The following is a 112,538-nucleotide window of genomic DNA, read 5'->3' as shown; positions in this document are numbered from 1 at the left end:
CAAGTCAGCCAGGACAACCCAATCGTGGGACTGAGCGGACGAGTCAAACTATTGCAGCGGTTGGGCGCAGCCATGCTCGATCGCCCCCAGATTTTCGGCAGCGACAATCCCCGACTCGGCGCAATGGTCGATTACCTGCTGCCACAAGCCCAAGCCAACATCCTACCCGCCCGCCTTGTTTTCGCCGCCGTCCTCGAAAGCCTGAGCGACATTTGGCCGAGCCGCATTCGTCTCGATGGTGTCAACTTGGGCGATGTCTGGCCGCACTCCGCCCTGCCCGACACCGCACCCGGATCGCAGCTTGTCCCCTTCCACAAGCTTTCGCAGTGGCTCACCTACTCGCTCCTCGAACCGCTCCAGTCGATCGGCCTGCAAATTACCCACTTGGACGAACTCACCGGACTACCCGAATATCGCAACGGCGGCTTGTGCCTCGACCTTGGCTTGCTCAAAGCCAAACACCCCGACGTGTTAGACCATGTTCACACGAGCGGATCGGAAATCATCGTCGAATGGCGATCGCTCACCGTGATTTTGCTCGATCGCATTGCCGATCGCATCCGCCAAACCCTCAACCAAACCGAAACCACCCTACCCCTCGTCAAAGTTTTGCAAGGCGGCACCTGGACAGCCGGACGCCAAATCGCCGCCAAACTGCGATCGAACGGAGCACCGTCAATTGCGATCGAAAGTGACGGCACGGTTTTTTAGAGAATCGGGAGTCAGGAGTTGGCAAGAGGTGGATGAGCAGAAGGCAACGGCTCGGAAACGAAGGACGCGGCGGGAAAGCAGATGCGTAGCGCCACATTGACGCTCACCGATCGCCCCTTGCGTGGGGGTCAGGGGGAAGGCACTCCCCCCTGTGGGGTTGGAGGTGTGTGTGGGGGCAACTCCAACACTCCACTGGCTCGGAAACCAAAAGCCATCAAAAAGACAAATAATCTATTCGCTTCGATCGCCCTCAAACCGTCGTAAAAACTTGCGAATCAGCCCGATCGTCAGCCCCGGCAACTCAAGCTGCGGCGTCAACCCCACCGATTCAACAATTTCCAGCGCCTCGATCGCCCCCGGATTCAACGCCGCCAACCGCTCACCCAGTTCCGGACTCGTAAACTGCGACTTGCGCCCCCAAATCATCGCCGTCCGCGTTTCCAACTTCGGCACATACAAAGCCAGATCAAAACACAAATCTCCCCGCACAAACGACAACGCACTATATTCCGCATTCGGCTGCTGAGCCGAGGCCAGATAAGCCGCCACAATTTCCGCATCAATCCGGCGCGGATCGGCAAACTGCCGCTGCTCCAAAAAACTGCGAATGCCGTTGGGCGTCGCAATTCCCGCACTGTAGAGAACGCGATCGACAATTGGCGTACTCACTAGTTGAGCAAAAAAGCTGCGGCTGTAATCATTGCCAAAATCCGACAGACCCGCAGGCGTCGTCAAGATGAGCGATCGAAACAACTGCGGCGATTCGGTTGCCAGTCGCAGCGTCATTGCCGCCGTCAGCGACGACGCAATCACCGTCACAGGCTCGGTGCAGGTCGCCTCCAAAAATTCACGAATTATCGTGAGATAGTCTTCTACCCGATAGTTCCGTTCCGGATGATCCGATCGCCCCCAGCCCAGCAAATCCGGTGCCAACACTCGATATTCACTGGCGAACGCCGGATACACCCGCGACCACTCAAACGCCGAAGAACCTCCACCAAAGCCATGTAGAAACACCAAAGTGTCTGATCGATCGCTCTGCTCCCAAGGTGCATCATCCGCGCAATAGTACGCGATCGTACCAAGACTCGTCACAAGCGCGTGCTGGCAAAATCCAGGTGGTTGAAACATAATTTAAGCAAAGCTTGATGAAATTGAGCTTTATGTTCGTAAAGATCTGAACTCTTCGGGCAAAACCTGGTATTCTCGGCTTAATTCTGAAGTAACGTGGAAGCTTGTCCAAATTTCTCTCTGCCTGCCCGCAGGCAAATTTAGAAAGCCAGGTGCATCTTCAAACATTTGATTCGCGTTCTGCTTCAGCTAAATAGCTTCTTGAGGTTGTGTCATCTCTTGTCTCGCGCCTGCACCCATTTTTCGGCTTCTTTGAGTGTAGAGCAGCTTGTTTACCACCGTGTTGAGCTTGGACTTTCCCAAAGTCAAACTTGTTTTGATGATAGGCAGATTTGTGAATCGGATTGAAAGAGGAGTGTGAAAGCGATCCGTCTGAGCAAAGCACTTTAATGTCTTGCAGACGATCGCTGCGTGAATCACCGTCGTTTGCCGCTCGATTGCTCAGCAGCCAGCGGCCTTATAGAAAGACCTATGACAAATCCTCATGACCTTCGAGCTGTTCCGCTGGCGCCAGCAGAGTTTGCGTCCCAGCCGCCGATCGAGCCAACCGCCCTGCCGCTGCGGTCTCAAACGGAGTTGGCCGCTCCGCCCGATTGGGTGCACCTTGACTGGACAGAACTCGCCATTTATGAAACGGTAGAGCAGCAGTTTCTCGATCGCGGCGTGCAGTTTGAAAATGCGATCGCGCTAGTGCCTTCCAATCCAGCTTATCCGCCCGCAACCGGAAAAACCGTTTTGCTGGCCGCTCCCAAAAGCGGCTGGCTCGCAGCCAACTTTCCGCAGCCCGTGCGCTATGTCAGCAGTTGCGTCACCAGTTCGCGCCGCGCCGTGCTGTCTGCTTTTGATGCAGACGATCGCCCGCTGGCACAAACCGAAACGCCCAGCGCAAATTTAGCCGGAGCGGATGCCGAAATTCCGCCAAACCTTGAACTGAGCCTGCACGCCGAAAACATTCACCGCATCACCATTCAAGCGATCGATGGGCAGTTGACGCTGGGCGCATTTCGGTTCAGCTACTAAAGGCAGCAGGCGGATTGCCCTGCTGCCTCGCCTACCATTACGCCACACTAAACAACGTGAAATCTGCTGCCGTAAGCTGATTGGGACGGATGCCTCGGACGATCGCCAGCTCGTCATCACCCAAGCTGATCACGGTGCTGTTGCCACGCCCCTCAAAGTCAAGACGGTTGAAGCGCAAGCCTGCATCGCGGCCAAAGCGATCGCGTCCATTCTGAAAGTCGCGGATAATATCGACCCCATTTCCCGTTTCCAGAACGAACAGATCGCGTCCTTCCCCGCCGATCAGTGTGTCGCTGCCCGCCCCGCTGACCAGCGTATCGTCGCCGCGTCCACCGATTAGCCTGTCGCTGCCGATGCCGCCGTTGAGAATGTCGTCACCGCCCAAACCATTGAGGCGATCGACATTGCCCAAGCCAATCAGTTCATCGCTGCTGCTAGTTCCGCGCAGGCGATCGCGACTTTTTGCTCCCACCCGCAGACGGCCAGCCGAGAAAACCATGTCCGATCGAGCGCTGAGATTTTGAATGCGAATGTCGCGATCGGGCGCTGTGTCTCTTGCGGTGTAGGTGTCCGATTGCAGCAGAAATTCGGCCAGAGCGTCTTGCTCGCTGCCTATGGATTGGAACGTTGCTTGACCCGGAGAAAGAGGTGCGGCGGGATCAAGTCTGCCGTTGCGATTTAGGTCAACCGTTTCGGCCAGCAGATCAACGCGATTTGCCAAGGTCGGATTGTCGCGCACAAAGCGGCCAAAGGCGTAACCATCGCCGCCCACCGAATCCACCGTTGTTCCGGCCAAAAAGTTCAGCGTCACCATGCGAAACGTCCGGTTGGCATCACCAACGATCGCGCCATCTCGCGCCACCACATCGATGATTCTGCCGTTTGCATCGGTAACGGCCAGCGATCGCACCCGCTGCCCCGCATCCAGAATGCCATTGCCGTTGAGGTCTTCGCCCGTGTCGATCACGCCGTTGCTGTTGAGGTCTTCGGCGCGGGGACGAGTCGGATCAAAGCTAAACGATAAGCCGCTCACTTGCGGAAATCGTCCGGGTGTGTTGCCAGCGCGAGTGTCGGCCACGCCCTGCTCGATCGTTTGGAGTAGCTGCTGAGCCGTGACACTAATAAGCGTCAAACCGTTGTTGAAGCGCAGCGAGTTTTCGATGTCGAGGCGGGAAATATCGCCTGTTTGCTTGTTGGCGATCGGATTGGCCTGCGGCGGCAGTTCCTCAACTGCATTCGGGTCGGTCGCGCCCGGAGAAGCCGTAATCGTGCCGATGTTGTCGCGGATGCCACCGCCATTTTTCAAGGAAATCACCACTGTCGGATCAACCTGGCGGGCATAGAACAAATTGGCATCGGCGCTGAGGTTGCCCAAGTTGGTTTCCTGCGTTCGCACGTCGGCGCGTCTGCCGTTGAGAAACACATCGGTGCTGCCAAAAATCAAGCCGTCCTTGGCAGCGATGACGTTGCGAATTGCATCGGAGATGGCGACAACGTTGGGATTGGCCTGAGCGCGGGAATCAACATCTGCCCCATAGACGCGATCGACTCCCGCTTCCGTCGTGGCATACGCGCCTGTAAGGTTGGGATCGATGCTTCCCGGCAAAATCACGCCACTATCGTCGAAATCGACCACCAAGCGCCCGACATACTTGTAATTTGCTTCGGTGTTGACGACGAGGACAGGCTGATTGCTGGCCGAAGTGCGAACGATCGGATAGGTGCCGCCGCTCGTATCTCCCGGTCGAATCGGGTCGGTGCTATCGGCTAGCAGCGTGTGGGAACCGCCCGCCACGATGATGTCCACGTTCCGCAGTCGCCGCGCCAGTTCATCGCGCTCGATGAACAACTGCTGCATGTGCGAAAGCAAAATGATTTTGTCGATTCCCTCATTGGTCAGCGCATCAACCGTTGTTTGAATTTCTGCCGCTAGCGCATCGTAGTCGCCGGAATTCGCAGGCAAGACGCGAATGTCGCCCGGAGAAGAAATCGATCGCAGCGTTGGCGTCGTCGCACCCACGATCCCGATCCGCTCGTCGTCTGCTGTGCCAAGCTGTCCGTCTTCGCCCGCAACGGTGATTACCGTACTTTTGGCGATTTTGCCGCGAATTGTGTTAGCTTCTGCGGTTGTCTGATTCTCGGCGAGATCGCTAGCAGCAAGATCGCCTCTGGCCGTGTTGCTGGTTTCCGGCGAAAAGTCGAGATTGGTGCTGAGGTAGGGAAAGTTGACGCCCGGATTGCCGCTGCCAGCCCGCAAAATGTCGCGCACCTGCCGCACACCCAGGTCAAATTCGTGGTTACCCAAGGCGGATGCCTGAATGCCGATCGCGTTCAAAATGCCAACATCACCGCGTCCTAAAACTGGAGCCGAGGAAGTCCCCAAGCCACCGACGCCGTTCAAAGAAGTGTCAGATGAAGCATTGAGAAAAGGGCCAGGAATGTAGTTGTCGCCCGAAGAAAGCGTCAGGGTATTTGCTAGCGTTGTGCTGTTTACGCCAAAAGTTGCCGGATCAGTATTAGTACGCAGGCGATTGATGACTGCGGAGAAGCGTACCGCGTCATCGATCGCCGGAATGCCACCTTCAAAATCCGAGGCATGTAGCAGTTGCAGTCTTAAAGTCATGCGGGGGAATACCGAGAAATTCGTGAATTGATCACTTGGCCTTCCTCAAAATCTCACAGGCACATTAAGGCGGCGGGAATGAGACATTAAGGCGGTTTTAACCTCTAGAAGAGCGTATCGACGAACAGGCTGGAGACCGGAAATCCCTCTTGTGGGGAAAGCTCGATCGCCTGTGAATATTCGATAATGGAAGCAGTAGGAACCCGTAGAAGCGCGTTGATTCAAACCGAAACTTTAGAACTACTTGAATGGTCGCGGCTCGGTCAGCATCTCGCGACATTTGCCGCCACCAAGCGAGGCGCGATCGCTGCTCGACAACTTGAAATTCCCACTTCGCCCGTCGAAAGCTTGAACCGACTGGCACAAACCAAAGAAATTTATCAGCTTGAAAGCGGTGCAGCCAGCTTGAGCTTTGACGGCATCGAAGACATTAGCGATGCGCTAGAAAGAGCCGATCGCCAAGGCATTTTGGCCGGAGACGAACTGCTGGCGATCGCCACAACATTAGCCGGAGTGCGGCAGATCCGGCGCGTGATCGACGATCGCCCCGACCTCGAAACGCTCAACGAACTGGTCGAAGATCTGCGGACTTACCCGGAACTGGAGCAGGAAATTCACCGCTGCATTGACGATCGCGGACGAGTGGCCGATCGCGCCAGTCCAAAGCTGGGCGGCATTCGCGAACAACTCAGGCAGCAGCGCGATCGCATCTACGAAATTCTCAATCGCATCTTGCAGCGACAGGCAAACGCCATTCAGGAATCGCTGATTACGCAGCGGGGCGATCGCTTTGTGATTCCCGTCAAAGCACCGCAGAAAGATCAAATTCCCGGCATCGTCCACGACACCTCGACCAGCGGCGCAACGCTGTATGTCGAGCCGAATGCGATCGTCGGGCTGGGCAACCAGATTCGGCAACTGGTGCGCCAAGAGCAAATCGAAGAAGAAGCCGTGCGCCGAGTGTTGAGCGGACAGGTGGCAGAAGTCAAGCCGGATCTCGATCGCGTCCTGGAAGTTGCCACGACGATCGATCTAGCGACGGCTCGCTCCCGCTATGCCTTCTGGCTGGGTGCAAATCCGCCGCGCTTCATCAATTTGGACGAGCAAGGCGAGGTGAAGGAAACGAACGAATCGATCGTCTTGCGGCAATTGCGGCATCCGCTCCTCGTGTGGCAGCAGCAGCACGAGCAGGGCGCGTCCGTTGTGCCGATCGATGCGATCGTGAAACCGCAGTTGCGCGTCGTCGCCATTACTGGTCCCAACACGGGCGGCAAAACGGTGACGCTAAAGTCGATCGGATTGGCGATGCTGATGGCAAAAATGGGAATGTTCGTGCCCGCTCGTGAACCTGTCGAACTGCCCTGGCTGAATCAGGTTTTGGCCGATATTGGCGATGAGCAGTCGCTAGAGCAAAGTCTGTCCACCTTTTCCGGCCATATTCGCCGAATTAGCCGAATTTTAAACGCATTAGACGGCGATCGGCCTGCAAATGCGCTCGTTTTGCTTGATGAAGTCGGAGCCGGAACTGATCCTTCTGAAGGGAGCGCTTTGGCGATCGCCCTGCTCAAACACTTGGCTGACCACGCTCGCCTCACCGTTGCGACAACGCACTTTGGCGAACTGAAAGCCCTGAAGTATCAAGACGATCGCTTTGAAAATGCCTCGGTCGAATTCAACGATGTCACCCTGTCGCCCACTTACCGTTTGCTGTGGGGAATTCCGGGGCGATCGAATGCCTTGGCGATCGCGCAACGGCTCGGACTCGATGCCGAAATTGTGGCTCAGGCGCAATCGCTGGTTGGCGGCGCATCGGAAGACGTGAATCAGGTAATTAGCGGGCTAGAAAATCAGCGCAGACAGCAAGAGCAAAAGCATCAAGAAGCCGAGCAACTGTTGAAGGAAGCCGAGCGACTGTATCGCGAAGTGTCGCAAAGAGCCGATCGCCTCCAGCAGCGCGAACAAAGCTTGCAGCAGCAGCAAGAACAAGCCGTTCAGCAAGCGATTCAGCAGGCCAAAGGCGAAATCGCGCAGGTGATTCGCCGTCTGCAAAAGGGAACTGCGACCGGACAAGATGCTCAGCAAGCCACCGATGCACTGAATCAAATTGCGGCTGAGCGGTTGCCTTCTCGTCAACAGCCGCCCAAACCAAAACCGGGCTTTCGTCCCAAAGTGGGCGATCGCGTCCGCATCCCTCGCTTAGGCCAAACTGCCGAAGTTTTGAGCAGTCCCGACGATGCAGGCGAACTCACCGTCCGCTTTGGTTTGATGAAGATGAGCGTTGCGCTCGCCGATCTTGAATCGCTCAGCGGTGAAAAGGCCGAACCAGTCAAGCCGAAGCCCGAACCTGCACCCGTGCCCAGTCCGCCCCCGTCGGCTCCGGCTGTGCGGACTTCGCGCAACACGATCGATCTGCGCGGCAGTCGGGTTGGAGATGCGGAAGTTGAACTGGAGCGGGCGATCGCGACTGCCCAACCGGGGCCACTATGGATTATTCACGGGCACGGAACAGGCAAGCTCAAGCGCGGCGTTCAGGAATTTTTGCAGCGGCATCCGCAGGTCGATCGATTTGAAGCAGCCGAACAAGCTGACGGCGGCACAGGCGTCACAGTTGCTCATATTGTGTAAGGTCGTTGGTATTGTTAAAGACTGAGGACTTTGCCAACATCTGCTCATGCTGCCTTTTCTTCGATCCGATCTCGCTCAACTGATCGCCTACACGCCGCATCCCGGTGGCAAGTCGGGAAGTCCCGAATCGATCGCGATCGATACCGTTCCAGGAGCGCTCCGCGATCGTCTCGACACGAATGAATGCCCCTACGATCTGCCGAACGACCTGAAGCAAAAGCTGGCGTGGCAGTTTCAGCATGAACTGGAAGCGAATCGCTATCCAGATGGCGCTCATGCTGCGCTGAAAGCAGCGATCGCGCAGTACGTCACCGAGTCCACCCAACTTGAGGCGAACGCCATCACAGCCGCCAATATTTCTGTCAGCAACGGCTCAGATGAACTGATTCGATCGATTTTGATCGCCTCGTGCATTGGTGGAAACGGCGCGATTCTCGTCGCTCAGCCGACCTTTTCGATGTATGCAATTACCGCGAAAACCTTGAGCGTTCCGGTTGTGACGATCGATCGATCGATCCAATTTGAGATGGATCTGACAGCGGCACAGCGAGCGATTGACGCAACGCAAAATCCACCCATTCGTGCCGTCTTCGTGGTTCATCCCAATTCCCCGACCGCAAACGCGCTGACGGAGCGCGAAATCGATTGGCTCCTGAGCTTGCCGCCAGAAGTTCTCGTCGTTGTAGATGAAGCGTATTTTGAATTTAGTCAGACCAGCCTAGTCGGTTCACTGCGATCGAACTGGGTGATTTTGCGGACTTTCTCGAAAGCGTTTCGGCTAGCGGCTCAGCGAGTTGGCTATGCGATCGCCCATCCCGAACTGATTGCCGCCCTCGAAAAAGTCCGACTGCCCTACAATTTGCCGAGCTTTTCACAGATTGCCGCCCTCGTCACCCTTGCCCAGCGTCATGAATTGCTGACGGTGATTCCCACGATTCTAGAGGAGCGATCGCGCCTGCTTTCTGCCCTTCGCACGCTGCCCGAACTGCAAGTATGGCCGAGCGACGCCAATTTTCTATTTGTCCGCCGAAAAGATGAAAGTTCGCTCGAAGACGTTTTTCACGCTCTCAAAGCGCAGGGGACGCTGGTGCGATCAATCGCCAATGGCCTCCGCATCACAGTGGGAACGCCTGAAGAAAATCAGCGCACGATCGATCGTCTCACTGCCTTGCTCTAAACTTATTTCGTGCCAAACATTCGATCGCCCGCATCGCCCAAACCCGGAATAATGTAGCCGTGTGCGTCGAGCGTTTCATCGATCGCTGCCGTGTAGATCGGCACGTCGGGATGGTGCGCCTGAAAGTTTTCAATCCCTTCGGGCGCGGCCAGTAAGCAGACGAACTTGAGCGATCGCGGTGTCGCATCCTTGAGCCGATGCACCGCTGCCACTGCCGAATTTCCGGTTGCCAACATCGGATCGACCACGAGCATATCGCGATCTTCAACATCGTGCGGCAGCTTAAAGTAATACTCAATCACGGCCAAAGTGCGCGGATCGCGATACAGGCCAATGTGCCCCACTCGCGCCGAAGGCATCAGCTCCAACATGCCATCGAGAATGCCTTGCCCCGCCCGCATAATCGAGACAATCACCATCTTTTTTTCAGGAGCCAAAATCGGCGCATCCATCGCTGCCATCGGCGTTTGAATTTGCTCCTTCTTCAGCGGCAAATCTCGCGTTACTTCATACGCCAGCAGCATACTAATTTCGCGCAGCAGCGATCGAAACTTCGCCGTACTCGTTTCCGCCCGCCGCATCAACGTCAGCTTATGCTGAATCAGCGGATGCCCAATCACCGTTACGTTTTCCATGACCCTGCTCGATCGCGTTTCACTGTCTGGAAGCAGTTTAACGCTAAGTGGAGAATGGGAGTGTTGGGTGTCAGGTATTCAGGGAGCAGACAACTGCCGTGAACTGAAGTTCCGGCTCAAAGCTGAAACCCATTTAAATGGGTTGGGTTGATGACTCTCAGTCCGTTGAAACGAACTTGAGCTTTGAGGTTTGGAAATTGTTTTCGGATAAGATTTTCGGGTGCAATGCGTCAGTTCTGTAGTTCAACTTCGATCGCTCCGTTCGCCCCAAAAATCGAGAAATCCTAAATTCCTCGCAATAATCGCTTCACTGTCTGCACCAACTCCGGCGGCTGAAACGGCTTCGCGATGTACGCATCTGCCCCTTGTTTGAGTCCCCAGTAGCGATCGAACTCTTGATTTTTCGTCGAACAAATCAAAACCGGAATACTTCTCGTATTGGGATCATGCTTTAGCCAGCGACACAAATCATAGCCATTCATCTGCGGCATGATCAAATCCGTAATCACCAAATCCGGTGCATCCGCTTCGATCTTTGCCTTCGCCTCAACGCCATTCTTCGCTTCAACGACGGCAAAGCCAATGCCCTGCAACACATCTGCAAGCACGCCTCTCAAAGTCGGGCTGTCATCCACAATTAAAACTGTTGTCATCGCTTACCGCCTTCACCGATTCCGCACCGATCGAGCAGTCGTCGAATTAACGCCGCCTATTTCTTTTACTCAGTCTGATCGCGCCAAGATCCGGAAAGGGAAGATGGTTAAAGCCAAGCAGTGCCGTTTGCCGCTAGCAAAATTTCAGAAAACTACAGATGAATTTGGCTGAGGATGACCTGGAGGCGATCGAAATCATCCTTGAGCAGCAAGCTCAACATCCGCCCCGCCTGCACCAGCCAAGCGCGATCGCCCTTGCGAAGCTGGTAAATCTCGCGAATTGCCGCTGCCGTCAAGCCATCGACGGGAGCCTGGCTGACCTGCAAAAGCGTCCGCAGAAAATCCAGCTTTTCGCTAAAGTGAATCACTTCTTCCACCTCGCAGTAATAAACCGCCTGGTGAATTTGGGGCGGGCGCGGCGGCAAATATTGATAGGTTGTGCCTGCGATCGAACTGCCGTTATTGCGCGACTGCGTTTGAAAACCAACGATCGCCGCTCGAAACTCAGTTCGCAGCATTGCGAAAATTTGTGGCTGCTGTTCGCGCAGTTCTGCCATTGACATGCCCAAAGCGCGAGCGCGATGAACCGAATCGATCGGGCTGGTTGTGGCGTGATAAACAACGGCATAAACCAAATTGCCGGATTCTTCATCGATCGCCTTTACCCAGCTTCCAAACGGCGGCATCACGGCAAAACTTAAATCTTCCGGCTCAAGACACTGCGCTAAGAATTCAGTGGTTGAAGTTTCGATTACTTCGCCAATGTGGTTGGCGGGGCGATCGGATGTCGAGAATTGCGGAAGGGGGAGGCGCATAGTTTTGAGAGGAGAGCGATCGAAATCAACAATTGAATTTGCAGTAATTCTTTAATGAATCAGCACAATCTTACTGCGATTGTTTGGCTACTGTAATCGTTAAAAAGGTTACTCATTCGCTGTCTCATCTGAACTCGCGGCTTCGGCTTCCATTGCTTCTTGAACAAACAATCGAGCTAGTCGATCGTACATGCCTGCGCCGATGTATTGCGGATATTTGTGCGATCGACTGTAGATCCAAATCAGTTCATCAAACAGAAAAATCCGAATATCTTCGGTCAACCGCTTGCATTTGGGCTTGAGCGAATTGGCGGTTTCTAGCGCATCTGTCCACCGCTCAAACTCTTGAGAATATCCGGGCATCACAACACGAAACATATTTTATAGCTATCGATACAACGAATTTATTTCGATCGCACGGCGATTTATTCAAATTGTCAGCAGGGCGATCGAATTACAGGACGTGAAACAATAATAGCCACAGCGGAATGGTCAGCAGCAGCAAAATCGTGGAGAGAAGAATGCTGCTAGCAATCAGTTCGCGATCGAGTTCATATTCTTCCGCCAAAATCAATCCGGCAAACGCCGTTGGCATTCCGGACATCAGCACCATTGCAAGACGGGCAGACGGCTCAAAATCAATCAGCGTCGTGGCGATTCCAACCAGCAGCGGCATCAGCACGACTTTGAGGCAGGCAGGCACGATCGCCAATCGCAAGCTTTTCCAACCCTGCAACTGTGCCAGTCGAATGCCCATCAGCGTTAAAGCACAGGGGATCACAATCCAGATCGATCGATGCAGTCCCACCTCAAACAGATCGGGAAAGGCCACAGGTCTAGTCAGCGTTCCAACGATGAACGCCCACAGCGAAGGAACCGTCAGCACGTCGCGCACCTGCATCCACCAGCGGTTTTGCTTTGCGTCGCGACCAAAATAGCTAGAGATTGCCACGCCAATTCCGTAAGTGCCGATCAAATTCTGCGTGACGCTGTAGAAAACCAGCCAGCCGTGATAGGCCGGATCGATGAACGTCGGCGCGATCGCCAGTCCGACAAAGCCCGTATTGCCAATCATCGTGGACAGGATGAAGCTGCCTTGGCGCGATCGTGCTTCCCAGATGTCAGACGAGTCGGGGATCGAGCGCCAGCGCAGCCACTGCAAACCGCTCCAGCCCAATCCCAATCCGGTAATTAGGGCGGCGATCGTGACGAAGGGTGTGAGTCCTACCGCCACTGTGATTTGCGTTTGTCGAGCGAGGGTGAAAATTTGCAGCGGTACGCCGATCCAGTAGAGGGCGCGTCCCAGCAGACGAGGAAAGGCAGCGGGCAAAAAGCGACAAATTAACAATCCTAGCCCTGTCCAGACGAGCAGCGGCAGGTAAGCCTGAATTAGCGTGTCGCTCATTTTGCTTGAGGAGGTCGTTCCTCAAAAATTATTGCACCGTCCAGGCTTTGATGCGCCATTGTCCATCTTGACGAACTAGCTCATAGCGAATCTGGAGGCGATCGTTGCGTGAACCATCTGAACTCGGCTGGCCGTCTTCAAACAGATTGGCCGCCTCAGTGACTTCTGCTTCGATCGTCGCCTCATCGGGATTGTTGGTATCCGCTTCAACGCCCGTCACGTTCACCTCATGCTCATATTCAAAATATTGGCCGTCACGCTCGGCATCGTCCACGTTCTTTTGCCACTGCGACAAAGCGGGATCAGTCAAAATTGTGGCAAGCTGAGCGCGATCGTGATTTTCGCCCATCGCAGCGGATTTCGCTTCCAGCCAGGTCTCGAGAATTTGTTGAGCGCTTTCGGTGGTTAGGGGTGCTGTGGGATCGATCGCGGCGGGCGAACTTGGCAGGGCGATCGGCGGCTGACTCACGCCAATATCAAGCTGTTCTCCTTCGAGTTGCGGGCCAGGATTCAGCGCATTCCCAAGCCAGGCAAAGGTGCGACTGGCGAGGAATCCAAAAATGCCAATTCCCAAAATGCCCAGCAGCACCATCAGCGCCAGGCGATCGAACCGAGGCGAAGACCGACGACGCACAGCGGCTTGACGCGGGCGCGACTGCGGACGCTCACCCACTTCAACAGGTAGCGGCGCGATCGGTGTTTGGCTAATTCGTTCGGCACTGGGCATCGGAACTGTGCCGTTGCGATCGTTCACAGGCGGATCGATTGCGGCAGAAGTCGATCGCTTGGCCGGAGTAGCCTGCACGACCGTCCACTGATTTGCGGCTTCCGGCTCGTTCGGCAGTTCTTCGAGATAGGCTTGCACCTGCTGATCAGCGAAATAATCTTTCAGGGACGCTTCGCGGCGGGCAAGGTCGCGAAAATGCGGAAAAACTTCGTTTTGCAGCCAGCGTTCGCTGTAGAGGCATAGCCCCGGCAGCAAATCTGGCGAACCTTGCGAATGTTCGCGAATGAAGGCGAGCGATTCGTATTCGTGGCTCAGTTCCAGGGCACGACTCGCTTCTTCGGTTTGCCCCAGCAACAGCGCACAAACGGCTTGTTCGAGGTGAACATCTTGGCGCGTGCCGAGTCGAACTAAAAGCACTTTGGCGCGACGAATCAAAGCAGGTTCGCGATCGCCAAATCCTCGTGCCAGCAGCGCATAAACTGCCAGATACGTTGCAACTGCCGAAGGTCGCCTCGCTTCTGCTTCAAACAAAGTTTGCTGTTCAGCGGCAGTCAGGTAGCTGCGAAGCTGCTGAATGAAGCGCAAAAAATCGTCGGTGCTGAGGCCAGAGTGGTCATCGCCGCTGCCATCAATGCCGCCTCGGTCTTGCAGCATGTCTTGCAGCAGGTTCAAGCCTTGCTTGCGATCGCTCACGCTCGTTTCCGGCAAAGCCAGCAGTTCCAGGACGCGATAAGGCCGCAGCTTAAACAAATCCGCTTGAATTTCGCCGCGCACACTGGCAAATCCGCCTTCGCGCAGCAGCAATTCCTGTCCGGTTTCCAGCGATTCGGCAGCGTTTTCGTACTGGCCTTGCTGCCACTGTTCACGGCCTAATTCCAAACAGGCAAACGCCAAGGTGAGAACAATATCCGCCTGTACCAAATCTGACGCTTGGTTTGCAGGCTGGGCGGCATAGGCATAGCGTTTTGAGCCGCTGCTGAGGTAAGGGCGACCGAGCTTGAGAACCAGTTCATATTCGCCCAGTTCCAGCAAAATCAGCAGTGCGCCGACAAGCTGATCGTCTTCGATTTCAATGCTGGGCGTGTAGGATTCGGCGATCGGGTCAGTTGCCACTGCCACGCCGCCTGTGCCGTTTTCGCCGCCTGCCTCGGAACGACGATCGCCGTCTACCTCATACGCTTTGGCGAGAAAATTCGCGTCATAGGCTTGGCGCTGCGTCGAGTCCGACAAAACGGCAAAGGCTTCGTCGATCAGTTGCCGCCTTGCGGCGATCGCGGCTTCCGAGTATTCGCGGCGAGGAAGTTGCAGCGTGCGATCGCGGTGAGCCTGCTGAAGCTGCTCGCTCGTCGCCTGAATCGGCAATCCCAAAATCCGGTAGTAATCCAGCGGAATTCGCACAGTCCACTTCCCCAAGTAAAAATAGCTCGATCGACCCGTATCGCTTGCAACCCGTCAAAATAGTATCTTTATCATAACGAGTCGGAGTTGGGTGAAATTTACCTCCAAACCGCTCGAAAGATCCGCTGGCTTTAACATAAGTTTTTACAAGCTCGACTCCGTATAGAGTCACGAACTTGGCAGCGGCGATCGATAGCATTGCCGAAAGAAGCCTGATACGATCTAGAATCGCGCTTAATACTAGCGCTTCACTTGCTCAGAGGACAACTGCAAGCTCATGGTTCAAGAAAGAACATTGCCTCCCGTAGCCGCCGCTACAATCACCAAAGCAGAAGGGCTGCGGCTGTATGAAGACATGGTGTTAGGCCGCTTCTTTGAAGATAAATGCGCCGAAATGTACTATCGGGGCAAGATGTTTGGGTTTGTCCACTTGTACAACGGGCAAGAAGCGGTTTCTTCCGGCGTGATCAAAGCGATGCGCCCTGACGATTACGTTTGCAGCACCTATCGCGATCACGTCCATGCCCTCAGCGCTGGAGTTCCCGCCCGCGAAGTGATGGCCGAACTGTTCGGTAAAGTGACCGGATGCAGCAAAGGGCGCGGCGGATCGATGCACCTGTTTTCTGCCGAACACAATTTGCTGGGCGGCTATGCGTTCATCGGGGAAGGCATTCCGGTCGCAACCGGAGCCGCCTTTCAAACCAAATATCGCCGTGAAGCCTTGGGCGACGAATCTGCCGATCAGGTGACGGCCAGCTTTTTTGGTGACGGCACAGCGAACAACGGACAGTTTTTCGAGTGTCTGAACATGGCTGCGCTGTGGAAGCTGCCGATTTTGTTTGTGGTCGAAAATAACAAATGGGCGATCGGTATGGCGCACGATCGCGCCACCTCGCAGCCGGAAATCTACAAAAAAGCCAGCGTCTTTGGAATGCCCGGAGTTGAAGTGGACGGCATGGATGTCTTAGCGGTTCACAAAGTCGCCCAAGAAGCTGTTGCTCGCGCTCGTGCAGGTGAAGGTCCCACGCTAATTGAGTGCTTGACCTACCGCTTCCGGGGTCACTCGTTGGCCGATCCTGATGAGTTGCGATCGAAAGCCGAAAAAGAATTTTGGTTCGCCCGCGACCCAATCAAAAAGTTCAGTGCGTACCTGACTGAGAACAATCTCGCCAGTGCAGAAGAACTCAAAGCAATCGATCGCAAGATCACGGCTTTGGTTGAAGAAGCGGTTCAGTTTGCGATCGAAAGTCCCGAACCTGATCCCGCCGATTTGTACAAATACGTCTTTGCCGAAGACGAGTAAGCCACTATGCCCGACTCGATCATGTTCAGCGGCGATGGCTTCGTCGTGCTTGAACCCGACCAGCCCGAACAGTTCCTCTCGCCCACCGAACTGTTCGACAAGCTCAAGGCCATCCTCGCCGATCGCCAAGCCGATCTGCCCAGAGATTTGCAGCGGTTCGACTCGATCGATGACCAAGCGCAATACCTGATGGAATCATCTTGCGAACTTGATGTCGGGCCAGGGCAGTTCTTGCAGTGGTATGTCATTCGCACCGAGAAGTAGCTAGCTCCATCGCAATTTCAGCACTCGCGCCTCAAATCGAAGCGCGACTTTTGGGTGGCAATTCGCGATCGAGTTTCGATCGACACCCACAGCTTCAGTCAAAAAACCGTTCACCTTTAACAGTTCTCGATTGGGGATCGATCGATAGTGGTGATGGGGAATACCAGTAGTATCGTTTGGTGCGGCAGCTTCGGCGGACAGCATCAGTTTGTCACGAGTTTGGCACGGAGCTGTTCCGCGAGTCGAGCGTTGAAGTGAGCGATCGCAGGGTGCAGCTAGCGAATCTTTGTCCGACACGACTGCACAATTTATGAGCGATCAGCAGGAACATCTTTCTGCAACCAATTCAATCGGTCACGTCCAGCCTCCGGTGGGAATGCGCCTGCTGCCGAGCTTGACTTCGCCGGAATCATGGGGATTTGGCTTCAGCGGCTTGCTGCTGTGGCTGGGACCTGCGCCTGCAATGCACGCGGTTTTGGGCGATCGCGCAATTTGGGTGTGGATTCCGGGCGTGATCGTCGGCATGTTGCTGAACTTGCAGGTGAAGCGGCTGGGAACTTTTTGGCCGTCGATCGCAGGCGGAACACCCAACTACACGACGCGCCTGCTGGAGAATCATCCAAAATTAGCGGCTTATGCGGCGATCGGCTATTTCTTTGGCTGGGCAGCCGTTCCCCTGGTGAACGCAATTATTCTCACCGATTTGATTCAGGCTAATCTTGCCTCGCTGGGAATGCACTGTCCAGGTGTCATTCTCAAGGTTGGCTTTACGGTTTTGGCGTTTGTGGTCGCCTTCAGCGGCACTCGTGCTTTGGGCATTTTGCATTTATTCTTCATCGTGCCTGCCCTCGGATTTTTGCTGGCCTTTTGCCTGCAAGGATTGGGCTGGCTGATGTTTTCGCCGCTCAGTCCCGGATTTTTTCCGACGCAGTGGCCGAGCTTCAATTTTGTCGAGTGGGCAAAGTGGTTTTTCATCACTGTTTACGCGCTTTATGCCTGCGAAACCGCTTCTTCGTTTGTCTCCGACAGCCGCGAGCCAAGCTGGACGCTGCGCTGTCTGTCGGTGACGGCCAGCTTGATCCCAATCGTCTACCTAGGCGGCTCTTGGGTGCTGATGCGCCTGTCAAACGGACTAGAAACCGACAGCAACGCTTTTCTCAACTTGCTCAGTGCTGCCACACCGTTCTGGGGCGGTGCAACTCCGCTGCTGGTCACGTTTCTGGTCGTTTCAAGCTGTCTGCTCAGTTGCGCCACCGGGTTCTCGAATTCGCCGCGCATTCTCTACCAGCTTGCCCAAGATGGCTATCTTGCTCCGGTCTTTGCGATCGCTTCACGGCGCGGCGTGCTAGGACCTGCCTTAATTTTCACCTTGCTGGTGAGCTTGACGGGCGTGGTGTGGGGCGATGTGTCTCGTGTCGTCATGGTGACGGGAACTGGTTATTTTTGCTCGATCGTTGCCCTGCATCTGGGTCTGTGGCTGCGACGCGATCGCCCAGAAGTCATTTGGCCGCGCGGGTCGATCGCTTTTTTCACGGTTGAGTGCGTTGTCCTTGTGGTTGGCGGTTTGGCGTGGAGCTGGCAAGATTTTTTGCTGGGCTTGCTGCTGCCCGCCGCAATTTTAGGCATGGACGTGCTGATTCGCCGTCTCGACTGGCCTGTGTTTCAGCCGCAATGGTGGATGCAGCGCGATCGCCCGCGTCTTCAGCAGCAGCAAAATGTCGTCGCGCTTCAGGTCTTCATTTTGCTGCTGCTGGTTTGCGGCACGGCGATTTTAGTTTGGATGCTGCGATCGGATTTAGTGACAGCTTCCAGCGATGTCAGCACGAATCTGTTTATCGTTGTGCTGCTGACCGTCGCGTTTGTCAGCATTGCCGTCGCTTGCTGGACGAGTTTGCCGCAGGTGACGGCGATCGCTGAAGCAAAAGAACGCGCCGAGCATTTGTTTGGCGTTGCCCTCAATGCAATTTTGGTGTTGGATGAAACGGGACGAATTCAGCAGGCCAACCCTGCCGCGCACGAACTGTTTCAGCCGGAAACGTCGCTTTTGGGAGCCGCACTGTCAGAACTGCTGATCGATCTTGAAGGCAGTCCGAATCGCTGGTTGGATCGCAGCGAACAGCGGCTCTGTTTGCCCAATCAAACCAAGCGCATGGTCGAAATGTCGATTTCGCGCACAACCTTGCCCGATCGATCGAGCGAATACATGGTGATTTTGCGCGACATCACCGAGCGCAAAACAGCAGAAACGGCACTGCTGCGATCGGAAATGCAACTGCGTCAACAAGCCCACCAGCTTCAGCAAACGATTCAAGAACTGCAAAAAACTCAGGCGCAAATGCTTCAGCAAGAGAAAATGTCGAGTTTGGGTCAACTGGTTGCAGGCGTGGCGCACGAAATCAACAATCCGATCAATTTTATTCACGCAAACGTCAATTACGCCAGTCAATACACGCAAGATCTCCTGAATTTATTGGCGCTCTATCAGACAACCTACCCAGACGCCACGCCAACTCTGCGATCGCAAATTGCTCAGATCGATTTGCCATTTTTGATTGAAGATTTGCCGCGACTGCTGGCCTCGATGAAGGTGGGAACCGATCGAATCTGCGACATTGTGCGATCGCTCCGCAGCTTTTCCCGACTAGACGAAGCCGAAGTCAAAGCAGTCGATATCCATGACGGCATTGAAAGTACGCTGATGATTTTGCAAAGTCGGCTCAAAGCAACTCCCAAGCGGCCTGCGATCGAAGTCGTTCGCAAGTACGGCAGTTTACCGCTGGTTGAGTGCTACGCCGGACAGTTGAATCAAGTGTTTATGAATTTGCTCACCAATGCGATCGATGCGATCGAAGACGCTTATCTTCAGTCGGTCGCGATCGTGGGCGAAGGGCGATTGGGGATCATCACGATTCAAACCGCCGCGATCGATCAGCAAGTCTTCATTCAAATTCGCGACAATGGTTCGGGCATGAGCGAAGAAATTCAGCGTCGCCTGCTCGATCCGTTTTTCACAACCAAACCTGTCGGCAAAGGAACAGGACTCGGCATGGCGATCACCCACCAAATCATTACCGAGCGGCACGGCGGACGCTTAGAGTGCATTTCGGATGTTGGGCAGGGAACCGAGTTTTCGATCGAAATTCCCCTGCGGCAAATTCCCGCTGTCAGTGCTGAAGTTGAATCGCACGAAAGTGCTCTGGCTGGAATTGATGCTTAAGAATTCGACTGAGCGACGGCAGCCGGAGCAGAAGCTGCAATCAGCGCCATTTCCACTTCATCTTCAGGAAGCTGCTTGAGGGTGAGGCGCAGTCCGGGACCAAAAAAGCGCTCCATTTTTTCGCGCTTTTGCTCCCAAGTTTCAAATTTAATCAGCGGCGACTCGAATTCCAAAATCAGCGCGTAGTGACCGTCGATCGCTTCTTCGCGCAACGCCTTCAAACGCGGGCGTTCTTCGTCAGACGGACTCATGCCCAAATGCTCCAGCGAGCTATCAAGGTGCGCTTCTTGACCATAGCGAAAGCGCGTTACGTCTTTGCGAATTTGGTTTTGTGTTGCCGTTGCCTGCTGCGATCGAAGCTGCAAAACTTCCGGGGTTGGCTCTGATTGCGGCACGGGTCGAAGCTCCGCTGCTTTCAAGGCAAAACCGCCGAGCAAAATCGGAATGCCATAAAAAAATCCGATCAGATTCAAGGTCGAATTGCCGACAAAGTACGCATAAAATCCGGTGACGGTCAATATGCCGCCAACGACCAACCCGATCGATCCCAGTGAGATTCGGCCAAACATCGCGATACCATAGAAGCAAGATACTTCACAATTATTCACTATTGTGGCTGGGTCGATCGACCTAGTTTCAAAAATTTAGGAGCAAATCATGGAAATTGAAGTGTTGAAAACGCGCGTCCAAGCAGTTGCCACCAAGCGCGAATCGCTGCTGCGCCTGCTGGAACAACCGAATTTAGGAACGCTTCGCATTGATGTGAATCAAGCGCTGGAAGAACTTGACGATCTCATCGATGAGTTCAAGCGCACGTTTCCGGAAGAAGTTCTGTAGGGTTCGATCGAATTTGAATGGCGATCGCGCCGAAAAAATTCCCTCACTCCACCAAAGAGAGCGAGGGAATTTTTGAATGATGTTCTGACTACTGCTGACGGCTAGATGCCGCCCGACCAAGCTGTGTGACGACGTTAATCAATTCTTGAATCGGCACTTCCTTTTCGCAAAATGCATCGACCTGGGCGGTTTGAACCATCACTTCAACCTGCGGATCTTTGACCGAGGAATAGGCGACAATTTGCGTTTGCGGATACATGCCTTTGATTTGCAGAGAAGCGCTTAGCCCATCTACGATCGGCATCTGTAAATCGAGAATCACCACGTCAGGACGATGCTGCTTAACCATTTCGACCGCCTCTTTACCGTTACTGGCTAAGCCCACTAGCTCAATGTTGGGCTGTCGCTGCAACGCCATCTTGAGGCTGTAGCGAATAAGTTCGTGATCGTCCACAACAAGGACGCGGAGGTTAGGTGACCGATGAGACAACATGCGGCTTTGAAGATTAGCGTCCACTACACATTAATCAAACTGATTTAACTTAGTTTGTAGTTTAGCGGGTAGAGCAGAATCAGTCCCTCTACCCTCCGAACGAACTGGCAAAGACTGCAACTCTTGCTCTGGTTGAGGCTTTGCGGTTCTTTCGATACCGATCGACTGCTCCACAAACCGGAGCTTTACTGAGTTTGGCGGCTGCCAATTCAAGCGTAAAGCTGCATTTCACACCTGAATTTTCAGCCCGATTTGCTTAGCCCAAAGCAGAATCGATCGCGCCCCGAACTCAGCAATTCGTGAAACAATGGAAAACGCCGATCGATTCCGTTTTTGTGCGATGTCCAACTTCTACACTGTCGAAATTCACCACCAAGGCCAAACTCACACGCTGAATGTTCCTGAAGATCAAACGGTTCTCGCGGCGGCAGAAGCGGCTGGCCTCGATTTGCCCTACTCCTGCAATGCGGGCGTTTGCACGACCTGCGCGGCTCAACTGATTGAAGGCACGGTCGATCAATCGGACGGGATGGGAATCAGTCCGGAAATTCGCGACCAAGGCTATGCGCTGCTGTGTGTTTCCTACCCGCGATCGAACCTGAAGATCGAAACCGAAAAGGAAGAAACCGTTTATCACTTGCAGTTCGGCCAGTTTCAATCGCGCAAGTAAACGATGCAGACTGCTTTTGTGACGGCTGAAGTTGAACTGCAAAATCCGCCCAGCCTGCTGCATGAAGCGATCGAAACGACGCTGCGGCAGCATGGCGAACCGTTGCGCTGGGCGATCGTTTCGGTTGATGCGGATCGACGCAGGGTGGCGATCGAAGCCGTTGTGATTCTGGAGTCGTGAGCATGGCGCGTCCTTATACTGCCGTTTTGGTTGTACCGACCGGAATCGGAGCGGCGATCGGCGGCTATGCGGGCGATGCAATTCCGGTTGTGCGGGCGATGTCGGGAGCAGTCGATCGCCTAATCACGCATCCCAACGTGATGAACGGCGCACAGCTTTACTGGCCGCTGCCCAACGTGCTGTATGTCGAAGGCTACGGACTCGATCAGTTTGCCTCTGGTCGCTGGGGCTTGCGTCCGGTTCATCAAAATCGGATTGGACTGGTGATCGATCGCGCCATTGAACCCGACTTACGCTGGCGACATCTGCAAGCCGCCGATGCCGCCAGAGCGACGCTCGGCCTCGATCTCACAGATTATGTTGTCACGGATGCGCCGCTGGGCGTGGAACTGCGATCGGCACAATCGGGCGCGACTTGGGGCACGATCGATCGACCGGATAGTTTACTTCGAGCAGTGGAGCAGTCCATCACGCAAGCGGGGGCGACTGCGATCGCGATCGTCGCTCGCTTTCCCGACGACGAAGGCAGCGAAGCGCTTCAGCACTATCGGCAAGGTCAGGGCGTTGATCCGCTCGCCGGTGCGGAAGCCGTCATCAGTCATTTAGTGGTGCGATCGTTTCAGATTCCTTGCGCTCATGCACCCGCCCTTGCGCCCCTACCGCTTGATCCAAGTTTGTCGCCGCGATCGGCTGCGGAAGAACTCGGCCACACGTTTTTGCCTTGCGTTTTGGCAGGCTTGAGTCGCGCTCCGCAGTTCGTCACCCGCGCTCCGTCTCAACCAACAGACATCTGGTCAGATCAAGTCGATGCGCTGATTGCGCCTGCGAGTGCCTGCGGTGGCAGCAGCATCCTCAGCCTGAGTGAATCGGTGCAACTGATTACCGTGCGCGAAAATACGACGCGAATGCAGGTGGAGGCGGCGGCAATTGGACTGCGATCGCACACCGTCAATTCCTATCTAGAAGCGATCGGGGCGATCGTCGCGCATCGTCAAGGCGTGGCGTTGAGTGCGTTGCGACCGCACATTCCTCAAATTCAACCGCTAGAAAAGCATCGTCAAGCTTCGATCGCCTAAGCTTCTTCAATTTCCTCAGTGGGCTTCGGCCAAAGCAGGCGAATCCCCATGATCGTAAATCCGATCGCCGCGATCGTTTTGACCCAGCGAATCGGCAAAAATTGCGCTGCACTGCCGCCGAGCAAAACGCCAATCAGACTGGCAAGTAGAAGCGCAGCAACGGTTCCCAGAAAGACAGCACGGAGCGATCGCGTCTGGCCGCTGAGGGCGATCGTCGCAAGCTGGCTTTTGTCGCCCAGTTCTGAGATGAAAATGGTGATGAAGCTGATGCCGAGTAAGTGCCAATCCATGCCGGTGATTCCTTAAAGCTGCACCACGTCCCACACCAGCATTGCCGCAATCAGCAGCAAGATTGCGCCCGTTGCGGTTTCCAGCGTTGTGACCGAGACATGCCGCGACAGCCAGCGACCCACCAGAACGCCGACCAAACTCGTACCGATCAAAGCGGCACCTGCGCCTAAAAATACAATCCAGGGCGTTTGCGATTGGGCACTCATCAGCAGCGTTGTCATTTGGGTTTTGTCGCCCAGTTCAGCTAGAAAAACGGCGAAAAAAGTTGAAGTGAAGATCTGCAACTCCTGCTTGAAGGTGAGCTTGGCAGGAACGCTGGCCGATTCGACGGGGATGATTTCGGTGGGGTCAGTCAAATTTTGCGGCTCAGGCGTCAGAATTGCAGTCATGGAATCGGCGTAGGTTATTTCATATTCCTTTCATTATTTGCGATCGAGCGGCGCCAGGTCAAGCCTTTCGCTCAGGGATTCCTTGCTGGTCTAGACTGGGGAATTGAAACCTCGATCGAGAAACGCCCATGCGACTGTCTCAAATGTTGTTTGTCACCCTCCGCGAAGATCCGGCAGAAGCGGAAATTCCCAGCCACAAGCTTTTGCTTAGAGCAGGGTACATTCGGCGCGTGGGCAGCGGCGTCTTTGCCTATTTGCCGTTCATGTGGCGCGTTCTACGCAAGGTTTCGCAGATTGTGCGTGAAGAAATGGACGCAACCGGAGCGCAAGAAACCCTGTTGCCGACGCTTCAGCCGTCCGAACTGTGGCGCGAATCGGGTCGCTGGGACACCTACACGCAGGCCGAGGGCATTATGTTTGCCTTGCGCGATCGCCAAGAGCGCGAATTGGGTTTGGGGCCGACGCACGAAGAAGTGATTACCTCGATCGCTCGCGACATGATTCGTTCCTATCGGCAACTCCCGCTGAATTTGTATCAGATTCAAACGAAGTTTCGCGATGAAATTCGTCCGCGCTTCGGCCTGCTGCGGGGACGCGAATTCATTATGAAAGATGCTTATTCATTTGACGTAGACGAAGCTGGAATGAAAGAAAGCTACGCCAAAATGAACGTCGCCTACCACAATATTTTGCGTCGCTGCGGCCTAGAATTCCGTGCGGTTGATGCCGATTCGGGAGCGATCGGCGGGTCGGGATCGCAAGAGTTCATGGTGCTCACGGCGGCAGGTGAAGATGAAGTTCTCTACACCGAAGACGGCAAATATGCAGCCAACGTCGAAAAGGCAATTTCGCTTGCGCCCGATGCCGAACCTTCCTCATTTACGAGTTACGAAAAGCACCACACACCCGGAACCAATACGATCGCGACGCTTTGCGACTACTTCAAATGTTCGCCCACACAAACTCTTAAAAATGTCCTCTATCAGGTTGTTTACGATAGCGGTATGACCGTTTTGGTGCTGGTGAGCATTCGCGGCGATCAAGATGTGAATGAAGTGAAGCTGCAAAATGAATTAGTGAAAGTGGCGGGCGAATATGGCGGCAAAACGATTTTGGCGATCGAAGTTCCCGACGCAGAAGCACAAGCAAAATGGGCAGCCAAACTATTACCGTTGGGCTACATTGCGCCCGATTTAAGTGATGACTACATTCAGCAGATCAAGAACATTGCACCCAAGTTTTTGCGACTGGTTGATCAAACCGCAGTAGATTTGAAAAACTTCGTTACCGGATCAAACGAATCGGACTATCACGTTGTTGGTGCAAACTGGGGCGATCAGTTTAAGCTGCCCGATCGCGTTGTGGATGTGCGGAAGTCGATCGCAGGCGATCGTGCCGTTCACGATTCCACACAAACGCTGCAATCCGCGCGAGGCATCGAGATCGGCCACATTTTCCAACTCGGCACGAAATACTCAAAAGCATTGGGCGCAACGTTTACGAACGAACAAGGTGAAGAAGTTCCACTGGTGATGGGCTGCTATGGCGTCGGTGTCTCGCGCTTGGCGCAGGCTGCGGTCGAGCAATCGTATGACAAAGACGGCATTATTTGGCCTGTGGCGATCGCACCCTATCACGCGATCGTTGTGATTCCGAATATCGCAGATGCGGCTCAAGCGGAAGCGGCAGAAAAGCTGGCGATCGAACTGAATCAAGCTGGAGTTGAAACGCTGTTGGATGACCGCAATGAGCGAGCAGGCGTGAAATTCAAAGATGCTGATCTTGTCGGAATTCCCTATCGAATTGTTACAGGTCGATCGCTTGCCCAAGGCAAAGTGGAAGTTGTCAAACGCGCCGATCGATCGTCTCAAGAAATTGCGATCGAAGCAGTGATTCCTACGTTGAAGCAGTGGATTTCAGAAGCGATACCGTTCCGCAAGCTGACGCGATCGGATAACGCGAATTCCAGAGAATCCTAGCGTTTTTCGACATCTGCAAAGCACTTGAAAATCACAAGATGCTTTGAAAGTCCACAGTTTAGAATAACCGCCGAAACAGCAAGCCGATTCGACCGCGAATGCGCTGGACGATCGATCGTTTTCGCCAGCGATCGATCGTTACCAAAACGCTGTTTTCAAAAGAGGTAATTAGAAACTTTTCCATTTGCATTGCTAAGTCGGGATCGCTGACAGAAACATTCAGTTCATCGTTGATGAAAAAGCTGCGTTCATCGACGTTTGTGCTGCCGTGACTGACCCAGCGATCGTCCACTAAAAGCAGTTTGGCGTGCATCATGCTCGGCTGATATTCAAAAATTTTCACGCCTGCTTTGAGCAATCGGCCATACAGTTCGCGAGCGCTGTAATAAACATAGGATTTGTCATTGCGCTTGCCCATCGTCAGGATTCGCACATCCACACCGCGCTGACAAGCCTGAATTAAAACTTCTTGGGTACTCGGATCTGGCACAAGATAAGGACTCGCAAGCCACAATCGCTGTCGCGCTGCCGCCATACTGGTGTGAAACAGCAGGCGCAGCGGAGAATTTTCGAGCGAAAAAGTGCCCTTGGTGACAAATGCTGCTCGACCTTCTGGCGGATGAGTACGAAAGACATCGCTGCCCAGATCAAGCGCTCCGCCGACACTTGCCCAGTTCTCCATGAATACGCCTTCCAACAGAGTGACGATCGGCCCCCGATAGCCCACTTCAAAATCGCACCAGGGTACATTCCGTTCACCGTCCCATGAGTCTGAGACGCCCGCGCCGCCCAACAGCGCTTCCTCGCCGTCAATTAGCAGTAGCTTTCGATGGGTGCGGGCGTTGTAGTCGAAGGGGGCACGCCAGTCAAAATCGCGAAAAAAGCCGAGTTCCACGCCAGCCGATCGCAGCGATCGCCAATATTCTTTCGGCATTGTGTGCGCTCCGTGATTGTCAATGATCAGCCGCACCTTGACTCCGGCCTGAGCGCGATCGCAAATCGCTGAGGCAAATTCATCGGCTCGCTTTCCGGGCGTCATGAAAAACGTTTCAAAATGCAGCGTCCGCTGAGCACGGCGGATGGCGGCAATTCTGGCCGGATAAATTTCGGGCGCTTCGACAAAAAAACCAGTCACCTCTGCCTGCGTGGTCAGCGACGTGGTGAGGCCAGCAACTGCCAGAAAAAACGTGATGTCGTTGGTGTTGGGAACGATCGCAATGTCAAATTCCGGCTTCGGACGAAATGAACCGCGCACATACAGTCCGGTAAAAATTCCCAGCAGCAAGACCAACACCACCATGCCGATCGCGTTTATCACATCGCTGCCCTCTAAAGCTACGCTGATTATGCCTCAATTCAGGACGGCTTGAAGGCATCAGGATGAGGATGAAAGCGCGGATGCAGCAGTCGGGCAACAGGTCGATCGCCCTGCAAATGCTCGGTGGCGATCGTTTCGACATCATCTGGCTTGACGCGACAGTACCAGCTATCGTCGGGCATCACGCGCACCGTTGGCCCCGATCCGCACTGGCCGAGGCAGTCAGATGGATTAATCAGGACGTTGGGTGTGGCGATCGATCGGAATTTTTGCAGCACAACATCCGCACCGCTCCGCAAACAAGAGCGATGCTGACAGATCAACACGCAGCGACGTTTAGAAAATTTCGCCATCAAGCTTTGAGCAGGCGATCGACAAAGCTGCTGAACTTACGCCGAATTCGCCGCTTTTGATACCAGCGGGAAAACGCCGTTTCGTATGCTTCTCCTGCTGTTTGGTAGGTTTGCCAGGTTTGCAGTGAAAGCAGCATTCCCCAAACTGCCGCAATGTAGAGCGACCAGGAAAGTTCGCCGCCCATGCCGTTGAGCAGCATGAAAAAGCCGTTGACGATCGCAAATCGTCCAAAGCTCTGACCTAGTTTGGTGCGACGGTAGCGATCGAACGCTTGCCGCTCTTGCCTTTCCCCGTGTTGCAACTGCCACTGCGCTTCGGCCAGTTCCAAATCGGTTGCCGAAATTCCCAATTCATCCGCGATCTCGAAAAGCTGTGTTCTAGTTAGCTCGCCGGATTCAACCTGACGAGCGATCGCGATTTGCAAAATTTGCTGAGCGTCTTCTTGGCGATAGGTGTCGGGCATGGCCGAAAAGCAAGGACGACATTTTTATTCTATCGCGATCGATCGGGTGCTGTTGAAAGCGTTGCAGCACGGGTATTGACCGATCGGGGGTTCGTGAAAACTAACTTTTGTTGATGTTTGTGAATTTGATATTAAGAAAAGATTCTGTAAAATACGGTGGATCGCGGGGCGATCGTCCGAGCCAGCCCGTATATTTGCGGAAGCGTGAAATCTCGGCGGAAGGGCAGAGTAAAAAGCGCACAACAGTTCTATTGAGGAGTTTCGAGGATGACCACACAGCGCGGCGTCACAATTTGGTTTACAGGGTTGAGCGGTGCAGGCAAAACGACGCTGAGAATGGCGGTTGAGCAAAAGCTGCGCGGTGCGGGCTATCCGGTGGAAGTGCTAGATGGCGATATTGTGCGCGAAAACTTGACGAAAGGCTTGGGGTTTAGCAAGGCCGATCGCGATGAGAATATTCGGCGGATTGGGTTTGTGTCGCATTTGCTGACGCGCAACGGGGTGATCGTGTTGGTGTCGGCAATTTCACCATATCGGGAAGTGCGGGATGAGGTGCGAGAGCGGATCAAAGATTTTGTCGAGGTCTACGTGAATGCACCGCTATCGGTTTGCGAGGAGCGGGATGTGAAGGGGCTGTACAAGAAGGCGCGGGCGGGGGAAATTAAGCAGTTTACGGGGATTGATGATCCGTATGAAGCGCCGTTGCAGCCGGAGGTGGAGTGTCGGACGGATCAAGAATCGATCGAGGAAGGCGTAACGAAAATTTTGGCGAAGCTGGAGGAGTTGGGGTATTTGCCTGTGGCGTTGGCTGCGCGGAAAGGGTAGGGCGATCGCTGGATTATTTTTGGTGAAAGGATCGCCCTTTAGAACTGCTTTTGGTTTCCGAGCCAGTGGAGGCTAGGGCCACCCCTCCTCCACACCTCCAACCCTGACCAAAGGCCACCCTCTGGACTCCCAAAGGTCTTACTCGTGAGCGTCAATGTGCGCCACATTGGTGTGCCGACCGCGACTCTCGTGCTGCTTGCTTCCCTTCATATTTGGTGGGGCTGGCGGAGTCGAATCGTGGGACGTTTATGGTGTGGGTGCTACTGTTGTGGTGTAGCGCTAGTGGCGTTGGTTTCGCGGATGACTTCGAGGTATTGGCGTTCCATCAGGAATGCGCCTCTGGCAAAGCGAATGCCCCAATAGCCTCCGGGACGGCGATCGAGAACGGTTCCTTCTTCGCCAAGCGCAATCACGCTGGGAGGGCGCAGCATCGGCATGGGTTCGGCGGTTTTGACGTAGCTGGGCAGGGCGATGACGCGGACGCGATCGCCGACGGCAATTTCGGTTGCTTCAGACATCGGTAGATTGGCGACGTTTATTTTTCATTTTATCGCTGCGATCGATCGCACCTGCCTCAAACGATTTGCGATCGCCAAGCGTTGGTAGCATGAGGAAGCTGCCGTATTCGATCGCTCCTGATGTCTTATTACATTTCGCCTCGCTTTCTCGATAAACTCGCGGTTCACATCACCAAGAATTTTCTCGATCTGCCAAATGTCCGCGTACCGCTGATTTTGGGCGTTCACGGGCGCAAGGGCGAGGGCAAATCGTTTCAGTGTGAACTGGTTTTTGAGCGGATGGGCGTGGAAGTCGTTCACATGTCCGCAGGTGAACTGGAAAGCCCGGATGCAGGCGATCCGGCTCGACTGATTCGCCTCCGCTATCGGGAAGCCGCCGAGTTTGTCAAGGTGCGCGGCAAAATGGTCGCGCTGATGATCAACGATCTCGATGCAGGTGCGGGACGATTTGATGCGACGACGCAATACACGGTCAACACGCAGCTTGTCAACGGCACACTGATGAATATTGCCGACAATCCAACGAACGTGCAACTTCCGGGCGCTTATGACTCGAATCCAATTCATCGCGTCCCGATCATCGTGACGGGCAACGATTTCTCAACGCTGTATGCGCCGCTGATTCGCGATGGACGGATGGAAAAGTTTTACTGGGAACCCGATCGCGACGATCGCATTGGCATTGTCAGCGGCATTTTTCAGGCGGATGGTGTGCCGCGATCGGATGTTGAGCAGCTCATCGATCGATTCCCTACGCAGTCGATCGATTTCTACAGTGCGTTGCGATCGCGCTTGTTTGACGAACAGGTGCGCGATTTGATTCACAGCGTCGGGATCGAGAAAATTTCGCAGCGCGTTGTCAACAGCAACGATCGCCCCCCAGAATTTCGATCGCCTGACTTCCGCCTTGCCCACCTGATCGAACTCGGTTCGCAAATGGTGGCCGAACAGCAGCGGATCGAAAATATGCGTTTAGGCCGCGAATATTTGGGCAAGGAATACAGCGACACGCGCCGCGACGACCAAACCAAACTCTCGGACACTGCCGCCAAAGCTTCTGCCCGCAACTGGTCTGCCTCGGAATTTTCCGCCCCCAACGGCCACACCACGCCCGCCAACGGCAATCCGCCTGCTGAGCGATCGCCTGTTCAAGCTCCAACTCGCGCCACCTCCTACGAAGGCTCCCACTCCGGTTCGCGCCTCGTTGCCAGCATGATGCAGCAGGTGCGCGACCTGATCGGCAGCGGCGGGCGGGTCGGCATCGAGTGGGTCGATCCGCGTCGCTTCCGCACGAATGCGTGGCAAAGCTTCACGACTGCCCAAAATCACGCCGAAGCCGTCACCGCTCTGGAAGCCTGCCTGAATGAGCATCCCCACGACTATGTGCGAATTGTCGGGATCACCGCCGATCGCCAGCGGACAGGCGAATCGATCGTCCAGCGACCCTAGAGACGCGAGATCTCGCGTCTTTACAGGATGAGGAGTGAGGGAGACAGCCGACACCCGATCGCCAAATGCTAGCCTGATCGGATACGTCACTCGATCGTCTCACTATGGCTATTCGTCGGATTGGCTCGATCGCCCTTCTGCTCTCGCTGTGGATGATCCCCGCTCAGGCGCGTCCGGTTGCACCCGCTGTAGGCAACCTCGATCGCTTGGAACAGCAAGCGCAGCAGCAGTACAGTCGTGGTGAATTTCAAGCTGCCCTGACCACGCTGGAAACGCTGCTGGAACAGGCGCGGCAGCAAGGCAATCGTCAGTTTGAGCGCACGGCGCTGTCTGCGATCGGCGTCACGCAGCGCGGTTTGAGTAACTACGAGGCGGCGCTGGCGGCCTATCAAGAGGCGATCGCGATCGGGCGGGAAACCGGAGATCGATCGGGCGAGGGAACCTTGCTGAACAACATCGGCGTGGTTTATGAGAAGCTGGGGCGACTGGACGAAGCGCTGGACTACTTTCAGCAGGCGTTGCGGCGGCGGCAGGAAGAAGGCGATCGACGCGGCGAAGGCCAAACCTACAACAGTTTGGGCATCGTCTATCGGCGGTTGGGACAGCGCGATCGCGCCCTGGCCGCTTATGAGCAGGCGTTGGCGATCGCGCAGCAGGTGAACAATCGCGCCGATCAAGCGCAGATTTACGGCAATCGGGCGGGGTTGCTGAGCGATTTTGGCCGCACATCTGAGGCGATCGCCAGCTACGAACAAGCGATCGGGCTGTATGAATCGATCGGCAATCGTCCCGAACTCGCCGCCGCACTGGATAATTTTGGCGAACTGCGAGGCAGCTTAGGGCAGTTTGCGATCGCGCTGAATCTCCATCAGCAAGCGCTGGCGATTCGGCAGGCGGTGGGCGATCGCGCCGGAGTTGCGGACACGCTGAGCAATTTGGCGCTGCTCTATCGTCAGTTGGGACAGTATGACGACTCGGTGAAGCAGTATTCGCAGGCGATCGACCTCTACCACAGCATCGGCAATCGATCGGGCGAGGCGGCAACCTTGAGCGCACTGGGAAACACGCTGCGCTATCAGGGTCAGTTTGCCGAAGCGCAGCAGGCGATCGAGCAGGCGTTGAATTTGCAGCAAAGCTTGAGCGATCGAGCGGCGCAGGCGAACACGCTGAACAATTTGGGCTTGCTGTATGCCGCACAAAATCAGTTTGAGCAGGCGCGATCGGCGTATGAGCAAAGCCTGGAAATGACTCGCGAACTGAACGATCGCACAGGCATTGCCGCCGGATTGAACAATCTTGGCTCGATCGAGGATGCTCAGGGACGATTTCAGCAAGCGATCGATCGCTATGAGCAAGCGCTGAGTTTGACCAGGGAAACGGGCGATCGATCGGCGGAAGCCACGACGCTGAACAATTTGGGCGCAAGTTTGCTCAGTCTTGATCAGCCTGCCGAAGCGGAGCAGAAGTTGCGGGCGGCGATCGATCTGCTCGATGCGATGCGTCCGGGCTTAAGCGATGCCCAAAAGGTCAGCATTTTTGAAACGCAGGCCGCCACCTTTCGCCTGCTGCAAGTCGCGCTGGTTAATCAAAACAAAGTTGAGCCTGCGCTTGAAGTTGCGGAACGAAGTCGCGCCCGCGCCTTTGTCGATCTGCTGACGACGCGACTGGCGGCCAATTCGACCACGCCGATCGTTGCCGACGCGCCAACTCTCGCGCAGATTAGGCAAGCGGCGATCGATCGGCAGGCAACACTGGTGCAATACACGCTGATTGGCGACAGTCGCCTTTACGTTTGGGTGGTGCAGCCGAATGGCGAAATTGCGTTTCGGCCAGTGGATTTGCAGGGGCTAGGGTTGCCTGTCGGTCAGGTGGCGGAACAGACCAGAGTTGCAGCGGCGATCGGACGGGGCGGACTGGATGAATTGGTGACGCAGACGCGATCGAGCCTGCGTGAATCGACCGGGACGGCACGACCTGCCAATCGTCAGTTGCAGCAGCTTCACCAAATTCTGATTGCCCCGATCGCAGATTTGCTGCCGATTGATCCGCTGTCTCCGGTTGTGTTCGTGCCGCAAGATGAACTATTTCTCGTGCCGTTTGCCGCCCTGCAAAATCCTGACGGGCAATATTTGATTCAGCAGCACACGATCGCGATCGCTCCGTCGATTCAGGCGTTGGCGCTGACACAGGCGCGATCGATCGAAGACGGCAATGATTTGATCGTCGGGAATCCCACCATGCCCGCCTTGCCCGCCACGCCAAATCAGCCTGCTCAGCCGCTCGCCAGCTTGCCCGGAGCCGAAGCCGAAGCCAAAGCCGTTGCAGAAGTGTTGCGATCGCCCGTCCTAACGGGAAATCAGGCAACGGAAACGGCAGTCGTGGCCGCGATGCCGCAGGCGCAAATTATTCACCTCGCCACGCATGGCCTGCTCGACGGCTTTGAAGCAGCCACTCCAGGGGCGATCGCGCTTGCACCTTCGGCCAACTCGGACGGCTTTCTCAACGCCAGCGAAATCCTCAATCTGAATTTGCAAGCGGATTTGGTCGTTCTGAGCGCCTGCGATACTGGACGCGGACGGATCACCGGAGACGGCGTGATTGGCTTGTCGCGATCGCTTCTCCTTGCAGGTGCGTCGAGCGTCGTCGTCTCCCTGTGGGCGGTTCCCGATGACGCGACGGCGGCATTGATGATCGAGTTTTATCGCCAGCTTCAGCAGCAGCCCAGCAAAGCCCAAGCCCTCCGACAAGCGATGCTGCGGCAAATTGAACAGCCACAGTTTGCCAATCCGCGTGACTGGTCGGCGTTCTTTCTGGTGGGAGCGCTTTAGGGCGCGTTTGAATTCCGATCGCTGCTACTGGCAAACCATCCTCAAAGTCCCCCAAAATTGGGGAATTTAGGGAGCTGCCAAGATTTCTGAAACCCAGCCTAATCGATCGCCAACACCAGCTTTCCTGTCAATCCGCCCGCTTCGAGAAGCCGATGGGCAGCGGCAGCTTCACTCAGCGGAAACACCTGCTGAACGTGAATTTTCAGTTCGCCTCGATCGAATCGCGGAGCGCACTGCTGCAAAATCTCGGCCTGATGACGTTCGGCAGTTGCTAGTGCTTGAAGTTGTGGGGTCAGCATCAGTTCAAAGCTGACGCGCTGATTGCGATCGCGCACCGTCTTCCAATCGGTATCCGCAGCCGCCGCCAAAATCGTCACAACATCGCCATAGGTGCGCGTGCAGGCGATCGTCTGTGAGAGCGTTGCCCCACCGACCGTATCAAAGCCGACATCCACGCCCGTTCCGTCCGTCCAGCGTTGAATTTCAGAAACGACATCGATTTTGCGGTAGTGGATGGGGCGATCGCAGCCCAAACTTGTGACAAATTCCGCCTTTTGCTCAGAACTTACCGTTGCAGCAATCCTCGCACCTGCCGATTTTGCAAGCTGAATTGCCACGTGCCCAACGCCGCCCGCTCCCGCCTGAATCAGAACAGTTTGGCCGGACGTGAGACGGGCGCGATCGAACAGCGCTTCCCAAGCGGTAATCAGAACGAGCGGCACGGCAGCAGCTTCCACAAAGCTCAAGCTTTTCGGTTTGTGGGCAATGTAGCGAGCATCGACAACCGTATATTCCGCATAGTTGCCCATCTCCCCTAAGCCGCCGCGACAAAAGTAAACTTCATCGCCGACTTGCCATTCGCGCACCATCGCGCCAACCGCTTCAACCACGCCTGCACCGTCACAGCCCAGCACGGCAGGCATTCGATCGGGGTAGAACGTGCCGCGCTGCCGCAGTTTTGTGTCGATCGGATTGATTCCCGCTGCCTTGAGGCGAACGAGAACATCAGTTTCAGTTTGAATGCTCGGCGTCGGGATGTCCTGCATCTGCAACACATCCGGATCGCCTGCCGCGCTCATCACCACTGCTTTCACAAGCACCCCCGATCGATACGCCATCAGCATACCGGAACAAGCTACAGTTCGACCTGATAGCGTCCCCAAACCGTGAACAGCGCGATCGCCGCGACGATGTGCACCAGCATCGCCAAGCCTGCGATCGTGCAGCAGACGCCGATGAAAATGGCCGAAACCAGAAATGCTTCTTCTAACTTCAGGTCAGCTTGCAGGCCAACAGACAGCAAGCCGATGCCGACGCTCAGCAGCAGCACATACAGCGGCAGGGCAAATGTCAGCGCGTGCAGCACGGCATAAATCGGCGCGGCCAGAATCAACAGTGCAAAAACGAATGCAAAAACGACCTTGGCTGGAAGCATCTTGCCATCCAAAAAATAAAGGAATCAGTTGCGAAATATCGAACGTGTCAACCGCAGCAATATCGTTCCGGGAGCGCTAAAGCGATCGCAATTCCACGCTGAGGTGAAAATCCGCGTCGTTGCGGTTGACTGATCCGATTGGCGATCGTCTGTCTGAGCAAACAATCCGCGCAATCGCTAATGAATAAGCAAATGTGCTTACTATCAGTGTGCAAAATGTCGAGGAAAACTGTCAAGCGATCGACAATACAATTCCTCCGCAGGTCAGCATAGGGGAAAGGATGAGGAATGAAAGGGTTGAAACCTTTTGCCCTCTACCTGCCGTCTTCCTCAGAATCACTGTGGGTCGAATGCGGTTAGTCTAGATCGATGACGTGCATCAGCAAGCTAGCGTTATGACAAATTCTGCGTTCAATCGTGCCGTCAAGCGCGATCGCAAAGCGTTCCCAGAGCGGGATCGCCCGATTCCCTGGTTTCGCTTGGGATTGCTGGGGCTGCTGCTGTTCTCTTTGGCGTTGCGCTTTTGGGGATTAGGCCGCTTCAACATGCTCGTTTTTGATGAAGTGTACTTTCCCAAATTTGCCAGCCACTACCTCAAAGGCATTCCGCTGTTTGAAGGCCATCCGCCTTTGAGTACCTACATTTTGGCGATCGGTATTTGGATTGCCGACCACACGCCGATCGGCGCAAGTCCCGTCAAAAACGACTGGAGCGGATTGTTTCTCGCGCCGATCAGCTACCGCTGGCTGGATGCGCTGGTGGGATCGTTCATTCCGATCGTGACGGCAGCGATCGCGTATGAACTCTCGCATCGCCGTAGCTTTGCGCTGCTGGCTGGCCTGTTCGTTGCCGTCGATGGCCTGTTTCTGGTCGAATCGCGCTACGGCCTGATCAACGTCTTTTTGATTCTGTTTGGGCTGCTGGGACACTGGCTGCTGCTGGCTGGCCTCAATCGCGATCGCGATCGGCGGAGCTGGTGGCTGATCGGGGCGGGCGTTTGTTTAGGAGCCGCGCCTGCGGTCAAGTGGAACGGCTTGGGCTATTTGCTCGGTGTTTATCTGCTGCTGTCGATCGCGTGGGGACTGCGAATTTGGGAAGTCTTGAAGCGGCGGGAGGGGCGATCGGCAGGATCGCTCGCTCAGCCGAACCCGCTGCAAAACCTGACGCAAATTCATCCCGTTCAGGCGATCGCCACGCTGGGCTTGATTCCCGCTCTGACTTACTATCTAAGCTGGCTGCCGTATCTGCGGCTGACTCCGGGCGTGTCGTTCTTGCAGTGGCAATCTCGCATCATCGACTATCACCACCGCGTCGGCGGCATGGATGCCCATCCTTACTGCTCACGCTGGTATAGCTGGGTGTTCATGCTGCGTCCGGTCGCGTATTTCTACAAAACCTCGCACGGACTGAATGAGCCGCCGCCGATCGTTGGGCCGCCGCTGCCTGTTGCCGCCGAACGCGCAATCTATGACGTTCACGCGATGGGCAATCCGGTTCTGTGGTGGTTTACCGTTGGGGCGATCGCTCTGTTGGTCGCCCTGTTGGTCGCTCGTGCGATCGTTTGGCTGCGGCAGCGTCCGGTCAGCCTGGACGACGCTTACACCTGGACAGCGCTCTACGTCGTTGTCAACTGGGTGGCGAATCTTCTGCCTTGGGTGAGCGTGACGCGCTGCGTGTTCATCTACCACTACATGCCCTCGGTGCTGTTCGCGTTCATGGCGCTGGCGCTGGTAATCGATCGCTGGCTCGCCAGTCCGCGAGATTGGCAGCGCATCGTTGGCCTCACCGCCGTTTTTCTCATTCTGATTGCCTTTGTTTACTGGCTACCCATGTTCCTAGGCTTGCCGATGACGCCGGAAGCCGTGATGTCGCGTCGCTGGCTGCGATCGTGGATTTGACCGGAGGCGCTTGACTTACACGCGCTGAAACAGAACTCGATACACGCGATCGCCCTGCTCCAGCACCATCTGTTCGCGCTCAGTTGGGACGGGGAGCGGGTTGACATCCAGCCAGCCAGAATCGACAAAGGCCGAATGTTCGGCAAAGCGATCGCGCATTTCGATCGCCACCGCTTCAATGTCGGATTGTAGGAAGACCCAGCCGCCGCTGATTAAAAATTCTGCAAGCTGATCGACCAGTTGAGGCTGCACGACGCGCCGCTTCTGGTGGCGTTTTTTGAACCAGGGGTCGGGAAATTGAATCGACACCTGAACCAGTTGACCGGGGTAGCTTTCCAGCAGCGGGGCGATCGCATTCGAGACGTTGCAAAACAGAAAATGCAGGTTCGTCAGGTTTTGCTCGGTGCGATCGCGATTGGCCTGAATCACCAGCGGTTCGCGAATTTCGAGTCCCAAGAAGTTGCGATCGGATTGATTAGCCGCCATTTGCAGCAGAAATTGGCCGCGAGCGCAGCCAATGTCGAGGTGCAGCGGTTGGGCGGGATGAGTGAAAATCTCGCTCCAGTCGGGCAGGGCGATCGGACGCTGGTATTTGAGGCTGAGGGGGTTGACGTGCTGACGCACGCGCACCTGTGACACAAGCATTGCTCCTGGAATTTGAATGCGATTTTGATTTTAGCGTTGGGGCGGATCGGGCGATCGAACGGCTTTTCGGTCGTTAAGATTACTTGTGGTTTTCCGCTCCGACCCCCGCCACTCGATCGCCCTCACAATAGAAGGCAACCTTTGCAACTCAACTTCCTGCTATGCCGCGTAATTTTCGATTTGCGATCGTCAGCGACCTGCACATCGCCCTGCCGCAGACGATTCATCATGCGCCGAATCGGTTTCACTTGGTGGAGGTCAGCATTCCCGCCTTTGAGTTTGTGCTGTCGCAGCTTGAATTGTTGGATCTCGATTTTTTGCTGCTGCCCGGAGATTTGACGCAGCACGGCGAACCGGAAAATCACGCTTGGCTGGTCGATCGCCTTTTCCGCTTGCCCTATCCGGTCTATGTGGTTCCGGGAAATCACGATGTCGTGCAGCGCGATCGATCGGATTTCAATATTGGTTTGATGGAGTTTGGGCATTATTACGCCAAGTTTGGCTATGACGATCCGCAGCAGCTTTATTACTGCACAGAAGTGTTGCCGGATGTGCATTTAATTGGCTTAAATTCTAACAGTTTTGATGCTCAAGGAAAGCAGTTGGGCTGGGGACATGTGGATGCAGAACAGTTGCGCTGGCTAGAAGAAACGCTAGCGAATTTGCAGAATAAATTTGTAATCGTGATGGTGCATCACAACGCGATTGAACATTTGCCAGGTCAATCGACAAATTCACTTGGACGCCGCTACATGATCGACAATGCGGCTGATTTATTGGCAGTTTTGCGATCGCACCATGTCCGCTTAATTTTCACAGGTCATCTGCATGTTCAAGATGTCGCTGAGCAAAATGGTGTTTATGACATCACGACGGGATCGCTCGTCAGCTATCCTCATCCTTATCGGCTTTTGCACTATCAAGATGGCAATCTTGTTATTGAATCGGGACGAGTGCGATCGCTTCCCGAATGGCCGGATTTGCAAGCCGTTTCGCGACAGTGGATGGCCGATCGATCGCTGCCCTTCATGCTCAAATTACTGACAGAACCACCTGTCAACTTATCGCTAGCAGAAGCGGAACCGCTCACTGCTCAACTGCGTAATTTCTGGGCAGACATTGCCAATGGAGATGCAAACTTTAATTTCTCGAATTTTCCACCTGCGGCTCGTGCTCATTTCGAGCGGTTTGGCGCGATCGAACCGATTGACAACAACTGTTCGATCGCGCTGCACACGACTTAATCGTCGTCGCTGTCGTCGTTCCGGCTAGACTCCAGTTTCAGCTTGATGTTAAAGCGCTCTCGGCGACCTTCCTCGGTGTCAACTTTGAGGAAATAAGCGCCTTTGCTGAGGCGAGCGCTGAACTTGATTTTGTCGCCGTCGTCCACTTCAGCAAAAAGCCGAGTGCCGTTGACCGAAATGGTGCGATCGCGCTTATCCACAACTGAAAATTGAATTGATTCGTCGCCGCTATTTTTGAAGTTGAATTTGACGATGCCGTCTTTTTTGAGCGTGAATTTGTAGTAGTCCGGATCGTTTTCGCTGACGCGCCCGCCGTCTTCAAGACTGCTTTTGAGCCGACCTAAATCTCTGGCATCATCGATCGAATCGTCACCGTCGCCACCAAAGAAGCGCGATCGATTGATTCGCACATTCAAGTCAGATTGACGAAACTGTGCGAATTTTTGAGTTTTGGCAAACATAGTATTCCTCTCCAAGAAATTGAAGTTTAGCTTGTTCAAGACAAGAAACAGATTTTAGCAGGTGATGAACTGCTCAAATGGCTACACTTTCAGAAGCAGAACTTCCGCACGCTGGATACGACTCACAAATTTTATTGCTGATCATTTCACTTGTAAAATGCGTCAAACAGTCGCAGTTTGATCTGCCTACTTTCAACGCTTTAGCTGATGTATTTGCAGCAAAACAGAAGCACGATCGCAAATAAAATCCCGCCGCTTCGATCGCACCCTAATTCTTCAGAAAAACGCAAGCTTTGCCTTAGCGCAGCACAAAATTTGACTGCAAAGTGAGCGTCAAATCAGTGGCAGGATTCACCACAACCACCTCAACTTCTTCGCGACCGCGCAGCAAAACGGAAGCCAGCGTGCCAACCCCCGCGCCCAACAGCACTTCGCCGAAATCAATGCTGCCAAAAATCTCGCCGATCACTGCGCCTGCCGCTGCTCCGATCGCCGCCCCTCTCAAGAAATCCGGGTTGCTTTCGCGAGTGATCGTTTCGCGCTCGGTAATCAGTCCAGAAGTGGCGTCAATGGAAATCGATCGCGTGCTGCCCGCAGGCGTCAGGGTTTCGGCAAAAAAGCGGGTTCCATCTCCATCGGGGCGCAGTTCGCCTGCGATCGTGCTGCCCGATCGAATCAGAACCGTGCCGCTGGCCGAACGCACATCTTGCGCCACAATCAGCGTCACCGGAGCCGTTTCTTCGGGCGTGACGATGATCCGCTCGGCCTCGTCATAGCGAACTGCGATCGTCGTTCCGGTTGGCAGGCCAACTTGCTCCTGCGGAAATAGCTGCGCCACCTGCATCGGCTCAGACGCCACTGCCGCAAATGGCAATGCGCTAGTTGCCACGAAACTCAAAGCCGTCAGCAAAGCCGTTTTTGTGTGCCGAGACATCGCCTGACTCCAGTGAATGAACTGGCGCTAAGACGAAAGCGTACCCCAAAAGTTCCCGTCGATCGCAATTGGGGGTGTCACCCTCGTTACAGTTCACAGTTGGATGGGTACGCTCAAGACGAACCAGCTTTGTTGTTTCGATCGCTGGTGCATCTACAGCATGAACAAACTCCAACCGATTCAAATTGACGAAAACACAGTCATTTACATTGAGACGAACGAATCGATCGACGTGCCCATTCTCACTCCTGCTAGCGGTGCCGAAACGGGCGAAGTGCAGCGCGGCGGTGCAAAAGGCGGCGTCATGACGCGATCGACTCAGCAAGCGATGCAAAGCTTTCAGGCGATCGAAAGCACGATTCGCCTCTACACGCTCTACACGCTCAACGCCTTTCGCAAAATGGCCGTTGCCGAGGTTCAAACCGTGACGCTAGAGTTTGGCGTCAACGTGGCAGGTGTGGCGGGCGTTCCCTACATCGCAACGGGAACCGCAGGCTGCAACATCAAAGTGACGGTTGAATGCGCGTTTCCCACCTCAGAAGTGGCAGATTCAAACGCGGCAAACTAGCACAGTGCGATCGCTCTTTTCCGTCTGAGTAAAGAGCGATCGTCATAAGACAAACGGTTCGATCGCTATTCAAACAGGCGGAAATACGGATAGCGGACGGGCGCACCCGGTTCTTTCTCCAAATCAAAATTGATCACTTCCCAGCAAGGTTCGAGCGTGGGATCAGGGCTGAATTCAACAGGCAATCCGTACAGACGCGGACGAGGCGAATCGGCCTGACCGCGCCAAGGCGTGCTGCGCTCTAGATAAGTGCTGATCAGTTCTTTGTAACGCTGGGCGATAATTACCTTCGTGGCGCGATAGCCTTGCGTATAGAGGCGATCGAGCGCTTCGTGGATTTCAAAGCGAATGCCATCGGGATGCGTGTGCTGGCGATACCATTCGTTGTTCCACTGTCGCCAATGCCGCCCAGATTGCAGATGAATCAGTTCTGAGGTTTTCGGGTCGGCTTCAAACGCGCCATGCCGCTGACACAGATAGGTGTCGGTCAGCGTCAAAGCGGGAATGGTCTGGCGACAGTGGGGACATTGAATCTCCGCGCCAAAAATTGGATACTGTAGGGCTGGATTGATCATGTCTTGCGCCAGCGTTGTCTCCCTAAACCAACGTGTGAATTTTATTATAGCGGTGCAGTTCAGCCCCATCCGCCTTTCCTAAGCATGACTTTATGTTGATATGACTGCTGATTTAACCGTTTCTTCTCCCTTTTGGTCGCCCCCCGATCTATCCCAAGCCGCTTTCGTCGCGGCAAATGCCACCGTGATCGGCCAAGTCGAGATTGCGACCGGAGCCAGCATTTGGTACGGGGCGATCGTGCGCGGTGACGTGGAGCGCATTGCGATCGGCGCAGGCACGAACGTCCAAGACGGCGCAATTCTACATGGCGATCCGGGCAAACCCACGATTCTCGAAGCCAACGTCACGATCGGCCATCGCGCCGTCATCCACAGTGCCCACATCGAGCAAGGCTGCTTAATCGGCATCGGCGCGATCGTTCTGGATGGGGTGCGCGTGGGGGCGGGCAGCATTGTCGGAGCCGGATCGGTCGTCACCAAAGATGTTCCGTCGCGATCGCTTGTGGTCGGTGTTCCCGCTCAAGTCCGCCGTCCAGTCAGCGACGCCGAAGCCGCTGATTTGATTGAACATGCTCAGCGCTACGAAAAACTAGCTCGCGTTCATGCCGGAACCGGAACGGATATTGGATTTAAGTAGCGTGTTGGGATTTGCGATCGCGCTCCATCTGCCGATCCCCGACGCTCAAAAAATTCCCTTTCCCATCTAGCCAATCTCGCCACTTAGCTCCACAATAGAATCAAAGATGAGAAGGTTTCACAAATCTTTAAGGGAGGAGCCGAAGATGGATTTTGATTGGCGCGTGGTCGCAGTTCTCGCCCCGGTCATTGTTGCTGCAAGCTGGGCAGCATTCAACATTGGCGCAGCCGCACTCAAGCAGGTGCAGAACTTCTTGAACAAGCAAGCCTAAGCGCAAATTGATTTTGAGCCGATCGCAACATGAAGCGATCGGTTTTTTTGTGCCTGGATTTCAAACTTTTCTCGACTCGGTCAATCCGCTTGAGAACTCTTCTGAGCCGTTACAATCGAAAAAGTTTTGGGCAGAAAAAACTGGGGGGAGCGATCGCCGTGCTGACTTTGGGGGTAAACATCGACCATATTGCGACGATTCGGCAGGCGCGGCAGACGGTTGAACCCGACCCGATCGCAGCGGCAGTCTTGGCCGAGTTGGGCGGTGCAGACGGCATCACGGTTCATCTGCGCGAAGACCGTCGGCATATCCAAGACCGTGACGTGCGCCTGCTGAGGCAAACCGTCCGCACTCATCTCAACCTGGAAATGGCGGCGACCGAGGAAATGGTGGCGATCGCGCTGGACATTCGTCCGGACTATGTGACGCTGGTTCCCGAAAAGCGCGAAGAAGTCACAACTGAGGGCGGGCTTGATATCGTCGGGCAGCGCGATCGACTGGGAGCGATCGTCGCACAGTTGCAAGGCGCTCAAATCCCCGTCAGCCTGTTTATTGACGCCGATTTTGACCAGATCACCGCTTCTGCCGAAATTGGCGCAAGATTCATCGAACTGCACACCGGACACTATGCCAACGCCAGGGACGACGTGACGCGCGGCAAAGAACTGGTGATGCTGGAGCAAGGTTGCGAACGCGCGATCGCGCTGGGTGTGCGCGTCAATGCCGGACATGGACTGACCTACTGGAACGTACAGCCCGTCGCCGCGCTGCCCGGAATGGAAGAATTGAATATTGGACATTCGATCGTCAGTCGCGCTGTTTTGGTCGGTCTAGAACGAGCGGTGCGCGAGATGAAGCATTTGATGCTGACGGCCAGAAGTGAGTAGCGTTGGCAGAAAGCTTTCGCGGTGGCTTGGAACTTCGCTATTATCGATCGAGCCACTGCAACCGCCGACACCCAAACAGCCATGCAGACCTATCACTTTGTCCTTGCCAGCGCCAAATTTTTGATCGAGGACGAATCGATCGAAGAAGTCTTGAAAGAGCGTCGCCGCAACTATCAAGAACAAAATAAGGAAATTGATTTTTGGCTGGTGCGGCAGCCTGCATTTCTGGACGCACCTGAATTTGCAAAAATCAAGCCGAAAGTGCCGCAGCCTGCCGCCGCGATCGTTTCGACTAACGCACAATTTATTACCTGGCTGAAGCTGCGATTAGAATTTGTGGTCGTCGGTGAATTTTCTGCGCCGTCTGACAATATTCCGGATGCGATCGCCTCTTTGTCAAGCGTGGCGTAAACTGATCGGTTGAATTCGCTCATCCGCTTCCAAAACGCACTACCGCAAAGGAGCAGCCGATGTCCTCGATCGATCCCGTTCCGGGACGCCACGATCGTCACTTTTGTCCTTGCTGCGGCCACACCTGCGATCGGTGGCTTGACTTCAGCCCAACCTATCGCAACGTCGTTTGTCCGCACTGCAATCTTCAGCCTCGGCATCGATCGCTTCAGCTTTACCTGCAAACGCGCACCGATTTTTATACGGCCAAGCAAAAAGTGCTGCACTTCGCGCCGGAAACCGTGTTGCGTCAGGCGTTCGCCGCCCTGCCCAATCTTGACTACATTACAGCCGATCTCAACGATCCCACTGTCGATATCCAGATCGACATTACGCAAATTCCGTTTGCAGACGATTCGTTTGACGTGATTTTTTGCAGTCACGTTTTGGAGCATGTGCCCGACGATGGGCGGGCGATGCGCGAACTGTTTCGCGTCCTCAAGCCCGGAGGCTGGGCATTTCTGCAAGTGCCGATCGACATTTCCCGCGAGCAAACCTTTGAGGACGATGCGATTATCTCGCCGGAAGACCGCGATCGATTTTTCTGGCAGTTCGACCATGTGCGGCTGTATGGCTTGGACTATGGCGATCGACTGGCGGCGGCGGGCTTTCAGGTCAAAATTGAAGATTTCACCGCCGAAGTCGGAGCGGCAGCAGCCGAAAAATATGGCCTGGAGCCAACCGAGAAACTGTATTTTGGCGTCAAGCCTGCCGCAGTTGAGCCGACGCCAACGCCGCAGATCAGCGTCGTGATTCCGACTTACAATTACGGGCGCTATTTGACGGAGGCGATCGAAAGCGTCCTCGCGCAATCGGAAGTCGCGGCGGAAATTATTGTCGTCGATGATGGTTCAACCGATGAAACTCGTGCAGTTGTGCAGCCGTATCGCGATCGCATTCGCTACATTCGTCAGGAGAATCAGGGGCCATCGATCGCTCGCAACGTCGGATTGCGTCACGCTCAGGGCAAACTGATTTTGTTTCTCGATGCGGACGATCGCCTGCTGCCGAACATTCTGGCCGCACAGATCGATCGATTTGCCGCCGATCTTGATCTGAATTTGGTCGTCAACGGTTGGCGGCTGACGAACGAGCAGGGGGACGCGATCGCGGATCTGCGCCTGTGGGAGTCTCAGCTTGATCTAACGCTGGCAAGCTTTTTGAAGTGGCGGCCTGTGCTGCCGAGTGCGACGGTATTCCGGCGATCGAGTTTGGAAAACATCGGCGGCTTTGATGCCAGCTTGCGCTATGCCGAAGATGTCGAGTGCATTTTGCGATTGATGCTCAACGGCGGCAAAGCCGACTGGCTGAAAAAAATTGGCGTTTGCTATCGGCAGCATCCCCACGCTTTGACGCGCAATTTGGATGCCCAGATTCGATCGTTTGAGCAGATGTACGATCGTTTTTTCGCCCAGTCTAATCTGCCCAAGCCTGTGCAGGAATTGGAGTGCGAGTCGCGCTATTGCCTTTTGGTGTGGCTGGCGTGGCGCTTGCAGAGCGTGGATCGCCTGGATGAAATGGCCGATTATTTGCAGCGATCGCTGCTCTACACGCCGTTTTCACCTGTGGAAACGATCGCGGACTGGATGCGATTTTTCAGCGCAGCCGCCCGCACAAATGGCAACTCGTTTAGCAGCTACGCCCTGACTCAAACCCCACAGTGGCAGCAGCTTGTCCGCCGAGCGATCGCGTACCGTCCACCCCGCGTCAGCGTTGTGATTCCCAGCTACAACTGTGCCGCTTACATCGTAGAGGCGATCGAGAGCGTGTTGAACCAAACGTATGAATCGGTCGAGGCGATCGTCGTGGACGACGGCTCAACCGACAACACGCGAGAATTGCTGGAGCCGTATGCGGCTCGAATTCGGTATGTCTACCAGGAAAATCGCGGCGTGGCCTCAGCCCGCAATCGAGCGATTCATCTGGCTCGCGGCGAACTCATTGCCCTGCTGGATGCAGACGATTACTTTTTACTGGACAAGCTGGTGCATCAGGTGGCCGTGTTTGACGCGCAGCCGCAGGTCGGACTGGTGAACAGCGGCTTTCGGATCGTTGATTCGGATGGCGTGGCGCGAGCCGAGATGAAGTGGTGGTACATTACGCCCTTATCGATCGAAAACTGGTTTTTGCACAAGCCTGTTTTGCCGAGTGCGATGATGTTTCGCCGCGAGTGGCTGGTGCGCGTCGGCGGCTTTGATCCGCGCTTTCCGCCTGCTGAAGATGTCGATATTACCTTGCGCGTCGTGCTGGCGGGCTGTCAGTCGGCTTGGCTACCGGAAATCACAGTTTGCTATCGCGTCCACGACTTCAGCGCGTCCTCAAAAAGCACACCCAAAACAGCGCGATCGATGCAGGGCGTACTCGATCAGGTGTTCGATCGCCTTGACTTGCCGGAATCGGTTCGCAAACTCGAATCGCAATCGCGCTTTCAAACTTATGTTTGGCTAGCGTGGCGACTGTATCAAAGCCATCACTATCGAGAAATGCAAGAGCAGCTTGAAAAATCGCTGCGCTCCACGCCCTTTTCACCTGCCGAAACGATCGCCTACTGGAGCGATCGCTTTAAGCTGTATGCGATTGGATTTGGCTATGACTTCGAGGTTCAAACTCTGATTAGCCTGCCAGAGTGGAAAACGGCGACGCACGCAGCGATCGCTACCCAAAAGCTGGCCGTGCTAATGCCGCAAACTTGACCGTTCAGGTTGTGGCAGGTGCGATCGACGAGCAGTGATTGTCAACATCAAGCTGGCAGCAACGCGGACACTGACAGTTGCCTTCCGGCACACGAACCAGCCAGCGTCCGGACTAATCGCGGACTGCAACAAATGGATTGGCCTTGAGAGGTTTGTTCGATTGTGACATTGAAGTTAGACATTGAAGCCAGTAATACGGCGGTGCTTAATTATTTCATCAACTCTCTCTTTAGAGAGATGTCAAAAACAGATTAAGATGCTCAAGCCGCAAAAGGGACAGTTTACGGCAAGATTGTGAAAGGAAGACTTGCAAATTTTTCATGACAAACGATCGAAATTCTGCTGAGGGCACGATCGAGTGGACGAACACGCCGCTCGTTCCGATTGCACCTGAAAACTTTCGATCGGGCTTTGTGGGCATTGTCGGACGACCCAACGTCGGCAAATCCACCTTGATGAATCAGCTCGTCGGCCAGAAAATTGCCATCACTTCACCCGTTGCCCAAACGACGCGCAATCGGCTTCGCGGCATTCTTACGACGCCCACCGCGCAAATCATTTTTGTAGACACACCGGGAATTCACAAGCCCCATCATCAGCTTGGCGAGGTGCTGGTCAAAAACGCTCGCAACGCGATCGCCTCGGTCGATGTGCTGCTGTTTGTTGTCGATGGCTCGGTTGAAGCAGGCGGCGGCGATCGCTTCGTGGCCGATTTGCTTGCCTCCGCTTCCGTTCCGGTCATCTTGGGTATCAACAAAGCCGACGAGCAACCGGAACAGGCCGAAGCGATCGACCAAAGCTACCTCGATCTTGCTCAACCGCACAACTGGCAAACCCTGAAGTTTTCTGCTCTTACAGGCGATGGCCTTGATATCTTGCAGCAAATGCTCATCGAGCGGCTTGATCCTGGCCCCTACTACTACCCGCCCGATCTCGTCACCGATCAGCCTGAACGCTTCATCATTGGCGAACTCATCCGCGAGCAAATTTTACTGCTCACTCGTGAAGAAGTTCCTCACTCGGTTGCGATCGCGATCGAACAAATCATTGAAGAACCGGAAATTACTCGTATCTGGGCAACGATTCACGTCGAACGTCCTTCGCAAAAAGCGATCGTGATTGGCAAGGGTGGCAGTATGTTAAAAGCCATTGGAACGGTTGCTCGTCAGCAAATTCAAAAGCTGATCATGGGCAAAGTCTACCTGGAACTTTTTGTTAAAGTTCAACCCAAGTGGCGACAGTCGCGCACTCGACTTGCGGATTTTGGCTACCGAGTGGAAGAGTAGCGATCCCGTTCCGAAAGCTTCGCGATACCGTTCCGGGAGCGCTAAAGCGATCGGATACTTGGTGCAGAAGGCTTGAAAACCCACGTTCGCGCTCAGCCCAGCCGATGCATAGTGCGGGCTTCTGAATTAGTCTGTATCAAATTATTCATTTAAATTTGGTTTTCATAAAGTTCGCTGAAGATACATTGAAGAATCCGTAAATGCAGCCGTCATTCGCGCCGTCAACAGTGGAAATGTTCACGCTAGTTTTGCTATCGTTAGCAGCGGTTCTGTAAAAATGTTGCTTTTTTGTGCCAAGCAGGGCTAGCTGGACATAGGTGCTGATACGCCCGCCAGTTCAATGCAAGCTGAAAAGGAGAAATTATCGTGCAGTCTCAAGAAATTGTCCCTTCCTCGATCGCTTTGTCATCCTCTGCGAAAGGCATTGCTGCAACAGAACTTCGCCCCTGGGGGTCGTTCACTGTTTTGGAAGAAGGTCGGGGCTACAAAATTAAGCGCATCGAAGTCAAGCCGGGTCATCGCCTCAGCTTACAGATGCACCACCACCGCAGCGAACACTGGATCGTCGTTTCGGGTACGGCCAAAGTGATTTGTGGTGAGGAAGAAACGTTGCTGTTTAGCAACCAATCGACTTATGTGCCGCCCTGCACGGCTCACCGTTTGGAAAATCCGGGTGTGATTTCGCTGGTGCTGATTGAAGTGCAGAACGGTGAATATTTGGGTGAAGACGATATCGTCCGCTTTCAAGACGACTATGCCCGCACTCAGCCGTAGCGATCGATCGCGGTAAGATCGTCAAAGTGTCTTCTGTGCGATCGAGCATCATGATATCCCTAAGCCGAGCAGCCCTTTCGGAAGTGAAACGTCTCCAGCGTCGTTGTTCTGACGGCAATTCGTTGAATGCGATTTTGCGGTTGGGCGTTCAGTCTGGGGGCTGCTCAGATTTTTATTACACGTTGGAGTTTGTGGCTGCGCCTGCTGTGGGCGATCGACTGTGGCAGTGTGAGGATCTGCAAGTTGCAGTGGATGCACACAGTTTGCCTTATTTGAATGGGCTAACGGTTGACTATAGTGAGGATTTGATGGGCGGAGGGTTTCGGTTTGATAATCCGAATGCGGAGCAGCATTGTGGGTGTGGGAATTCGTTTAAGGCGATCGAGTTGTCGAAGCATTGATTCGGTGATTTTTGGATGGAGATGGATCGATCGTCTTACTGATTTCTTTTGGTGATCCGAACCCTTGGAGGCTAGGGGCGTTGCCCCTCCTCCAAACCTCCAACCCCAGCAGGGGGGAGTGCCTTCCCCCTGCACCCCCACGCAAGGGGCGACTCGTAAGCGTCAATGTGGCGCTACGCATTGGCTGTGTTGACCGCGACTTGGGTTTTTCGAGCCGACACCCGATCGCTTTACAGCGTTCCGAAGCCTTTTTTCTTTTTGTCTTTTTTCTTCTTTTTGTTGGGGTTGCCTGCGCCGGGATAGCCTCGGAAGCCGGGGCGTGCGCCCATTTGGGGAGCGCCATAGGGGTTCATGCCGTCCATGCCAGGCATTCCCATTCCGGGCATTCCGGGGAAGTTGCCTTGTCCCATTTGCTGCATGAGCGATCGCATTTTTTGGAAGTCGCTCACCAGTTTGCTTACGTCGTCAACGCCGTAGCCGGAACCTTTGGCAATGCGGCGGCGACGGCTGGGGGAGCCTGCGAGCAAGTCGGGGTCGCGGCGTTCTTCGAGGGTCATGGAGTTGATCATCGATTCGGCGCGTTTAAGCTGAACTTCACCTTGCTGAAGCTGTTCGCTCGATAGCTTGTTCATACCGGGGATCAGCTTCATGATGCCGCCGAGCGATCCCATGTTTTTCAGCAGGCGGGTTTGCTTGAGGAAGTCGGTGAAGTCGAATTTGGCGGAGAGAATTTTCTCCTGCATTTTTTCGGCTTCGGCTAGATCGACTTCTTCTTGCGCTTTTTCAACGAGGGTGAGGACATCGCCCATGCCCAAAATGCGCGAGGCCATGCGATCGGGGTAGAACGGCTGCAACGCCTCAACTTTTTCCCCAACGCCGACAAATTTGATCGGCTGGCCGGAAATTTTGCGGACGGACAGGGCTGCGCCGCCTCTGGTGTCGCCGTCCAGCTTGGTGAGAATAGCTCCGGTGATGCCGATTTGTTCGTGGAAGGTGCGCGTCAGGTTGGCGGCTTCTTGTCCGGTCATCGCATCGACAACGAGCAGAACTTCATGCGGCTGGACAGTTTCTTTGATGCGAGCGAGTTCGCCCATCATCGATTCGTCGATTTGCAGGCGGCCTGCCGTGTCAATGATCACGGTATCGACGCGATCGACCCGCGCCTTTTCCACGCCTGCTCTGGCAATCTCGACCGGATCGGCGTCTGACCCCATCTCAAAGACGGGAACGTCGATTTGCTTACCCAAGGTGACAAGCTGATCGATCGCTGCTGGCCGATATACGTCAGTGGCAACCAGGAGAGTCGATCGATTTTGCTTCCGCAGATGCAGCGCGAGTTTGGCCGTTGCGGTTGTTTTACCTGTTCCCTGCAAGCCTGCCATCAGCACGATCGTGGGCGGATCGGTGGCTTCCGCTAGCGGTGCGTTGGTTTCGCCCATCACTTCCAGCAGTTCGTCATACACGATCTTGATGAACTGCTGGTCAGGCCGCACACCCGCGACGACATCTGCGCCGAGCGCTTTTTCCTGAACATCCGCGACAAATTCTTTGACGACCTGGAGGTTGACATCCGCCTCCAGCAACGCCCGCCGCACTTCTCGCAGCGCGTCTTGAATGTTCGACTCGGAAATTTTGTCTTGGCCGCGAAGCTTTTTCCAAGCTCCTTCTAGGCGATCGGCAAGTGCCTCAAACATAAGCGCAGTGCAGCAAAAAGAATGGGGAAATGGGCGCAAAAATTGCCCATAAAGTCTATTGTATCTTAGAGGTTTTCGGCCTTCAGAAGCTGCACGGTCGGCAGCAAATTCGCAGCGGCCAAAGCGCTCCAGCTTCCTTCTGCCCGTCGTCCTTGCAGTACCGTTAAATGCAGCGCGTAGGCAGTCGGGATTCCCTCCGCAGTCAGCAAAATTCGATCGCTCTCCACCTCGCAACTCAAGCCTTCTTCCGGCATCAGTTCCGTTTGAATCGCCGCGATCGCTTCGCTAATTTGCTCCAGTAGCCGACAAAAATCATCAAACTCAAGCTGCGTCAGTTCGATCGCCCAGTCATCCGCTCCAACCAGCCCGCAATACGGATGAGCATTTGGATTCCAGCCGATTCGCCAGCCCGAACCGCTGTGCAACTGCTGTGTCATCGTGGCAACTGCTGCGCGGCGTTTGGTTCTGCCGGAACCTGTCTTGGAGGAACGTTCGGCGCATCCGCAGACGCAGAAAATAAGCCGACTAGCACATCGATCAAGGCGTCACGCTGAGCGCGGTTAAGCTGCTCGATCGCGGCTCGATCGCCCTCGATCGGATTGGCCCGAAAGGTGTCTGCACCGGGATACAGTCCAGGCCGCATCCACTCGTTCGCACCCAGATAGTCGGCCATCGTCAGCTTCCAGTCCAATCGCGATGTTGGAATCCGGTTGGCAACCAGCAGGTGATACTGCACCATTCGGCTGACCAGCGTATTGTGTTGAGCCACTTCACCTGTTTCGCGGCTGACATATTGATTTTCCAGCGGCAGGTCGGGCAATTGCACATAAACCTGCTGCACATCGATCGATCGACTGCCAAACTGCGCCACAGCCGGAGCGATCGCACCCAGCAAAAGCACGATCGCAGCCGCGAGACAAGCCATTCGCAGAAAGTTGAGAATCGATCGCATCGCAGTCTATTCGCCAATAATTTCTGGCTGCGTCAGTTCGTCGGACATTTCAATAATCGCCCGCATCACAGGTTTCATCTTGCTTTCATCCACGCTGTCGAAATCTTCGTAGCGGCGGCGCTGCGCTCGATTTGCCACTTGAACAGTGATGCGATAGCGGTTAGAAGCCGCATTGATCAAGTCTTCAGCCCGACGGTGCAGTTGAGTCGAATCGAGGTTAGAACGCTTTTGCATGAACTTGAGCGATGAAAAGGCCTTCTCAGTCTACCAACTCGGCGGAAGGACAAGCCGAAACTCGATCGCCATTTTCCGTTCGCTAGCATGAATTCAATGCAGTAAACAAACGCAGTAAACAGGAGTAAACCCGTGAATTCGATCGAGCAGCTAATCAATCAAGGCTGTCAGCTTTGTCAAAACGAGCAGTATGGTGAAGCGATCGCGACTTTCGATTGCGCCATTGCCCTCTCGCCGCGCAGCAGCCAAGCCTGGAACTATCGCGGCAATGCGCTTTCAGCCATGCAGCGATCGGCAGAAGCACTCGCAGCTTACGATCGCGCCATTGCCCTCGACGGCAGCTATCACCAAGCCTGGTTCAATCGCGGTTTGCTGCTGGCCGAAATGTTTGCGTATGGCTTAGCGCTGGCGGCATATGAGCGGGCGATCGCGCTGCATCCCGACCCGCGCTATTTGCACGCTCGCGACGCCATCTGGCTCAAAAATCAATTGGTCGCAGCCGTCTAGCAGCGGAAGCAGTTGCCGTAGCGGAACTCCAAGAACGAGTAGCGATTACAACAGGCAATCTTGACGGTTAGAATAAACTTTTTCTAAATCGGCCTGCTTCGCAGCGATCGCCTGCTCAATGAACGAACCAGACACCAGAGAATGGCTGCTCACCAACGGTTTAGGCAGCTTTGCCAGTGGCACCCTCAGCGACGCCCACACCCGCACTTATCACGGCTGGCTGTTTGCGGCGATCGATCCGCCTAGCGATCGACGGCTATTACTGTCGCGCATTGATGCCACGTTGGAAACAAGCGGTCAGCAGTTTGAACTTGGCACCAATTTTTGGCAGGGCGGCACGATCGCCCCGACAGGCTACGAACTGCTGCGATCGTTCTCCGATCAGCCAGCACCCACTTGGGAATGGTCAACCGAGCAATGGCAGTGTACTCGCGAACTGCTGCTGCCCTATGGACTCGCAGCAGAAGGCTGGTGCAATCGCGTTTTGATTCGCTACACCTACCAGGGCACGAACTCGGCCACGCTCAACCTGAGGCCGCTAATTGCCGATCGCAACTTTCACCACCAGCAGCAGTCCGACCCGGATTTGCACTTCTCGCAACTGATCGATCCCCAGCGAATTCTCTTGCAGGCACAGCGATCAAACTGGGTTGGCACATCCTGGCAGCTTAGCTGGACGCAAGGCGCTTACCACGCCGACGGACTGTGGTATCGCAACTACTGCTATCCCGAAGAAACCCAGCGCGGCCTGGGCGATCGCGAAGATCTCTACAGTCCAGGCTATCTAGTTGTCATTCTGCATCCGGGCGACACCCTGACGCTGGAAGCGCGAGTGCGCTATCCCGATTTGGTTCAACCGCCCGACCCCCTCACCGATGCAACGTTCGATCGCGCCCTGCAACTCGAACAGCAACGCCTCGATCAGCAGTTTGCCGTTCATGCGCCGATCGTTGAATCAAAAGAAAAGCTGCATCTGTGGCAGCAGTTGCTCAAGGCAGGCGATCGCTTCATCGTGCATCGCGCTTCGATTTCTGGCCCCACCGTGATCGCAGGCTATCCTTGGTTCAACGATTGGGGACGCGACACGCTGATCGCCCTTCCCGGTTTAACCTTGACAACCGGACGGTTTGAGATTGCGCGAGGCTTACTTGCCACCTTTGCCCAATACTGTCAATATGGCTTGATCCCCAACGCTTTCCCCGATGCCGGAGCAAAACCCTACTACAACAGCATCGACGCCGCCTTGTGGTGGATTGAAACCTTGGGACTCTATGTCGAAGCCAGTCAAGACTGGGAATTTTTGACTGAGCAGTATCCGATCGCTCGCCGCATCTACAAAGGCTTTTTCGCCGGAACGCTGCACGATATCCGCGTTGATGCCTTCGATGGTCTCGTCACCTGGTCGGCTCCCGGCGTCGCGCTCACCTGGATGGATGCGGTTCTGGACGGTCAACCCGTGACGCCTCGATACGGCAAAGCGATCGAGATCAACGCCCTTTGGTATTCCGCTTTGTGCTGGTTGACCCAGTGGGCAGAACGATCGCCCGACCCTTCGATCGCCAATCACGCCGCTCGCTATCGTCAGCAGGCCGAACAGGTAAAAGCCTCGCTGCAAAAATTCTGGAATCCAGAGCGCCACTACTTCTACGACGCGATCGCTCCGACGGATCATCCTGACCCTTCCATTCGCCCCAACGCCGTCATTGCCCTTTCCCTGCACTACTGCGGCTTTTCTGAATATCAGGCCAAGCGCGTTTTGCAAGTGGCTCGCGATCGCCTGCTGACGCCGTATGGACTGCGATCGCTCGATCCCGCCGATCCTCAATATGTCGGCTCCTATGCGGGAGATGTGCAGCACCGCGATCGCGCCTATCACCAGGGAACCGTTTGGAGCTGGCTGATCGGCTCGTTCATCCGCGCATGGCAGCGCTTTTACCCTGACGATCCGCTGCCGTTCGATGCCAGCTTGCTGATTGAGCATTTTCAAAATCAAGCTTGCTTGCATTCGGTTTCCGAAATTTTCGACGGCGATGCTCCGCACACGCCACAAGGAGCGATCGCGCAAGCCTGGTCGGTTGCAGAACTGATTCGCCACTGGCAGGATTTAAGTCAGTAAGGCAGAGGGCAAAAGGCTCGAACCTCTTGTCCTCTGCCCTCTGCCTTTCACGAATACCGATATGCCCTTGCCCGCGTGCCAACCACGCTGGGCGCGTCGATCGTCAAATTCAGATTATCGCCGTACAGAGTTTGCCAGGGGCGATCGAGACCAAATCCATAGAACGGACTGCCGATCGGCACTTCCACCGTTCCACCCGTCGGACTCAGATTCAGATTGCCTCTGGCCGAGAACCACAGCAGACGATCGTCGGTGGCGCTAAAGGTTCCCATTGCGATCGGAATCGGCAGAGCCGGAAGCGAAATGTTGGGAATGGCAAGCTGCCAGTTGGTATTGAGGCGGCACAAGATGCGATCGTCTTGCCGAACCGTGACGCAGTGCGGCTTTCCAGGCTGCCAGTCAAACTGCGCGTTTTCCTTGGGCAAACTCCAGATGTCGCGCCCGCCTGCGATCGAATCGGCATCATCCACATAAATATGCGAAATCCACGCGCCCAACCGCGCACCCTGCCGCACAACTGCACTGACGACAATCAGTTCGCTATATTGCAGCGTCGAACCTGTGCCGTAAGAGGAAACGTAAATGCCGCCGATCGTCTTACCCGGAAATATCGAAACGATCTCCAGTTCACCGGGAATCGAGGGACGGACGCGATCGACATCCACAGGCTGAATTGTCTGAAGCGCAAAGCCGCGCAGCGTCCAAGGAGCAGAAGGATAAGCCATATCAGTACCGCAAAGAGAACCGCACGTCGATTATTTCTACGGTACACATCGGGTGCGATCGACTTTATCCAGCAGAAGTAGGAGATTTGCGCTCGCATCACACTCCCTTATTTGCCTTAAGTCTGAATCAGCGCATAAAACCTAGCGATTTTAAAAGTGATGTCAAAAACAGCATTAACCTCCGTGACGTTCGCTTCATCAATGTACGCTTGCCAGTTTGACTCACTTCATTATCTGGATTGATTTCTAAAGCTCTATCGTAACTAGCAATTGCCTCATCGTAGCGTCTAAGTTTTCTTAGCACATAGCCTCGCTCATTCCAAGCAAAGGCATAATCGGGTTTAATTTCTATAGCTTTATCGTAACTGAAAAGTGCTTTTCTGTAGTGTCCCAGCTTCCTTAGTGAGATACCTTGCCAACACCAATTACTGGGATCATTAGGCTCAATTTCTATAGCTTTATTATAGCTATCTAATGCTTTCTTATATTGTCCTAATTTCTCCAAAGCATGGCCTCGGCAACTCCACCCATAGTCGTAGTCAGGTTTAATTTTTAGTGCTTTATTGTAACTAGAAAGTGCTTCATAGTATTGCCCTAGTTTCTCAAGTGCATGACCTCGCTCAATCCAGATCCAATGATGATCAGAATCAAGTTTTATAGCTTTGTCATAATTAGTAATTGCTTTCTCATAGTATCCCAACTTCTTTAATGCGTCTCCTTGAAGGCACCAGGGATAGAAATAATTGGGTTTGATTTTTATTACTTCATCAAGATTAACAATTGCCTCTTCATAACGCTCTAGCTCCATTAACGCTACAGCTTTACCGAGCCAAGTAAGGAGAAAGTCAGGTTCAATTTCTATAGCTTTATCATAGCAACCAATTGCCACAACAAAATCACGATCAATATAGAAAAACATACCTTGTTTATACAAGAGTCTAGCTTTTAATTGAGATGGTTGAGCTTCTTCAATCCAGGATTGAACTTCCAAGATCTTTTGATTTCGCTCCTCAGAAGTAAGAATTAAATATTTGTGATAAGCTGCCTCTCTAAAAACCCTGATTACTTCTCTCTTAATAACTTCTGGATCGGTGTCAAACTCCCACACACCCGATCGCCAATCAAAAAAATCAGGCGCACGACGAATTAAATACTTCAAAACGAACAGCGGCACGAGAAAAACAAAGCAGATTTTGAAATTATCTCGAAAGCTTTCTCGGCGCATATTTAAGTGACTCAGTAGCCGAGGAACGCCGGATAAGCTGTAGGAATAGCGATCGCTTGAATCATCCCACATCCGATTTTTCTCATAGTCGTAGATCGGATTTTCTAAACCTTGAATAAAGAGAATTTCGATTTCATCTTTATTTGGGAGATTATTGACAATATCGTAGAGATTCCAGTCAGATGCACCGAGGGTTAGGGTTTCGGTTTTTTTCTGGGGTAAGTCTTTGTGGATGCGATCGATCAGGCTTGTTCCCTCTGCGGGCGAACAGCGCACAAACATCAGTCCAAATCCTTCTGTCCAGCGCAAAGTGCGGAGGAGTGACTGATATTCTTCCTCTGGATCGAAGTCGATTTCGGCGTTCCAATCGATCGATTCTGAATTCATAAAGCTTCCTGAAATTCCTTCAAACCTTGAATTAAAGGATGCACATCGTACCAAGGCTCAAATGCTCCATCTGCATTAATCTGTCGATATTCCAAGATGCAGCGACGAAACAGCAAACTTCGATGCGTTTCATCATTGCGAATTTTCTTGGTTCGCCAAACTTCAGCCAAAATCGGCCACTGTGGATCATCCACCGTTCGATGATAGATTTCTCGCTCTGCACTAATTGCCCGCTGTGCCGCCCTCGCTGTAATTGGAAGGCGATCGATCTGCTTCACTGCCGCCTTCATCAGCAGAAGTAGATCGCGGACATGCCCCCCACTCATCAAGCATAGCCGCTCCAACGTTTGTTTCTGGTCAAATACATTGGGTAAATCGGGTTCTAGGGCATAGCGTGGAACAGCCATATCAACCCGTTTACAAACCAATTCCTTCAGTTTTTGAATGCCAGGTTCATAGGGTTGATTATCAGGAGTTTGCACCATCACCATCGGCAAAACTTGCGTTCCAGTGCCGTAGATGGCTTCAATATCGCTGGCTCGATTGGAATGCACCATCGAGATCGGAACAGTATAAACAACATGGCAATTTAGGCTTTTAAGCTGTTCGCTGCGATCGATAAAAATCTGGTCATAATTGCTACGTCCGCTTTCCGAATCGACGATCGGCGTAATGCGATCGAGGCTATCTGCAATCACGACAAGCTGCCCAGTTGATTCATTTTGACGCGCCATCGCCTCTTTAATAAACTCGTTCAACGCTTCAATTAAAGAAACCGTATGCGGCTCAATTTCGCGCCGGATTTCATGTCGAGTATTCGGACTCGCCTTCAGCGTTGCCGTCAGCTTGGCAAACTGACTAATTTGCGATTCGATCGCCACACCTTCAAACTTCATTTCGCTGCCCATTAAAGCGACGAGCGATCGCGTCCGGTCTTGCAGCCACTTCGCGACGGGATTTTTATCAGATCCCTTCAAATCCTGCATTAAATGACGAGTGCAGGCCAGCAAAATATCGGTGTACTGCGTATCTTCCGCGTCGATATCCTCTTCATCTGCGGCAAAATAAACGACGCGAAACTGATGATCTTCCAAATCTTTCTTCAGCCTGAGCAGTTCGGTGGACTTGCCTGCGCCCCGATGTCCGGCATAAAGCTGACAGGTCATTCGATCGGCAAACCGGATTTCCTTGCCCAGTTCCTCTAAAATATTGCCGTCGCCCCGCACCTCCCGACAGTCCACATACACGGGATCGCCTGCGGGAAGCGGCCTAAACGGATCAAAGGCGTTGAAGATCCGCTTCAAGACCTAAAAATCATCCGCCATCCATCCTCCTTTTGTCTCGCCAGATCTTCCCACCTAACAGATACTCTAGATTGTAGGCAATCGCACTAGAACTTATGTCCTACGAACCGCTCCACCACAAATATCGCCCGCAGACCTTCGCTCAGCTCGTCGGACAAGGCGCGATCGCCACGACGCTCAGTACCGCCTTGCGATCGCAGCGCATCGCTCCCGCCTATCTGTTCACGGGCGCAAGAGGAACGGGCAAAACCTCAAGCGCCCGTATTTTCGCCAAGTCGCTCAACTGCCTGAATAGCGATGTGCCGACGGATAATCCTTGCGGAGTTTGTGAGGTATGTCGATCGATCGCCAACGGTTCTGCCCTCGATGTAATCGAAATTGATGCTGCTAGCAATACAGGCGTTGATAATATTCGAGAATTAATCGAACGCGCCCAATTTGCTCCGGTTCAATGCCGCTTCAAAGTATATGTGGTCGATGAATGTCATATGTTAAGTACGCAGGCATTTAATGCCCTTCTTAAGACTTTAGAAGAACCGCCCGATCGCGTCGTTTTCGTATTAGCAACCACCGACCCGCAGCGCGTTCTTCCTACTATCATTTCACGCTGTCAAAGATTTGATTTTCGACGAATTCCGCTGGCTGAAATGGTGGCGCACTTGCAGGCGATCGCCCAAAAAGAATTCATTAACATTCAACCCGACGCCCTTCAACTCGTCGCGCAACTGTCGCAAGGTGGCTTACGTGATGCCGAAAGCTTGCTCGATCAGTTGAGCTTAATGGATGACGAAGTGACGATCGATCGCGTTTGGGATCTTGTTGGAGCCGTACCGGAACGAGAGTTACTCAATTTAGTAAAAGCGATCGCTGCGAGTGATGGCGTAACCGCGATCGAATCAGCACGAAGATTGATGGATCGCGGGCGGGAACCGCTGATCGTGCTGCAAAATTTGGCGAGTTTCTTTCGCGATTTGCTAATCGCAAAGACGGCGGGCGATCGCTCGGATTTGGTCAGCCTGACTGCTCCAACTTGGAGTGAACTGCGGCAGTTTAGCAATCAGGTTGACTTGAGTTGGATTCTGACTAGTCAGCAGCAATTGCGCGAAAGCGAACAGCAAATTAAAAGTTCTACTCAGCCGCGCTTGTGGTTAGAAGTTGCACTGATGACTTTGCTACCTGCTGGCGACGATCGCCCTATTTCGGCACCTGCTTTCAATCGTGAAGTTGTGCCGCCGCCAGTCGTTCGTGAATCGATCGCGAACAATTTCTCACCTCCAGAATCAACTCCAGAACCAATCGCTTCTCCGCCGACTCCGGTTGAAGAATTACCTGCTGATCCGCAACTTCCCGCCGATGCTCAACCCCCAACTTCTGATCTCGATCGCCTCTGGAAGCAGGTGCTTGAACTCGTGCAGCCATTTTCAACTCAAGCCATGCTGCGCCAGCAGTGTCATTTGATTGATTTCACAGGCAAAGAAGCTCGAATCGGCACAAAAACTGAAAAGCTTTTTAATATGGCAAAAGCTAAATTGCCGAATATTGAAGCAGCTTTTACACAGCGATGCGGGCAACCCGTTAGCGTTACGCTTGAGGTGGTTCTTCCAGGCGCGATGACAACTTTATCTGCGATCGAGTCGCCTCAGTCGGCTGCGATCGAATCTGTGCCGTCTCCGCCGATCGATCGAGCCGAAGCCGCACCTCCTCCGCCCGTTTGGGAAGAAGATGATGTGACCAAAGCGGCCAAGAACTTAGCGCAAATGTTCAATGGACAAATTGTCGATCTTGATCAGGCAGATGGCGCGATCGAGGAAGTAGCCATTCCGCCAGAGCCAGAACTACCAGAAGTCACTGTTGAAGAAGATGCAGACGATGAAGAGGACATTCCTTTTCTGCGACCTGCTGCTAAATCGATGTTTGCAGACGATTTAATTGATCCTGAAATTCACCGTCCAAAGGTGGGCTTTGAGTACCGCAAATTCTAGTCGATCGCTTTTAGGGCATTCAATCTAATGCCCTAAAAGCAATTTTTAGAATTCGATCGCCACTGCGAAAATGAATCCTGAAGCAGTAGAAAAATTCATATGCTTGCAGTTAGATAAACCGCATATAAAGGCATGAATTCATGTGCCAGAAATATGCACGACTAATTCGCGCAGGTGCGAATGCTGGCGATGTTCCCAGACATAAATGCCCTGCCAAGTACCCAGCACAAGACGACCGTTGGCGATCGGAATTTGTTCGGAAGTGTGCGTTAAAACGGTGCGAATGTGAGCGGGCATATCGTCTGCGCCCTCGGTGCTGTGGATGTAGCGATCGCCTTCTGGCACAAGCTTTGCCAAGAAATTTGCCAGATCTTTGAGCACATCTGGATCGGCATTTTCTTGAATAATCAAGCTGGCTGACGTGTGGCGCAAAAACAAGCTGCACAGGCCAGTTTCAATTCCCGCTTGGGCAACTACATCCGCCACCTTTGACGTAATTTTGTGCAGCGTTTTACCGCTGGTTTGGATCTTCAAGATTTGCTGGTAGTGAGACATACAGACTGAGAAAAATGATTTGTTCTCAGACTAGCAAGCTGCTTTCACTTCCGCATCCTGCTAGCGATCGCAAATTCGGCCAAGCCCCGATCGCAATGATTAAGAATGATTGAGACTGGGAACAAAAAGTGCTATACAGACGACACCTCGAACATTACCGAGTTAGGTTTGAGTTCATGTTTGCCCAGTCTCGCAGATTCACGCCTCTGCAAACTTCTTCGCTCAGCAGCAATCGATCGCGCTTTTGGTGGTTTCACGATCGCAACGATTCGATCGACGATTCGATCAACATCGGCAAACTCAACAAAAGCTTCAAGTATGACGATGACGGGCAGGTGCGCGACGATGAATCAGTCTTCTACCGCTTCAAGATCAAAAATAGCGGCAGCGTCAAATTCAACTTCAAAAACGAAGGCGAAGAGTCGATTACTTTTTCGATCGTCAACTCACAAAATCGCTTGATTGTGGCCGATGGACGGCGGCTGTTTCGAGAAGTAGATGAAGATGAAAAGGGCAAACTCAAAGCTGATCTTGACAGAGGCACGTACTATTTAAGAATCACAACAGATGGCGATCGCGAAGACTATTCCATCAAGCTGAAGTTTCGATCGAATCGTGACGACGATTAGCGCGAATCTTCAAGCCATCTCCAGCCCAATCTCAAAGCGACCGACATAGCCGTTTTCGCCCTCGGTTAATGTTAGCAAAAGTCGATCGCCGCCATTGCGGAAAATGCCGTCCTGGGCGTTGGTTTGGTTGCGCTGTCCTTTGGTAGAGTAAGGCGCTTGAGTGTAGACGCGATCGCTCACGGCATCATCAAAGTAAAGTTGCGAGGTGAATTCGTAGCCTGCTGCCGTGCGAATTTTGAAGTGAATATGTGTAGTTCGGCCAGGATACCAGCCCGGATAGATCGTCAAGAATTCCGCGCCGCCGTTGGCATTTGTCACCTGATAGCCGCGCAAAAATTGCTGTCCGCGTGTGTCAGCCGCTCGATCCTGCACGTCTGAATACACACCTTGCGCGTCACAGTGCCACACATCAACAGTGGCGTCGCTCAGCGGCGTACAGGCTGAAGCGCCAACTTGCGAAACCTGAAAAACCAACCGTAAAGGAACGCCTTCCTTCACCGTTCCATCAGCAGGATTCGATCGAATATCCGATCGATTCAGCCGCTCATCGACAAAATACGGCCCCTCGGTTTGCTGCGGTCGGACAATGCATCCGGGCTGGTTGACGGTTTGACTAGTCGTCTGCGTGGTCGTTTGGGCGATCGCGTCTCCATCTGCTTTTCTGCCGATGCACCCGACGAGCGAGGCGGCGGCGATCGCTCGAATCATGCCGAGCAGGTGACGACGGCTTAATCTAAATCGCTGCATCTTTTCTCCTTGTGCTGCTTCAATTCTAGGAACGGCATTGCTGAAGCGTGGGATCGCTCCGCAATGCCATTCGTTCTACTGCGGTTGATTCGTGTCCGTCGGCGCTTCAATTCCCAAAGCGCGAATCACCTGCTCTTGCGTCACACCCAGCCGTGTTGCTGCGCCTGCAATGTCAAGCTGAGGGCGGGGCGGACGTTCGCCTGTGGGCGGGCGATCGGGAAGTCCCAATGCGGTTCGCAGCCGTTCTTCGGTGACGTTAAGCTGTGTGGCTGCGGCGGCCAAATCTGGACGAGTGCGAGGCCGGACGGGAAGATTGGTTTGCGGGTCGATCGTAATTCCCAGCGCGGTTCGCAACTGCTCCTCGGTCACGCCCAAGCTACTCGCGGCGGCTGATAAATCCGGACGCGGACGCTCTGGCCGCTGAGCAGGTAAGCCCAAGGCGGTTCGCAGGTTCGCTTCAGTTGTGCCCAGTTGCGAAGCGGCAGCAGCGAAATCAATGCGGCGGTGCAGTCTGTCTCCTTCGGGCGGTGCGGCTGGCGTTGCCTGTGCGATCGACACAGGTGCATCCGCCGTCGCCTTGTTCATTCCAACGCCGATCGCGCCCAGCCCAATGAGGGAAACGGTTGCGATCGCCAGCAGTTGATATTTCATCTCAATTCCTTGAAGCTCTACGTTTTTCATTAAGCGATGTGAAAATAACAATTTGGCTTGTCAGTCGATTACAGTTTTGTAATTTGACGGAGAATCGATCGAACTAGAATAAATTGATGCACGTTCTATTTGTGGAAGACGAATCGAAAATTGCCAGTTTCGTTCAGGCCGGACTGAAGGAACAAGGCTTTGTCGTGGATTATTGTGACAACGGCGATGAAGGCTATTTTCGTGCAGTTAATCATGAATATGACGTGATTATTCTGGACATTATGGTTCCGGGCAAAGATGGACTCTCAATCTTGAAAAGCTTGCGGAAATCCAGTCAGAATACGCCTGTCATTTTGCTGACGGCTCGCAATGAATTAGACGATCGCCTTGAAGGATTAAACTTCGGTGCAGATGACTACATTGCCAAGCCATTTTTTGTCGAAGAACTCGTCGCCCGCATTCATGCTGTTGTGCGGCGCAGCTTGGGCGATCGCCAAAATTTTCTATCGGTTGGAATGCTCAAGCTCGATCGAATCACGCGCACCGTTACCTGCGATCAGCAAATGGTTGAATTAACAAGTCGTGAATTTAATTTGCTGGAATATTTGATGCGATCGCCCGGACGAGTCTTTACACGAACGCAAATTCTAGAACATGTTTGGGGCTACGATTTTAATCCAAATACGAACGTTGTTGATGTCTGCATTCAGCGAATTCGGAAGAAAATTGATGCGGCAGATTCGCCAAGCTGGATTGAAAGTGTGCGCGGCGTCGGGTATCGGTTTCGCCAGCCGAACGTAGCCTTGTGATCCGATCGTTTCGATTGCGAATTGCGCTTTTATCAGCGGCACTGGCGGGCAGTGCGATCGCGGGATTTAGCTTGATTGCGTGGCGATTGATTTACGCCGCAGAAGTCAATCGGCTTGATGCCAAACTGGAAAATTTGGTGCGGCGATCGGCTCGTCCGCGTCCGCCGAATGCGTGGCCGCAGTTTGCCGATTCGCTGCCGCGTGAGCTGGAAACCAATTCAGAGACGGCAATCGCGCTGCTCGTCGTGGATGAAAATAACCAAATTCTCTATCAGTCAAACTCACTAGATTTGCAGCCGTTTTTGCCTGCGCCACCTGCGTTTTTGCCGCGCCGATCGTTCGATCGCGCAGCGCTCCCCGAAGGGTATCGCGCAGCGCTCCCCGAAGGGTATCGCCCTCCACCCGATCTCAATCCGCAAATCACAACGATCGCCACTTCATCCGGCAGTTGGCGCGTCAGTGCGACTCGCTTTCCACAAACGCGAGTGGCGATCGCCGTTAGCCTCAGCGTCATCGATCAGGACATGGCCGCGATTCGCAATATTTTTCTGATTGCGATTCCGGGAACGCTGCTGCTGGTTGTTGTCGGCGCGTGGATTGTGTCAGGAAGTGCGCTGCGTCCGATTCGCAGATTAACGACAGAAATTCAGCAGGTGACGGCGATCGGATTGGATCAGCAAGTGTCGATCGAATCGACTGACATCGAGTTTGTTGAACTGATTCAAGTGTTCAACCAAATGCTGAAGCGATTAGAGCGCAGCTTCAAGCAAGCTTCTCGCTTTAGCGGTGATGCAGCCCATGAATTAAAGACACCGCTGGCAATTTTGCAGGGTGAATTAGAGCAGGCATTGCAGCAGGCCGAACCTGGATCTGCTTTGCAGCAAAACTTAAGCAATCTGCTAGATGAAGTGCGACGTTTGAGTGGAATTGTGCGAAAGTTGCTGTTACTTTCGCTAGCAGATGCGGGACAGATGAATCTGTATAAAGTTGAGATTGATCTATCGGGAATGCTGGCCGTCACGATCGAAGATATCGAACTCATCGCTCCAGATTTGCGAGTCGAAACTGACATTGCAGCAGGTTTGAAAGTGTGGGGCGATCGCGATCTAATCGCCCAAATTCTGCAAAACTTGATTGTGAATGCGGTGAAATATAATTTGCCGAATGGCTGGATCAAACTGCAAGCCGAACGGCAATCGGAGACGGTGAAGATGACGATCGCCAACGCATCAGCCGAAGTTTTGGCGATCGATCGCGCCCGCATTTTCGATCGATTTTATCGGGGCGATCCGGCTCGGACTCGCAAAGTCGAAGGCGTGGGTTTGGGGCTAAGTTTGGCGCGAGAAATTGCGCGGGCGCATCAGGGCAATTTAACGCTAGATGACACTTCGGCGGGTGAAACGGCGTTCACGCTGACGCTGCCGATCGCTCACAATATTGCTCAGAATAAAGATTTTTAGTGAATTATCTGCAAGCCGTCAGCCACCTCAGTATCATTAAAGCCAGCATTTGGGGTAGCTACAGCATGATCAATCGTGAGAATCCTGTCGAATCCAGTTCGCCCGCACCGTCCGGTCGCAATCGTCGCGCATTGCTGATTGGCATTGAGGCAGATATCGAACGACGATTGCGCGGCGTGTCAGAGCGATCGATCGCGGCTTGGCGAGATGTGCAAGCCCTGCAAACCCTGCTGAAATCCAGCTTTTCAACGATCGCGCCTTTGATCAATCTCGATCGCCAGCGGTTAGAAGAAGAAATCTACGCCGCCGCGAGCAACTGTCAGCCCAACGATCTGCTGCTGATTTACTACTCCGGGCAAGGCATGGTTGACGAAGACGGACATCTGTTTCTCGCCGCCACGAACACGCGCAACAATACGCTGGGTGAACTGAACAAGGCAACGGCGATCGCGTTCTCCTCCCTGCAATCGCTGCTCAGCGATTGTCCGGCTCAGCAAGTGATCATTCTCGATTGCAGCTTTTTGGGCAGCAGTTCCCACCGCATCGATATCGCGGCGCAGCTTGGCGCACCCAACCGAATCGTCTTGAGCGCGACCAGCACGACGGGCTACACGACAGCGCACAAGCAAGGCGAACTGTCGGTTTATACGGAATTTTTGCGGGAGGCGATCGAAACCGGATGCGGTTTGCCTCCGGGTACAGCCGTCACCACGCATCAGATTCATCAGTACATTCAGTCGCGAATGCAGCCTGCGTTTCCGGCTGTTGAGCCGCAAATCATCCCGCCGCATCCAGAAGTGGCCGTAGCGATCGCCACTGCCCCGCCGCGCAATGACGCGCTGATGTATCGATCGGAAGTGGAGGAGCGAGCCAAAAGCGGCACGATTTCGGACTTCGATCGCCTGCTGCTCAACTGGCATCGCAATCAGCTTGGCCTGTCACCCGACACGGCGAATCAAATTGAAGCGAGCGTCCTCAAGCCGCATCAAACGCATCTGCAAAATCGCCAGCGCTATCAAGACACGCTCAAGGCGATCGCCCAGTTTCAATATCCGTTCAAACCTGCAACCGAAATGGCGCTGGATCAGCTTCGGCAGCAGCTTGGGCTAAGCCCAGATCAAGCAGCGGCGATCGCCAAAGAAACCTTGGCCGCACCAGAACAGCGCTATCGCCAAAATTTGCAGCAGTATGAACAGTATGTCGCTCAGCAAGTTGCGTCGGGGGCGTGGCTCGATCGCGCTCAGCGCAACGAATTTCGCTATCTGGAGGAGCAGCTTCACCTGTTGCCGCGCCACGTAAACGTGATTTGGCAGCGTCACGCGCCTGCGCCCAGTGCAGTACCGCCTGAAAGCGACGATCCGCAACTGCCGCCGTATGCCGCTCGATTGCAGCAGTATCAGCAGTTTTTCTTGGATCACGCTGCACCAAATCGCCCGTTACCGCCGCAGACCTTGCAGGAACTCGATTCGCTTCAGCAATCGCTGCACCTGCGATCGATCGATGTGGCCTTAGCAGAAGAAACTGCCGTCCGGCAACAGCGCGATCGCGATGAAGCGCAACTCCAGCGCTATCAGCAAGAGTTGCTGATGGCCGATGATTCGCCATCAAGTCAAGCGCATCTCAAGCAGATGCAGCGCGGAGTCAACGAGAAGGATGCGGCGATCGCGGAACTGATCGCGGCTCTGCTCAATCCGCAAAAAACGCCAACCGTCACGGAAACAATCGCTCCGCCCATTGATCAGCCGACGCAAGTTGCAGATTCAACGGCGATCGAATCTGAGACTCCTCTGGAAGCTCCGATCGTCACTGTTCCACCTGAAACGCTGATCGATGAATCGTCTCAGCCTGATCACCCGCTTCCGGTTGATGACGATCGCACCGAGCCGCCTCGCCATCTGCGCGAAATTCCACCCGGACAAACGCTGCCGCCCAGCCGCCGCAGAGCTTCGATCGCAGACCGTCTCAGCGATCGATCGCTGCCGTTGCGATTGCTCAAGGCAATTTTGTTTGCGATCGTCGCGGTCGTCGTCGGACGCTTTGTGATCGCGCAAATTCTGCGAATTTTGCCTTATCCGATCGACAACATCATCGGAATTACGCTGTTTGGGCTGATCATCATCTTTGCTTGGAAGCAAATTGATCAGTTGCGCTAGCAGTTTGCAAACTTCCTGTGATGGTTGCTAGCGGCTCGACACACCTGAAATCATCGTCCAAACTTGCTCCCACCAAAAATCAAGCTGGCTTGGCATCTGAGGAAGTCGCTGCCGGATGTTCTGAATATTCCATCCGGTCAGCCGTGCCAGGGTTTGTGCCTGCTGCTCATGGCGTTGGCGCAGTGTACGCTGATACTGCCGTCCGGCAGGACAAAGGGCTGCATCGGTAAACGGATGTCGCAGAATATAGCGCCCCTGAAAAAACTCCTGGTTGCGCGTTTGCTGAAACATCAAGTCTTCTGGAAAGCGATCGCGCGTATAGCGAACATGCAGCCGCGTCAAAAACACGCTCGGCGCATTCATCCAGGCATCACCTTGAGGTAGCCAAAAGACGCCCGCCTGCCGCAGTTCATCGGGCGTCAGCGGATCGGCAGAACAAGGATCGCAGCCCGCCATATCCCAAGCGTATTCGAGAAACGCGACGTTGCGACCTTCGCGGTTGTAGGCCGTCTCGAACGTGGCGCGGTAGAAATCGCTAAATTCGTCTTTGACAAACAGCGGAATCTCGGCATCCGAGGGAATCTTGACGGTGCGATAGTTCGTCACTTCGGCCTGACCCTGCGGCGACAAAATGTAGACAATCAAATCTTGAGCGCTCTGCGCGTTGAGCATTCCCAGACGAATCGGCAGCATGAAGCGCGGCGACTCATAGTGAATTTGCAGCGGGCGAAGCGACTGATAGCCCGCTGCCTCATATTCTTCCAGGTTGACCTTTGCCACAAAAAACTTCATGCCCTGCCGAATATAAGGCCGCAGCAGTTGGTTCGCGTTCTGCGGTAGCCGATAGCCGTTTTGCCGCAGCCAGCTTTCCAGCCCGCCCGATTCTCTAGCGCTGAGAATCAAGATGTCGTATTCGCCCACTGTGAATCGAGATTCCACCGTCACGCCCAGCGCGGAATTCGATCGCCCCCGCTCCGCTCCGTCGGTTGCTTGACTCGCAGCCATTGGAGCAGGCAACTGCTCGAACAAATCAGACGCACAAGGGTCGGGATCAAAATACTCAACTAGGCGCGGCGCACTAAAGCTATCGAGCCGTTCGATGATCCGTGCATCGCTCACCTGCACCTGATTTTCTTGCAGCACAACCGGAACCGGAACAACGATCGCAAAATCGCTCACAGTGCCTTGAAAATCGTTCGCCATCGTCAGCACCGTCCGGTTGCCGCTGCGAGCGATCGCCACCTGAGACGCCTGATTATAAAGACTCGCATCCGCTCTGGCGACATAAAAGCCGCAAAACGCCCAAGCTCGCGGTGCAACAACTAGGCAGGCAAGACAGACCAGCAAAACCGTCAGCAGAATCCGTAGTGGTTTCATGGTTCGTTTCCTTGAGGTGAAGTGAATAGCTCGATCGACTGCCAGGTAAATCGATCGGCAGGCCAGCAGCGATCGAGCAGCAGGCTCACGGGCGACAAAACGAACAGCGCCCAGAATGCAGCGGTCGGTAAAAAGTAAAAATTACGCAGAATGAACGTGAGAATGGCGATCGCGATCGCCCAGACGACTCGGCTCGATCGAGCATTGGGAATCGTGCGCGGGTCAGTGATCATAAACAGCGCAAACAGCAGCAGCGACCCGCTCATCAGCCGATGCGCCCACACGTCCCAACTCCAGCCGAGCCAGAGATTGCGAAGTGCCTCTAGTCCGGCATAAACAGCGAGGAAGGCGATCGAGGTGTCCCAGCGTCCCACGCGCCGCAGCACCACGCCGCCCGTCCCGACAAACAGCAGCCCACACCATTGCGTTTCGCCCCACTGCCCCGGCGACACCCAAGCATTCTGCGTCAGCGTCAGAGCGGCAATGATGCCAAAGTTAGCCGGATTAAACAAATGCTTGCCTTGCACTTGCAGCACAAACTTACTCAAAATTGCCGCTGCACTTGCCAGCATCAGCGTGCTGTAGTGGTCTGCCCGCAGCAGCAAACTCAAGCCCAAACTCGTAATGACCGCGCTGGGAAGCGACTGTAAAAGCTGTGGCTGCTGTTCCTCGCGATCTGACTGCCAGTGCTTTAGGGCGAATGCGGCTCCCTGCGTTCCGATGCAGGTACACACGATTACGGCAATCCTGTCCGATCGCAGTTCCCAATCTTTGGTGCTTACGCCGAGCAGCAAAAACAAACACAAAAAGCCAATCTGATAAATTCGAGCATCTTGCAGCGACATCAGCAGGAGTTACAGAAGATGGCTGCTAGTATCTGCGGTTTGCGATCGCTCAAACTGCACGGTTACGAAAACCGCAACGATGCTTTCAATCGAGCGACATCCCCGATCGGCTTAATTGGAAGTGCAAACTTCAATACGTTCGATCCAAGCGAGCGCGAAAACACCATTGTCAAAGCGGAACTCCGCATCGGTACGGCGGGCATTGAGGTCGTACCCACTTCCTCCATTCGATCGATCAGCTTGATTAACGATCGCGGCGAACCGCTGCAACCCAGAGAATATCCTTGGTGGCTGTGTGATTTGTAAGAGTTTGGCACGATCAAGTTCAAAGTGCCGACGTTTAGCCACAACACGGCAACGTCGAGCTTTGCGGCCAGCGGCGCGTTTGATACGGTTTGGCCTTTGTCGCCGCTGACGCTGGTGAAACAACTGCTGTCGGCCTGCAAGCTGCAAGGTGCTGCTGATGCGCTGCCCGCAGGCTTGCCGCTCGGCGTTGAGATTGTGGATAACCAAGGCAATTTCAAAGTTGATGAACTGTTTGCGGTCTTGGGTGCAGTGGGTGCGAACCAGCCTGCTGACGTGAAGGAGGCGATCGAGGCGATCGATACGATGCTCAAAATCGTCAGGCAGTATTCGTGACAGGTTCAGCGGCCTTCGCGCTCAAGGCTGCCGCACAATGCCAAAAACCGAAGTGTAGCCGTGCAGAAATGTCATGTTGCCGACTGGCCCGATCTCGCCGTTGCAGAAGAAGCCGCTGACGGGAACTTGGGCAAAGTAGCGATCGAACAGTTTCGAGTCATAGTTGGGCTGGCCGTACAGCCCTTCGCCTCTGCCCAAACAGGAAAACATCAGTGCGCCAATCGCTTCACTTTCCGTCCGATGACGATCGAGCAGCAGTTCCAAATCTTCGCCCGACGTTTCGGCATCGCGCAGATGAAACTGAATACGCTGACCCGGACGAATGCGATCGCCTACTGCGATCGCGCCCGTTTTTGGATCGACGCCAAGTAGATTGCGAACGAGAAAATCGCCTTGTTCCAGCGTAGTTTTGAATTCGTTGCTGGCAATGCCGACAAACAGCGAATGCTGAGCGAGGACGCGATCGGCTTCGCTCAAATCTTGAAACAGCGCTTGCAAAACATCGAGCGGCGTCCGACGAGTGCTGCTGCGACGCTGAGCCGGAACCATGTCAGCATCGACTTGTTCTTCAAGCTGCATCAGGATGTTGCGATCGGCCTCGACAACACGATAGGGCTGGCCGATCGGTCGGCATCCTTGGGCAACGATCGCCTCTAAAACCACATTTCCACTCAGCGCCAAACCCACCACGCCCTCGCGCACGAGTTGATAGTTGCAAAACAACGTGCTGTGCGGCGAAATTGTGCCTGCGCTGGCAAGTCCACCAATCTTGATGGCGTTGGGGTAAGCGTAGTCCAAGCCTTGCAGCAAATTGTTCACGCCTGCCGAAACCGGATCGGCCAGCAAAATAAACTGCGGATTGTCTTGCGGATTGACCCCAATCAAATCGACCCAGCGATCGGGCGGACTGTCCAAATCCGGCAAATCCTCGCCGCTGACTTGAAAAACTTGCACCTTCACATCCGGCAGTTTTGCCAGCGTCAAGCTTAGGGCGGCATTGCCCTCGACTTCTTGTACCTGCGTCTGAGCATCCACGCCAATTACGCCGCCACCGCTACAGCCAATCAGGGTGGGAACGGCAAGTTTTTCTTGCAGCAGCGGCATCAGGCGCGAAAATTCGCTTGTAAAGGCAGACGAAATGAAGACGATCGCCAAGTCTGCCGTGTCCTGCAATCGGCTTTGTGCTTGTTCGACTGCTTCTGCGATCGCCCCTTCCAGCGAAGGACGAGTCGAGAGTGCGCTAACCCACTTCATCTTGTCCGTCATACGTTTTGGATGAATTCGACTGCTTCTACCGCACTGTATAAGCTGGGCGAATGCATAAGCTGGGCAAAGGACACAATTCTGCCTTAAGATCGAGTAAGAATACTCATTGTGGCCTCGCCTTACCGCTTAACATTCGCTAACATAATCATATCGGGAGTTCTCCATCATACCTTTCTTGCTGGGGCTACAGCAGCAAAATCTTAAGAAATGAGCTTGCTTGCACTCAAATCGCTGGGTTTTGTGCCTTACTAGGAGGGTGGAAATGGCTGGCTGTTGAGTAGACACTCAGCGCAGCGGTAGGGCTACCCCACCAACAACACAGGAAGATTGGGACAACAGCATGAGCGATATTCATTCTCAGATTCAAGAAGAGCGCGACCAGGCTCGCGCCGTTTGCGACACCAATGGCGTCAACTCCCAAGAGTGCGCCGCTGCTTGGGATGCAGTTGAAGAACTGCAAGCCGAAGCGTCTCACCAGCGCAGCAAAACCGAAAGCGAAAAGAAAACTTCGCTAGAGCAATACTGTGACGCCAATCCTGAGGCCGACGAGTGCCGCATCTACGATAACTAGGTGATGCAGTGCTAGATAATGCAGTGCCGCCTGACGGTTTGCAGGCGATGTAAACTTTGAGGGAGAACTGAGCTTCAGTCCTCCCTCTTGCTTTTTGAGTTTCATGTCTGCCCTCACGTTTCATCTTGCCGACGCCGACGCAACTGCCGATTTGGGCGCACTGCTGGGACGATCGCTCCCCGCAGGCAGCGTTATTTTCCTGACAGGCAACTTGGGCAGCGGCAAAACCACGCTCGTTCAAGGCTTGGGGCGCGAGCTTGGCATTACCGATGCGATCGCCAGCCCCACCTTCACCTTAATTAATGAATATCTCGAAGGTCGCCTACCGCTCTACCACCTCGACCTCTATCGCCTCGATCCCGCAGAAGTCCAAGCGCTCAATTTGGAAAGCTACTGGGAAGGACAAGAGCAGCCGTTAGGAATTGTGGCGATCGAGTGGGCAGAACGGCTTGCAATTCGTCCGGATGCCTATCTCGAAATTCACCTCACCATGACGGCCAACGGTCAGCGCCAAGCGGAAATTGCCGCGATCGGAAAAGCCGCAAATTGGTTGGAGGCGATCGCCACAAGCAAAACTTGACGGTGATAGGCCTGACGCATTGCCAGCAGAAACACAAGTTCCAACTCTTAAATCCGTTTCAACTGACGTAGCCCGTCATCCTAACCCATTTGAATGGGTTTGCGCTTTCAGCCGGAAATTCATTTCACGGCTGCTGCCGCTGCCCTGGGTAATTCAAAACTGATCTTTCAGTCGGCGTAAGCGAGCGAACGTTTTCACCGCATCTTCACCGCTCGATCGCAACTGATCCCAGCGCAGAAACGGATTTGTTTGTTTTTCCAGTGCGATCGAAGTGGGCACAGTCGCTTCATTCTGACGACGCAGCGCTTGCACTGTTTCGCAACGCGATCGCAGATCGGCATTGTCCGGATCAACCGTCAGTGCAAAGCGCAAGTTGTTGAGCGTGTATTCGTGAGCGCACCAAACTCGCGTGTCTTCCGGCAGCGATCGCAGCTTGCTGAGTGAATCCACCATCTGAGCAGGCGTTCCTTCAAATAATCGTCCACAGCCGCCAGCAAACAGCGTGTCGCCGCAGAACAACTCGCCGCCTGCGATTTCCGTCGGCAAGAAGTAGTAGGCAATATGCGCTTTGGTATGTCCGGGAACGAAAAACACTTCCGCCACGCGATCGGCAAACTCGACGCGATCGCCCGCCTGCAAAAACACCTGCTGACCCGGAATGCGTCCGCGATCGATCGCGCCGCCGTAAACGATCGCTTCAGGATACTGTTGCAGCAGTTCGCGATTGCCGCCGACGTGATCGGAATGGTGGTGCGTGTTGAAAATGGCGACGAGTTTGGCTTGGCGATCGTGTAGCCACTGCAAGACGGGCGATGCAACAGCGGGATCAACGACTGCGGCGATGTTCTGTGCCGAGTCATGCAGCAGAAAAATATAGTTGTCGTTCAGGACTGGAATTCGGAAAATCAGCATGTTGGCGGATGTCTTTTTTCGGTTTGTTAAAGCGCGGCTTGTGTTTCGAGCGGTCTACCGATAGACTGTTCGGAGAGTTTGCCGTCTGAGTGATAATTTGCGGTCAACTCGCGTTGCCCAAAGTTCATCAACTCTTCATTCGATGGCGCGATCGCTTTGCCCAATTCTCATCTACCAAACAGCACAATGGTCTCTATCAACCGTCAGGAACAGCTTGACCGCCGAAACCGACCAGGACGAAATCTTATGGTTTGGACAGTGCAAAGTCATTCAGGCGCAGCGATTCGCGACCTGGTAGAGCAAATTCTCTCTGCCGGACAAATTAATCGGCAAGAACATCTACAGCTTGCCTCTACCATCTTGTCGGATTTTCACCTCAGCGAAGAAGAACGCCGTCAGATCAATCGCGTCTTCGACTTCATCCAAATCGGTCGCCTCAAGCTGATCGATTGAGCCGCCACGTTACGCTCCTCGTCAGCGATCTCTCCAGCAGCGGCGCGGGTCGATGGGACGGCGTTCGAGTTTTCCGACTCAAGCAGGCGATCGAAGCACTCGGCCATTCGGTCGAAGTTGTCGGCTTCACATTTGGCGAGTTGACCCTAGAAGGCGTCACGGCGATCGCCGCCCCCGACTATCCAAAATTCCTTCAGTCCGCAAGCCGTCTGCTCTCCCAGATTCGCGGCGATATCATCTATGCCATCAAGCCAAAAGTGAGCAGTTTTGGCGTGGCGCTCTGGCAAAAGTGGCGCGATCGGCGTCCGGTCATTCTCGACATTGACGATTGGGAACTGAGCTGGCACGGAGGCGATCGCAACCAGTATCAACCCACGCCCAAGCAGTTCGCCCGCGACCTCTTCAAATCGGGCGGTGCGTTGCGACAGCCCGATCATCCCGTTTACCTGCGCTGGCTGGAAAAACAGGTGCAGCGGGCAGATGCAATCACCGTCCACACGCGCTTTTTGCAACATCGGTTTGGCGGCATTTATGTTCCCAACGGTAAGGACGTGACGCTGTTTGATCCCGATCGCTACGATTCTGCCGCTTGTCGCGATCGCTACGGCCTGAGCAGCTACCGGACGCTGATTTTTCCGGGCGCACCTCGTCCTTACAAAGGCGTTGAAGATTTGCTGATGGCGATCGCTCAGTTGAACTGGCCGGATTTGCGTCTAGTGATCGTGGGTGGCAGTCCCTATGATGACTACGACGCGCAGCTAATGCACCAGTGGGGCAGATGGATTGTGAAGCTACCGAAATTGCCGTATGCCGAAATGCCTGCGATCGTTGCCGCTGCTGATATTGTTGCCGTGCCGCAGCGCAACACGCCTGCCGCCCAAGCCCAATTTCCGCTGAAGCTGACAGACGGCATGGCAATGGCAAAGCCAATTTTGGCGACTCAGGTGGGCGACATGCCAGAAATCTTGGGCGACACAGGATTTTTGGTTGAACCGGACGCGCCCGATCGCCTCGCCGCAGCGATCGATTGGATTTTCGCGCATCCAACTGAAGCCAAACAGCGCGGGATCAACGCGCGATCGCGCTGCTGCCAGCACTACAGCATCGAAGCGATGTCAGCCGCGCTCGCCCCACTCCTAAATGCACTTGCATGAATCAGACTATACTGGCGGCACAGGATGAAGTCTGCCGCCCCAACGCGATGATCTGGACAACTCGATCGACCCATCGCTTGCTCCTCAATCTTGCGAGGCGGTATCCGCTGCTGGTTGCGCTCACGATCGGGCTGGGCTTTTCCGGAGCGCTGTTCAACGGCATCAGTACCGCTTTGATCGTGCCCGTGCTGCTGAATTTTCTGGGGCAAGCAATCACGATCGCCCATGTGCCCGTGCTGCTGCGATCGCTGCTCGCCCCGTTTGCCGATGCCAATCAAAGTTTGCTGCTGATGGGCGGAGCGATCGTCCTGCTCATCGTCCTCAAGAACGCCGCTGCCTATGCCAGCACTTTAGCCGCGAGCCGTTTGAAGCGCCATCTAGTCAGCGATTTGCGTGAATCTGGGCTGCGCCTGCTGCTCGAAGTGGATCTCGACTTTCACGCCAAAAACAGCATTGGCGACTTGATTCATCGGCTGAATACCGAAATCAATCGGGCGGCAGCAGCGATCGTGATGACGATTCGATCGCTGACTACGCTGCTGACCATTCTTGTATTTGTCAGCATTTTGCTCGCGTTGTCTTTGCCGCTGACCGTTGCCGCGAGTGGACTGCTGGCGATCGTTGCGCTCGTTAATCAATTCACGATTCGCCGCTCCAAACAATTCGGTCAGCGGCTTTCTGACCTCTCCAAAGCCTATTCGATCGCCATTTTGGAAGTGCTGGGCGGAATGCGCTTAGTGCGGTCGCTGGCGAATGAATCGGCGGAATTCGATCGACTCCGGCAGTTGATTCACCAGCGCGAACAGGCCGAATATGAATCGCAGGCGAACTTTGCGGCGATCGCACCCTTGAGCGAAGTAACAGGCGTTTTGGCGCTGATCTGCATCGTCGTTCTCGGACGGCTGTTTCTCTCGGCTCAAATCGAATCGGTTTCTGCCGTGTTGCTTACCTATTTATTTGTGCTGTTTCGGACGCTGCCCCTCGTTTCGCAACTGAATGACGCTCGCAACCAAATTGCCAACGCCAGCACCAGCATTGAACTGGTGAAAGATTTCCTGCGCCAGGACAACAAACCGTTTATGATAAACGGCACGATCGCCTTTCACGGCCTGCGGCAAGAAATTCGCTTCGATCGCGTCTCCTTCACCTATCCCAATCACGATGCACCTGTCCTGCAAGAGATCAGCTTCTCGCTGCCGCAGGGTCAAACCTTCGCCCTCGTTGGCGCATCTGGCGCAGGCAAGTCTACGATTGTTGATTTACTGCTGCGTTTTTACGATCCCACAGCGGGGATCATTTCGCTCGACGGGCGCAACCTCACCGAGTTAGACTGGCGCAGCCTCAGACGATCGATCGGAATCGTCAGTCAGGACACCTTTTTATTCAACGCTTCTGTGCGCGACAACATCGCTTATGGCTGGCCGCAGGTAGACGAATCTGAGGTAATCGCAGCGGCAAAACGAGCGAACGCCTACGATTTCATTTGCGAACTGCCGCAAGGCTTCGATACGCCAATCGGGGATCGCGGCGTGCTGCTTTCCGGCGGGCAGCGTCAGCGAATTGCGATCGCCCGTGCCCTCCTGCAAAATCCAGAAATTCTGATTCTCGACGAAGCCACCTCTGCCCTCGATACCCTTTCAGAACGACTTGTACAGCAGGCGATCGATGACCTCAGCCAGCAGCGCACCACGCTCGTCATTGCCCATCGCCTTTCGACCGTGCAAAATGCCGATCGCATCCTTGTTCTCGATCGCGGACGCATCATCGAGCAAGGCACACATGCTGATCTGCTGGCACAGGCAGGCCACTATGCCCGCTTATATGCGACGCACGCAACCAATCCACCGCGATCGCGACCGGATCTGCTTCGCGCTGATCTCGCCCGCACCTCGTATGAAATTCGCGATCGCCTCAACACCATGCTGGGATCGCTGCGCCTGATGGTAGATGGGTTGATTGATACGCCTGCTGAACAGCGCGAATGGACACAAGAAGCTTACACAGCAGCGATCGATCTGCTAAAAAGTCTAGAATCGCTGGAGCAGCAGGAATATTAATTCCGGCTGGGAAATCTGCTTTGCAGTAGAGGGGAGTGAGCGATCGCCTACACTAAGATGTCGAATGTTTCATCGCAAACAAAGCACTGTCACACTTTGTTGAGAAAGGTAAACCGCTGAGAATGCCGACTGACCTTTGCCGTAGATTAAAATACGTTAAGAAATTGCCCCACAGCTCATAAATTCCGAGTCAAAACTGCGCTCCCTTCCTGCTTAGCGTCATCAGTTTTGCTGCGTCCTATTTCTTTGATTTCCGCTGCGGTTTGCGCGAAGACCTGCGAAAAATTGGGTGATCCCCGCTGCGGTTCGCTTCAATTCACACATCGAGCTTTCTTCATGACTTCTTTTGATCTCGAATCTGTCCGATCGATCGATTCCGTCTCTCAGCTTGATCCCCAGCCGATCGCCACAGGTGTCCACGTCACAATTCACGGGCATTTCTACCAGCCGCCGCGCGAAAATCCGTATCTCGATGCGATCGAACGTCAGCCCAGCGCTCATCCGTTTCACGACTGGAACGAGCGCATTCACTCGGAATGCTATCGCCCCAACGCCTTTGCGCGTGTTCTCAACGAGCAAGGCGAAATTTTGGGGATCGTCAACAACTACGAATACCTCAGCTTCAACATCGGCCCCACGCTGATGAGCTGGATTGAGCGGCACGACTTGGAAGTTTATCAGCGCATCCTCGAAGCCGATCGCCGCAGTTGCGAACGGCTCAACGGTCATGGCAACGCGATCGCACAGGTCTACAACCACATCATCCTGCCCCTAGCGAGCGATCGCGACAAACTGACGCAGATTCGCTGGGGCAAGCAAGATTTTCGCACGCGCTTTGGCCGCGATCCCGAAGGCATGTGGCTGGCGGAAACCGCGATCGATCGCGCCACGATCGAAGCTTTGATCAGCGAAGAGATTCGCTTCATCATCCTCGCGCCCTCGCAGGCGCAGCGCTGCCGTCTCCTACCAAGCGACGAAAATCCGGCTCCGCAATGGCTCGAAGTGGGCGGCAACCAGATCGATCCCGTCCGGCCTTACCGCTGCTTTTCAACGAATCGCGATCGCTACATCGACATTTTCTTTTACGACGGGCCGATTTCGCGCGACATGGGCTTCAATGACGTGCTGAGCAGTTCCCAGCATTTTGCCGGACGACTCGCGCAGGCGGTACGCGGGGATCAGCCCACGCAGCTTGTTTCAGTTGCAACGGATGGTGAAACCTTTGGGCATCACAAAGGCGGCACGGAAAAAGCTTTGGCCTACGCCTTCACGCAGGAATTTCCGAGTCGCGGCTGGACGGTGACGAACTACGCCCACTACCTCAGTCAAAATCCGCCGACTTGGGAAGTCGAGCTAAAGCCCGTCACGGCTTGGAGTTGTGCACACGGCGTCGATCGCTGGCAGGAGGATTGCGGCTGTGGCGGCGGTTTGTGGAATCAGCAGTGGCGCAAACCGTTACGTGACGCGCTCAACTGGCTGCGGGATCAGCTTGTGAAGGTGTTTGAAGAAACCGGATCAAAGCTGTTTCACCATCCTTGGAAAGCCCGCGACGAATACATTCAGATCATCGGCGATCGATCGATCGCCAACCTCACCCGCTTCTTCGCCCTGCACCAGTCGCATCGCCTCACGAATGCCGAAAAAGTAGACGCGCTGCGGCTTTTGGAGATGCAGCGGCACGCCCTGCTGATGTTCACAAGCTGCGGCTGGTTCTTCGATGAAGTCTCCCGACCAGAAGGCACGCAAATTTTGCGCTATGCGGCGCGGGCGATCGAACTAGCTGGAGATGCAGCCGGAGTGCAGCTTGAAAAAGCCTTTGTGAAGCGCTTGGCCGTGATCCCCAGCAATGTCGATTTGTTTCGCAACGGGGCAGAAGTTTATCGTCAACTGGTCAAACCCGCACAAATCAGCTTGGAACAGGTCGCGGCACACTACGCAATTAGCTCGCTGTTCACGCCCTACGCCCCCGAACAGCGCATCTACTGCTACACCGCACAGCAGTCCGACTATCAAATGCGGCGGATGGGCGCGTTGACCTTGGCGATCGCCCAACTGCAACTCACATCGGAAATTACACGAGAATCGGTCAACTTTACGGTTGCCGTGCTGCATCTGGGCGGCTGGGATTTCCACTGCTGCATTCAGCCATTCACCGGGCGACGTGCCCACAGTCAAATTCGAGATGCGCTGTTTGATGCACTCCAGCAGGCCAGCGCTGCCCAAACGATTCTGGCGATGAGTCGCTGCTTTGGAAATCAATCTTTTAGCCTGCAAGATCTATTTGCCGAAGAGCGTCACCGGATCATGCGCCTGCTCAGCCAAGAAACGCTGACCCGCCTTGACCAGCTTTACACACAGGTCTATCGCGACAACTACGGCGTTCTAATGGCCTTTCATCGCGACGAAGTGGAAGCGCCAAAAGAATTGCAGGTGGCCGCCGAAATTGCTCTCGGCCATCGCGCCCTGATTGCCGTGCAAGCGATCGATCGCGAAACCAGCGATTTTCCCTTTGCCAAGCCGCAACTGTGCCACAGCTATCTGGCCGAACTGCAAGCGATCGCAACCGAAGCCGACCAATTACGCTGCTCGCTGCAACTTCCCGAACTGCGGCAAACGCTGGAGCGTATCGTGCTGCGATCGCTTCACCACTGCCTGAACGATCCCGCAATTGTCCTTTGGCTCGAACAACTGCTTGCAACCAGCCACCAGCTTCATCAGCCGCTCGCCCTCGATCGCGCCCAGGAAGTTTACCTGCGCGTCCACCGTCAAATTCTGCCTGCGATCGCATCAGGTCAAATCGACGCGCCAGCGTTTCTGCGACTGGGCGAACGGCTGGCCGTTGATGTGCGCGGCTGGTTTACTGCGTTCTCAGATTGAGGTTGCGAATGTAGGTGCTGGGATTTTGTGCCACCCAGCCCAAGCTGGAATTCGATCGCACCTCAAAGTGCAGCGAAGTAGCGCTTGTCCCGATGCGATCGCCTGCGCGGACGGTTTGTCCGACCCGAACGCCGATCGATCCCAGCAGCGCATAGCGCGTTTGCAGTCCTTGTGCATGGTTGATCACAATCAAATTCGTGCCGTTTTGCGCTCCGGCAAAGGCGATCGTGCCGCTGCCCGTTGCCAGCACGGGCGTTCCCGGTTGTGCCGCCAGTTCAACGCCGCTGTTGAACACGACCTGACCAGTCGTGGGGGAAACCTGCCAGCCATATGCCTGCAAAATCGTCGCCTCGCTGGGCAGCGGATAGCCCGTCAGCACTCCTCCGGTCGGCTGAGTTGCGGTTGTCGTTCCGGTGGGCGACCAGTTGACACCGGGGATAAACACAACGCGCGGCTGACGTTGACAGCCATTCACTTCAAACAGCACGTCGGCTCGGACGCCATATCGCGCTGCCACATCGCGCCAAGTTTGACCCGCAGGCACTTCGACCCGAATGCCGTTGTAGGGCGGAATCACGATCTCAGTGCCCACAGGCGGCAATCCGTTTCGCAAGGCTGGATTGAAGCCGATTAGCGTTGCGGGGATCAAGCTGTAGCGCTGTGCGATCGCGGCCAGCGTTTCTCCGGCAGCAATTCGATGTCGAGTCAGGCGCGACAGAGCAGGAGCCGGACACAGTGATTCTTGCGCGGTTGCAGGTGGAAGAATTGCCGCCGCGATCGCACAACACACCAGCAGACTTCCTAAAACGCGATGTCGTCGCACCATCACACCTCTTGTGCAAAATCACTTCCTGCTGTGATTTTGGCAAAAATTTTGACGATCGACCGCTGGCCTCTGACCGAGCCAGAATTGAACAACTGCGATCGCGCTGTCTTCAGCAATGCCTGCTCCATCGTCAGCAAGGATTACCCGGACGCGATCGATTTCAATAACAGCCAATTTCGCCTGTTCCGCGCTATCGGTTGGTGTCGATCGCTTGTTTTGCCAACAGTTCCAGCAGCGTATCAAAGCGAAAATCATCGACCAGCAGCCGCAGGCGACTTGCAATCTCCTGATGCTCGGTTGAAAGTTGATGAATCAGTTGGTAGCACTGCTGCGTGTCGAGCCGCGATGCGCTCTGCTGAAGATTTTCCTCGGACAGTTTACGATCGGTGATGTCTGCGGCAATTCCAGCAATCCGATACACTTCACCTGCGGCATTGCGAATGGGAAAGCCGCGATCGCTAATCCAGCGAATTTCGCCGTCCTCGCGAATAATTCGATACTCAACCGCAACCGGATCGCCGATCGGCAGTTGCGTTGTGGCGTGCAGCTTTGGCAAATCATCTGGATGAATGGTGGCAATCCAGCTTTGATAGGTTTCATGAACAGTCGATCGCGAATAGCCCCAAACCGTTTCAAACGCCGGACTGATGTAGAGAATTTGGCGCGTTTTGGCATCCATAATCCAAAACACATCGTCAATGTTTTCGGCAAGCTGACGAAACCTTTCTTCGCTTTCTCGCCTTGCGCTTTCGGCTTGTTCGCGAGCTAGTTCTGCCTGTTTGCGATCGGTAATATCAAACGCCATGCCGCCCAAAAATCGATCGCCCGAAGGACTGTGCATCACAAATTTGTAGGCGTGAAGATCGCCGATTGAACCGTCTGATCGCAACGCAGTGAAAGCAGCTTCAACAAATGCATCGACCATCTGCTTCGCACACCAACGTATAGATTAAACTGGGCGACAGGCGGCTAAATTGTTGTAGCCATTGCTCGGTTCGCTGCAAGTTTGCTTCGGCCTGCTTGCGATCGGTAATGTTGATTAAAAAGCCAATAATGCGATCGCTGCCAATTCTTTGATAGCAATCGGCAACCCAGATATACGTGTCATCTTTGCGGCGAATTTGATATTCTCGACGGTTAGACTGTTTGGCACGATAGTCGGCAGCGTTGATCCACTCGAAGTCGTCAGGATGCACCAGCATCATGAATGCATCGGCATCTTGCGGCATTTCCTCAGAGGCAAAGCCCAAAATCTGCTCGGTGTTGCAGCCCCAAGTGACGCGATCGCTCGTTAAATCCCGCTCATAAAGCATTTGGCCGCTGGCGCGATCGGCAGCTTCATAGCGCAGTTTCCAGAGTGAATCGGTCGGAGCGATCGCAATCACAGCCGATCTCATTGCTTCGCGGACGCGCCGCAGCTTCAGCAGGTCCGCAGGAAGGACGGCTCGAATGGCTTGCAGCGTCAAAACGCCCACCACTTCGCCTGCGGATACGACGGGGAGATGCCGGATGTGATGCTGTCGCAGTTGCTCTAGCACGTCGTACACGTTGTGGATGCGTGACTGATCGATCGTGATGATCGATCGCGTCATCACGTCTAAGAGTCGGAGTTTGTGAAAATCCGGCTGATTTGCTGTTATTTTCACAACATCTCTTTCGGTGAAAATACCAATAAGCTGCGAGTCTTCCGTTATCAGCACGTAGCTTTGCTTGTGCCATTGCCTGAAATGCTTCTACTATCCCGGTTTCGGCGGAGAGTTTCAGCGGGTGGCGTTCCATAATCTGAGCGAGGGAGATCGATCGCGAGTCGGAAGGCAGTAACATCGGCTCCTGCAAATGGCGTCTTCTTCTGAATTGTGCCGAATATTCTAGAGAGTTGCGAGATCTCTCCGAAGAATCTACCTTGCGGAACTGGTCACAGCTTCGATAATTTTCTATGCAGTACCAGCCGGGCAGCGTGTTCCTGCGATTTGCGTTCCATCCGTCTTGACTTGCCTTATCTTTAAAGACAGGGCTTAACGGAACTTTACTTTGCTATGAAATGCATCATCGATCGCCGCGCTCAGTTTTCGGCGAGTCATCGCTACTGGCTGCCGGAGTTAAGCGAAGCGGAAAATCAAGCAAAATTCGGCTTGTGCGCTCAACCTCTGGGGCATGGGCACAACTATGTTCTCTATGTTTCGATGGTGGGAGAGCTTGATGAATACGGCATGGTGCTGAATTTGTCGGATGTCAAGCAGGTGATCAAGCGGGAAGTGACGCGCCAGCTTGACTTTTCGTTTTTGAATGACGCTTGGCCGGAGTTTCGTCAAACTTTGCCGACGACTGAAAATATGGCGCGGGTGATTTGGCAGCGGTTGGCTCCGCATTTGCCGATCGTGCGCGTTCAGCTTTTTGAGCATCCGGAACTTTGGGCAGAATACACGGGGAATCACATGGAAGCTTATTTAACCATCAGCACGCACTTCAGCGCGGCGCATCGGTTAGCGTTGCCGCATTTGACGCTGGAGCAAAATTCGGAAATTTATGGCAAGTGTGCCAGGGAAAATGGTCACGGCCACAACTATCATCTCGAAGTGACGGTGAAGGGCGAGATTGATCCGCGTACTGGAATGCTGGCAGATTTGGGTGAGGTGCAGCAGGCGATCGAGGATCACGTGGTTGAACCGTTCGATCACACTTTTCTCAATAAAGACATTCCCTATTTCGCGCAGGTTGTGCCGACGGCGGAAAATATTGCGGTTCACATTCGCGATTTGCTGTTGGAGCCGATTCGTCAAACGGGTGCGACGCTGTATAAGGTGAAGCTGATTGAGAGTCCGAATAATTCGGCTGAGGTGTATGGCGTGGAGGCGGATATGCCAACGATCGCGGCTCGAACTGAACCGACGTATGCTCAGGTTTAGAATGTTTTGATGGGAAAAGGGGATTGATTCCTGCGGATAGCGCTTCGCGATCGCAAACGGAATCAATCCCCTTTTTACTTTTTTTGGTTTTCCGAGCCAGTGGAGGCTAGGGATTTCATCCCTCCTCCACACCTCCAACCCTGACCAAAGGGCTGGACTCCCAAAGGGGTTACTGGTGGGTGGCAATGTGGCGCTACGCATCGGTGTGCCGACCGCGTCCCTCGTTTCTGAGCCGACACCCGACACCCGACACCCGATCGCCTAGTTGTTGACGACGCGATTGAAGGCCAAGGTCAAGCTGTCGGGGGCGAGGAAGTGGGCGAGGTGGAAGGCGCGGTCTTCAGTTTTCAGCAGGATTTGTTCGTAGAGGTAGCGGGTGGCGCGATCGCCCAGGCTTTCGGCTTGTCCGGCTTGCTGACGGATGACGCGGATGATTGCTTGTTCGGCGGCGAGGTCATGTTCGACCATTTGGCGGCAGGAGTACGCGCCGTCGGCTTCGGGCGTGAAGCAGCAAAGTTCCGCAAGTTTGTGGAAGCTGGCAGCGGGAACGCCACCCAAGCCGTTGAGTCGTTCGCCAATTTCGTGAACGTGGTTTTGGACTTGTTCGTAGCCTTCTTGGAAGAATTCGTGAAGCTGATAGAATTCTGACCCTTCGACGACGAAGTGATGCTTTTGATACTGCAAATACAGCGCTTGGAAGCTGGACAAAACGATGTTGAAGCCTTCACAAACTGCTGCGGTAACTTGGCGATCGAGCAGGATCGGGTTGTCAACAACTTGGTCAAATGCCTGTAGCGGAGTGTCGATGGTAGCCATGATTGATGTTCCCCTATGTCTCGAATAGGACGCGATCGAAAGATTCAACTTCTTCAATCTATCGGGGTTGCCTACAGCCGTCAATCGTGATTTTTCATCTAATAAAAGTTATTCTCAACACGCGATCGAAATCAATTTATTGCTGGCAACAATTCTCAATTAGCAGCAAAATATCATCGCGATTTGTATAACTTTTGGCCTAACTTCTCCTGATGTTTGCAGTCAAAAAGAAGATGATTGGGCGATCGCAAAATCTCAACCCAACAATTCACAGCGAAATTGATAAATTCAACAGATTATCGACTAGAAAAATCATGCGTACTGGGTGCTAAAGTCATCAAATCCTCAACATTTCGCAGCATTGTTTCACAGATCGCATCCAGCGGTAGATCGTTCGCATCTCCACCAAACGGATTTTCAATCTCCACGCCAATTTCTTCGATGCCAAACAGCGTGAAGCTAATCAAGACCACAATCACGCTCGTCCACCAGCCCAGATCGTTGACGAACTGAAACGGCAGCGACAGGCAATACAGCAGCAGCAGTTGTCGCAGATGAATCATGTAGGCCATTGGAATCGGCGTTTTGAGAATGCGTTCGCAGCCACCTAAGCAGTCCACCATGCCATCCAGCAGTTTTTGCATCGCCGTAAGCTGATAGAGTTCCAGTCGATCGCGCCGATACTGCTGCTGAAGATAATCGCCAATCCAAAAGGCGATTTCCAGCGGCGGATTGTTCATCAGCTTGAGCGTGTAGTATTGCGATTTGGGCAGCAGTTGGGCGATTTCTTCGTTGACGGGCTGATTGCGTAAATGCTGTTTGGTGGCGATCGAAAAAGCCACCAGCAAGCGCAATGTCGCTGCCTTTGCCTCATGGTCAGCCGCGTCACGCTCCTCAACATTCGTCCAAAGCTGCCGCGCCAAGTTGCGCGTCAAATTCACCAGACTGCCCCACAGCTTGCGCCCTTCCCAAAAGCGTTCATAGGCCGTATTCGTCCGAAAGACGAGCACCAACCCCAGCACGATATTTGGCACCAAACCTGCCAAAGCCGGAATCGCCATCGGCCAGCCCTGCTCGTGCAAAATCGTCACGACGATCGCCACTGCGCCACAGGCGATCGCTTTGGGTAGTACGGCAGGTAAAACAGAACCGCGCCAGCGCAGCGTCGATCGAAACCAAAATTGTGTACGTTCGAGCATTGGGGATCGGGTGTCGGGGAGAGCGAGATCTCGCGTCTGTGTCGGGTGTCAGCTTAGCATTCCTACTTTGTTTCAGTTTGTATCCCAGCTTGAGCAACTTGTGTCACGGCTTCGAGGAAGCGATCGACAATGGGCGAACTCTCGTGCTGCTTCCAGACAACGGCGATCGCGGCTTTGGGGGTCGGTTCCTGCAAACGGCGGTAGACGACTCCGGTGCGCTGCAAGTTTTGTAGGGAAATTGGGACGATCGCGATCCCAATTTCCGCCGCGACGAGGCTGACGATCGTTTGCATCTGAATTGCTTCCTGCACGACTTTCGGACTAAATTCCATTTGCTGACACAGGGCAATAATTTGGTCGTACAGTCCGGGGGCAAGCTGGCGAGGAAAGAGAATGAAAGACTCGCTGCTCAGCGATCGCAACGAGACAGATTCAGCAGTGGCGAACGGATGCGCCTGCGGCAAAGCGACCACGAGCGGCTCTTGCAGAATGGTGGAAATGCCAAGCGAGTCGTCATCGATCGGCGGACGCACAAAGCCCACGTCAATTCGTCCGTCGCGCAGCCATCGCAACTGCTGATCGGTCGTCAGTTCGTGCAATGCAAGCTCCACAGTCGGCAGTTGATGGCGAAAGCCGCTCAAAATTTTGGGCAAAATGCTGTACGAGGCGGAACTGACAAACCCGATCGCTAGCTGCCCCAATTCGCCGCGACTCGCTTGCCGTCCAGTTTCGATCGCCTGCTCAAGCTGACTCAAAATCCGCCGCGCTTCTCTTAAGAAAACTCGTCCCGCCGTCGTAAGCTGAACGCTCCGTTTCGTCCGATGAAAAAGCTGAAAGCCAAGCTGTGTTTCAAGCTGGCGAATTTGCTGACTTAACGGCGGCTGCGCCATCTGCAATCGATCGGCGGCGCGGCCAAAATGCAGTTCTTCGGCAACGGCAATGAAGTAGCGCAAATGGCGAAGTTCGATCATTCCAAGCCGCTGCGATCGCGTCTAGACAATCCTAATCCAGCCTATCGAGTTTTCCATGCCTACAATCTTTTCTATGCCTACAATCAGAGCATTGCCCTTGCTCTTTTTCAAAGATGAACAGCGACGAACTTTCGGCCTACATCGCCGCCACTGACGGAATTTCAAAACCCTGGTTGCTGGCGCAACTGCGTCTGAAAAAACTGCAAGAGCAGCAGCATTTGCTCAGTCCCGAAGAATATGTGCGATCGCTGGCCGACATCCATCGCGACATCATCAACTTGGGCGAATGGTGGCTGGGAATCGAAGATCAAGTTTTTTAACCGTCACTTTTTTAACCGTCACCAAAGTAAAAGGCGCGTCTATCATAACGGTATCCCTGCTGACGTTCGATCGACGTTTGAGCTATGCCGCGCCTGAAGAAGTCTCTACCCGACGTTGAGCTAACCGATCCGCAATACTATTTCAGCCGTGAACTAAGCTGGCTGGAGTTTAACAATCGCGTGTTGCATGAAGCGTTTGATCCTCGGACTCCGCTGATCGATCGCCTCAAATTCATCGCGATTTTTAGCTCCAACCTGGACGAATACTTTATGGTGCGCGTCGCCGCGCTGAAGCAGCAGGTCGAAGCCAAAGTCACCAAGCTTTCCGCCGATGGCCGCACCGCCCAGCAGCAGCTTGAAGCGATCGCCCGTCGCCTCCGCCCGATGGTCGCCAAGCAGCATCGCCATTTCGATCAGGCATTGCGTCCACAACTCGCCGCACATGGAATTCACCTGCTCGATTACGTCGATTTGAACCAAGAGCAGCGCTTATTCCTTCAGCAGTATTTTGAAGAGCAAATTTTCCCCGTCCTCACACCGCTGGCCGTTGATCCGGGACATCCGTTTCCCTACATCTCCAATCTCAGCCTCAGTCTCGCGGTTGTGATCAAAGATGCGGAAACCGAAGAAGAGCATTTCGCCCGCGTCAAAGTTCCCAACGTGCTGCCGCGCTTCATTGCCCTGCCCGAACATCTGCGCCTGCCGTTCAAAGGCAAACCGTCGCCTTGGACAGGTGTTTCGCTAGAGCAAGTCGTGGCGCACAACCTGGAATTTCTGTTTCCGGGCATGAACATTCAGGAATATTACCTGTTTCGCGTCACCCGCAACGCCGATCTGGAAGTGGAAGAAGACGAAGCGGACGATCTAATGCTGGCGATCGAGCAGGAGCTTCGCAAGCGGCGGTTTGGCGGCTCGATCGTCCGGCTGGAAATTCACGCCACCATGCCCGATGTGATCCGCGACACGCTGATTGAAGAAATGGAAATCGACACCAGCGATGTCTACGAAGTCGAGGGCTTGCTGTGTCTGTCCGATCTGATGTCGTTCCTCGGTCTGCCGCTGCCAGAACTCAAAGATCCGAATTGGTCTCCGGTCGTGCCGCTGCCGTTTCAGCGGTTGAGCGACGTGGAGGGCGATCGATCGGATTTTGGGGCTGACGGTGAAGAAGACATCTTCTCGGTTCTCCGCAAAAGCGACCTGATGGTGCATCACCCGTATCATTCGTTTGCCGGAACCGTACAGCGCTTCATCACGCAAGCCGCCCACGACCCGGACGTGCTGGCGATCAAAATGACGCTCTACCGCACATCCGGCGATTCACCGATTCTCAACGCCCTGATCGCCGCTGCCGAAAATGGCAAACAGGTCGCCGTGCTGATGGAACTCAAAGCCCGCTTTGACGAAGAAAATAATATTAGCTGGGCGCGAAAGCTGGAAAGCGGCGGCATTCACGTCGTTTACGGACTGGTCGGCCTCAAAACGCACACCAAAATCGCCCTCGTTGTCCGTCGTGAAGAAGGCCGCATCCGCCGCTATGTCCACATCGGCACAGGCAACTACAATTCCAAAACCGCCCGCCTCTACACGGATCTCGGCCTGCTAAGCTGCCGCGATGCCTTGGGCGCAGATTTGACCGACCTGTTTAACTACCTGACCGGATATTCCCGCCAGCAGTCCTACCGCAAACTGCTGGTTGCCCCAGTGAATCTGCGCGATCGCATGATTGCCTTAATCCAACGTGAAGCCGACCACAGCCGCCTCGGACAGCCCAGCCGCATCGTCGCCAAAATGAACGCCCTCGTCGATCCGCAAATCATCCGCGCCCTGTATGAAGCCTCTCGCGCCGGAGTTGAAATCGATCTGATTGTGCGCGGCATCTGCTGTTTGCGTCCGGGTGTCGAGGACGTGAGCGACAACATTCGCGTCATCAGCATTGTCGGGCGATTTTTGGAGCATTCGCGCATCTTCTATTTCCAAAATGGCGGAGCCGAAGAAGTCTACATCGGCAGCGCCGACTGGATGACGCGCAACCTCGATCGTCGCGTCGAAGCGGTTGTGCCGATCGAGGACGAAGCGATCGCCAAAGACCTCCAGGAACTCTTGGGCATCATGCTGGCAGACAACCGCCAAGCCTGGGACTTGCAGCCAGACGGACGCTACATCCAGCGTCGCCCCGCCGAAGGTTCAAGCGAACAAAGCTCACAAAAAATCCTGATGGAACTCGCATTGCAAGAGGCAGGCATGGCATGAGCGCGATCGATCTTCCCACTGCCCAAACCCTCCTCGCCTCGTTTGACTGTCAAAATCCACCCGACCTCGACTACCCAACCTTGCGCGATGCGCTTATGCAGGTCGTCAACGCCAGCGACTATCAGTTTCTCGGCATCTGCGCCGATTCGATCGATTCGGCAAAATCCGCGCTTGCCACCTACGCCAAAGCACTCGGCTACACGCCAACCGCTGATTTACCGAATTTACCCGGAGCGGTGTATGTGAAGTTTAACGGGCGATCGAACACCTGCTACGCGGAACCCTACAGCGGCTCTAGTCGCGGTGTTTTAGTCTCTTGTCAATCTGCTGATCCAACGAGTGTCAATGCAACTTATGGGACGCTGCCGATCGATCTGTTCGACGCAAGCTAATTACGAATTTCAGATGGAATAATCTTGGGATGAAATACTAGTTTTGCAGGAATTTGATTTGATCAATCAACAGCAAATAGCAGATCAAACAAGTATTAGAAACGACAATCATTGAACTCTAAATTCTTTGAGCGTTTGAAGATCTTGCTTCAATTCAGCTTCGTCGTAATTTAGATGAACACCCATCCGCTTTAGGAAAGCATGAGTTGCAAGTCGTGTAGGTAGCTGGAGGATCTGACGGACTTCAGCCGTGTTGATTTTGCGATCGCGATAAGCATCCGCCACAATCACCTCAAGCAAACGACGGGCAAGATCTCCCTCGGTTTGATTCAACTGCTGAGCAATAACATCGGGAATTTCAACGGTGACTTGCATATTTCACCAAAGCGATCGAGTTTCTTTATTTTACTGACGATTGCTCAATTGATTTTCATCGAGAGTGCGATCGCGCCGTTCCGCCTCATCCACCCAAATCGCCGCAATATCCTGATCAATTTCTTCTGTCTGCCCTAAATAGCCTAACAGTCGCGCCAGCAATTCTGCTAAAGCTGGTCTCGGCAGTGCCAGCGCTTCAATTTCAAGCTGTTCTGGTGTCATGATGCAAGATTTTGAGTGGGATGTTTTGATTGTAGGGTGCGATCGGGTTGGTGGAAGGGGAGGGCGATCGCGCTGTTCAAACAGTTTTCCGAGTGTATGAGTCAATTCAGCGATTAGTGCTGATGTTTCTTTAACATGCTCTTCACTTCTTCAATTCCAAAAGGAGGTTCTCGTCTATGGATTACTGCATGACAGTTCGGACAGACTGGCCTTAAATCTTTAATCGGATCTAAATGGTATTCATGACCAATTGACGAAATCGGAACTAGGTGATGTACGTGAATGAAGCTTGCAAAGCTTTTACCAAAACTAGCAAAACTGAACCCGCAAATAAAGCAAGCTGTGCCATAGTGCTTCAAGCAAGCATTACGCGCCTTGCGATTTCGCTCATAGGCATTAACGCGGATTGATTTAACGCTTCCTTCAACAAATTTAACTGCTTCAACCTCTTCCGACGTAAAGTATTCTAGGCGTTTTCTAGAGTGCTTCGTTTTCAGCTTCATAGAAAGAGGATATGCTTCTTCTATGAGGAACACAGCGACCTTCTCCAAATTATCAGATGCCGAAACGTCGAAGAAATAAGGAAATCTCTGCGCCCAAGAATTGTCGAATCTCAATCGCTTCTGAAGTTTTACACCATCTGGAAACCATCGAGGATCTGTATTAGGATTAGCACGAAAATAAATTCGCGTTTCTGGCTTGTTCCTTTGATGATACAGATACGCAAATCTGCTTCCTTCTGGATGAAAAAACGCGCAGGTATCTTCTGCTTCTTTACGCTCAACGCCTGCTAATTGCTGTTGCATAAACTGTAGCAGCGCATCGCAAATTTCTTGTGATTCAGGATGACTTACTTCGTGGGCTGTCACGCTCTAACTCCAAAAATTTGACACTATAAACTCAAGTATCCTTCTGAAGTTTGTAAGCGCCAACATACTGCACTAGCAAAACATCAACTTTTTACCAATTCAACATCAAACCTTACCAAAACGCCGATCGCGCCCCTGATAATCACAGAGCGCTCGATGAAACTCCGCTCGATCGAAGTCCGGCCATAGCGTATTCGTCACATAAATCTCTGCATAGGCCATTTGCCAGAGTAAGAAGTTGCTGATTCGCATTTCGCCGCTGGTGCGGATGAGCAGATCGGGGTCGCAAAGGTTGCCCGTGTAGAGATGTTTGGCGAACAGAGTTTCGTCGATTTGGTCGGGTTGGAGGTGGCCTTGTTGGACTTGAGCCGCGATCGCCTGACACGCTTGGACAATTTCTTGGCGACCGCCGTAGTTGGTGGCGACCGTAAACTGAATGCCTTTGTTGTGTTCCGTTTCGGACATGGCGCGATCGATTTCGGCTTGGAGCGATCGAGGTAGGGCGTTGAGGTTGCCGACGAATTTAATCTTCACGCCTTCTTCCATCATTTCGCGCAGTTCTTGACGCAAAACCCGCTCAAATAGCGTCATCAAAAAGTCAACTTCTTCGAGCGGTCTGCCCCAGTTTTCGGTTGAAAAAGCGTAGGCGGTTAATGCCTGAATGCCCCAGTCGCGACAGCAGCGCAGCAAACTTTTCAGCGTATCGACGCCGCGCTTGTGACCCATGATTCGGGGTAAGCCTTGCCGTTTTGCCCAGCGTCCGTTGCCGTCCATAATTACGGCGACGTGGCGCGGGAGGCGATCGCGCAGCAAATCAGTAGGCAAGTCTTGGAGCGTCGTGTGTGCTGTCATTTTTTCTTCCGTGAGGCCGTGAAAGAGCGGCTGAAATGGGATAAGCCTGAACGAATTTGGCGACCTAAGATGCGAAGGCGGGGGGCGACCGTTTCGCGATCGACCGACTGGGAAAATCGCTCTCGCAATAGCTCCCTTAGTCTACTGCTTGTTAACGGTCGATTCAGTGTGCCCCGTTCGGCCAGCGAAATCGATCCGGTTTCTTCGGAAACGACGACGCAAACACAATTCGCAACGCGATCGGTGATGCCCATTGCGGCGCGGTGGCGAGTGCCAAGCTGTCGCGATGCCGTCCGTTCCGAAAGTGGCAAAATCACCCCTGCGGCGATGACGCGAGACCCGCGAATCAGCACGGCTCCGTCATGCAGGAGGGTGGAAGTTTGGAAAATCGTTTGCAGCAATTCTTTGGACACTTCTGCGTTCAAACGGACACCGGGAACTGAGAAATCGCGCTCATCGATCGGGCGGCTGGTTTCCAGGATCATCAGCGCCCCGGTACGATTTTGCGAAAGTTCTTTCACCGCGTCCACAATTTCGTCAATTACACTGTCAGGCTTTGCAATCGCTTCATGATCCGGCTGAAAAAGTTGAAGAATTTCACCGCGTCCGATCTGTTCCAACAAACGCCGAAATTCCGCTTGCAGGCTGAAGGCCATCGCAACGGCAGAACCGAGGACGAGCTTTTCGAGAACAAAGCTGAGCAAATTTAGGCCGAGGCGATCGCTCAGCGCCGCTGCCAGCATCAGAAAAATCAAGCCGCGCACCATCCACAGCGTCCGCCGTTCGCCCACGATCACCAGCACCATGTAGGTGAGGATCAACACGAGCGACACATCGAGGACGTGAAGCAGAGACTGCGGCCAGTCCAGCGTTATCAGCCACTGCTTCAGCGAAAAATTCATGGGGATCGGTTAAAAGCCGTGCAACTGCTGCGCCCCAAAACGATCTAGTGCGTGACGAGCCGTTCGGGAAGGCGATCGTGCCGCAGCAAATCTTCGATCGATTCGCGCTGGAGAATCAGGGACGCTTCCCTATTTTGCACCAGCACGGCAGCAGGTCGAGGCAGTCGATTGTAGTTTGAGGCCATGCTGTAATTGTACGCGCCCGTACTGGCAACGACGAGGATATCACCCGTCTGCATCGGTGGCAGCAATGCCTGCTTAATCAAGATATCACCGGATTCACAGTGTTTTCCCGCAACCGTGACGGTTTCGGTGCAGGGTGCAGACATTTGATTGGCCTTGAGCGATCGATAAACCGACTGATAGGTGATCGGGCGCGGATTATCGGACATGCCGCCATCAACGGTAATGTAGGTGCGAATACCGGGGACGGTTTTTTGACTGCCCACTGTGTAAGCGGTGATACAGGACGACCCGATCAGCGATCGCCCCGGCTCCACAATCAGTTTTGGCAGCGGCATCTTCAAATCTTCACACGCCTTCACCACCCCTTCACACACGACGCGCACCCACTCGTCAATGCTGGGCGGATCGTCGCTTTCCGTATAGCGAATGCCCAAGCCGCCACCCACGTCAATTTCACTGACGGGCAAGTTGTACTGCTGCGCTTTGGTGAACCACTGCACCATCACTTTTGTCAAATCCTGGTGCGCCTGAAGGTCAAAAATCTGCGAACCGATATGCGCGTCGAGTCCAGCACAGTGAATTTGCGGCTTGTCTGTCAAAAATTGAAAAACCGCTTCCATCTGATCCGGATCGAAGCCGAACTTGCTGTCGAGGTGTCCCGTCCGGATGTATTCGTGCGTGTGGCACTCGATTCCCGGTGTCAGCCGCAAGAGAATTCGCGTCGGGGCGTCCACTGATGCCATTTCGACCAGATTGTGCAAATCGAGCCAGTTATCGACAACTACCGTAACTTTCGCCTCGATCGCCATCTCCAGTTCCGATCGCGACTTGTTGTTGCCATGCAGATACAGCTTCTCGGACTTCACGCCCGCCGTCAGAGCCGTGTAGAGTTCACCGCCGGACACGACATCTACGCCCAATCCTTCGCTGTGAGCGATCGCACAAACCGCGAGACAGTTCCACGCTTTCGAGGCATATAAAACCAGCGCTTCACCCGGATAGTAGCGATCGAACGCCTGACGATATTGACGGCAAGCAGTTCTCAGCGAAGTTTCGTCCAAAATGTAGAGCGGTGAGCCGAATTTTTGCACCAAGTCCACTACGTCACAGCCGCCGATTTCGAGATGGTCGCGATCGTTCGCGATCGCCGTCAGCGGCAAAATTTGCTGGTTGGGAGATGCATTTTTGCTATCAGAATTTGGCAGATATTGCCGTGCAGAATTGTCAACTGCCGCTGGAGTGGAAACCATGATTACCCGTGCCTAAAAACTGCGAATTTCACTGTTATCCAGTGTACAATTGAGGGCTGTTTCTCCTTCAGCGAATTTGTCGATCGCCCCCTGCGATTTCATCGATTGCCCCGTGAATCTTGAACTGCATCCGCTCACCGATCGATGGCTTGATGCCGCAGTGGAACTCGATCGCCTCGCGCTGGGCGGCATGTGGACACGATCGGGCTATCAGCGCGAAATCGACAGCCCAAATAGTGAACTGTTGATTTTAACCAGCGATTCTGTCAATTTACCGATCGCGCTGGGCTGCATGTGGGCAATTCTCGACGAAGCGCACATTACCTTACTCGCGGTTCATCCCGACTATCAGCGACAAGGTTTAGGACAGGCGATGCTGCTGGCTTTATTAATGGCGGCAAGACGACGAAATTTAAGCTGGGCAACGCTGGAGGTAAGAGCTTCTAATCAGGTGGCGATCGCGCTTTACGCAAAGTTTGGCTTCACCGAAGTTGGCAAGCGACCAAAATACTATCCCGACAATGGTGAAGACGCTTTAATTTTGTGGCGACGTGGTTTACAAAGCGATGAATTTGCCCAAGAATTAGCCGTTTGGAAACAGCAAATTAGCGATCGATTGGCGCGATCGAACTGGTCACAAACCGTTTTTTCTTAGATATTTCGTTTCACAACAGACCGCAGCCGCACATGATAAATGGCGCGGTGTCGGGACACGATTGCCATTCGATCGACAGTGACTTTAGAACAGCTACGACTTACCAGAAGGATCAGCCGCATTGATTAAATCGGGCTGCTCTTGCATGGGGGAACGCTCGATCGTTTGGCTAGCAGTTGGACGCTGCTGACGCTCAGGCAAATCAACTTTGACAAAACTTCCAGTTTCGATCGAGTGGTAAAGTGCTCGAATAATTTTGACATCAATTAGCCCTTCTTTGCCAGATGGTTCTGGCTCCTTGTCCTGCAAAATGCAGTCAGAGAAATAAACAAATTCAGCAGCAAGCTGACCATGCGGCTCAAACGATCGCTCTTGTTTTTCACCATCAATGGTAAGTGTATGTTTGATTTCGCCTTCGGTTCCGTAAGCCGGATCAACGCGCAATTCGCCTTTCGTTCCAACAACTTGATAGGTTGAGACCTTCGCGCCTCCAAAGCTAACCGTAAAAGTTGCCAATCGATTGCCAGGAAAACGCAAGATTGCACTCGTCATTTCATCGACTTCGCGAAAGCGCTTCTCGCCATTGTTAGCACTGGTGGCAAAAACTTCGATCGGCTCGTCTTGAAATAGATAGCGAGCCGCATTAATGCAGTAGATGCCAATGTCATCGAGTGTACCACCGCCTTTTTCCTTTTCAAGGCGAACGTTTCCTTCAACGGTTTGCTGAGTGAAAATCGAGTTAAAGATGCGAGGCTCGCCAATCTTGCCCGATCGCAAAGTTTCAACAGCCTGCAAATTGGCCTCTTCAAGATGCAAACGGTAGGCAATCATCAGCTTGACCTGATGATCTTTGGCTGCCTGAATCATTGCTTCACATTCATTTGTGGTGACGGCCATCGGCTTTTCACACAGGATATGAATGCCAGCTTGAGCGGCACGAACAGTGTATTCGCGATGCAGGTGATTGGGCAAAGCAATATAAACAGCATCCACTTCGCCGCTGTTCAAACACTCCTCATACTGTTCGTAAGAATAGGTGCGTTGAATGTTGTATTGCTTACCAAGCTCCGCTCGTTTCTGAGGATCATCTGAAACGAGCGCTGCAAGTTCAGAGTTTTCGGCTTGAGCGAAAGCTGGCATTGCAGCCGCTTGAGCAAACCAACCCAAACCGACGACAGCGTAACGAATTTTGCGACGAGCCGCGTTTTGAGGATTTGCCATACTTTTTTAGTCAATTCTTGAATGCTTGCCACTTATCCTACGAGGAATATCACACCTTCTCCTCTGACTTTTGAAGGATACTGCTAGCGATCGCCCGCTTACCCAGCAAGCGCCTGTTTAAGAACATATCAAAGTTTGAACAAATCAAGCGATCGTCTTGTCCGCAGGAGCAACCGTTGCTAGGCTGTGCCGAGTGGAAACTGCTTCGCAAGGTTGAGGAGATAGATCAAAGCGATCGCTTAGAGTATCCTGGTTGAAAGGATATTGCATGACAAAACGGAAATCTATGCATTATTTTCTCTTCTGGATGCTTGGGTTTGTCACATTTTGGATAGGACTGAAACTATTTGACGATGAGGTTATTCTCCTTGTTTCTATTTTTTTTGGTTCAGCTCTCATTCTAGCTGGGCTAGTGGCTGCCCCATCTGTCCTACAGATTCCGATCGAAATTGTATTAGTGCTTACCTTATTTAGCGTTTGTATGCAGTGTATTCAAAGGGGAGGTTCAGCCTAAAATTACTTTAGCTGATGCTAGTTTTCTAACTTTCAAAAAATGCATCTGTCGAGTTCAAAAGCGATCGCCCTGCAAGGAAGACAACTGCTTAATCAACAGTAATTAATCCAGGTTCATTGTTCGGAGAAAAGGCATTTATCAATAAATTCACTCTTTTGACCTCGCATCGGTGCGCCGTTACAAAGCTGTACAACTGGTGCTGACGATAACAAGCTAGACGCGAAATTTGGTTGCAAATTGCATTCACTACCGAGTGGGAGGCTAGGGCGTGTTTTCAAAGCTCCAAAAGAGGTGCGTCGTTTGCGATCGATCCCCCTAAATCTCCCTTGAGAAGGGAGACTTTGAGGATGACTCCCTCCTTTTGTATGGGGTTGGGGAGGATCAAGCGGGCAATAAGCACGTCCTTGTGGTGCTCTGGCGAACGCTGCAAGCGAGTTGTCGCTTAGGCACTGGTTGATGATATCCAACACTACGACCACTGGCGAGCACGATCGACAATCGATCGCGCTCGCCAGTGGTCGTGCGACAATCTGCCCATTGCTTGAGCCTGTCCATTCAACTGACGCTGATCACGCCCTAGCCTCCACTGGTTCCGGAGCTGAGGTCGTTTGAAACGCGATTGCCAAGCGCTATCCGCACGAATCGATTCATCCGCTTCGATCGCCCCGCTGCTGTCCTACAGCCGCCATTCCTTTAGAGACCTCAAGCCTGTTGAGAAACCTCCGACTCCAACAGCCGCCTCAAAAACACCCGCGCCGCATCCAGCGGATAGTGCCTCGGCTTTCCCTGAAACACAATTTGAAACTCATCACTAAATTCACCATCTCCATAACCCGAAATCAGCTTATGGTGAAACGCTTCATCAGCCAGACGGCGAACTTCGTCTCGTAAGGGCGATTCCATCAACATGGTTAACTGCTTCCTTCAGACTTGCTCTTTGGTTATAAGAATTTCTAGTATCAGCCGTCACCTTTCGCAGGGGAGAAAGCAAAAAGCAGGGAGATCGATCGATCCCCCTGCCGAACGATACTTCAGGGTAGAGCACTTAGGTTTCCGAAGTGGAAGACGATGCATTGAGCATTGGCGACAGATAAGCTACCAGCGCACCAAGGACAAATCCCGCCACATTGCGGAACAGGGGCAACCACTCAGACGTGCGCGTCACGACTGGCCCAATCCCAAACGCGATAAACAAAATACCCCACAGCGGCGAGAAAATCAGCGCCCACTGCCACGCAACAACTTGACCGGGCTGACGTGGCTGAGCCGCAAAGCCGCAAACAATTCCACCAATTACCGAAGTAATCAGCGTCAAAATCCACTGCTCGCGCGGCAAACCGGGAACGACGCTACAGCCGTTTTGCGCCAAACAGGTTTTGATCGAGCCAAGCGCACCGAGAATCGAACCGTCTTCGCCGTTCTCTCGGACAAAAAACTGATTGCCATAGCGCGTTTGCAGTTCGATCCAGAACGTGCGCGACAGCAGCGGATACAAATCGTCCCCAACGCTGAAGTTGAGCAAATTGCCGCCACGCGGGTCGGCGACGAGCAAAACGCTTTTGTCGTCAAGTCCCCAGAAAGCCTTTACCGCCCGACCGGGAGTGCGATCGAACTGTGTCAAGACTCGCAGCTTCCAGCCCGTTTCCGCTTCAAACTGCTGCAAGTCGCGATCGAGATTGTCTTCCTGCACGCTTGTCAGCGAATCAGCCAGATCAATAATGTTGGTGGGATGGTCAGGCAGCAAATCCGGATTGTCATAGGCATAAGCAGGTGGAGAGACGGCCCAGCTTGCCAGCACTAGAAAAACAGCAGCAACCGTTGCGAGAACTCGGTGAATAGAGGATTTTGACATCGATCGCTTCAGCCCTTTTAAGGAATAAATCTTAACGGATCTCCGAAAAGATGAGAAATACTAAGTCATTCTTTACATTTATTAATGTAATACGGTACACGTCAACATGCAAAATCTTTCCCAACAAATTTTTATGTGAAGCTGAGATTTAGAGCTTTTTTTCCAGATTCGGCTAGGCTTCTATGTAAATCATCTCGATTGTCGATCGCATTTCATTCACCGCTATGGATTTTCAGCCCCGCGCCTTGTTCACCCAATTGAGCCGCTATGCTGCCGTTCTAGCCTTGGGAGGTGCGGTCGGCTGGGCGGGAACCCACTGGCTCGATCGCCCTGCTGCCAACGTGCCGCAGGCGATTCCTGTCTCGCTGCCGATTCAGTCACCCACGCCAACGGCTGCCCCCCAAACCGCCAATTTCATCGCCGATGCCGTCGATCGCGTCGGTGGAGCTGTCGTTCGCATTGACTCCACGCGCACCCGCGCCCAAACCGACGCGCTGCAAAACCCGTTTTTTAGACGATTTTTTGAGGGAGGTCAGCGTCCACTTCCACCGCAGCGCGTCGAAGAAGGAACCGGATCAGGATTCATTCTCAGCGCCGACGGTCGCATTCTCACCAATGCTCACGTCGTGGATGGAGCCGATCGCGTTACGGTGACGCTCAAAGACGGACGCACATTTGACGGCAGAGTGATTGGTGAAGATCCGGTCACGGATGTCGCCGTGATTCAAATTGGCGCAACCAATCTGCCAACAGCCACCCTAGGTAATTCCACCCAGCTTCAGCCCGGACAGTGGGCGATCGCGATCGGCAATCCGCTCGGCCTCGACAACACCGTTACGGCAGGCATCATCAGCGCACTCGATCGCACCAGTCTACAGGTCGGCGTTCCCGATAAGCGTGTCCGGTTCATCCAAACCGATGCCGCCATCAATCCGGGCAATTCTGGCGGTCCACTGCTCAACGATCGCGGCGAAGTGATCGGCATCAACACGGCGATTCGCGCCAACGCGCAAGGCTTAGGCTTTGCCATTCCGATCGAAACGGCCAACCGCATCGCCGAGCAGCTATTTGCAACCGGAGAAGTGCAGCATCCCTACTTGGGAATTCAAATGCTCGATCTGACGCCGGAGCGCCGCAAAGAACTCAACGAAAATCCCAGATTGAATCTGAATGTGGCGATCGATCGCGGCGTGGTGATCGTCGAAGTTGCGCTTAACGCCCCTGCCGCCCAAGCCGGACTCCGCCCCGGAGATGTCATTGTCAAAATTAACAACGTGCCCGTTGAAACTTCGGCAGATGTGCAGGCACAAGTCGAAGAGAGCCGCGTCGGGCAAGTGCTCAGCGTTGAAATCAACCGCAGCGGTCAAGCCCAAACCTTGCAGATGCGCCCGATCGCCTTTCCCGAAAATCTAATTCAGTCCGAATAGCCCGGCTCGCTCAAGCCCAATTTCGATCGCGCCTTAGCTAAAGCGATCTGGTGAATTTCGCGCCAGGGTCGATCGATCCGCCGCGCAATGTCCGCACAGTCTTCATATTCCGGCTGCACGTTGAGAATTTCTCCGGTTGTGGGACGCGCCACCTTGATTCGCACCGCACCATAAGGCGTTTCGATCGACTGCATCTCGCGCTGTAAAATCGTGCGCTCTTGCAGCGATCGCCGGATGCCCAAGGTCGTCGTTTCGCGAAACAAAACGGTTTGACAAGCCGTCACGCGATCGATCGGGCAAACCACACTCAGCAAAATTCCCGGACGCGATTTCTTCATGCCGATCGCCTGCGTAAATACATCGACCGCACCTGAGGCAAACAATCGCTCGAACACATAGCCGATCGCCTGCGGACTGCAATCATCAATTTGCGTTTCCAAAACGGCGATCGGTTCGATCGAGTCGGAAGCGTGAGGGTGAGGGTGATGCGACTCGATCGAAGCGTGGTGATGAAATTCGATCGCGTCCGTTTCGCCAATCCACAGCCGCAGCAGATTCGGCAACGCCAGATCGCGCCCGCCTGCACCCAAGCCAACTTTCCGCAGAATCATCGGCGGTGGTGCGCCAAAATGGGTGGCGAGTGTCGTTGCGATCGCGGCTCCGGTCGGCGTCACCAGTTCGCGATCGATGCCGTTGCTGTAGATCGGAATTTGCCGCAGTTCAAACAGCTTCAGGACGGCAGGCGCAGGCACGGGCAAGCGTCCATGTGCCGCTCGAATCGTGCCGCCGCCCACAGGCAGCGGAGAACAGTGAATCTGCTCAATGCCCAGCCAGTCCAGGCCGATGCAGGTTCCCACGATGTCTACGATCGCATCGATCGCCCCAACCTCGTGAAAATGCACTTCGGCGGGCGAAATTCCGTGTACGGCTCCTTCTGCTTCGGCCAAGCGGCGAAACACGGCAAGACTCCAACGAGTAGCGCGATCGCTCAAGTTCGCCTGAATAATCAACTGCTCAATTTCTGGCAGGTGGCGCGTATGCGAATGCTCGTGCGAATGCGCCTCGTGGTTAAACGTCGTATGAGCATCGACGCCTGCTTCCGTCGATCGCTGGGCGGGTGGCTGCACCAGATGCACCTGCACTTTCGTTCCCTGCTGACCGTTGCGCCGCACCAACTCGGCTGAGAGGCGATATTCTGCGGCCAAACCGAGGCGACTAAGCTGCTCGCTGAGATAGGCTAACGGTACGCCTGCATCCACCAGTGCGCCCAAACACATATCGCCCGCAATTCCAGTCGGGCAATCGAGATAAGCCAGCTTCGGCATAAGCAGTGGTGTAGAAATTGAGACAACATCAGCTTAACGGATCGAATGAAACTGCATATTCTCAGCGACTTGCATCTTGAATTTGAAGCGTTCACTCCGCCCGTGACGAATGCCGATGCGATCGTGTTGGCGGGCGATATTCATGTTGGCAAAAAAGGCGTTGAATGGGCAAAAACACACTTCTCAAACAAGCCTGTAATTTATGTGCTGGGCAATCACGAATTTTATGGGAAAGCCTTTCCCAAGCACGTCATTGATCTCAAGAAATTAGCTGAGGGCACGAACATCCACATTCTGGAAAACGATCGCCTCACGCTCGATGGCATTACGTTTTTGGGTTGTACCCTATGGACAGATTTCAACCTGTATGGGAATCCAAAAGTTGCAGGTCATCAGGCGACTCAAACGATGAGCGACTATCGCAAGATTCGCGTCAGTTCTGACTATCGCAAGCTGCGATCGATCGACACCGCGATTATTCACAACAAATCTTTACAGTGGCTTAGTAGTGAACTAAGCGATCAGCAAAATCAGCCGATCGTCGTGATTACGCATCACGCGCCCAGTTCGCGATCGCTTCCCGATAATCGTGAAGATTTACTCAATGCGGCTTACGCTTCTCCGCTCGATTGCGTAGTCGAACAGTCGCAGGCGGCGTTGTGGGTTCATGGACATCTGCATCAGCAGCAAGATTATTCGATTGGCAAAACGCGAGTCCTCTGTAATCCCAGAGGCTACCCGGACGAGCGCAATCCGCACTTCATCCCCAACTTGGTCGTCGAGCTAAGCGGATCGATCGCGAGCCTTAAGACGGACGATCGCATCTCAAAATTGAGCTAACCATAGAGAAGAGATGAGAGGGGCATGAGCATGGCAACGATCTATTCGCTTCATCCGCAAACGCCGCAGGCACGCACGATCGAGCAAATCCGCGCTGCTTTGCGATCGGGAGCCGTGATGCTGTATCCCACCGATACCGTGTATGCGATCGGCTGCGACCTCACCTCAAAGCAAGCGATCGATCGCGTCCGCAAAATCAAGCAGCTATCCAACGACAAGCCGCTGACGTTTTTGTGTCCCTCGCTGTCCGACATTTCGCAATATGCGATCGTCACCGATCGTGCCTATCGAACAATGCGGCATTTGATTCCTGGCCCCTACACCTTTTTGCTGCCCGCCACGAAGCTGGTTCCCAAGCTGGTGATGAATCCCAAGCGCAAAACAACGGGAATTCGCGTCCCCGACCATCCGGTTTCGCAAGCGCTGCTCACCGCTTTGGGCAATCCGATTATTTCCACATCCGCGCATCCGTATGTAGAAGACGAGCCAGAACCCGACCGGATCTCGCAGGCCGAACTGTTCGATCGCTTTGAGAACATTGTTGATCTGATTGTGGATGACGGCAGCGAACCGGGAACGCAGGTTTCGACAATTCTCGATTTCAGCACAGATACGCCCAACTTGGTGCGGCGCGGTTTGGGTTGGGAAACTGCCTTGCAGTGGGGTGTTGAGGAATTCAGTGAAACTGCTTAGAAGATTTGATCCGGCTGCTCAACTGTCCACTCAGATTTTGTGACAGTTGAGCAGCAAGCGGGATTTTCATCGGTTCGATCGCTCCATTCTCCGAATCCGGACAGACACCTGAGAAACTGACCTAGGCAAAGGCACTGTTGCCCGTAGTTTTCGACGATTGCTCTGTAGACAGTTTCATGAGTCAAGGGCTGAAGATTGACCGCAGATGATTTTCACTGCGATCGCTAAACTGGAAATAGCTTGGTGTTCCGGTTTATACCCGTTTCAGCCCTGACTCAAACTGTCCGTGCAACTACCAGGGCCGCCAAGATGAACTTTGAACCTACCAAAACTCGCCAGACACTGACTGATTCCGAAGAACTACTGGTTGCTTCCGCTGTCAGCAGCGAACGCTACCTCCCGCGCGAAGAACTCACCCACCTGCTTCTACAGGAACTGACTGCCCAAATTCCCGCCGCTTCTGCGACGGCTCAAGCGGTTGCCCATCGCCTCGCTGCCGAAGTCGATCGCGTCTGCCAAAAAAGCGATCGCATTCAGGCTTCCGGCCAGCAGCACACGTGGCAGCTTACTCTAGCTCGCCATCGGCTGCAAAAATGCCTCAGCTACTATCAGCTTGGTTCGCGTCGGGGGCGCGTTGAACTGCACAGCCATCTCAGCGCAATGGTTTATCGGCACGTTGCGCCCAGTCGATCGCACTTGGGTTTCAGTGGACGCTACAGCTTAATCGAAGATTTTTTACAAAGCTTTTATATTGAAGCACTCAAGCAGTTTCGCCGCGAAGCCGACTTGCCCGCCGACTACAGCCCAGGCACGCGCTTGGAATTGGCGGAATACATGGCCTTTACCGAACACTACGCCAAGCGGAGAATTTCGCTATCCGGTCAGCGCAACCAGCAGCTTATTGTTCTGCGTGCCCAAGGCTTTGCTAAACGTCAGCCGCCAGAAACCGCGCTGGATATGGAAGCGGCAGTCGAAACGGCAAAAGGTGAAGATGCCGAGAACCACAGTCGATCGCCGCTCGTCCAGCAAGTCCGCGAACAGATGGTGTCGGAAGCGGCTGATCCGGCAGAATCCGTGTTGCGCGATCGCGTCGTCCAAGAACTCACTCAGTACCTCGAAGCCCAAGGCCAAGCCGACTGTGCCGACTACCTCGCCTTGAAAATGCAAGATCTCTCCGTTCCCGAAATTGATTCGATCCTCGGTTTGACGCCGCGCCAGCGCGACTACTTGCAGCAGCGCTTTAAGTACCACGTTGAAAAGTTTGCCCGATCGCACAAATGGCAGCTCGTTCACCAGTGGCTCGGAGCCGACCTGGATCAAAATCTTGGCTTATCGCGTTTGCAGTGGGAAGCTTTTGTCAAAACGCTTTCGCCCGAACAGCGGCAACTGCTGGAACTTAAAGGCGTTGGTGTCGGCGTCGTGCAAACTGAACCGCGATCGGACGAAGCGATCGCCAAAATTCTTAAATGTACGCCCAAACAGGTGCATCGCCGCTGGGTGAAGCTGCTTGATCTAGCGTGGCAAGCTCGCAACCAAGGTCGTGAATAAGACCAACCCTGATACAATAAACGCTTCTTAGCCTTGTCACTGAACTGATTGTGAAATCGATCGATCTGTTGCGCTACTACCGTTCCTTGAGTGGACGATCGCTCACCGTTGTGGATGTTGAAACAACCGGGAAATATGCCTCTCGCGATCGCATTACCGAACTGTCGGTGCTGAGCGCTACGCCAGAAGGTGAAATCATCGAGCAGCAAACGGATTTAATCAATCCCCAGCTTAAGATGCAGCCATATATCATCCGCTTTACCGGGATTACGCAGGCAATGGTCGATGCGGCTGCGCCTGCTGCAAATGTGCTGCCGCGCTATGAGCCGCAACTGCGATCGGGCGTGCTAACCGCACACAATCTCGAATTTGACTACGGTTTTTTGCAGCAGGAATACGCTCGCTTGGGTACGGATTTTGCGCGATCGCCATCCGATCAGCTTTGTACCGTTCTGCTTGCTCGATTGCTGCTGCCCGATTTGCCCTCGCGTCGCTTGCCCGATTTGGTGCAGCATTTTGGCTTTAACGTCGGACGATCGCACCGTGCCGAAGCGGATACGATCGCCTGCTGGCTATTGGCAAAACGCTTGCTTGCAGAACTAAACCAGATTGAGGATGATGTGCTGCTGAAGCGCCTGGCGCAGCAGTGGTTGCCGCTCCGAATGATCGCTAACATGCTTGGCTGTTCAGTCCGCAAAGCACAGCTACAGATCGAAGCCGCAGGCATTGCGCCGCGTCCTACCCTGCACAAGCCGATGTATCGTCGAGGCGATGTTGAGCAGTTGCTTGCTGCACCCGCTGATCCCAATGCAATCGATCGCAAAAGCATCCAATAAAATCGAGTAACAAATCTGGAGCGTGGAATGCTTGACTTACGAAGTGCAGCCGCATCCTTGTTGCAGGCCGTTCAAATTCATTAAACCAATTTTGAGACAGTTACGACTGAGTTGCAGGTGATCCGCCAGCGTCAACGGGAAAGGTGACGATCAATTTGAGATCATGCTCTCTGAGCTTCGCCAGATGAAGATTGACAGCGATGCTCGCTTTGCTGCCCAACAAGCAGAAATCAGTCGCATCCTCGATCGCCTCTTTCCTCAAGAAGACAATAATTAATCCAATCGATCGCACTCCCACACCCCCAACCTCGATCGCTTTTCAGATTCAATGATTGAGGGGCGATCGCCTAAAATGAAGTAGAGTTCGAGGATGGCAGTGTATGACGCAAACACCCCAATCACCGGAACCGATCGAAAATCGAGTGAGTAATTTGGAGCGCAGTACGTCTGATTTACGAATCACAGCCGAAGCGTTATTACAGGCTATCCAGATTCATCAAACTAATTTTGAAACGATCGCTGCTGAGTTGCAGACTGTTCGCCAACGGCAGCAGGAAAGCGATCAGCGCTTCGAGATTATACTGTCAGATCTGAGACAAATGAAGATTGATAGCGATGTCCGTTTTGCAGTTCAACAAGCAGAAATTCGCGAATTGCAATTAGAAAATCGCCGCATTCTCGATCGCCTCTTCCCACCTCCAGAAAACAACTAAACCACGATCGCGAAGCGCTCCCCGTAGGGTATCGCTTCCACCCCAAAATGCTCACAGCAACGCGATCGAACAACAGAAATCATGGAGCAATCGCCCCACAATCCAATGATTAGAAGCGAGGGGCGATCGCTCTTTTATGCAGTTAAGTTTACTAGTTTGGCGTTTCCGAAAATACTGCTTTTGCAGTTTGCCCACAGCCATTTACAAACATGCCATCAAACGCGCCGCCGACAACACCTCCTACTAGCGGTACCATTTTCATGAGATTGATCACGCCTTTTTCACCAGCCTTCGTAATCAAGCGGAAACCAATCTTTTTATTGATTTCGATCAAGACCTTGCCAGGTATTTGCTTGATCACGTTTTGACATACCTTGGTTCCGATCGCAACGCCTGCGGTTTTTAGAACTTCCTCGGTTGCTTCGCCAATCAAACAGAGCAAAACCATCGTTCTCACTTGTTCAGAATGAATGTCATAGCCGCGAAGATAGGCTACTGCGGCGGCTGTGTTTGCCCCAAGCGCATAGGATGCAGCTAAGCCTGCCGGAATCGTGACTGGCATTGCGGCAATACCACCCAGCCCAGTAACAAAGCCTGTTCCAGCAGCATATGTAGTTCTCCACGCAATGACTGAATCAATTGCGTCCTCAACACTAGCTGCCTTGCTCAGATGATCTTCTGCTACCTGCTCCGCAGAAGGCAGGACTCCCAAGCCGTTGATACCAGCATCAGCGATCCATTCAAGAGTGGTCTGTACAATGTTGCTGCCGTTGTCTTCGCTAGCTGAAACCATGAAATTAAGAGTCCGAAAATTACTTCATCTTTTCTATTTCAAATTTCCGTAGAGAAACCACCGCAATCTCTCTATATCGCCAAAAATTCACAAATTGATCCCCGTATTTACACATGTAAAAAAGTCACCCCCGATCGAGCTGACGGAAGACAATGATATCGTCGAGACGGTTGAGGAACTCAGGGCGGAAGATTTGCTTGAGTTCTTCGTTGACCAGGGATTGCATTCTCTACGACTATCACTTGCTTCATAGCGATCGCCACCATAAGCTCTTGACCAAATAAACCTACGATTCAGAGAGTGTTGCCATGAACTCTTCTGGTCGCATTGCGGGGACTGAAGAGGCGGCAAAATCAGATGTATTGCGAGTGACGATGACTTCCAAGCCTGCTGCAAATGCAGCTTCGCTTGTCACCGCATCTTCAAAATCTGTGACAAAACTCTGCAACGCCGATCGAATCACTTCATCTGTAACGCTAGCCACTTGAATTCGCTGCAATAATGTTGATATGAGTTGCCGCGCTGCTTCACTGCCAAGCTGACGGCGCAAGATATAAAAGAGATTTGTTACAGCATGGCCGGAAACATATCCTTGCACTTGCTGTTGCGCTACGGTGTTCAAAGCTTGAGCGGATGCAGTAACAAAGGGCTGACGTTGAGCGAGAACATCTAGCAGCACATCGCTGTCAAACAACACGCGCCTCAACGATATTTCTCCTCTAAATAATCGACGTAAGATTCAGCGGAGTCTTCTGTACCTAACTGAATGACACCCATCAGGCTTTGAGTCCAAGGGTCAAGATCAGCGATCGATTTTGCGCTCGATGGAGACATTGACGACAGCGTTTCTTGTTGAATGGAAGCCAGCACCGACTGAACTAAACGCCAGCGATCGCGAATCGATAACTGCAACACTTGGTTCTGCAATTCTTGCAGCGTCATCAGCTCTCTCCCTCAAGCTCTTCTCTCATTGTAATTTGCGGATGTAGATGCCTTCGTAAGAAGAGCGATCGCCCTAAATTGAGAGCATCGCGATCGCAAAGCTTGCAGAACGGTACGATCCCTCACGCCTCCTCATCCCCCAAATACAATCTCACAAATTCTCTTGCAGCTTCAGGGTTAATTTGCTTAAGCGCATCCCTAAGCTGAATGACCATCTCTGCACCCGGATCGCGAATCTCATTCACCCATCGGTGCAAATTCGATCGGCCAATTCCCATTTCTGTTGCGACTCGATTCTGACTGATATCGTATGTTTCCAGTACTTGCCTTAGTGCTTTGCCTGCTTTCCCCATGCCCTTGATTCTGTCAAAGGGTCATGACCGAGTAAATGACACCGATTGGACTACGTTGTGCTAGACTTGGCCGTAGTCCAATCGGTAACAAACCATGTCTAGGAATTTTCTCTCCACACCCAAACTTTCTTCGCCGGAAATCGATCGACTGATTGCAACACTCTCCAATCCTGATCGAGAAGCGGTACAAATTTTGGTGATCGGCTCCGACAAAGGCATCACAAATGTTGTGCATAGCCTGCACATTCACGGCTTTGCTGAAGTTCAAGAATGGTCATTGCTGCTGCCTGCACCCATTCCTGGTAAGTTGATGCGAAGCCTCACGCGCTACGTTTCGATCGAGCAATTCTTGCGACTGGCGATCGTTCTTCGTTGCGATGATGAAGGGCGATCGCTTCCACCCTAAAACATTCACAGTGACGCGATCGAACCACAGAAATCAGGGAGCGATCGCCCCACAATCTAATGATTAGAATTGGGGTGATCAAGCAATGGAAATTTAATTGACTGTTAGCTATGCATTTCTCCAGGTTTCTATCTTTAGCTGTTTGACTTCTTGCATTCGAGCAAAGTCACTATCAGATGAAACAATAATCAAATCGTGTTGAATTGCGCTGCTTGCAATCCATAAATCGCGATTGTGAATTCCAATTTCCTTAAGGCTAAATTTTCTCCTCTTAGCCTTATCTTTTGGTGCAAACTGTTTAAATATTTGAGCATAAAGATTTCCATAAATCATTGCTGTTCCTTCATCTACCGTGTAAATTCTTACAAGTCTTAGAAAATCATTCAGCAGGACAAGGTTCTCAGGTCTTCGCTCGGATTTCTCAACCATCAATGTGAGTTCTCCATAAATTATTGTGTTTATGGAAATGGAAGACTCTCTTGGAAGTTGGCTAAGTTTATTAGCTACATTTGCATTTTTTCTGGAAAGGATGTCGCTACAGTGATTTGTGTCAAGTAGATACAACGCAACTTGCCCCTAAATACTATTCTTTTCTTACTTGGTTGACGTAATCGAGGCAATCATCAAAATCATTCCCTAACCAGCCTGAAGAAGTTTGCATCCAGTCTAAAATTGCTCCAACGGTATACTTCTCTTCTTGCTGATACTGATCAATCTGCCATAACACCGCTCTTGCTGTATTTCTCAACGCAATCATGCAACTTTTTATCTCTGTTTGATCTGGATGATTGTCTGGATTGTAAGTTGAGTCCGCAAGAAAGCTACTAGCGATTTTTCTTGCATTCTCTCTTGCTTGAGGAGTGAAATACTTGATGTATTTCTCTAAAGCCTCAGAGATTTTAACTAGACCAGTATATAACAAGTTAGCTTGTTCGACTGCATCTTCAACATTTAGAAACGCATGAATCATTACTCCTTGCGCTAAAAGCATTTCCTGAGGTGCCTTTGCACAAGCTTCTAATTCTTCAATCTTCTCTACATCTTCAGCCGTCAAAAAATCTGCATATCTGGCTCTCATCTCTTCCGCTAATGGCTCATATTCTGACTGAAGAATATCAATTTTATCTAAGAGATTTTCGGCGGCTTTTATATGTTCTGATACAACGATCAATCTCTCTATATCCTCAAAAAGTTTTTCTCTTGGGATTTCGCTGGTTTCTGACTCATAGTTTTTCTCCAAAACAGACTTAACTCTATCTATTTCTTCAATAAAGCTAGCAATAGAATTGTCAGCATTATCTACAAGTAGTTGAATGGAGTTCTGTGTATTTCTAGCCATACTCGAGGTTTAGCTTTGAGGATGCCTTCTTAGCCTTGAAGCAGGTTAAACAATCTATCTTTAATATTATGGCATCCGATCAGCGATCGCCCAACAAAAAAGCCACCCCCGATCGAGTGGCTTTCCATATCAAATCAATTACCCTCTACCCAACCAACTGCGGCACATTCGGGTGAACGGGACGTACTTGCACCTGACCGTCATCGTCGATGTCCATCACGGCAGTATCGCCGGACTGGATGCGGCCTGATAGCATCGCTTCGGCCAGAGCATCCTCGATCGTGCGGGTGATGGCGCGACGGAGCGGACGTGCGCCGTAGCTGGGGTTGTAGCCTTCAGCCACGAGGCGGTCTTTGACGGGCTGGGTGACTTCGAGGCGGATGTTTTGCTCCGCAAGTCGATCGCCCACTTCTTGAATTAAGAGATCCGCGATGCGGTTGATCTCGGATCGATCAAGCTGACGGAAGACGATGATGTCGTCGAGGCGGTTGAGGAACTCAGGGCGGAAGATTTGCTTGAGTTCTTCGTTGACCAGGGACTTGACGCGATCGTAGCGAGCCGTCGCCGCATCCGTCGTCGCGAACTCAAAGCCCAGTCCGCCGCCGCCCTTTTCGATCACCTTCGAGCCGATATTCGAGGTCATGATCAGAAGAGTATTCTTGAAGCTGACCGTGCGGCCTTTGGCATCGGTGAGGCGACCGTCTTCGAGCAGTTGCAGCAGCATATTGAAGACATCCGGGTGCGCCTTTTCGATTTCGTCAAACAGCACGACCGTGTAGGGCTTGCGGCGAACGGCTTCGGTCAATTGACCGCCTTCGTCATAGCCAACATAGCCAGGAGGCGAACCGATCAGCTTCGAGACGGTGTGACGCTCCATGTACTCGGACATATCCAGCCGAATCATCGCTTCTTCCGAGCCGAAGACGGCAGCGGCTAAAGCTTTCGTCAGTTCGGTCTTACCGACTCCAGTGGGGCCAGAGAAGATGAAGCTGGCGATCGGACGATTCGGATTGCCCAAACCGACACGAGCGCGACGAATCGCACGGGCAACCGCAACAACCGCTTCCTCTTGACCAATCAGGCGTTCGTGCAGCGTATCTTCCAGGTGCAGCAGCATGACGGATTCCGACTCGGTAAGCTGATTGACGGGAACGCCCGACCAAGCCGAGACGACCTGCGCGATATCTTCCGCCGTGACAATCGCAGTGGTCGAAACCGGAGCGGTCTGATTGTCTTGCAGCTTAGCTTCGAGTTCCATTTCGCGATCGCGCAGCTTGCCCGCCTTATCAAAGTCCTGCGCTTGAACGGCAGCCGTCTTCTCAGCCGTCACCTTGCGAAGCTCCTGCTTGAGTTCCTTCGAGGCGGATTGCTGAGTCGAGCGGAAGCGCACACGCGATCCGGCTTCGTCAATCAGGTCGATCGCCTTGTCGGGCAGGAATCGATCGGGAATGTAGCGGTCAGACAGTTCCGCTGCGGCTTTGAGGGCTTCATCGGAAATCGTCAGACGGTGATGTTGCTCGTAGCGATCGCGCAGTCCAAAGAGAATGGCGATCGTGTCTTCCACAGAAGGCTCACCGACCATCACAGGCTGGAAACGACGCTCCAGAGCCGCATCGCGCTCGATGTGCTTGCGGTATTCGTCCAAGGTGGTTGCGCCGACGCACTGGAAATCACCACGAGCGAGGGCAGGCTTAAGCAGGTTGGCCGCATCCAATCCGCCTTCGACCGCACCCGCACCGACAAGCGTATGGATTTCGTCGATCATCAAAATGATGCTGCCTTCTGACTCGCGCACCTCTTCCATGATTTGCTTGACGCGCTCTTCAAAGTCGCCCCGGAAGCGAGTTCCGGCCATCAGCGCCCCCATGTCGAGGCTGATCACGCGCTTGTCTTGCAGAATGTCAGGAACGGCCTGATCGATGATGCGCTGAGCGAGTCCTTCTGCGATCGCCGTCTTGCCCACCCCCGGCTCACCCACGAGAACGGGATTGTTCTTCGTGCGGCGTCCCAAAATCTGCACGACGCGCTCAACTTCTTTTTGCCGACCAATCATCGGGTCAAGCTTGCCGTCAGCCGCCATCTGCGTCAGGTCAGTGCCAAACTCCAACAGCGCTTTCGGCTGCTTGCTGCCGCGAGCATTCGGACGACGCGCTTCTTGACGACCCGCAGCAGTGGGAACTTCTTCGCCCAAAGCACGAATGATTTGGCTACGAATGAACGAGAGATCAACGCCGAGGTTTTGCAGCACTTTCGAGGCAACACCTTCGCCGTCTTGCACCAAGCTGAGCAGCAAATGTTCGGGAGCGATGTAGCGCTGATCGAACTGGCGGGCTTGCTGGAATGCCTGCTCAAAGATGCGCTTCGTTTTCGGAGTAAACGGAAGCTCGGCAGGCACAAAGCCCGAACCGCGACCAATAATGTTTTCGACTTCAGCGCGAGCGTCTTCGAGCGTGATGCCCAGTTCGGCCAGCACTTTCGAGGCAACGCTGGTTTTCTCTTTAATAATCCCCAGCAAGATTTGCTCAGTGCCGACGAAGTTGTGTCCCAAGCGCCGCGCTTCTTCCTGAGCCGCCATCACGACGGCGATCGCTTTGTCAGTAAAGTATTCAAACATGAGGGGGAAAAGTCTCCTCTATATAAATGAAGCGGTTGTGGCACGTTTCGATCGGCAGCACCACGAGCCTATGAGCGTGGCTCAAAACCGTTGCGAGCGGGGAATTCGACAGCTTGGTGAAGATGTGTAAACTTCTCTTGCTCTACTGTATCGAGCAGGCAACACCAGCAGCTAGGGCGGATAACCGAAGTGCGCGATCGGGCTGCGATCGCGCTTCAAAATAGATTTCTATCCAAGGGAAAGTGACAAAGCGATCGTTTCTCAATAGCCGCAAATGCGATCGCTCAAGTTCAATTTGCTATAGCAGTACAATTATATTAGGATGCTCCATATTTCCTCTATTATAAAATCTACTATTATGTAAAGAAAATGAGCCATACTATCAGAAAACAAGCAATTCCAACTGAATTTTTTGAGGAAATTTGTGCGGATGAGAAATTGAGATCGCTAATTGATTTGATGTGGGCTGGCGCAAGCGGAATGTTCTCTTGGTTCACAACACCACCTTTCATACCTGGCTTTGGTCAATTTTCAAGTCCAATCAACGAGTTTAAGCAGGACTACAAGGCGATGGGAGGAATTGCAGATGGTGTTTTTGAATCTGAAGATGAATTAGAGCGATACTGCACTCTTTTAGAGGACGTTTGAAAAGGTGAACAGTGTGAGCTTTTATGCCAAGCGCCTCACCATCAAACGAATCATGGCAACGTAGATCAACGTCTCGGATGTTGCGGGCAGTAGTTCAT

General features: G+C 53.6%; 116 protein-coding genes (1 of these 116 running past the window's edge). 55 read left to right on the top strand and 61 right to left on the bottom strand.

The features are described 5' to 3' along the window. Positions 1-711: the 3' portion of a URC4/urg3 family protein gene (locus H6F67_RS19110; RefSeq protein WP_190768217.1), read on the top strand. Its footprint begins 519 nt before the window's first position; the window shows 711 of its 1,230 coding nt (coding positions 520-1,230); its start codon lies off the left edge, out of view; the stop codon is at positions 709-711. 231 nt (positions 712-942) lie between these two features. On the opposite strand, the gene H6F67_RS19105 is transcribed toward H6F67_RS19110, so the two are convergent. After that, positions 943-1,842, bottom strand: a complete 900-nt coding sequence (locus tag H6F67_RS19105; protein ID WP_190768216.1) for an alpha/beta fold hydrolase — start codon at positions 1,840-1,842, stop codon at positions 943-945. Between the two features lie 471 nt (positions 1,843-2,313). On the opposite strand from H6F67_RS19105, the gene H6F67_RS19100 reads away from it, so the two are divergent. Continuing rightward, the gene (locus H6F67_RS19100) at positions 2,314-2,862 is read left to right on the top strand and encodes a hypothetical protein (RefSeq protein WP_190768215.1); all 549 of its coding nucleotides are present in this window, start codon (positions 2,314-2,316) and stop codon (positions 2,860-2,862) included. Between the two features lie 37 nt (positions 2,863-2,899). On the opposite strand, the gene H6F67_RS19095 is transcribed toward H6F67_RS19100, so the two are convergent. Continuing rightward, entirely contained in the window at positions 2,900-5,485 is a 2,586-nt protein-coding gene (locus H6F67_RS19095; protein ID WP_190768214.1) for a 5'-nucleotidase C-terminal domain-containing protein, read from the bottom strand. 186 nt (positions 5,486-5,671) lie between these two features. Between H6F67_RS19095 and H6F67_RS19090 the strand changes: the two genes are divergently transcribed. Next, positions 5,672-8,110: an endonuclease MutS2 gene (locus H6F67_RS19090; protein ID WP_242020713.1), complete on the top strand. Its 2,439-nt coding sequence runs from the start codon at positions 5,672-5,674 to the stop codon at positions 8,108-8,110. Positions 8,111-8,156: 46 nt separating this feature from the next. Next, a complete protein-coding gene (locus H6F67_RS19085; protein ID WP_190768213.1) occupies positions 8,157-9,287 on the top strand; it encodes a histidinol-phosphate transaminase in 1,131 nt (376 codons plus the stop codon). Between the two features lie 2 nt (positions 9,288-9,289). On the opposite strand, the gene upp is transcribed toward H6F67_RS19085, so the two are convergent. The 6 genes from upp to H6F67_RS19055 all read right to left on the bottom strand — a co-directional run bounded on the left by upp (position 9,290) and on the right by H6F67_RS19055 (position 14,920). After that, entirely contained in the window at positions 9,290-9,922 is a 633-nt protein-coding gene (upp, locus tag H6F67_RS19080; RefSeq protein ID WP_190768212.1) for a uracil phosphoribosyltransferase, read from the bottom strand. A 284-nt stretch (positions 9,923-10,206) separates the two neighbouring features. Beyond that, complete coding sequence (locus H6F67_RS19075; RefSeq protein ID WP_190768211.1) at positions 10,207-10,575, bottom strand: response regulator transcription factor; 369 nt, start codon at positions 10,573-10,575, stop codon at positions 10,207-10,209. Positions 10,576-10,727: 152 nt separating this feature from the next. Further along, positions 10,728-11,390: an HAS-barrel domain-containing protein gene (locus tag H6F67_RS19070; RefSeq protein ID WP_190768210.1), complete on the bottom strand. Its 663-nt coding sequence runs from the start codon at positions 11,388-11,390 to the stop codon at positions 10,728-10,730. 108 nt (positions 11,391-11,498) lie between these two features. Continuing rightward, positions 11,499-11,753: a hypothetical protein gene (locus H6F67_RS19065; protein ID WP_242020712.1), complete on the bottom strand. Its 255-nt coding sequence runs from the start codon at positions 11,751-11,753 to the stop codon at positions 11,499-11,501. Positions 11,754-11,844: 91 nt separating this feature from the next. Then, entirely contained in the window at positions 11,845-12,795 is a 951-nt protein-coding gene (locus tag H6F67_RS19060; RefSeq protein WP_190768208.1) for an AEC family transporter, read from the bottom strand. A gap of 28 nt (positions 12,796-12,823) precedes the next feature. Beyond that, a complete protein-coding gene (locus H6F67_RS19055; RefSeq protein WP_190768207.1) occupies positions 12,824-14,920 on the bottom strand; it encodes an IMS domain-containing protein in 2,097 nt (698 codons plus the stop codon). A 277-nt stretch (positions 14,921-15,197) separates the two neighbouring features. On the opposite strand from H6F67_RS19055, the gene pdhA reads away from it, so the two are divergent. Then, the gene (pdhA, locus tag H6F67_RS19050; RefSeq protein ID WP_190768206.1) at positions 15,198-16,223 is read left to right on the top strand and encodes a pyruvate dehydrogenase (acetyl-transferring) E1 component subunit alpha; all 1,026 of its coding nucleotides are present in this window, start codon (positions 15,198-15,200) and stop codon (positions 16,221-16,223) included. A gap of 6 nt (positions 16,224-16,229) precedes the next feature. Beyond that, complete coding sequence (locus tag H6F67_RS19045) at positions 16,230-16,487, top strand: chlororespiratory reduction protein 7 (RefSeq protein WP_190768205.1); 258 nt, start codon at positions 16,230-16,232, stop codon at positions 16,485-16,487. On the opposite strand, the gene H6F67_RS19040 is transcribed toward H6F67_RS19045, so the two are convergent. Further along, on the bottom strand, positions 16,488-16,691 hold the full coding sequence (locus H6F67_RS19040; RefSeq protein ID WP_190768204.1) for a hypothetical protein: 204 nt from the start codon (positions 16,689-16,691) through the stop codon (positions 16,488-16,490). It lies immediately after the preceding gene. Positions 16,692-16,797: 106 nt separating this feature from the next. On the opposite strand from H6F67_RS19040, the gene H6F67_RS19035 reads away from it, so the two are divergent. Next, on the top strand, positions 16,798-19,704 hold the full coding sequence (locus H6F67_RS19035; RefSeq protein ID WP_242020711.1) for an ATP-binding protein: 2,907 nt from the start codon (positions 16,798-16,800) through the stop codon (positions 19,702-19,704). On the opposite strand, the gene H6F67_RS19030 is transcribed toward H6F67_RS19035, so the two are convergent. Beyond that, on the bottom strand, positions 19,701-20,273 hold the full coding sequence (locus tag H6F67_RS19030; protein ID WP_190768203.1) for a DUF2854 domain-containing protein: 573 nt from the start codon (positions 20,271-20,273) through the stop codon (positions 19,701-19,703). The genes H6F67_RS19035 and H6F67_RS19030 overlap by 4 nt on opposite strands. 88 nt (positions 20,274-20,361) lie before the next feature. On the opposite strand from H6F67_RS19030, the gene H6F67_RS19025 reads away from it, so the two are divergent. Continuing rightward, on the top strand, positions 20,362-20,541 hold the full coding sequence (locus H6F67_RS19025; RefSeq protein ID WP_190768202.1) for a hypothetical protein: 180 nt from the start codon (positions 20,362-20,364) through the stop codon (positions 20,539-20,541). 88 nt (positions 20,542-20,629) lie between these two features. Here H6F67_RS19025 and H6F67_RS19020 read toward each other — a convergent pair whose 3' ends face one another. Next, a complete protein-coding gene (locus tag H6F67_RS19020; RefSeq protein WP_190768201.1) occupies positions 20,630-21,034 on the bottom strand; it encodes a response regulator transcription factor in 405 nt (134 codons plus the stop codon). Between the two features lie 340 nt (positions 21,035-21,374). Between H6F67_RS19020 and H6F67_RS19015 the strand changes: the two genes are divergently transcribed. The 3 genes from H6F67_RS19015 to H6F67_RS19005 are packed head-to-tail and all read left to right on the top strand — an operon-like array spanning position 21,375 to position 22,960. After that, positions 21,375-21,704, top strand: a complete 330-nt coding sequence (locus H6F67_RS19015; protein ID WP_190768356.1) for a 2Fe-2S iron-sulfur cluster-binding protein — start codon at positions 21,375-21,377, stop codon at positions 21,702-21,704. Between the two features lie 3 nt (positions 21,705-21,707). Next, on the top strand, positions 21,708-21,884 hold the full coding sequence (locus H6F67_RS19010; RefSeq protein ID WP_190768200.1) for a hypothetical protein: 177 nt from the start codon (positions 21,708-21,710) through the stop codon (positions 21,882-21,884). A gap of 2 nt (positions 21,885-21,886) precedes the next feature. Beyond that, the gene (locus tag H6F67_RS19005; protein WP_190768199.1) at positions 21,887-22,960 is read left to right on the top strand and encodes a DUF3326 domain-containing protein; all 1,074 of its coding nucleotides are present in this window, start codon (positions 21,887-21,889) and stop codon (positions 22,958-22,960) included. Here H6F67_RS19005 and H6F67_RS19000 read toward each other — a convergent pair. Together H6F67_RS19000 and H6F67_RS18995 are read right to left on the bottom strand one after the other, a co-directional pair. Continuing rightward, a complete protein-coding gene (locus H6F67_RS19000) occupies positions 22,957-23,250 on the bottom strand; it encodes a TMEM165/GDT1 family protein (protein WP_190768198.1) in 294 nt (97 codons plus the stop codon). The two genes, H6F67_RS19005 and H6F67_RS19000, sit on opposite strands and share 4 nt — an antisense overlap. 12 nt (positions 23,251-23,262) lie before the next feature. After that, positions 23,263-23,640, bottom strand: coding sequence for a TMEM165/GDT1 family protein (locus H6F67_RS18995; protein ID WP_190768197.1), 378 nt, complete (start codon positions 23,638-23,640; stop codon positions 23,263-23,265). A gap of 128 nt (positions 23,641-23,768) precedes the next feature. Between H6F67_RS18995 and H6F67_RS18990 the strand changes: the two genes are divergently transcribed. Continuing rightward, positions 23,769-25,619 carry a proline--tRNA ligase gene (locus tag H6F67_RS18990; RefSeq protein WP_190768196.1) on the top strand — a complete coding sequence of 617 codons (1,851 nt, stop codon included), beginning with the start codon at positions 23,769-23,771 and terminating at the stop codon, positions 25,617-25,619. Positions 25,620-25,677: 58 nt separating this feature from the next. Here the strand turns inward: H6F67_RS18990 and H6F67_RS18985 are convergent, their stop codons facing one another. Genes H6F67_RS18985 through H6F67_RS18975 form a run of 3 tightly spaced genes read right to left on the bottom strand, consistent with a single transcriptional unit; the run spans position 25,678 to position 27,754 of the window. Further along, positions 25,678-26,919, bottom strand: a complete 1,242-nt coding sequence (locus H6F67_RS18985; protein WP_190768195.1) for a phosphatidylserine/phosphatidylglycerophosphate/cardiolipin synthase family protein — start codon at positions 26,917-26,919, stop codon at positions 25,678-25,680. Positions 26,920-26,975: 56 nt separating this feature from the next. Further along, positions 26,976-27,290, bottom strand: coding sequence for a ferredoxin (locus H6F67_RS18980; RefSeq protein ID WP_190768194.1), 315 nt, complete (start codon positions 27,288-27,290; stop codon positions 26,976-26,978). Further along, a complete protein-coding gene (locus H6F67_RS18975) occupies positions 27,290-27,754 on the bottom strand; it encodes a 2TM domain-containing protein (RefSeq protein WP_190768193.1) in 465 nt (154 codons plus the stop codon). The genes H6F67_RS18980 and H6F67_RS18975 overlap by 1 nt, the downstream gene beginning before the upstream one ends. Before the next feature lie 267 nt (positions 27,755-28,021). Here H6F67_RS18975 and cysC point away from each other — a divergent pair, with 267 nt between their 5' ends. Beyond that, complete coding sequence (cysC, locus tag H6F67_RS18970; protein WP_190768192.1) at positions 28,022-28,579, top strand: adenylyl-sulfate kinase; 558 nt, start codon at positions 28,022-28,024, stop codon at positions 28,577-28,579. Positions 28,580-28,839: 260 nt separating this feature from the next. Here the strand turns inward: cysC and sipA are convergent, their stop codons facing one another. Beyond that, positions 28,840-29,097 (bottom strand): regulatory protein SipA, encoded by a 258-nt coding sequence (gene sipA / locus H6F67_RS18965; protein WP_190768191.1) that lies wholly within the window; start codon positions 29,095-29,097, stop codon positions 28,840-28,842. A 120-nt stretch (positions 29,098-29,217) separates the two neighbouring features. On the opposite strand from sipA, the gene H6F67_RS18960 reads away from it, so the two are divergent. Beyond that, positions 29,218-30,546: an AAA family ATPase gene (locus H6F67_RS18960; protein ID WP_190768190.1), complete on the top strand. Its 1,329-nt coding sequence runs from the start codon at positions 29,218-29,220 to the stop codon at positions 30,544-30,546. 104 nt (positions 30,547-30,650) lie between these two features. Next, complete coding sequence (locus H6F67_RS18955; RefSeq protein WP_190768189.1) at positions 30,651-33,374, top strand: CHAT domain-containing tetratricopeptide repeat protein; 2,724 nt, start codon at positions 30,651-30,653, stop codon at positions 33,372-33,374. A 98-nt stretch (positions 33,375-33,472) separates the two neighbouring features. On the opposite strand, the gene H6F67_RS18950 is transcribed toward H6F67_RS18955, so the two are convergent. Together H6F67_RS18950 and H6F67_RS18945 are read right to left on the bottom strand one after the other, a co-directional pair. Continuing rightward, a complete protein-coding gene (locus H6F67_RS18950) occupies positions 33,473-34,492 on the bottom strand; it encodes a zinc-dependent alcohol dehydrogenase family protein (protein WP_242020710.1) in 1,020 nt (339 codons plus the stop codon). Positions 34,493-34,509: 17 nt separating this feature from the next. Next, entirely contained in the window at positions 34,510-34,809 is a 300-nt protein-coding gene (locus tag H6F67_RS18945) for a hypothetical protein (RefSeq protein WP_190768188.1), read from the bottom strand. A gap of 395 nt (positions 34,810-35,204) precedes the next feature. Here H6F67_RS18945 and H6F67_RS18940 point away from each other — a divergent pair, with 395 nt between their 5' ends. After that, positions 35,205-36,707: a dolichyl-phosphate-mannose--protein mannosyltransferase gene (locus H6F67_RS18940; protein ID WP_190768187.1), complete on the top strand. Its 1,503-nt coding sequence runs from the start codon at positions 35,205-35,207 to the stop codon at positions 36,705-36,707. A 15-nt stretch (positions 36,708-36,722) separates the two neighbouring features. Here H6F67_RS18940 and trmB read toward each other — a convergent pair whose 3' ends face one another. Continuing rightward, complete coding sequence (gene trmB / locus H6F67_RS18935; protein ID WP_190768186.1) at positions 36,723-37,346, bottom strand: tRNA (guanosine(46)-N7)-methyltransferase TrmB; 624 nt, start codon at positions 37,344-37,346, stop codon at positions 36,723-36,725. Between the two features lie 167 nt (positions 37,347-37,513). Between trmB and H6F67_RS18930 the strand changes: the two genes are divergently transcribed. After that, positions 37,514-38,596 carry a metallophosphoesterase gene (locus H6F67_RS18930; protein WP_190768185.1) on the top strand — a complete coding sequence of 361 codons (1,083 nt, stop codon included), beginning with the start codon at positions 37,514-37,516 and terminating at the stop codon, positions 38,594-38,596. On the opposite strand, the gene H6F67_RS18925 is transcribed toward H6F67_RS18930, so the two are convergent. Together H6F67_RS18925 and H6F67_RS18920 are read right to left on the bottom strand one after the other, a co-directional pair. Next, positions 38,593-39,057, bottom strand: coding sequence for a hypothetical protein (locus tag H6F67_RS18925; RefSeq protein WP_190768184.1), 465 nt, complete (start codon positions 39,055-39,057; stop codon positions 38,593-38,595). The two genes, H6F67_RS18930 and H6F67_RS18925, sit on opposite strands and share 4 nt — an antisense overlap. A gap of 298 nt (positions 39,058-39,355) precedes the next feature. Continuing rightward, complete coding sequence (locus H6F67_RS18920; RefSeq protein WP_190768183.1) at positions 39,356-39,991, bottom strand: hypothetical protein; 636 nt, start codon at positions 39,989-39,991, stop codon at positions 39,356-39,358. Positions 39,992-40,151: 160 nt separating this feature from the next. Between H6F67_RS18920 and H6F67_RS18915 the strand changes: the two genes are divergently transcribed. Further along, entirely contained in the window at positions 40,152-40,559 is a 408-nt protein-coding gene (locus H6F67_RS18915; RefSeq protein ID WP_190768182.1) for a CU044_2847 family protein, read from the top strand. 65 nt (positions 40,560-40,624) lie between these two features. Here the strand turns inward: H6F67_RS18915 and H6F67_RS18910 are convergent, their stop codons facing one another. Beyond that, positions 40,625-41,134 carry a TIGR02652 family protein gene (locus tag H6F67_RS18910; protein WP_190768181.1) on the bottom strand — a complete coding sequence of 170 codons (510 nt, stop codon included), beginning with the start codon at positions 41,132-41,134 and terminating at the stop codon, positions 40,625-40,627. A 100-nt stretch (positions 41,135-41,234) separates the two neighbouring features. Here H6F67_RS18910 and H6F67_RS18905 point away from each other — a divergent pair, with 100 nt between their 5' ends. From H6F67_RS18905 to H6F67_RS18870, 8 genes are all read left to right on the top strand, one after another. Continuing rightward, positions 41,235-41,771 (top strand): gamma carbonic anhydrase family protein, encoded by a 537-nt coding sequence (locus H6F67_RS18905; protein ID WP_190768180.1) that lies wholly within the window; start codon positions 41,235-41,237, stop codon positions 41,769-41,771. A 145-nt stretch (positions 41,772-41,916) separates the two neighbouring features. Further along, on the top strand, positions 41,917-42,042 hold the full coding sequence (locus tag H6F67_RS18900) for a photosystem II protein Y (protein WP_190768179.1): 126 nt from the start codon (positions 41,917-41,919) through the stop codon (positions 42,040-42,042). Between the two features lie 158 nt (positions 42,043-42,200). Beyond that, the gene (locus H6F67_RS18895; RefSeq protein WP_190768178.1) at positions 42,201-42,929 is read left to right on the top strand and encodes a pyridoxine 5'-phosphate synthase; all 729 of its coding nucleotides are present in this window, start codon (positions 42,201-42,203) and stop codon (positions 42,927-42,929) included. Between the two features lie 81 nt (positions 42,930-43,010). Next, entirely contained in the window at positions 43,011-43,340 is a 330-nt protein-coding gene (locus tag H6F67_RS18890) for an MgPME-cyclase complex family protein (protein WP_190768354.1), read from the top strand. 59 nt (positions 43,341-43,399) lie between these two features. Beyond that, positions 43,400-46,072 carry a glycosyltransferase gene (locus H6F67_RS18885; protein ID WP_190768177.1) on the top strand — a complete coding sequence of 891 codons (2,673 nt, stop codon included), beginning with the start codon at positions 43,400-43,402 and terminating at the stop codon, positions 46,070-46,072. A 320-nt stretch (positions 46,073-46,392) separates the two neighbouring features. Continuing rightward, positions 46,393-47,358 carry a GTPase Era gene (era, locus tag H6F67_RS18880; protein ID WP_190768176.1) on the top strand — a complete coding sequence of 322 codons (966 nt, stop codon included), beginning with the start codon at positions 46,393-46,395 and terminating at the stop codon, positions 47,356-47,358. A 366-nt stretch (positions 47,359-47,724) separates the two neighbouring features. Beyond that, positions 47,725-48,132, top strand: a complete 408-nt coding sequence (locus tag H6F67_RS18875) for a phosphomannose isomerase type II C-terminal cupin domain (RefSeq protein ID WP_396798433.1) — start codon at positions 47,725-47,727, stop codon at positions 48,130-48,132. A gap of 50 nt (positions 48,133-48,182) precedes the next feature. Further along, entirely contained in the window at positions 48,183-48,533 is a 351-nt protein-coding gene (locus tag H6F67_RS18870) for an iron-sulfur cluster assembly accessory protein (RefSeq protein ID WP_190768175.1), read from the top strand. 230 nt (positions 48,534-48,763) lie between these two features. Here H6F67_RS18870 and ffh read toward each other — a convergent pair whose 3' ends face one another. The 4 genes from ffh to H6F67_RS18850 all read right to left on the bottom strand — a co-directional run bounded on the left by ffh (position 48,764) and on the right by H6F67_RS18850 (position 51,413). Continuing rightward, entirely contained in the window at positions 48,764-50,227 is a 1,464-nt protein-coding gene (gene ffh / locus H6F67_RS18865) for a signal recognition particle protein (RefSeq protein WP_190768174.1), read from the bottom strand. 65 nt (positions 50,228-50,292) lie between these two features. After that, complete coding sequence (locus H6F67_RS18860) at positions 50,293-50,664, bottom strand: DUF1818 family protein (RefSeq protein ID WP_190768173.1); 372 nt, start codon at positions 50,662-50,664, stop codon at positions 50,293-50,295. Beyond that, positions 50,661-51,152, bottom strand: coding sequence for a hypothetical protein (locus H6F67_RS18855; protein ID WP_190768172.1), 492 nt, complete (start codon positions 51,150-51,152; stop codon positions 50,661-50,663). Before H6F67_RS18855 ends, H6F67_RS18860 begins: the two co-directional genes overlap by 4 nt. A gap of 33 nt (positions 51,153-51,185) precedes the next feature. Next, positions 51,186-51,413 carry a DNA-directed RNA polymerase subunit omega gene (locus H6F67_RS18850; RefSeq protein WP_190768171.1) on the bottom strand — a complete coding sequence of 76 codons (228 nt, stop codon included), beginning with the start codon at positions 51,411-51,413 and terminating at the stop codon, positions 51,186-51,188. Positions 51,414-51,545: 132 nt separating this feature from the next. Here H6F67_RS18850 and H6F67_RS27850 point away from each other — a divergent pair, with 132 nt between their 5' ends. Together H6F67_RS27850 and H6F67_RS18840 are read left to right on the top strand one after the other, a co-directional pair. Beyond that, positions 51,546-51,920 (top strand): tetratricopeptide repeat protein, encoded by a 375-nt coding sequence (locus tag H6F67_RS27850; RefSeq protein ID WP_190768170.1) that lies wholly within the window; start codon positions 51,546-51,548, stop codon positions 51,918-51,920. 118 nt (positions 51,921-52,038) lie between these two features. Beyond that, entirely contained in the window at positions 52,039-54,036 is a 1,998-nt protein-coding gene (locus tag H6F67_RS18840; RefSeq protein ID WP_190768169.1) for an amylo-alpha-1,6-glucosidase, read from the top strand. A gap of 47 nt (positions 54,037-54,083) precedes the next feature. On the opposite strand, the gene H6F67_RS18835 is transcribed toward H6F67_RS18840, so the two are convergent. The 3 genes from H6F67_RS18835 to H6F67_RS18825 form a co-directional block, all read right to left on the bottom strand. Next, on the bottom strand, positions 54,084-54,761 hold the full coding sequence (locus H6F67_RS18835) for an acetoacetate decarboxylase family protein (protein ID WP_190768168.1): 678 nt from the start codon (positions 54,759-54,761) through the stop codon (positions 54,084-54,086). 127 nt (positions 54,762-54,888) lie between these two features. Further along, complete coding sequence (locus H6F67_RS18830) at positions 54,889-56,373, bottom strand: tetratricopeptide repeat protein (protein WP_190768167.1); 1,485 nt, start codon at positions 56,371-56,373, stop codon at positions 54,889-54,891. After that, complete coding sequence (locus tag H6F67_RS18825; RefSeq protein WP_190768166.1) at positions 56,370-57,677, bottom strand: AAA family ATPase; 1,308 nt, start codon at positions 57,675-57,677, stop codon at positions 56,370-56,372. Before H6F67_RS18825 ends, H6F67_RS18830 begins: the two co-directional genes overlap by 4 nt. Positions 57,678-57,772: 95 nt before the next feature. Between H6F67_RS18825 and H6F67_RS18820 the strand changes: the two genes are divergently transcribed. Then, a complete protein-coding gene (locus tag H6F67_RS18820) occupies positions 57,773-59,659 on the top strand; it encodes a DNA polymerase III subunit gamma/tau (RefSeq protein ID WP_190768165.1) in 1,887 nt (628 codons plus the stop codon). Between the two features lie 138 nt (positions 59,660-59,797). Here H6F67_RS18820 and H6F67_RS18815 read toward each other — a convergent pair whose 3' ends face one another. Further along, positions 59,798-60,214, bottom strand: coding sequence for a secondary thiamine-phosphate synthase enzyme YjbQ (locus H6F67_RS18815; protein WP_190768164.1), 417 nt, complete (start codon positions 60,212-60,214; stop codon positions 59,798-59,800). A 176-nt stretch (positions 60,215-60,390) separates the two neighbouring features. Here H6F67_RS18815 and H6F67_RS18810 point away from each other — a divergent pair, with 176 nt between their 5' ends. Next, positions 60,391-60,843 carry a hypothetical protein gene (locus H6F67_RS18810; RefSeq protein WP_190768163.1) on the top strand — a complete coding sequence of 151 codons (453 nt, stop codon included), beginning with the start codon at positions 60,391-60,393 and terminating at the stop codon, positions 60,841-60,843. A 9-nt stretch (positions 60,844-60,852) separates the two neighbouring features. On the opposite strand, the gene H6F67_RS18805 is transcribed toward H6F67_RS18810, so the two are convergent. Together H6F67_RS18805 and H6F67_RS18800 are read right to left on the bottom strand one after the other, a co-directional pair. Next, positions 60,853-61,590 carry an intradiol ring-cleavage dioxygenase gene (locus tag H6F67_RS18805; RefSeq protein WP_190768162.1) on the bottom strand — a complete coding sequence of 246 codons (738 nt, stop codon included), beginning with the start codon at positions 61,588-61,590 and terminating at the stop codon, positions 60,853-60,855. 75 nt (positions 61,591-61,665) lie between these two features. Further along, complete coding sequence (locus tag H6F67_RS18800; RefSeq protein ID WP_242020709.1) at positions 61,666-62,271, bottom strand: hypothetical protein; 606 nt, start codon at positions 62,269-62,271, stop codon at positions 61,666-61,668. Positions 62,272-62,357: 86 nt separating this feature from the next. Between H6F67_RS18800 and H6F67_RS18795 the strand changes: the two genes are divergently transcribed. From H6F67_RS18795 to H6F67_RS18785, 3 genes are read left to right on the top strand one after another with little or no spacing between them, the layout of a single operon-like run. Next, on the top strand, positions 62,358-63,041 hold the full coding sequence (locus tag H6F67_RS18795) for a response regulator transcription factor (protein ID WP_190768161.1): 684 nt from the start codon (positions 62,358-62,360) through the stop codon (positions 63,039-63,041). Then, on the top strand, positions 63,038-64,501 hold the full coding sequence (locus H6F67_RS18790) for an ATP-binding protein (RefSeq protein WP_313926863.1): 1,464 nt from the start codon (positions 63,038-63,040) through the stop codon (positions 64,499-64,501). The genes H6F67_RS18795 and H6F67_RS18790 overlap by 4 nt, the downstream gene beginning before the upstream one ends. Continuing rightward, on the top strand, positions 64,501-66,654 hold the full coding sequence (locus tag H6F67_RS18785) for a caspase domain-containing protein (protein WP_190768160.1): 2,154 nt from the start codon (positions 64,501-64,503) through the stop codon (positions 66,652-66,654). Before H6F67_RS18790 ends, H6F67_RS18785 begins: the two co-directional genes overlap by 1 nt. Before the next feature lie 27 nt (positions 66,655-66,681). Here H6F67_RS18785 and H6F67_RS18780 read toward each other — a convergent pair whose 3' ends face one another. Together H6F67_RS18780 and H6F67_RS18775 are read right to left on the bottom strand one after the other, a co-directional pair. Beyond that, entirely contained in the window at positions 66,682-68,031 is a 1,350-nt protein-coding gene (locus H6F67_RS18780) for a DUF2330 domain-containing protein (RefSeq protein ID WP_190768159.1), read from the bottom strand. After that, positions 68,028-68,876, bottom strand: a complete 849-nt coding sequence (locus H6F67_RS18775) for an RnfABCDGE type electron transport complex subunit D (protein WP_190768158.1) — start codon at positions 68,874-68,876, stop codon at positions 68,028-68,030. The genes H6F67_RS18780 and H6F67_RS18775 overlap by 4 nt, the downstream gene beginning before the upstream one ends. An 18-nt stretch (positions 68,877-68,894) precedes the next feature. On the opposite strand from H6F67_RS18775, the gene H6F67_RS18770 reads away from it, so the two are divergent. Both H6F67_RS18770 and H6F67_RS18765 read left to right on the top strand, forming a co-directional pair. Next, complete coding sequence (locus H6F67_RS18770) at positions 68,895-69,182, top strand: hypothetical protein (RefSeq protein ID WP_190768157.1); 288 nt, start codon at positions 68,895-68,897, stop codon at positions 69,180-69,182. Between the two features lie 24 nt (positions 69,183-69,206). Next, positions 69,207-69,515, top strand: coding sequence for a hypothetical protein (locus H6F67_RS18765; protein ID WP_190768156.1), 309 nt, complete (start codon positions 69,207-69,209; stop codon positions 69,513-69,515). A gap of 21 nt (positions 69,516-69,536) precedes the next feature. Here H6F67_RS18765 and H6F67_RS18760 read toward each other — a convergent pair whose 3' ends face one another. After that, a complete protein-coding gene (locus H6F67_RS18760) occupies positions 69,537-70,769 on the bottom strand; it encodes an FIST N-terminal domain-containing protein (RefSeq protein WP_396798528.1) in 1,233 nt (410 codons plus the stop codon). A 352-nt stretch (positions 70,770-71,121) separates the two neighbouring features. Between H6F67_RS18760 and H6F67_RS18755 the strand changes: the two genes are divergently transcribed. Both H6F67_RS18755 and tsaE read left to right on the top strand, forming a co-directional pair. After that, the gene (locus H6F67_RS18755; protein WP_190768154.1) at positions 71,122-71,352 is read left to right on the top strand and encodes a Calvin cycle protein CP12; all 231 of its coding nucleotides are present in this window, start codon (positions 71,122-71,124) and stop codon (positions 71,350-71,352) included. A gap of 103 nt (positions 71,353-71,455) precedes the next feature. Then, entirely contained in the window at positions 71,456-71,932 is a 477-nt protein-coding gene (gene tsaE, locus H6F67_RS18750) for a tRNA (adenosine(37)-N6)-threonylcarbamoyltransferase complex ATPase subunit type 1 TsaE (protein WP_190768153.1), read from the top strand. Positions 71,933-72,085: 153 nt separating this feature from the next. Here tsaE and gloB read toward each other — a convergent pair whose 3' ends face one another. After that, on the bottom strand, positions 72,086-72,844 hold the full coding sequence (gloB, locus tag H6F67_RS18745) for a hydroxyacylglutathione hydrolase (protein WP_190768152.1): 759 nt from the start codon (positions 72,842-72,844) through the stop codon (positions 72,086-72,088). Positions 72,845-73,090: 246 nt separating this feature from the next. Here gloB and H6F67_RS18740 point away from each other — a divergent pair, with 246 nt between their 5' ends. The 4 genes from H6F67_RS18740 (at position 73,091) to H6F67_RS18725 (ending at position 79,385) form a co-directional block, all read left to right on the top strand. Further along, complete coding sequence (locus H6F67_RS18740; protein WP_190768151.1) at positions 73,091-73,297, top strand: hypothetical protein; 207 nt, start codon at positions 73,091-73,093, stop codon at positions 73,295-73,297. Further along, positions 73,294-74,451 carry a glycosyltransferase family 4 protein gene (locus H6F67_RS18735; protein WP_190768150.1) on the top strand — a complete coding sequence of 386 codons (1,158 nt, stop codon included), beginning with the start codon at positions 73,294-73,296 and terminating at the stop codon, positions 74,449-74,451. Before H6F67_RS18740 ends, H6F67_RS18735 begins: the two co-directional genes overlap by 4 nt. Positions 74,452-74,498: 47 nt before the next feature. Next, positions 74,499-76,508: an ABC transporter ATP-binding protein gene (locus H6F67_RS18730; RefSeq protein WP_190768350.1), complete on the top strand. Its 2,010-nt coding sequence runs from the start codon at positions 74,499-74,501 to the stop codon at positions 76,506-76,508. Between the two features lie 336 nt (positions 76,509-76,844). Then, a complete protein-coding gene (locus tag H6F67_RS18725; RefSeq protein WP_190768149.1) occupies positions 76,845-79,385 on the top strand; it encodes a DUF3536 domain-containing protein in 2,541 nt (846 codons plus the stop codon). Here the strand turns inward: H6F67_RS18725 and H6F67_RS18720 are convergent. Beyond that, complete coding sequence (locus H6F67_RS18720) at positions 79,366-80,211, bottom strand: M23 family metallopeptidase (RefSeq protein WP_190768148.1); 846 nt, start codon at positions 80,209-80,211, stop codon at positions 79,366-79,368. The two genes, H6F67_RS18725 and H6F67_RS18720, sit on opposite strands and share 20 nt — an antisense overlap. Positions 80,212-80,219: 8 nt before the next feature. Here H6F67_RS18720 and H6F67_RS18715 point away from each other — a divergent pair, with 8 nt between their 5' ends. Continuing rightward, positions 80,220-80,378, top strand: a complete 159-nt coding sequence (locus tag H6F67_RS18715; RefSeq protein WP_190768147.1) for a hypothetical protein — start codon at positions 80,220-80,222, stop codon at positions 80,376-80,378. 23 nt (positions 80,379-80,401) lie between these two features. Here the strand turns inward: H6F67_RS18715 and H6F67_RS18710 are convergent, their stop codons facing one another. Both H6F67_RS18710 and H6F67_RS18705 read right to left on the bottom strand, forming a co-directional pair. After that, a complete protein-coding gene (locus H6F67_RS18710) occupies positions 80,402-81,136 on the bottom strand; it encodes a PAS domain-containing protein (protein ID WP_190768146.1) in 735 nt (244 codons plus the stop codon). Beyond that, positions 81,117-81,857: a CBS domain-containing protein gene (locus H6F67_RS18705; protein ID WP_190768145.1), complete on the bottom strand. Its 741-nt coding sequence runs from the start codon at positions 81,855-81,857 to the stop codon at positions 81,117-81,119. Before H6F67_RS18705 ends, H6F67_RS18710 begins: the two co-directional genes overlap by 20 nt. Positions 81,858-82,247: 390 nt before the next feature. On the opposite strand from H6F67_RS18705, the gene H6F67_RS18700 reads away from it, so the two are divergent. Next, complete coding sequence (locus tag H6F67_RS18700) at positions 82,248-83,117, top strand: 6-carboxytetrahydropterin synthase (RefSeq protein ID WP_190768144.1); 870 nt, start codon at positions 82,248-82,250, stop codon at positions 83,115-83,117. A gap of 261 nt (positions 83,118-83,378) precedes the next feature. Here the strand turns inward: H6F67_RS18700 and H6F67_RS18695 are convergent, their stop codons facing one another. The 3 genes from H6F67_RS18695 to H6F67_RS18685 all read right to left on the bottom strand — a co-directional run bounded on the left by H6F67_RS18695 (position 83,379) and on the right by H6F67_RS18685 (position 86,103). Further along, on the bottom strand, positions 83,379-83,933 hold the full coding sequence (locus tag H6F67_RS18695) for a Dps family protein (RefSeq protein WP_190768143.1): 555 nt from the start codon (positions 83,931-83,933) through the stop codon (positions 83,379-83,381). Between the two features lie 296 nt (positions 83,934-84,229). After that, the gene (locus H6F67_RS18690; protein ID WP_190768142.1) at positions 84,230-85,132 is read right to left on the bottom strand and encodes a bestrophin family protein; all 903 of its coding nucleotides are present in this window, start codon (positions 85,130-85,132) and stop codon (positions 84,230-84,232) included. Between the two features lie 62 nt (positions 85,133-85,194). Next, positions 85,195-86,103 carry a LysR family transcriptional regulator gene (locus H6F67_RS18685; RefSeq protein WP_199304513.1) on the bottom strand — a complete coding sequence of 303 codons (909 nt, stop codon included), beginning with the start codon at positions 86,101-86,103 and terminating at the stop codon, positions 85,195-85,197. Positions 86,104-86,216: 113 nt separating this feature from the next. Here H6F67_RS18685 and H6F67_RS18680 point away from each other — a divergent pair, with 113 nt between their 5' ends. From H6F67_RS18680 to H6F67_RS18670, 3 genes are all read left to right on the top strand, one after another. Continuing rightward, positions 86,217-86,423 carry a hypothetical protein gene (locus tag H6F67_RS18680; protein ID WP_190768141.1) on the top strand — a complete coding sequence of 69 codons (207 nt, stop codon included), beginning with the start codon at positions 86,217-86,219 and terminating at the stop codon, positions 86,421-86,423. Between the two features lie 84 nt (positions 86,424-86,507). Beyond that, entirely contained in the window at positions 86,508-88,673 is a 2,166-nt protein-coding gene (gene ppk1 / locus H6F67_RS18675) for a polyphosphate kinase 1 (RefSeq protein WP_190768140.1), read from the top strand. Further along, a complete protein-coding gene (locus H6F67_RS18670) occupies positions 88,670-89,065 on the top strand; it encodes a DUF1824 family protein (protein WP_190768139.1) in 396 nt (131 codons plus the stop codon). The genes ppk1 and H6F67_RS18670 overlap by 4 nt, the downstream gene beginning before the upstream one ends. 108 nt (positions 89,066-89,173) lie before the next feature. Here the strand turns inward: H6F67_RS18670 and H6F67_RS18665 are convergent, their stop codons facing one another. The 6 genes from H6F67_RS18665 to lysA all read right to left on the bottom strand — a co-directional run bounded on the left by H6F67_RS18665 (position 89,174) and on the right by lysA (position 93,721). Then, positions 89,174-89,440, bottom strand: coding sequence for a UPF0175 family protein (locus H6F67_RS18665; protein ID WP_190768138.1), 267 nt, complete (start codon positions 89,438-89,440; stop codon positions 89,174-89,176). Positions 89,441-89,470: 30 nt separating this feature from the next. Beyond that, the gene (locus tag H6F67_RS18660) at positions 89,471-89,662 is read right to left on the bottom strand and encodes an addiction module component (RefSeq protein WP_190768137.1); all 192 of its coding nucleotides are present in this window, start codon (positions 89,660-89,662) and stop codon (positions 89,471-89,473) included. 113 nt (positions 89,663-89,775) lie between these two features. Further along, positions 89,776-90,531: an HNH endonuclease gene (locus H6F67_RS28375; RefSeq protein ID WP_199304512.1), complete on the bottom strand. Its 756-nt coding sequence runs from the start codon at positions 90,529-90,531 to the stop codon at positions 89,776-89,778. A gap of 105 nt (positions 90,532-90,636) precedes the next feature. Further along, the gene (locus H6F67_RS18650; protein ID WP_190768136.1) at positions 90,637-91,383 is read right to left on the bottom strand and encodes an isoprenyl transferase; all 747 of its coding nucleotides are present in this window, start codon (positions 91,381-91,383) and stop codon (positions 90,637-90,639) included. Beyond that, positions 91,380-92,285, bottom strand: coding sequence for a diadenylate cyclase CdaA (gene cdaA / locus H6F67_RS18645; protein WP_190768135.1), 906 nt, complete (start codon positions 92,283-92,285; stop codon positions 91,380-91,382). Before cdaA ends, H6F67_RS18650 begins: the two co-directional genes overlap by 4 nt. A 44-nt stretch (positions 92,286-92,329) precedes the next feature. Beyond that, positions 92,330-93,721, bottom strand: a complete 1,392-nt coding sequence (gene lysA, locus H6F67_RS18640; protein ID WP_190768134.1) for a diaminopimelate decarboxylase — start codon at positions 93,719-93,721, stop codon at positions 92,330-92,332. A gap of 112 nt (positions 93,722-93,833) precedes the next feature. Here lysA and rimI point away from each other — a divergent pair, with 112 nt between their 5' ends. Further along, positions 93,834-94,376: a ribosomal protein S18-alanine N-acetyltransferase gene (gene rimI / locus H6F67_RS18635; RefSeq protein ID WP_190768133.1), complete on the top strand. Its 543-nt coding sequence runs from the start codon at positions 93,834-93,836 to the stop codon at positions 94,374-94,376. A 93-nt stretch (positions 94,377-94,469) separates the two neighbouring features. Here the strand turns inward: rimI and H6F67_RS18630 are convergent, their stop codons facing one another. The 4 genes from H6F67_RS18630 to H6F67_RS18620 all read right to left on the bottom strand — a co-directional run bounded on the left by H6F67_RS18630 (position 94,470) and on the right by H6F67_RS18620 (position 97,963). After that, positions 94,470-95,597 (bottom strand): Gfo/Idh/MocA family protein, encoded by a 1,128-nt coding sequence (locus H6F67_RS18630; RefSeq protein WP_190768132.1) that lies wholly within the window; start codon positions 95,595-95,597, stop codon positions 94,470-94,472. 144 nt (positions 95,598-95,741) lie between these two features. Beyond that, complete coding sequence (locus H6F67_RS28195; RefSeq protein WP_277874613.1) at positions 95,742-95,867, bottom strand: hypothetical protein; 126 nt, start codon at positions 95,865-95,867, stop codon at positions 95,742-95,744. Positions 95,868-96,813: 946 nt separating this feature from the next. Beyond that, positions 96,814-97,020, bottom strand: a complete 207-nt coding sequence (locus H6F67_RS18625; RefSeq protein WP_190768131.1) for a hypothetical protein — start codon at positions 97,018-97,020, stop codon at positions 96,814-96,816. A 136-nt stretch (positions 97,021-97,156) separates the two neighbouring features. Continuing rightward, positions 97,157-97,963 (bottom strand): TPM domain-containing protein, encoded by an 807-nt coding sequence (locus H6F67_RS18620; protein WP_190768130.1) that lies wholly within the window; start codon positions 97,961-97,963, stop codon positions 97,157-97,159. A 224-nt stretch (positions 97,964-98,187) separates the two neighbouring features. Between H6F67_RS18620 and H6F67_RS18615 the strand changes: the two genes are divergently transcribed. Next, the gene (locus tag H6F67_RS18615) at positions 98,188-99,390 is read left to right on the top strand and encodes an HhoA/HhoB/HtrA family serine endopeptidase (protein ID WP_190768129.1); all 1,203 of its coding nucleotides are present in this window, start codon (positions 98,188-98,190) and stop codon (positions 99,388-99,390) included. Here the strand turns inward: H6F67_RS18615 and larC are convergent. Beyond that, entirely contained in the window at positions 99,378-100,715 is a 1,338-nt protein-coding gene (gene larC / locus H6F67_RS18610; RefSeq protein WP_190768128.1) for a nickel pincer cofactor biosynthesis protein LarC, read from the bottom strand. The two genes, H6F67_RS18615 and larC, sit on opposite strands and share 13 nt — an antisense overlap. A gap of 45 nt (positions 100,716-100,760) precedes the next feature. On the opposite strand from larC, the gene H6F67_RS18605 reads away from it, so the two are divergent. The 5 genes from H6F67_RS18605 (at position 100,761) to H6F67_RS18585 (ending at position 105,345) form a co-directional block, all read left to right on the top strand. Next, complete coding sequence (locus H6F67_RS18605; protein ID WP_190768127.1) at positions 100,761-101,555, top strand: metallophosphoesterase; 795 nt, start codon at positions 100,761-100,763, stop codon at positions 101,553-101,555. 30 nt (positions 101,556-101,585) lie between these two features. Further along, positions 101,586-102,248, top strand: coding sequence for an L-threonylcarbamoyladenylate synthase (locus tag H6F67_RS18600; protein WP_190768126.1), 663 nt, complete (start codon positions 101,586-101,588; stop codon positions 102,246-102,248). Between the two features lie 309 nt (positions 102,249-102,557). Further along, a complete protein-coding gene (locus H6F67_RS18595) occupies positions 102,558-103,796 on the top strand; it encodes a HetZ-related protein (protein ID WP_190768125.1) in 1,239 nt (412 codons plus the stop codon). Between the two features lie 50 nt (positions 103,797-103,846). Next, on the top strand, positions 103,847-104,632 hold the full coding sequence (locus H6F67_RS18590; RefSeq protein ID WP_313926862.1) for a 3'-5' exonuclease: 786 nt from the start codon (positions 103,847-103,849) through the stop codon (positions 104,630-104,632). Positions 104,633-105,012: 380 nt separating this feature from the next. Then, positions 105,013-105,345: a hypothetical protein gene (locus tag H6F67_RS18585; protein ID WP_190768124.1), complete on the top strand. Its 333-nt coding sequence runs from the start codon at positions 105,013-105,015 to the stop codon at positions 105,343-105,345. A gap of 151 nt (positions 105,346-105,496) precedes the next feature. On the opposite strand, the gene H6F67_RS18580 is transcribed toward H6F67_RS18585, so the two are convergent. From H6F67_RS18580 to H6F67_RS18565, 4 genes are all read right to left on the bottom strand, one after another. Beyond that, the gene (locus H6F67_RS18580) at positions 105,497-106,138 is read right to left on the bottom strand and encodes an EcsC family protein (protein WP_190768123.1); all 642 of its coding nucleotides are present in this window, start codon (positions 106,136-106,138) and stop codon (positions 105,497-105,499) included. Between the two features lie 286 nt (positions 106,139-106,424). Beyond that, the gene (locus tag H6F67_RS18575; protein WP_199304511.1) at positions 106,425-106,835 is read right to left on the bottom strand and encodes a PIN domain-containing protein; all 411 of its coding nucleotides are present in this window, start codon (positions 106,833-106,835) and stop codon (positions 106,425-106,427) included. Positions 106,836-106,840: 5 nt separating this feature from the next. Beyond that, a complete protein-coding gene (locus tag H6F67_RS18570) occupies positions 106,841-107,080 on the bottom strand; it encodes a hypothetical protein (RefSeq protein ID WP_190768121.1) in 240 nt (79 codons plus the stop codon). A 122-nt stretch (positions 107,081-107,202) separates the two neighbouring features. Beyond that, positions 107,203-107,433 (bottom strand): helix-turn-helix transcriptional regulator, encoded by a 231-nt coding sequence (locus tag H6F67_RS18565; RefSeq protein ID WP_190768120.1) that lies wholly within the window; start codon positions 107,431-107,433, stop codon positions 107,203-107,205. A gap of 94 nt (positions 107,434-107,527) precedes the next feature. On the opposite strand from H6F67_RS18565, the gene H6F67_RS18560 reads away from it, so the two are divergent. Beyond that, entirely contained in the window at positions 107,528-107,839 is a 312-nt protein-coding gene (locus H6F67_RS18560) for a peptide ABC transporter substrate-binding protein (protein ID WP_190768119.1), read from the top strand. Positions 107,840-107,947: 108 nt separating this feature from the next. Here H6F67_RS18560 and H6F67_RS18555 read toward each other — a convergent pair whose 3' ends face one another. From H6F67_RS18555 to H6F67_RS18545, 3 genes are all read right to left on the bottom strand, one after another. Beyond that, complete coding sequence (locus tag H6F67_RS18555; RefSeq protein WP_190768118.1) at positions 107,948-108,403, bottom strand: type II toxin-antitoxin system VapC family toxin; 456 nt, start codon at positions 108,401-108,403, stop codon at positions 107,948-107,950. A gap of 19 nt (positions 108,404-108,422) precedes the next feature. Further along, on the bottom strand, positions 108,423-109,178 hold the full coding sequence (locus H6F67_RS18550; protein WP_190768117.1) for a hypothetical protein: 756 nt from the start codon (positions 109,176-109,178) through the stop codon (positions 108,423-108,425). 145 nt (positions 109,179-109,323) lie between these two features. Next, complete coding sequence (locus H6F67_RS18545) at positions 109,324-111,792, bottom strand: ATP-dependent Clp protease ATP-binding subunit (RefSeq protein ID WP_190768116.1); 2,469 nt, start codon at positions 111,790-111,792, stop codon at positions 109,324-109,326. Between the two features lie 369 nt (positions 111,793-112,161). Here H6F67_RS18545 and H6F67_RS18540 point away from each other — a divergent pair, with 369 nt between their 5' ends. After that, positions 112,162-112,440 (top strand): hypothetical protein, encoded by a 279-nt coding sequence (locus H6F67_RS18540; protein ID WP_190768115.1) that lies wholly within the window; start codon positions 112,162-112,164, stop codon positions 112,438-112,440. Positions 112,441-112,538: the final 98 nt, after the last annotated feature.

This window comes from Microcoleus sp. FACHB-1515 (assembly GCF_014696105.1).
In the GTDB taxonomy this organism is placed as follows: domain Bacteria; phylum Cyanobacteriota; class Cyanobacteriia; order Elainellales; family Elainellaceae; genus JAAUTJ01.
This window is presented reverse-complemented; position numbering and strand designations above follow the sequence as displayed.

Bases quoted from the DNA above. Each gene is read 5' to 3' on its own strand.
- H6F67_RS19105 (WP_190768216.1), bottom strand. From the start codon at position 1,842: ATGTTTCAACCACCTGGATTTTGCCAGCACGCGCTTGTGACGAGTCTT.
- H6F67_RS19100 (WP_190768215.1), top strand. From the start codon at position 2,314: ATGACAAATCCTCATGACCTTCGAGCTGTTCCGCTGGCGCCAGCAGAG.
- H6F67_RS19095 (WP_190768214.1), bottom strand. From the start codon at position 5,485: ATGACTTTAAGACTGCAACTGCTACATGCCTCGGATTTTGAAGGTGGC.
- H6F67_RS19090 (WP_242020713.1), top strand. From the start codon at position 5,672: ATGGAAGCAGTAGGAACCCGTAGAAGCGCGTTGATTCAAACCGAAACT.
- H6F67_RS19085 (WP_190768213.1), top strand. From the start codon at position 8,157: ATGCTGCCTTTTCTTCGATCCGATCTCGCTCAACTGATCGCCTACACG.
- upp (WP_190768212.1), bottom strand. From the start codon at position 9,922: ATGGAAAACGTAACGGTGATTGGGCATCCGCTGATTCAGCATAAGCTG.
- H6F67_RS19075 (WP_190768211.1), bottom strand. From the start codon at position 10,575: ATGACAACAGTTTTAATTGTGGATGACAGCCCGACTTTGAGAGGCGTG.
- H6F67_RS19070 (WP_190768210.1), bottom strand. From the start codon at position 11,390: ATGCGCCTCCCCCTTCCGCAATTCTCGACATCCGATCGCCCCGCCAAC.
- H6F67_RS19065 (WP_242020712.1), bottom strand. From the start codon at position 11,753: ATGCCCGGATATTCTCAAGAGTTTGAGCGGTGGACAGATGCGCTAGAA.
- H6F67_RS19060 (WP_190768208.1), bottom strand. From the start codon at position 12,795: ATGAGCGACACGCTAATTCAGGCTTACCTGCCGCTGCTCGTCTGGACA.
- pdhA (WP_190768206.1), top strand. From the start codon at position 15,198: ATGGTTCAAGAAAGAACATTGCCTCCCGTAGCCGCCGCTACAATCACC.
- H6F67_RS19045 (WP_190768205.1), top strand. From the start codon at position 16,230: ATGCCCGACTCGATCATGTTCAGCGGCGATGGCTTCGTCGTGCTTGAA.
- H6F67_RS19040 (WP_190768204.1), bottom strand. From the start codon at position 16,691: ATGCTGTCCGCCGAAGCTGCCGCACCAAACGATACTACTGGTATTCCC.
- H6F67_RS19035 (WP_242020711.1), top strand. From the start codon at position 16,798: ATGAGCGATCAGCAGGAACATCTTTCTGCAACCAATTCAATCGGTCAC.
- H6F67_RS19030 (WP_190768203.1), bottom strand. From the start codon at position 20,273: ATGTTTGGCCGAATCTCACTGGGATCGATCGGGTTGGTCGTTGGCGGC.
- H6F67_RS19025 (WP_190768202.1), top strand. From the start codon at position 20,362: ATGGAAATTGAAGTGTTGAAAACGCGCGTCCAAGCAGTTGCCACCAAG.
- H6F67_RS19020 (WP_190768201.1), bottom strand. From the start codon at position 21,034: ATGTTGTCTCATCGGTCACCTAACCTCCGCGTCCTTGTTGTGGACGAT.
- H6F67_RS19015 (WP_190768356.1), top strand. From the start codon at position 21,375: ATGTCCAACTTCTACACTGTCGAAATTCACCACCAAGGCCAAACTCAC.
- H6F67_RS19010 (WP_190768200.1), top strand. From the start codon at position 21,708: ATGCAGACTGCTTTTGTGACGGCTGAAGTTGAACTGCAAAATCCGCCC.
- H6F67_RS19005 (WP_190768199.1), top strand. From the start codon at position 21,887: ATGGCGCGTCCTTATACTGCCGTTTTGGTTGTACCGACCGGAATCGGA.
- H6F67_RS19000 (WP_190768198.1), bottom strand. From the start codon at position 23,250: ATGGATTGGCACTTACTCGGCATCAGCTTCATCACCATTTTCATCTCA.
- H6F67_RS18995 (WP_190768197.1), bottom strand. From the start codon at position 23,640: ATGACTGCAATTCTGACGCCTGAGCCGCAAAATTTGACTGACCCCACC.
- H6F67_RS18990 (WP_190768196.1), top strand. From the start codon at position 23,769: ATGCGACTGTCTCAAATGTTGTTTGTCACCCTCCGCGAAGATCCGGCA.
- H6F67_RS18985 (WP_190768195.1), bottom strand. From the start codon at position 26,919: ATGGTGGTGTTGGTCTTGCTGCTGGGAATTTTTACCGGACTGTATGTG.
- H6F67_RS18980 (WP_190768194.1), bottom strand. From the start codon at position 27,290: ATGGCGAAATTTTCTAAACGTCGCTGCGTGTTGATCTGTCAGCATCGC.
- H6F67_RS18975 (WP_190768193.1), bottom strand. From the start codon at position 27,754: ATGCCCGACACCTATCGCCAAGAAGACGCTCAGCAAATTTTGCAAATC.
- cysC (WP_190768192.1), top strand. From the start codon at position 28,022: ATGACCACACAGCGCGGCGTCACAATTTGGTTTACAGGGTTGAGCGGT.
- sipA (WP_190768191.1), bottom strand. From the start codon at position 29,097: ATGTCTGAAGCAACCGAAATTGCCGTCGGCGATCGCGTCCGCGTCATC.
- H6F67_RS18960 (WP_190768190.1), top strand. From the start codon at position 29,218: ATGTCTTATTACATTTCGCCTCGCTTTCTCGATAAACTCGCGGTTCAC.
- H6F67_RS18955 (WP_190768189.1), top strand. From the start codon at position 30,651: ATGGCTATTCGTCGGATTGGCTCGATCGCCCTTCTGCTCTCGCTGTGG.
- H6F67_RS18950 (WP_242020710.1), bottom strand. From the start codon at position 34,492: ATGGCGTATCGATCGGGGGTGCTTGTGAAAGCAGTGGTGATGAGCGCG.
- H6F67_RS18945 (WP_190768188.1), bottom strand. From the start codon at position 34,809: ATGCTTCCAGCCAAGGTCGTTTTTGCATTCGTTTTTGCACTGTTGATT.
- H6F67_RS18940 (WP_190768187.1), top strand. From the start codon at position 35,205: ATGACAAATTCTGCGTTCAATCGTGCCGTCAAGCGCGATCGCAAAGCG.
- H6F67_RS18930 (WP_190768185.1), top strand. From the start codon at position 37,514: ATGCCGCGTAATTTTCGATTTGCGATCGTCAGCGACCTGCACATCGCC.
- H6F67_RS18925 (WP_190768184.1), bottom strand. From the start codon at position 39,057: ATGTTTGCCAAAACTCAAAAATTCGCACAGTTTCGTCAATCTGACTTG.
- H6F67_RS18920 (WP_190768183.1), bottom strand. From the start codon at position 39,991: ATGTCTCGGCACACAAAAACGGCTTTGCTGACGGCTTTGAGTTTCGTG.
- H6F67_RS18915 (WP_190768182.1), top strand. From the start codon at position 40,152: ATGAACAAACTCCAACCGATTCAAATTGACGAAAACACAGTCATTTAC.
- H6F67_RS18910 (WP_190768181.1), bottom strand. From the start codon at position 41,134: ATGATCAATCCAGCCCTACAGTATCCAATTTTTGGCGCGGAGATTCAA.
- H6F67_RS18905 (WP_190768180.1), top strand. From the start codon at position 41,235: ATGACTGCTGATTTAACCGTTTCTTCTCCCTTTTGGTCGCCCCCCGAT.
- H6F67_RS18900 (WP_190768179.1), top strand. From the start codon at position 41,917: ATGGATTTTGATTGGCGCGTGGTCGCAGTTCTCGCCCCGGTCATTGTT.
- H6F67_RS18890 (WP_190768354.1), top strand. From the start codon at position 43,011: ATGCAGACCTATCACTTTGTCCTTGCCAGCGCCAAATTTTTGATCGAG.
- H6F67_RS18885 (WP_190768177.1), top strand. From the start codon at position 43,400: ATGTCCTCGATCGATCCCGTTCCGGGACGCCACGATCGTCACTTTTGT.
- era (WP_190768176.1), top strand. From the start codon at position 46,393: ATGACAAACGATCGAAATTCTGCTGAGGGCACGATCGAGTGGACGAAC.
- H6F67_RS18870 (WP_190768175.1), top strand. From the start codon at position 48,183: ATGATATCCCTAAGCCGAGCAGCCCTTTCGGAAGTGAAACGTCTCCAG.
- ffh (WP_190768174.1), bottom strand. From the start codon at position 50,227: ATGTTTGAGGCACTTGCCGATCGCCTAGAAGGAGCTTGGAAAAAGCTT.
- H6F67_RS18860 (WP_190768173.1), bottom strand. From the start codon at position 50,664: ATGACACAGCAGTTGCACAGCGGTTCGGGCTGGCGAATCGGCTGGAAT.
- H6F67_RS18855 (WP_190768172.1), bottom strand. From the start codon at position 51,152: ATGGCTTGTCTCGCGGCTGCGATCGTGCTTTTGCTGGGTGCGATCGCT.
- H6F67_RS18850 (WP_190768171.1), bottom strand. From the start codon at position 51,413: ATGCAAAAGCGTTCTAACCTCGATTCGACTCAACTGCACCGTCGGGCT.
- H6F67_RS18840 (WP_190768169.1), top strand. From the start codon at position 52,039: ATGAACGAACCAGACACCAGAGAATGGCTGCTCACCAACGGTTTAGGC.
- H6F67_RS18835 (WP_190768168.1), bottom strand. From the start codon at position 54,761: ATGGCTTATCCTTCTGCTCCTTGGACGCTGCGCGGCTTTGCGCTTCAG.
- H6F67_RS18830 (WP_190768167.1), bottom strand. From the start codon at position 56,373: ATGAATTCAGAATCGATCGATTGGAACGCCGAAATCGACTTCGATCCA.
- H6F67_RS18820 (WP_190768165.1), top strand. From the start codon at position 57,773: ATGTCCTACGAACCGCTCCACCACAAATATCGCCCGCAGACCTTCGCT.
- H6F67_RS18815 (WP_190768164.1), bottom strand. From the start codon at position 60,214: ATGTCTCACTACCAGCAAATCTTGAAGATCCAAACCAGCGGTAAAACG.
- H6F67_RS18810 (WP_190768163.1), top strand. From the start codon at position 60,391: ATGTTTGCCCAGTCTCGCAGATTCACGCCTCTGCAAACTTCTTCGCTC.
- H6F67_RS18805 (WP_190768162.1), bottom strand. From the start codon at position 61,590: ATGCAGCGATTTAGATTAAGCCGTCGTCACCTGCTCGGCATGATTCGA.
- H6F67_RS18800 (WP_242020709.1), bottom strand. From the start codon at position 62,271: ATGAAAAACGTAGAGCTTCAAGGAATTGAGATGAAATATCAACTGCTG.
- H6F67_RS18795 (WP_190768161.1), top strand. From the start codon at position 62,358: ATGCACGTTCTATTTGTGGAAGACGAATCGAAAATTGCCAGTTTCGTT.
- H6F67_RS18780 (WP_190768159.1), bottom strand. From the start codon at position 68,031: ATGAAACCACTACGGATTCTGCTGACGGTTTTGCTGGTCTGTCTTGCC.
- H6F67_RS18775 (WP_190768158.1), bottom strand. From the start codon at position 68,876: ATGTCGCTGCAAGATGCTCGAATTTATCAGATTGGCTTTTTGTGTTTG.
- H6F67_RS18770 (WP_190768157.1), top strand. From the start codon at position 68,895: ATGGCTGCTAGTATCTGCGGTTTGCGATCGCTCAAACTGCACGGTTAC.
- H6F67_RS18760 (WP_396798528.1), bottom strand. From the start codon at position 70,769: ATGAAGTGGGTTAGCGCACTCTCGACTCGTCCTTCGCTGGAAGGGGCG.
- H6F67_RS18755 (WP_190768154.1), top strand. From the start codon at position 71,122: ATGAGCGATATTCATTCTCAGATTCAAGAAGAGCGCGACCAGGCTCGC.
- tsaE (WP_190768153.1), top strand. From the start codon at position 71,456: ATGTCTGCCCTCACGTTTCATCTTGCCGACGCCGACGCAACTGCCGAT.
- gloB (WP_190768152.1), bottom strand. From the start codon at position 72,844: ATGCTGATTTTCCGAATTCCAGTCCTGAACGACAACTATATTTTTCTG.
- H6F67_RS18740 (WP_190768151.1), top strand. From the start codon at position 73,091: ATGGTTTGGACAGTGCAAAGTCATTCAGGCGCAGCGATTCGCGACCTG.
- H6F67_RS18730 (WP_190768350.1), top strand. From the start codon at position 74,499: ATGATCTGGACAACTCGATCGACCCATCGCTTGCTCCTCAATCTTGCG.
- H6F67_RS18725 (WP_190768149.1), top strand. From the start codon at position 76,845: ATGACTTCTTTTGATCTCGAATCTGTCCGATCGATCGATTCCGTCTCT.
- H6F67_RS18720 (WP_190768148.1), bottom strand. From the start codon at position 80,211: ATGGTGCGACGACATCGCGTTTTAGGAAGTCTGCTGGTGTGTTGTGCG.
- H6F67_RS18710 (WP_190768146.1), bottom strand. From the start codon at position 81,136: ATGGTCGATGCATTTGTTGAAGCTGCTTTCACTGCGTTGCGATCAGAC.
- H6F67_RS18700 (WP_190768144.1), top strand. From the start codon at position 82,248: ATGAAATGCATCATCGATCGCCGCGCTCAGTTTTCGGCGAGTCATCGC.
- H6F67_RS18695 (WP_190768143.1), bottom strand. From the start codon at position 83,933: ATGGCTACCATCGACACTCCGCTACAGGCATTTGACCAAGTTGTTGAC.
- H6F67_RS18690 (WP_190768142.1), bottom strand. From the start codon at position 85,132: ATGCTCGAACGTACACAATTTTGGTTTCGATCGACGCTGCGCTGGCGC.
- H6F67_RS18685 (WP_199304513.1), bottom strand. From the start codon at position 86,103: ATGATCGAACTTCGCCATTTGCGCTACTTCATTGCCGTTGCCGAAGAA.
- H6F67_RS18680 (WP_190768141.1), top strand. From the start codon at position 86,217: ATGAACAGCGACGAACTTTCGGCCTACATCGCCGCCACTGACGGAATT.
- ppk1 (WP_190768140.1), top strand. From the start codon at position 86,508: ATGCCGCGCCTGAAGAAGTCTCTACCCGACGTTGAGCTAACCGATCCG.
- H6F67_RS18670 (WP_190768139.1), top strand. From the start codon at position 88,670: ATGAGCGCGATCGATCTTCCCACTGCCCAAACCCTCCTCGCCTCGTTT.
- H6F67_RS18665 (WP_190768138.1), bottom strand. From the start codon at position 89,440: ATGCAAGTCACCGTTGAAATTCCCGATGTTATTGCTCAGCAGTTGAAT.
- H6F67_RS18660 (WP_190768137.1), bottom strand. From the start codon at position 89,662: ATGACACCAGAACAGCTTGAAATTGAAGCGCTGGCACTGCCGAGACCA.
- H6F67_RS18650 (WP_190768136.1), bottom strand. From the start codon at position 91,383: ATGACAGCACACACGACGCTCCAAGACTTGCCTACTGATTTGCTGCGC.
- cdaA (WP_190768135.1), bottom strand. From the start codon at position 92,285: ATGAATTTTTCGCTGAAGCAGTGGCTGATAACGCTGGACTGGCCGCAG.
- lysA (WP_190768134.1), bottom strand. From the start codon at position 93,721: ATGGTTTCCACTCCAGCGGCAGTTGACAATTCTGCACGGCAATATCTG.
- H6F67_RS18630 (WP_190768132.1), bottom strand. From the start codon at position 95,597: ATGGCAAATCCTCAAAACGCGGCTCGTCGCAAAATTCGTTACGCTGTC.
- H6F67_RS28195 (WP_277874613.1), bottom strand. From the start codon at position 95,867: ATGCAATATCCTTTCAACCAGGATACTCTAAGCGATCGCTTTGATCTA.
- H6F67_RS18625 (WP_190768131.1), bottom strand. From the start codon at position 97,020: ATGTTGATGGAATCGCCCTTACGAGACGAAGTTCGCCGTCTGGCTGAT.
- H6F67_RS18620 (WP_190768130.1), bottom strand. From the start codon at position 97,963: ATGTCAAAATCCTCTATTCACCGAGTTCTCGCAACGGTTGCTGCTGTT.
- H6F67_RS18615 (WP_190768129.1), top strand. From the start codon at position 98,188: ATGGATTTTCAGCCCCGCGCCTTGTTCACCCAATTGAGCCGCTATGCT.
- larC (WP_190768128.1), bottom strand. From the start codon at position 100,715: ATGCCGAAGCTGGCTTATCTCGATTGCCCGACTGGAATTGCGGGCGAT.
- H6F67_RS18605 (WP_190768127.1), top strand. From the start codon at position 100,761: ATGAAACTGCATATTCTCAGCGACTTGCATCTTGAATTTGAAGCGTTC.
- H6F67_RS18600 (WP_190768126.1), top strand. From the start codon at position 101,586: ATGGCAACGATCTATTCGCTTCATCCGCAAACGCCGCAGGCACGCACG.
- H6F67_RS18595 (WP_190768125.1), top strand. From the start codon at position 102,558: ATGAACTTTGAACCTACCAAAACTCGCCAGACACTGACTGATTCCGAA.
- H6F67_RS18585 (WP_190768124.1), top strand. From the start codon at position 105,013: ATGACGCAAACACCCCAATCACCGGAACCGATCGAAAATCGAGTGAGT.
- H6F67_RS18580 (WP_190768123.1), bottom strand. From the start codon at position 106,138: ATGGTTTCAGCTAGCGAAGACAACGGCAGCAACATTGTACAGACCACT.
- H6F67_RS18570 (WP_190768121.1), bottom strand. From the start codon at position 107,080: ATGACGCTGCAAGAATTGCAGAACCAAGTGTTGCAGTTATCGATTCGC.
- H6F67_RS18565 (WP_190768120.1), bottom strand. From the start codon at position 107,433: ATGGGGAAAGCAGGCAAAGCACTAAGGCAAGTACTGGAAACATACGAT.
- H6F67_RS18560 (WP_190768119.1), top strand. From the start codon at position 107,528: ATGTCTAGGAATTTTCTCTCCACACCCAAACTTTCTTCGCCGGAAATC.
- H6F67_RS18550 (WP_190768117.1), bottom strand. From the start codon at position 109,178: ATGGCTAGAAATACACAGAACTCCATTCAACTACTTGTAGATAATGCT.
- H6F67_RS18545 (WP_190768116.1), bottom strand. From the start codon at position 111,792: ATGTTTGAATACTTTACTGACAAAGCGATCGCCGTCGTGATGGCGGCT.
- H6F67_RS18540 (WP_190768115.1), top strand. From the start codon at position 112,162: ATGAGCCATACTATCAGAAAACAAGCAATTCCAACTGAATTTTTTGAG.